We start from the raw sequence: 113426 nt of genomic DNA on the forward strand, positions 1-113426 counted from the left end.
CGTCCATCGGATGCGCGGCGGCCGGAATCCATTCGAGCGCGGCCTTCACGTTGGCGGGCAGGCCGCGCATCGACTTCAGCTTCGTCTTGTACGCGCTCAGCTCGGCCGGCGTCGGCAGCTTGCCGTGGACCAGCAGATAGGCGACTTCTTCGAATTCGCATGCGCCGGCGATATCGAGAATGTCGTAGCCGCGATAGTGCAGATCGTTGCCGGTCTTGCCGACCGTGCACAGCGCGGTGTTGCCCGCGGTCACGCCGGACAGCGCGACGGATTTTTTCGGCTTGAATGCACCTGCGTTCGGCGTGCTGTTGTCTGCTTCGCTCATCGATTGTCTCCAGAAAGGGTGGGAAATTGGGTCACAGCTTCGATTGGGCCACCTTGTATGCAAGGAACGGGCCAGCCTGCGGACCGCCGGCTAAGTGCCTGATTTGACGCTAGTCTCGTCAAACAATCACGTGAACGCGCCGCTCGCTCGATTTCATTAATGAAATTGCGAATTTCAAATCGGCAATGAATGCTCGCATAATGGAGATCCCAACCTACCCCGCCGCGAGCCGCCCACCTTGAGCACGCCTCTTTACGAACCGCCGCAGCGTCCGCGCGTTTGGGCGCTGAGCATCAGCCGCCTGCGCGATCTGTACCTCGACATCGCCGGCGAATATGTGGAACACGCGGATGTTCGCATCGTGTCGCACGCCTTCGAAGACGCGGTGCGCGAAATCGAAGGCGCGGGCGCCGCGCGGCCTGACGTGGTGCTCGCGGGCGGCTCGAACGGCGCATATCTGAAAACGCGCGTGTCGGTGCCGGTCGTGCGGATCAGCCCGACCGGCTACGACGTGATGCATGCGCTCGCCCGCGCGCGTCGCGAAGGCGCGCGCGTCGCGCTCGTCACGCACGGCGACACGCCCGACGAAGTGCGCCGCTTCACCGCCGCGTACGCGCTCGACGTCACGCTCGCGTCGTATCAGTCGGCGCAGGACGCCGAGAGCGTCGTGCTCGATCTCAGCGATCGCGGCATCGACGTGGTGGTGGGCCCGGGCCTCGTCACCGACCTCGCCGCGAACGCGGGCATGGGCGCGGTATTTCTGTACTCGCACGCGTCGGTGCGGGCTGGCTTCGACACCGCGCTGGAAGTCGCGCAGGCGACGCGCCGCGAAACCGTGCGACGTCAGCGGCTCGACACGCTGCTGCAGCATCTGCGCGACGGCGTGGTCGCGCTCGATGCGCAAGGCCGCGTCGAACTGATGAACCAGCGGCTCGCGGGCGTGCTCGGTATCGATGCCGCAAAGGCCGTCGGCCGCGCGCTGCTCGAACTCGCACCCGATCTCGCGGGCAGTCTGCCCGACGCGAACGGCGACAGCTTCTGCACGGTGCGCGGCGCGAGCTACGTCGTGCATCGCGGGCCGCTCGCGAGCAGCGGCGCGGCGCCGGGCACCGTGCTGACGTTCCAGGAATCGCGCGCGGTCGAGCGGCTCGATCGCACGCTGCGCGCGCGTCAACGCGTGCAGCAATTCACCGCGCGCTATCGGCTCGACGATATCGTCGGTGCGTCGGAATCGATAGAACGGGTGCGCGCGCTGGTCACGCGTTATGCGAGGTCGGACGCGACCGTGCTGATTCTCGGCGAGAGCGGCACTGGCAAGGAGATGGTCGCGCAGAGCATGCATCAACTGAGCGCGCGGCGCGACTTTGCGTTCGTCGCGATCAATTGCGGCGCGTTTCCGGAGGCGTTGCTCGAAAGCGAACTGTTCGGCTACGAGGAAGGTGCGTTCACCGGCGCGCGCAAGGGCGGCAAGGCGGGGCTGATCGAAGTCGCGCATCGCGGCACGCTGTTTCTCGACGAGATCGGCGAGATGCCATTGCCGTTGCAAAGCCGCCTGTTGCGCGTGTTGCAGGAGCGCGAGGTCGTGCGGCTCGGCTCGACGGAGCCGATGCGCGTCGATATTCGCGTCGTCGCGGCGACGCATCGCGCGCTGACTGACCGCATCGCGGCCGGCAGTTTCCGCGCCGATCTGTACTACCGGCTCAACATTCTCAGCATCGCGTTGCCGCCGCTGCGTGAACGACCGAACGACCTGCTGCCGCTCGCCGCCGAACTGTTGCGCCAGGCGGCCGTGCGCGAGCCGAGGCTGGCGGCGCGCGTGCCCGACGCGGATACCGCCGCGCGCATGCTCGAAGGTTTGGGCGCGGCGTTGCGGCGCTATGCGTGGCCGGGCAACGTGCGCGAGTTGCAGAACGTGATCGAGCGGATCGTGGTTGAACTCGCGGATAGCGATGCGGATAGGGAGGCGAGCGCGGCGCTCGTTACGCGCGACATGCTGCGCGCGCTCGCGCCGGAAATCGTCGAACCCATTGCGCGCGCGAAGCCGGCGGCGCTGACGCTGCGCGAGCGGAGCCGTCATATCGAGGCCGGTGAAATCCGCGCGGTGCTCGCGGCTCACGAAGGTGATCGCGATGCGGCTTGCGCCGCGTTGGGGATCAGCAAGACGACGTTGTGGCGCAAGTTGAATGCGGGGCGGTAGGTTGGGCGTGGTTTGAAATGCTACGCGGGAACGCTGTGCCGCGACGCTTTCGAATTCCCGGTCGAAAGCAGGAACCAGAGACCTAATGGCTTTATGTTCACCGGGATCGAGTTCATTGGCGATGCGGGCTATGGTCAGTCGTGGTGGTGCCGGTTGCCTGCGTGATCGCCTTGGCATAGCCCCTTCGAAGCGGGGCCCTGTTCATGTGCTTACGCCCTTGAGCCCGAATCGCTGGAATCAAGGCCTAACGGCGAAAGGCCCGCTCGCCGGGCCTTTTCGCAGGAAAAAGCCCCGCTGAAGCGGGGGTAAAAAGCCGAACTCAGAGATCAACGAAACGCGGCAACAGGTCCTGATCGGCGAGGCGGATTTCGATATCGTTTGCCGCCTTGACGTGCTCCCGGTTATTCACATCAAAGACTTCATCCGTCACACTGACGATGATCGTGCCTTGCTGCTTGCCATCGCGCATGACAGGGATTAAGTCGCGCGCTTCGGGCACCTGGGCCACTGAGAGAGCATGCGGCAAGTAGAGCATCCAGCTTACGCCCGGGCGGTCTTCGAAGACCTGCATTTCGAAATACTTGCGGGGGCCGAACGTCACGTAGAACGGATCGTAGATCTCAACGACCTTCGCAATGACTTCGGCAACGGATCGACATCCGCCGAGCCGAGATGATGCCGGGTTTTTTTCATCCACAGCTAGTTCAAAAGATTGGGGCAAAAGCCTACCGCCATCGATTGAAATCGAGAATGCCGCCCCACCTTCATCTGTCTGGATGCCATTCCAAATTCCGATGGTCTTTGGCGCACCTTCACCTTTGCTCTTATAGCGGTCAGCAACTTCATTAATTGCTTCTTTTGTCGGCCGATCGTCTTGATAAACACGATACTTTAGCGCCTCCCTAAGATCGCCTCCTTTGAGATACCAGCTTTCAAGCAACCGGTCCTTCCGCGCCAGCAATTCAATAACCGGCGTGAGACGTTCGATATGAAAGAAAAAATCTCGGCCGGGAATGTTGTCAGGGTCTTGATGTTGCGAAAACAGGTTCATAGCCGACTCACGGTTGATAGATAGAGGAAACTCCGTTAGCTGCGAGCGTTCGCAGCATATAAGCGCGGGTCTTCGGCGTCTGAAAGTACCACATTAGTTTCGCAGGAAGATTGGCGCGCACAATCGCCCCCTGCGTCTTTATCTGATCCTGCATCGAATCGAAACCCGTGAAGAAGCGCAATACTTCCCCGTCCTCCCGTATGAACTGATCATAGTTTCCCTTCGCTTCCTGCAAAAGGCATTGCGAGTGCTGAAATCCATCAAAGTCTGTGGCAAACCATTCCCACTCCATATTCCAGCCCTTGCTGGTTTCGCGGCCTTTTCCGTCAGTCGTTATCCCGTATTCGTATCCGGTGATACGGGCCTGATAGCGACGCGGCTCAGGGTTCATGCTGTGGTTCCTTTCTACCTTTTTACCGCCTTTCTCGGGCGGGCACTTGCACGGCCTTTCGCGTTCGCGCGTCCGGTCACGCGGGAGCTCGCCCCATCCGCCGTCTGAATCCGCGCCAGTGCCGCTGCTACCCGCAGGACCAGCAGACGGTGCGGCGCTGGAAACCGGAACAGGCATAGGCATTGCCTGCGCCATTGCGTTTGCTGCGTTTCCGAGCGTCGCCGGGAATGGAATACCCATCAGCGTTTCTCCTTCATTTCCTGTTGTCTTTTACCCGTTGCCTGCATCAACATTTCGAATCGCTGGTCACCCGGAACGCCTGATTTGTGCAGCCATGCTGCGACCGCCGGAATCCTGTAAAACCCGGGCGTAGTTGCTTCCACATACAGGAAATCGACTATCGGCACGTCATGCGTAAAGCGGAGTACCTTGGTTCGCGCGAAGGCCGCATTAAGCCGGTCGCGCAAGGTCGGATCATTGCCCAGCGCGGGATAATCGCGCACGATATGACCACGGATAAAATCCACATAGTTGCGGTCTTCGTAGGCTTTCAGGAGCGCCCATTGCCCTTCAGTAAATTCCATTGTCGTTGATGGTGAATCGTTGTCCTTCGTTGAGGTATTGCCACGCTTCGGCAGCCCTGAAAAGCTCGTGCTCGCGCTTGCCGTGGCATACCGCATTGAGCGCATGCAACACCCTGGGGTCCCTGAAGCGCAGCAGGGCGGATCGTCCTTTCGGGATTCCGGTATCCAGGTGCGGGCGCAGCTTTGCGGCCTGCCTCTCCAGGCTTTCTGAGGTAATCAGCCAGATCACGCCAGGGCGGGCCTGTTCGAGTTCGCCCAGGTCCGCAAGATGGTCGCGCGCCGTCTTCGGATCAACCAGCCACGGCCCCGCGTGTGCGAGTGCCATGTCGTTCGTTGAATACGACTTCAGCGTATCGAACGGAAACCATTCGCCGGTTTCGGCGTTCAGCGCCATTGAGGACGGCATTGGCGGGAAGTTTGAGTAGATGGAATAGGTGATACGGCAAAGCAGGCATTCTTCCTTGCCTGCGGTTTCATCCTGTTTCTGTTGTCCCATTTGACCTCTTCTGATTTTCCAGAAAACGTCCGACGAATTAACCATCTAAAACGCGACACGGTCAACGACTTTAATTCGAGATAAAACCGTTTTGACAGATATTCACAATTGCTCTGCCTATCTCATTTTCAGTGCATCGGATCATGAGCCCCAGCAGGTTGTTCAGCTTCGCCACAGCCGACACCTGCGGCGCATCCGCCGGCTCCCGCCCGCCATCGCGTGGCTCGGGTATTCCCCCGTTGACCCGAACGATTTCATTCCTTACAGTGTCGCGCGTTCGCATAAAGAATCGTCGTTCCCTATACGAACAAAACTTCGTCGTCCGGCGCGGTTTCGTCAAGCCGATCCGTGCGGGTATGATTCATTGCCGAAGCACGGCCAGTTGACCCCGCGCAGGCATCGTGCGCCGCTGCCAGAGGCGTACAGTCTTAAAGAAGAATAGCTCGTCGTGTCGGGCCTTTCGCTGTCAGGAGACCATCATGAACCGCAGCCCCGCTGTGAACGTTCAAACCTTCATCAACGAGCATCCGTTTTCGCCGTTCCAGTGGCTGATTTTTTTCATGTGCTTCGTCATCGTCCTGCTGGACGGTTTTGACACTGCTGCAATCGGCTTCATCGCGCCTTCGCTGATCACCGAATGGGGCATCGGCAAGCCCGCGCTCGCGCCGGTGCTGAGCGCCGCGCTGTTCGGCCTCGCGTGCGGCGCGCTCGGCTCGGGTCCACTGTCCGACCGCCTCGGACGTCGCTCGATGCTGGTCGGCTCGGTGCTGCTGTTCGGCACCGCCTGCCTCGCGTCGGCGTTCTCGACCGGCATCGAGCAACTGACCGTGCTGCGCTTCGTCACCGGCGTCGGCCTCGGCGCCGCGATGCCGAACGCGGTCACGATGATGGGCGAGTACAGCCCGGACAACCGTCGCGCCACCGTGATCAACCTGATGTTCTGCGGCTTTCCGCTCGGCGCCGCGTTCGGCGGTTTCCTCGCCGCGTGGATCATTCCGCATCTGGGCTGGCGCAGCGTGCTGATCCTCGGCGGCGTCACGCCGTTGCTGCTGTTGCTGCTGGTGCTCGCCAGGATGCCGGAGTCGGTCCGCTACATGGTCGCGAATAACAAGCCGGCCGAACGGATTCGCGCGGCCCTCGCGCGCATTTCCGGCGACGCTGTGCAGGCCAGCGCGTTCACGATGACCGAAACCGCGCCGCAAACCGGCGGCAAGGGACTCGGCGTCGTGCTGTCGCGCTCGTACATCGTCGGTTCGGTGATGCTCTGGCTCGCGTACTTCATGGGCCTCGTGATCTTCTATGCGTCGATCAACTGGATGCCGATTCTGCTGAAGGACGCCGGTCTCACGCCGCAACGCGCGACGCTGATCTCCGCGCTGTTCCCGCTCGGCGGCGTCGGCGCAGTACTGGCCGGCGTGCTGATGGACCGCTTCAACGCGAACCGCGTCATCGCGGTGTGCTATGCGCTGACCGCCATCAGCGTGTACTTCATCGGGCAGGCCGCCGGCAACGTGGGCGCGCTCGTGCTGATCGTGTTCATCGCCGGCGTGCTAATGAACACGGCGCAGTCGTCGATGCCGGCGCTCGCCGCCGCGTTCTACCCGACCGCGGGCCGCGGCACGGGCGTCGCGTGGATGCTTGGCGTCGGTCGCTTCGGCGGCATTGCGGGTTCGTTCCTCGTAGCCGAGCTGGCGCGCCGCCACTTCTCGTTCGGCGGCATCTTCGCGACGATCGCGGTGGCGGGTCTGGTGTCGTGCGTCGCACTGCTGATCAAGCAGGCGGCACGGCCGCAGGCGGCGGGAGTGGGCGCGTCGAAGACGGAGTCGTTCGGGCATTGAGCGTACGATGACGCATGCGCGCCAACGGACCGACAACGGTTCGATCGAGTGGTGATCGGAAGCCGCCCTGCGATTCGCAGGGCGGCTTTTTGTTTTGGTGGCTGCGGCATTGTGATCCACGGCAGCAAAATGCACCGCGCGCCGCTTCCCGATACACTACGCAGCTATTCACAGGCGCGCAGCCCGGCACCGCGGCCACCGCCGCTTCCGCGCCGCCGCCGTCTCATCTCAGGATTCCGGTAATGAAACGCGTAGTCGTACCCGCGCTCGTCGCGCTGTGCGTCGCGCTGCCGGCCGCTCAGGCCGTCGCGCAGAGCGTCAGCGATCAATGTTTCGCGCTCGGTGACATCGCCGGCCAGGTCGCGTCGTGGCGCGCCCACAAGAAGACCAAAGCTCAGGCGCTCGAGCAGGCCGCCCGCTATTACAAGGACCCGTCCGATCGCGCGGCCGTCGACGCGATCATCGAAAAGATCTACAGCCCCGACGCGCCGCACATGACGCCCGATCAGGCGAGCATGGCGATCACGTCGGAGTGCGTGAACCGGCACAAGGGGCAGGCTGCGCCGGCACAGTAACGCCGACGTGCGCTAGCGCCGGCGGAACGCATCCAGCGACGACAACGCATTGCCGTGGAAATCGAACAGCGTGTTGTTGTCCCACTGATCGCCGGCGCCGACTTTCCAGCCGACGTTCGGCGTCGGAATCCACTCGGGCTCCCACCAGAACACGCCCTTGCCGTGGCCGTCGGGGATCGCATTCACGATGTCGGTCACCGCGCCGAGAAACTGCGCCTGGCCGGCGGGCGTCTGCGGGTACGGCGAAGTGCCGACGTTGGTCATCGAGTCCGGTTCCGAATCGCCGTCGCTGGTCGTCCACGGATACGCGGTCTCGACGACGATCACATCCTTGTCGTAGCGTGTCGCAAGGTCGTTCACGTTGCCCTGCAGGTCGCTGAACGAGCCTTGCCATTGCGGGTAGTACGACAGGCCGATCACGTCGAACGTGACGCCACGCTGCGTCATGCTGTCGAACCACCAGCGGCTCGTCGCGTTGTTGCCGCCGCTGTCGATATGCAGCATCACCTTGATGCGCCCGTCGACGGATTTGACCGCGTCGTGCCCTGCCTTCAACAGCGCCGCGAGGTTATCGAGCTGATCGTACTTGCCGAGCGGCCACAGCATGCCGCCGGTGATCTCGTTGCCGATCTGCACCCACTCGGGATGCACGCCGTCGCGCTCAAGCATCTGCAACACATTCGATGTATACGCCGACAGCAGCGCGCAGGTCTCGGTGATGTCCTTGCCGGCCCAGTCGTGCGGCGGGTACTGCTTGCCCGGATCGGCCCACCAGTCGCTGTAGTGGAAGTCGATCAGAATGCGCAGGCCGAGCGCGGCGGCGCGGCGCGCGAGCATGCGCACGTGCCCGGCATCGTTCCAGCCGGCCGCGGGACTCTGATTGGCCGGAAAGAAGTCAGGATTGCCGGGGTCATTCCACACCTTGATACGGATCGAATCGACGCAGTGACGCTTCAGAATCTGCAGGCAGTCGTGCGCCTCGCCATGCTCGTAGTACTTCGCGCCGTTCGCTTCGAGTTCGAGCAACGTCGAGACATCCGCGCCCATCGCGAAGCGGCTCGCGCGCGCGGCGGCGTCCTGCGCCGTGGCGTTGCCGGGCGCCCCACCTTGCTCGGCCGCAACTGCGGGCGCGCCGAGCGTCGCACCGACCCCCGCCGCTGCAGCGGCGCCCGCCAGCCATCCCAGCATTTCTCTTCGGTTCATCCGTCATCCTCCATCGATTAAATGGCGGCTCTTTGCGGGCCGCCTGGTCCTGGTTTGATGCGTCCGTGTTGCAACCTACGAGCTTTGAACTGCGAGTTTTCAGGCTGCTGCTACCGCTTCCTCCCTGGTTGAGTTCCTGATGTGAAAACCATGCCGCGTCACGCGTCTTTCCACACGCAAACGTCGCCGGTATTCAGGCGCGGCTCGCCGAGCACGAACGTCGCATTGCGCGGCGCAGGCGCCTGCACCGGTTGCGCGCCGAAATTGAATGCGAAGGTCAGGCCGCCGCGGCGGCGAAGCCGCAGCCCGTCGGCCAGCACCAGCGTAGCTAGCCCGGCATCGTGCCCCGCCTGCCGCAACACCGCGCGATGCAGTTCATGCGACAGCCAGCCGGCCACATAGCGCACATTGCCGTGCGTCAGCAACGCGGGCCACGCATCGTTGAAGCGAGCGGCGACGCGTGCCTCGCCATTGGCGCGCACATGCTCGCGCCAGTGCAGCGCGTGGCCCTCTGTGCCATCGATCGACAGCGCGGGCGCAAGCGTCGGCCGCAGCGTTTCGACTTCGAGCACCTGGATCGGCAGCACGCGCTGCAACGCACCGGGCGGCAGATTGCCGGGAATCGCGAACGCGTCGGTTTTCGAGCCGCTGCGCGGGCCGAACACCCATTGCGCGTTCGAACGCGCGATCTGCTCGACGAGCGCGGCGTCGATCACCGCAAGACTCGGCACGACGACTAGCTGGTAGCCCGACAGATCGGCGCGGCTCGACACGATATCGACATCGAGTCCGAGTTCGCGCAGCGACTCGTAGTAGTCGAACGCGAGCGTCTGATAGTCGAAGCCCTTGCCGTGGCGCTGGATTTCGAACATCCACTGCGTGTCGTAGTCGAATACCAGCGCGGTAGCCGCGTGCGCGGGCGCGGCGAGCGTCGACAGGACCGTACTGCCCGCGATTTCACGCGCGACCCGTTGTACCTCCAGACCACCCGGCGACAGTTCGTTGTTGGGCAGATTGAGCCCGGAATGCATCTGCTCCTGCGCGTACGGGCACTGGCGCCACCGGAAGTACGACACCAGCTCCGCGCCATGCGCGAACGCCTCGTATGCCCACAGCCGCACCATGCCCGGCGCGGGCACCGGATTCCACGCCGCCCAGTTCACCGGACCGGCCTGCTGCTCCATCACCCAGAAACGACCGCCGCCAACGCCCCGATAGCGGTCGTGATCGAACGCCGATACGTCGGGATGCCCGGTGCGCGCGAAGCGCGCCTTCTGCTCCTGCGGCAACGCGATCGATTCGGTGCGCGCGATCGGATAGCTGTCCCATGCGGCGACGTCGATCGCGTTGTCGGCGGCGAAACGATAGTGATCGAAGGTCGTGAAAAAGCCCATGAAGTTGTGCAACAGATCCGCGTTCGGCGCATGCTCGCGCAGCACGTCGATCTGCTCGCGATGGAAGCTCGCCACCTCGTCGGACATGAAGCGGCGGAACTCGAGCAGATGGATCGGATTCGCGTCGGTGGGTGTCAGCGTCGGCAGGCCGATCGCGTCGAACGACGGGTACTCCATGCTCCAGAACACATTGCCCCACGCGTCGTTCAACGCGCCGATCGCTCCGTAGCGCCGCGCAAGCCACGCGTGAAAGCGCTGCAACGCCGCGGCCGAATAGCTCGGCACCGTGTCGTGGCAGCCGAGTTCGTTATCGGTCTGCCATGCGACGATCGACGGATGCCGTCCATAGCGCTTTGCCATCGCGGTGACGATGCGCACGCATTCGCGCCGGTACGTGTCGCTCGAAATGTCGTAGTGACGCCGGGAGCCGAAATTCCAGCGCGTGCCGTCCGGGCGCACCGGCAACGCGTCCGGATGCGCGTCGACGAGCCACTTCGGCGGCGACGCGGTCGGCGTGCCGAGCACGAGTTTGAGGCCCGCTTTCGCGAGCGTTTCGATCGCTTCGTCGAGCCATTGCCAGTCGTATTCGCCGGCGCGCGGCTCCATGCGGCTCCACGCGAATTCGGCGATCCGCACATGCGTGATGCCGAGTTCGACCATACGTTGCGCGTCGTCGGCCCACATCGCGCGCGGCCATTGTTCCGGGTAGTAGCAGACACCAAGTTGCATGTGAAAGTCTCGTGGTGAGTTGACGTCGAGCCGTCGTTTCAATCGTGTATCAAGCGCCGTTTATCCCTTGCTCGCCCCGAAGGTCAGTCCGGCGACGAAGTGTCTCTGCATCCCAAAGAACATCAGCACCGAAGGCAATGCGGCCAACACCGAGCCCGCCGCGACCAGGTTCCACGCGGTCGTCCATTGTCCTTTCAGCGCGGCGACGCCCACTGTGATCGGCGCGGCGTCGTCGCCTTGCGTGAGGCACAGCGCCCAGAAGTAGTCGTTCCACACGAACGTGAACACGAGGATCGCGAGCGCGGCGAGCGCCGGGCGGATCAGCGGCAGCACGATACGCAAGTAGATCGTCCACTCGCTCGCGCCTTCGACGCGCGCGGCCTCGATCATCTCGAACGGCAGCTGCTTGATGAAGTTGCGTAAAAACAAGGTGCAAAAGCCGGTCTGGAACGACACATGAAAGATCACCAGCGCCCACACGGTGTTGAACAGGCCGAACTTCAGCGCCATGTCGCGCACCGGAATCATCAGGATCTGGATCGGCACGAAATTGCCGGCGACGAACGCGAACAGCACGGCCGTGTTGCCCGGAAAGCGGTACGTCGCCAACGCGAAGCCCGCCATCGACGCCAGCACGATCGCGCCGACTACAGACGGCACCGTGATCAGCACGCTATTGGCGAAGTAATGCAGCATCGCCGTTTGCGTGAGCGCGGTGCCGTAGTTTTCCAGTAGCGCGAAATGTTTCGGCCACGTCCAGTAGTCGCCCTGCGACAACTCGTCGGTCGAGCGGATCGACGTCAGCAGCACGGCGAGCATCGGCAGCAGCCAGATAAACAGCGCAAGCGGCAGCGAGGCCTTGTAAAGCGTGCGATTCAGCGGTTTCCAGCGTTCGACGGGAAGCGGATACATGACCTTGTACTCCTGAGGTTCAGGGAATCAGCGTTCCTCGCGCAGCATGCGGCGCAGATGGAACACGATATAGACGAGCATGATCGCGAACAGCACGACCGCAATCGCGGCGGAATAGCCTTCGCGGTAGTATTTGATCGCCTGGTCGTACATGAAGTAGGCGAGCACGGTAGAGCTGTCGAACGGACCGCCGCCGCTCATCACGGCGATCAGATCGAAGCTGCGCAATGCGCCGATCACGGTCAGCACTACCGCCATGAAGGTGGCGGGCCGCAATTGCGGCAGTATCACGTGCCACAGCAGACGCAGCCCTTGCGCGCCTTCCATGCGCGCGGCCTCGACCACTTCGGGATTGATACCGGTAAGCCCGGTCAGATACAGCACCATGCAGAACGGCGTCTGCGGCCACAGCGCGGCGAAGATGATGCCGAACGTGACCGTGTGAGGATCGCCGAGCACCGGAATGCCACGACCGACGATCAACCGCAGCAGCCCGAACGTCGGGTCGTAGAACCAGCTGAACACGAGACCCACCACGACGCCCGACAGCACGAACGGTGCGAAAAACAGCGACTTCACGACACGCATGCCGCGCACGTGCTGGTTCAGATACAGCGCGAACAGCAGACCCAGAGGCGGCGCGAGCAGAAACAGCGCAAGCCAGATCAGGTTGTTCTTTAGCGCCGTATAAAACGTGTCGGACTGAAACAGCTCGACGTAATTGGCGAGACCCGCGAAGGTCTTCGGCGTCATGCCGTCCCAGTTGTAGAAGCTCAGCGAAATGCTGCTGATGATCGGATAGATCACGCACAGCGTGAACAATGCGCAGCCCGGCAGCAGAAAGAAAAATGCGGCGCGATGCTGATGACGGCGCGTCGTCGAGACGCGACGGTGCCGCGCCGCGGGCAGGCGGCGCGCTGCGGTATGAGACATGGAACGGCCTCGTCGGAAATCGAAGGCGGAATCTGGGCGCTGAAGCCGGCCGCGAACACGCGGCCGGCGCGGCGGGACTTACTTCTGGTAGATGCGCTTGCGCGTCGCTTCGAGATGAGCGAGCACGCCGTCGAGTTGCGACGGATCGCTGTAGAACTGCTGCATGCCCTTCATGCCTTCGTCGGCCATTTCCTTTTGCATATCGCGATCGTAGAACTGCGCGATGCCGCCCTTCGTGTTCGCGAGCGTCTGGAAGCCGACCTTCGAAATCGCATCTTCAGGCGGCGCCGCCTGGCTGTTCGACGGCAAGGTTCCCCAGCCCTTCGCAAGTTCGGCGTTGATCTTCGGCGTCTCCATGAACGCGAGCAGCTTGCGCGCGTCCGCCTTGTTCTTTGCCTTTGCCGGAACCAGCAGTACGTTGACGGGACCATCCTCGGCCATCGGTACATTTGCGTCGATCACCGGGAAGCGGAAAAAGCCGATCTGATCTTTAATCGACGGCGGGAAGCTCGCCGAAAAGAAGGTGCCCATCAGCATCATCGCGGCTTTGCCGTTGTTGAGGATCGGGCCGATCGAATCGACGTCGTACGACAGCGCGTTCTCGATGAAGTCGTGATTGTCGAGCAGGGTCTTCCACGTCGTGTAGACCTTCTTCACGCGCGGATCGGTGTATGGAATTTCGCCGGCCATCAGCTTCTGGTGGAATTCGTTGCCGTTGATGCGCAGATCGAGATAGTCGAACCAGGCGGCAAGCGTCCAGCTATCGCGCGCGGCCACCGCGATCGGCGCGACGCCGATTGCCTTCAGCTGCCTGTTGGCTTCGAGCAGTTCGTCCCATGTTTTCGGCTCGCTCTTGATGCCGGCCTTCTCGAACAGATCCTTGCGATAGAAGAAGCCGTACGCGTCATAGCCGAGCGGCGCCGCATACTGCTTGCCCTTGTACGTCGACGCGTCCTTGACCGACGCATATTGCTGCGACCAGCCGTTCTTCGCCCAGTCGGAGCTCAGATCTTCGAGCAGACCACGTTGCGCGTAATAGGCCATCCGTTCGCCATCGTGCCACGACACGACGTCGGGCGGATCGGTGGCGAGCCAGCCGCCCATCTGCACCTTGTACGCTTCCTCGGTCACGTAGGTGATTTTCAGGTCGATGTCGGGATTGGCTTTCTTGAACTGGTCGAATGCGTCCTGCCAGGTCGAGCGCTGATTACCACGCGCCGATACGTTGACGTTCAGCGTGGCCGCGTCGACTGCGGCGCCGCCGAGCGCGCCGGCCACCACGGCGGCGGCGATCGACACCTGTGCAAAACGGCGAAGGCGAAGAGCGATCATCTATGTCTCCTTGTCTACCTTGTTGACCGGCTACGCAACGTGGCCGGCGATGTAACCCGCTCTATGGCGGAATTCAGTCTGGCGAACCATCGATGCAGGTCCGCCGTCGTCGATCGATCAGGCGGCCGCGCGTTCCGGTTCGAACGTGCTACGCCGCAGCGCGAGTCCCTGTTCGTCGAACAGATGACAAGCAGCGGGCGGAACCCGCACGCGGATGCGCTCGCCCGCGCCGAGCGGCGTATCGCCGGGCGCCTTCGCGATCAGCGTGCCGCTCGCATGGTCCGCGTGAATATAGCTGTGCTCGCCGAGCCGTTCCGACAGAACGATCGAGCACGGAATAAACTGCTCGTCGCCGTCGAGCCGCAGATGCTCGGGACGCACGCCAAGCGTGACGCGCTGGCCGCGTTGCAGCCGTTCGCCATCGACGTGCGCGACCAGCTTTCCCACGCCCGCCGCAAACGACACCGTCACGCGCCCCGGCTCGATCGATTCGACAGCCGCATCGATGAAGTTCATGCGCGGCGAGCCGATAAAGCCCGCGACGAAGCGCGACTTCGGGTGGTGATACAGTTCGAGCGGCGCACCGCTCTGCGCGATGCTGCCGAAGCACTCGGCATCCGCGCCCGCATGCAGCAGCACGATGCGATCGGCGAGCGTCATCGCTTCGACCTGGTCGTGCGTCACGTAGACGACGCTCGCGCTCGCGAAGCGCTGATGCAGACGCGCGATCTCGACGCGTGTCTGGCCGCGCAGCGCCGCATCGAGATTCGATAGCGGCTCGTCGAACAGAAACACGCCCGGCTCGCGAACGATCGCACGGCCGATCGCGACGCGCTGCCGCTGCCCGCCCGACAGCGCTTTCGGATGCCGCTCGAGCAGGCCCTCCAGTTGCAGAATCCGCGCGGCTTCGCGCACCTTGCGCTCGATCACGTCCTTCGGCTGTTTGGCGAGCTTCAATCCGAACGCCATGTTGTCGAATACGGTCATGTGCGGAAACAGCGCGTAGCTCTGGAACACCATCGCGACGCCGCGTTCCGCAGCCGGCACGTCGTTGACGAGTCGCCCGCCGATATGCAGTTCGCCTTCGCTGAGGTCTTCGAGACCGGCGATCATCCGTAGCAAGGTCGACTTGCCGCAGCCCGAGGGGCCCAGAAACACGCAGAACTCGTGCTGCGCAATTTCCAGATTCACGCGCCGGATCACCGGCGGATGGTCGCCGTAGGCTTTTTGCACATCGCTCAAATGAATCGTCGCCATGCTGTCTCCGCGTTGATTTAACCGCTTAAATTTTCGTCGAAATAAAACGCCGGGGCCTTGTGCCGACGGCATTTAATCGCTTAAATTCGAGTGCGACGGAAAAAGTCATGGCGGGTGTCTCCGTTGGGTTTTCGAGAAAGTTAGCAATGTCGCAGACCGTTTGCAACATTTGAAGTGTCCTCCCTAAATCTGGGATAAGCCAACATGGTCACGCTGTCCGAAGTCGCGAAACGCGCGCAGGTTACCGCCGCCACCGTCTCCAACGTGCTTCGCAATCGCGAGAAAGTCCGCCCTGAAACGGCTGAGCGCGTATTGCAGGCCATCGCCGAGCTCGGCTATCGGCCGAACCTGAATGCGCGCGCGCTTGCCGAAGGGCGTTCGTCGACGCTCGCGCTCATGCTGTCGAACATCTCGAACCCGTTTTACCCGGAGTTCGTGCTCGCCGCCGAGCGCGCGGCGCGCAAGACCGGCCATTTCCTGATGGTCTGCAATACCGACGACGATGCCGAGATCGGCCGCGCGTATCTGAACCAGATTGCCGGCACGCTCGCCGACGGCGTGCTCGTGATGAACACGGACATCACGATCAACGACCTGTGCGCTTCGGCGACGCATAGCGCGCCGATTCTGCTCGCCATGTGGGAGCACCCCGAGTCGCCGCCCGCGCTACCGTGCATCGCGGTCGACTTCGCGCGCGCGGGCGAGCTTGCCGCGCGGCATCTACTCGGACTCGGCCATCGCGAGGTTGGCTTGCTGATCGGAGACGGCTGCGGCGGTTTGCAGGACGCGCGCTCGAACGGGTTTCGCGCCGCGATGCGCGCGTCCGGCATCGAAGCCGACGCGGCCGCGGTGCTGCAGATTCGCGATTCGATCGACGCCGGCTTCGCCGCCTGCATGGAGCTGATGGCGAACCGTCCGCAACTGAGCGCGATCTTCGCGACCAACGACCTGCTCGCGATCGGCGCGATACAGGCGTTGATCACGCTCGGCCGCTCGGTGCCCGACGACGTGTCGGTGATCGGCATCACCGACATTCAACTCGCGCATCAGGTGCATCCCGCGCTGACGACGGTAGCGATTCAAACCGCGGCTGTCGCGCAGTTGTCGATCGAGAGTCTGATCCGTTTGATCCAGACGCCGGAGCGGCAGCCGACGATGGTGCTCGGGCCGCCGCCCGAGCTCGTGGTGCGCGCATCGACGGGGCCGCGCAAGAAACGATAAAGCGTTAGCTCACGCGCTGCGCCGCCATGCGCGTGACGATGTCGAACGCTTTCTGCGTCGCGCTGTTCGGCATCGAGCCAGCGCGCCTGCACGGTGGGCTGATTCCGCGCAGGAACCCGCGGGTCACCCCAGCGATGCAGCGGGTCATCGATTCGATTCGCGCGGCGTGAGGTTGTCGGCGAAGCGCAATTCGCCGCTCGCATTCGTGTCCGTATGAGCGCCGGCCGCGTCGAGCGGAATGTCCGGCCGCATGAAGAACGTCGCGACGATGCCGAGCGCGAGCAGGCCGAGCGAGCCCGCGAACGGCAGCGTCCAGCTGCCCGTGCGGTCCACGATCAGACCGAACACGATCGGCGTGAAAATCCCCGCGATGGCTGAACCCGCATTCACGAGCCCGCTCGCGACCCCGACGTGCCGCGGCGTAATGTCCATCGGCACGGCCCAGATCGGCCCGATCGTCATTTCGAGGAAGAAGAACGACAGGCTCATGCACGCGGTCATGACCGGCAGCGACTTCACGACCATCACCGGCGCGAGGAACACCAACGCGCCCAGAAACGCGCAGATGATCACGTTGCGGCGCGCCGCGACGACGTTGCGCGTGCGCTTGAGCACGCGGTCGCTCAGCACACCGCCCGCGGTATTGCCGACCACGCCGGACAGAAACACGCCCGCGGAGAACATCGCCGAGCTTTTCAGATCGAGGCCGCGGCCGTGCATGAAGAACGTGGGCAGCCATGTGAAGAACAGCCAGCCGGTCCAGCCGTAGCAGAAGTAGACGAGCATCGTCGGTGCGATGCGCTTCAGCAGACGCCGCCACGGCGTCGGCTCACGCGTCGCTTCGACCGCGGATTGACGGACCGGCGGCAATGTCGATTCCTGCTCCGCGGTCATATGGCGATGCTTGCGCGGGTCGTCGGTGAAATACCATGCGTAGACCACGACCCACACGAAGGTCAGCGCGCCGACCGCGAGAAACGACACACGCCACGACGAATACGCGACCAGCAGCGCGATCAGCGGAGGCGTGATCGCATTGCCGAGCCGCGAGAACGAATGCGTGAGGCCTTGCACGAAGCCGCGCCGGTTCGAAGGGAACCAGTTGGTCAGTGCCCGCGCCTGCGCGGGCAGCGCCGCGCCTTCGCCGATGCCGAGCAGCAGCCGCGCGCCGAACAGCGACGCGAGCCCGCCCGCGAGACCGGTCGCGACCGTCGCGACGATCCAGATGCTCGCGCAGGTCACGAGCGTGAGTTTCGCGCCGAAGCGGTCGCTGACCCAGCCGCCAATCACCTGGCACAGCGCGTATGTGTACGCGAACGCGGCGAACACGAGGCCGACGTTGGTATTGCTCAGATGCAGATCGTCGCGGATCAGCCCGGCCGCCGCCGACAGGTTGACGCGATCGAGATACAAGATGAACGACATCGCGCACATGAGCGCGAGAACCGCCCGGCTGACCTTGGGTCGCAGCATCGTCTCCTCCGGATTGTCGCGTGAACCCGCGCCGATGCTCCGACGCTGGCGTCCGCTATGGCCTGTTTTGTGCGGACATTATCAGGAGCCGGGTGATAGTTGACTAATGAATTGTTTGGATACACCGATCACCGGGGGTTATCGGTTTCATCCTTCGCCCATAGCCAACCGTTGACTGTCAGGTGTAGCTTGGTGGCCCCGTTGTGGGTTTTCGGGAGTCGTACAAAGGCCATCAGCACCGACGCAGTACGGCGCAAATTAATCAACATCATTCGCTCACGCCATCTCGACCAATATGACATTCGGTGAAACCGGTAAAACCATGAGGGTACGATTCCTGACCTTCGGCCTGCTGCTCGCCAGCGCGCATGCGATGGCATCGGGGCGGGCGATCCTAACAGCGGATCAGGCAGCGGACCGGGCAGCCGAAGTCACTCAGACCTATCACCAATCCTCCAACCGCACCCAATGCCTGCTGTTCGACGTATCGGACCAGAAAAGCCATTTCATGGTCGGCGTTCACGAGAGACATACGCCCGAATGTGGCGGCGATCCGAATACGGCGCCTGTACTCTTCTTTATGAAGTTACGCAAGCGAGATGGCTATATCGTTACCAATCGACGTGACGGAGAACATTTCGCGCCACTCCCCCGCAAACCGTGATCCAGCACCCGCCACCATTTTCCGTGGCGAGCTCGTGGCGCTTCATGCATCGTCCTTGCCCGTGCGCGCGACGCTCAGCAGTTCTCTGACGCGTCGCGCGAGATTGGCCAGCCCACCGCCGCCAGACCGCGCGACGGCCTGTTGTTTGTGCGGCATACGTTGCAGATCGTGCCAGTCGTCATCGAGCGCTCTTGCGTGGGCGTCGGCGCTATACGGCCATTCGACCACCACCGCGCGCAGGCGGGCGGCACGCGAGCTTCTGTCGGCACGATCGATATACGCATTGATCTCCGATGCCTCGCTCCGCGCCGTTTCCTCCGAATCGACGGCAATGAAGTCGTTCAGTCCTTCAATGTGGACGCACCATAACTGTTCGCTCACGTCGTGTCTCCCGCTGCGTTTTTTTGGCCTGCCCGATCAGCCTGGTGGCAGCCGTGCAGACTCGGGTTCGGCTCTGAGCCGTTCCCAGTTCAGATCCGCGAAGCACGGACCTTGCGTAGCCTCACTGAATTTGACGTCGTTGTGCTTGCCGTTCCACTCCATCACCTTGACCTGGTCGTTCGCATCGACCGTGAGGTCCCAGCCGATGCAGCGCGCAAATGGAATCTGCCTGTGCAGGCGTAGTACGGTGGTCATGCATTTGTCGAAACACGGAATCTTCACGCCCGCAAAGCGCGCGCCCGAGTCTGGATGCGCATCCACCGCGCCCCAGTCGCTCATATACCCGTCGTCGCACAACTCGCCCGTTTCGAGTTTGACCGGCACGCATACCTCGCGATCGCTCAGCACATGCGTATCGTCCGCTCTGCCGAGCCGCAAGTAGCAGGCCCGAATCGAAATGCGGCCGGCGTCGTCCACCACGGTCGTGAAGCGCAATGTCGCCACGGGCTTCGAAGCAAACGTAGTGAACAGACGGTGCTGGTCGATGAACGTCTGAATCACGCCATTGCCGAGCGACCGGATGACCGCCGGGTCGAAGTTGGCGCGGTCGAAGAAATAGACGCCGTTGCCCTGACCGGAGCCGTCGAGCTTGAATACGACGCGCTCGGCATGCTCGAACACGACGTCTTTCAGATCGCGCTCGGGCACCACGACGCTTTTATCCGTAAAGAACAGCCCATTGGCAAAGTACGCGACGTCCGGCAATTCGTCGCCACCGAAGATCAGCCGTGAAATCGGCTTCAGGCTCGAAATCTTGCCGTACCAGCCTTGCAGATGCGGCACGACGACGATGCCGTAGTAGTTGTCGGGAATCCAGCCTTCCTTGAACGTGCCGCGAAACGCGGTATAAACGCGCAGCCAGGGTGCGTAGACCGCGTCGCCGAACACGTCTCGCGCGTAGGTGTCTGCAAGCCGCAGGTTGTTCGGATCGGGTTTGCCGTACCTGCTTTCGAGTCGCTGCAATATTTTTCTCGCCTGCAAACCGTGATCATGATGGAAGCGGTACAGCGAAACCCGCTTCGCGGTTCGTCTCACTACCTTCTCAACGCCAGATAGCATCATGCTCAGTATGCGTTTGGATGATGAAGTCCCTTGAAAATCGTGGCCAGAATGATCTTCACGTCGAGCCAGAACGACCAGTTGCGCAGGTAGTACAGATCGTGTGCGACGCGGCCCTCCATCTTTTCGAGGCGATCGGTCTCGCCGCGATAGCCGTTGATCTGCGCCCAGCCGGTGATGCCGGGTTTGATCCGATAACGGTGGATATAGCCCGACACGATGTTCTGGTACAGAACGTCGTGTTCGAGCGCATGCGGACGCGGCCCCACTACCGACATATCGCCGCGCAGCACGTTGAAGAACTGCGGCAGTTCGTCGAGACTCGTGCGGCGCAGGAACGCGCCGACGGTCGTGATGCGTGGATCGCCGCGCGTGGCCTGTTCGAGAATGCCCGGCTTCTGCTCGTGCAAGCGCATCGTACGGAACTTGTAGATCGTAAATACGCGGCCGTCCGCCCCTTTGCGGCGCTGCCTGAAAAACACCGGCCCGCGCGAACTCAGTTTGACGGCAATCGCGCAGCCCAGCAGAATCGGCGCAATCGCGATCAATGCGACGAGCGCGAACAGACGGTCGAACAGTTCTTTCTGCACCAGCGCATTCGGCGGCAGCGGCGACGCGGCGAGATTGATCGTCGGCAAGCCAAGCAACTCGGTCATGCTCCCTTCGAATAGCGCGAGCGTGCGCACGTCGGGCATGAAGCGCACATTGATCAGGTCGTTGCGAAACTCCGCGGCCAGTTTGAGAATCGCGCGCTCCTCGGTGAGCGGCAGTGCCAGCCACACTTCGCCGATCTGCTGTTCCCGCACGTAGCGCGCGAACTCGGCCTGCTGTTCGAAGACCGGTACCGACGAACGCGGCGGGATGCAGCAGCCGGGATGCAGGTTATACAACGCATTCGCGCGAAAGCCGGCGGCGGGCGACATCTCGATCTTGCGGATGATCTCATCGCAATGTTCGCCGCACGCCGCCACCGCGACGTGTTGCAGATTGATCCCGGCGTGGCGCATGCGGCCGAGCAGCGCATGCGTGGCCATCCGGCCGGCCATCATCGCCGCGCCCGAGATGCCGGTCCAGTACACGAACCAGAGCCGCGACACGAAGTCGATCTGGTGCAACGAGAACATCAACGCCATCGCGCAAGCCTGGACGACGAGCCAACCGAGCGCCACATGGCTCGCGAGCGCTCTTTTCGAGCGGCCGCGCCACGACTCGTAGACGCCGAGCGCCGGAAAGACCGCCAGAGCAAACGCCGCAGCGAAGGCGACGAACGCGAAGTAGAAGTTCCGTTGCGAGCCGCCGTCGAAGCGGATCTGCGAGGCCGCGCAGGCTCCCCCCACAATCATCGCGACGTCGAAAATTCTCGCCAGTAGACCGCTTAGCAAGCGCATCACAGCCCCCTCATAGCCGGTATCGGGTCGACTCCGCGGCATCATCAGTCACAGCGCCCGTACTTGTCGTCGAAACGGACGATGTCGTCTTCGCCGAGATAAGTACCCGACTGCACCTCGATGATCTGCAGCGGCACCCGGCCCGGATTTTCGAGCCGATGGCGAACACCCAACGGGATGTAGGTCGATTCGTTTTCGCCGAGAAGAAACTGCTCTTCTCCGCGCGTGACGAGTGCCGTTCCGCATACCACGACCCAATGCTCGGCGCGATGATGATGCATCTGCAACGACAGGCGGCCGCCTGGCATCACGACGATGCGCTTCACCTGAAAGCGATCGCCATGATCGATCGAGTCGTAAAAGCCCCATGGGCGGCGGACTTTTCTGTGCGCATTGGCTTCCGGAGATTTTTCGCGTCTGATCCGCGACACGAGTCCCTTGATGTCCTGTACATGCGAGCGATCCGCGACGAGCACCGCGTCGTCGGTTTCGATCACGATCATGTTGTTGGTGCCGACGCAGGCAAGAAGCCTGCCTCCTTGCGAGCGTGCATATGTCGCGGTGGCCCCTTCAAACAGCACACGGCCGCTCGCGGCGTTGCCGCAGTCGTCCTTGTCCATCGCTTGCCAGACGGCATCCCACGAGCCGAGATCGGACCAACCTGCTTCGAGCGGCACCACCACGCCGGAAAACGCCGACTCCGGTTTGCCAAGCTGCTCCATCACCGCATAGTCGATCGAGTCGGACGGAGAACGCAGAAACCCGTCAGCGTCCGGCATGATGCATTCTTCAGTCTTCTTCGCATCGCGGCACGCCTGAACGCAGGCCGCGTGCATGTCCGGCTGAAACTGTTCGATGATCGATAGCCACACCGACGCGCGTACGACGAAGATGCCGCTATTCCACCAGTAACTGCCCGATGCGACATATTGGGCCGCGAGTTCCGCCGCAGGCTTCTCGACGAAGCGCTCGATGCGGCGCGCACCATCGGGCAACGCATCGCCGAGGCGGATGTAACCAAAGCCCGCGTCGGGCCGTTCAGGCGGCACGCCTAGCGTGACGATCGCGCCGTCGCGCGCATGCGTCGCGGCGATGTCGAGCGCGTGATGAAGCGCTTCCAGATTCGCGATCGCATGATCGGCGGGCATCGCGACGAGGATCGCGTCTTCGTCTTCCGCGCATGCCGTCAGCGCGGCAAGCGTCAGGGCCGGCGCCGTGTCGCGACGGCCGGGCTCGACCACGATCCGCGCGTTCACGCCGATCTCGCGTGCCTGTTCGTAAGTGGCGAAATAATGCTCGGTGCCGCAGACGATCACGGGATCGGCCGCGATGTTCCATGCGCCATCGAAACCCGCCATGCGCCCCATCGTCGCTTGCAGCAAAGTCTGATTGCCGATCACGTCGATCAGCTGCTTTGGAAACTGTTCGCGCGACACCGGCCACAACCGGGTGCCGGAACCACCAGCGAGAATCACCTGCACGAGCGTCGGAAACTCCACCTCGGCAGAGTCCGGCCGTATCGTTTCGACATCCAGCGCGGCCGCTGCCGCCGTAACCTTGCCCATTGCCAACTCCTTCGCATTGAAACCGCCCAGGAACGCCTCTGCCTGGACGACACCGTATAACGCGGTGTGCCGCGATCCACGCAAATGCTGTCTCATGCGATTTATCGACAGGGCGTCCGCATCGAACGGACCAAGACCAGCAGTTCAGTTCGCAGTGACAACATGCATGCGCCGACAGCGAATCCGGTTCGACCGGGAGGTACGGAAACTGACTGGCGGGATCGCAGTAGTCTGCTCGACAACGACGATCGGAAAACGATTGAAATCGAAAGAACGAGTGCGGCAAGACGTGCATCGAATCCTGTCGACGTCGTGCCCCGATGAATTCATCATAGTGAGACCGCGTTGCGACGCGGCCCATCTGGCGCGAAGCGCGGAAGTTTTGGCGGCGCTCGCGGACTGCGTTTAGCAAGCTTGCGAACGAGCTTGCACTTGTATTGCAGAAGAAGCGCGCGATTGGAAATAAGCGCTCACACGTGCTACCGTTTGATGAACGTGCCGCGGCATTCATGTCAAAGATAAACAACGGTGTGATGCTGCGCGGCCACACTGTGAGTTTTCCGCTTTTCCCAATCTCGCCATCATCCAGCGCATGGGCACAACCCAACCGGCGCGCCATCCGCTATTCTGGAGTTGCAATGGCCTATCTCTCGCTACTCGCACTTTTCCTGACGGTCACGAACTTCGTGCCCATCAGTGCGATCGGCTTTGTTCCGCTGCTATTGCTCGCATGGCGCTTTTACGGCCGCAGTTACCCGGCGTTCATCACGCCGCTCACCGCTTTTACGGCGCTCGCGATCGTCTCGACGCTGCTCTATGATCCGCAGTCGTTCGTCGACTTCGACTTCTATCGGCGCGATGGCAATTTTTTCATCTCCTATGCGCCCATTTTTGCCGGTTGTGTATACGCCCATCGCTGGGATCTGAACAGGATCCTGCGCGCGTTGTTCATTTTCGCGGTCCTCGTCAATCTGCCGATGTACGTCTACTACATCGCCACGAACGGGCTGTTCAGCATCTTCGTGAACCCGGCCGACAGTTTCGGCAGCTACTTCATTGCCCGCAACGCGGCCGGCGGCTTTCTGGCGATGCTGTTCTGTCTCGGCGTAGCCTGCTACCTGCAAAAGCGCAGCAAACTGCTGATCGCGCTGCTCGTCTGCAATGTGCTGATGCTGTTTTCGACCTATAGCCGCGGCTCGCTGCTTGGCGCCGCGGCGGTTCTGCCCTATCTGTACTTTGGCCGCAAGCGCTGGATTCTGGGCTCGCTGATCGCCGTGCTGCTGGCCGCCTCGCTCGCCATCGCGATCTACCATACCGAGCCGAACGTCGACTACATGGGCTATACGTTCGCGATCCACGCCAATGACGCCAAGGTCAACAACCTGAACATTCGCTACGAGTGGTTGTGGCCGCGAGCGCTCGCGTATTTCGAGCAAAGCCCGCTCGTCGGTCTCGGCTTCGGCTCCTTCGACGACCATATCGGCAGCCTCGCTTCGTACTTCCATCTGTTCGCGGTGCCGTCCGACATCGTGATCGAGCACAGCGACTCGCATGCTCACAACTCGTTCCTGAATATCCTGGCAGAGCTCGGCGCCGTCGGCTTGACGCTGATCCTCGCGTTCTTCTGGAGACTGATCGACTGGAGCAAGCAGGGGGCGGCGTATGCCGCGTTGGTCGCGGGGGGCCGGCAGTTCGCGGCGTTCCGCTTCGTCGAGATTTCGTCGGTTTGCCTGCTGGTGATGTCGGCAACCGAGCATCGGCTGGTCACGCCGTCGAATGTATTGATTCTTTCTCTGGTGATCTCGCTGCTGCTCGCCGCGCGTCCGCTAGCGGTCACCGCATTCCGGCCCGGTCCGCGCGGAGCGCGCAAGGCGGGCATCGCGGGTACGCGAGCTACACAACCCCCGCCCGTACCCCAGCGCCCGACTCACGGCGTAACGTCGGCAAGATGACGCTCTTCTGCCGGCAGCGACTGACTCGGCGCATAGGGAAGAAACTGTTCGACGCACGCATACGGAAGCCGGGCGTCGACGAAGCCCATCAGCGCGTTCTTGAAATTCTCCGACGAAAAGCGCTCGGCATTCTTGCGGCACACGCGTGCGTCGAATAAGGCTACGTGGCTCTCGAACCGGCTAACGGCTTCGAGCAAGGACCCAGTGGTTTGCTCACCGAAGAAAACGCCGGTGGGTCGTTCTAGCGGCAATCCCACCACCGATTCAAGCGCGCCGCCGCGGCCGAAGGCGATCACCGGCGTGCCGCATGCCTGCGCTTCGACCACCGAAATGCCGAAGTCTTCTTCCGCCGCGAACACGAATGCGCGCGCGCGCCGCAAATGATCGACCAGCACATCGGAGGGCTGATGCCCGAGAATCTGTACGTTACCGCCGGCCACCGATTTGATCTTCTTCATCTCGGGACCGTCGCCGATCACGACCAGCTTGCGCTCGGGCGTTTGCGAAAAGGCCTGAACGATCAGATCGATACGCTTATAAGGCACCATCCGCGACGCCGTCACGTAGAAATCCTCTTTCTCCGTACCAATGGACATATTCGCCAGATCGACTGGCGGATAGATCACGGTCGCTTCGCGCTGATAGGCCTTTTTTATGCGGCGCGCAATGAACTGAGAATTCGCGACGAGATGATCGACGCCGTTCGCGGAACGCGAATCCCAGCCTCGAATGTAATGAAGCAGCACCCGCGCCAAGACCGAGCGCAGACCTGTGTCCAGATGCGATTCGCGCAGGTACTGGTGTTGCAGATCCCACGCATAGCGGATCGGCGAATGAATGTAGCTGATATGCACCTGGTTCGGCCCGGTCAACACACCTTTGGCGACCGCGTGCGAACTCGAAATGACGAGATCGTAGCCGGACAGATCCACCTGCTCGATCGCAATCGGCATCAACGGCAGATAGGCGCGGTATCGTCTTCGCGCAAAGGGCATCTTCTGGATGAACGACGTGTTGACGGACTTCCCCTTCACGCAATCGCGGTCTTCGAGAAAATCGACAATCGAAAAGACGTCCGCGTCCGGAAAGCACTCGATGATGTTCTTCAATACTTTCTCGGCGCCGCCGGACACTACCAGCCAATCGTGAACAATAGCGACTTTCACTTCGACCTCCTGGTCACGAACCAACCAAACTTCCGCACACCCACGCGCTACTTCAGTCGTCCTTTGCGCCGCCCGCCTGCGTACGAAGCCCACACACCACCCGCACCCGCGCTAGTGCCCTCTCGGCGCCGGGCAACAGGCCGACCAGCTCGAGGTGAATCAATACGCTGAGCAGCGTCACCGACAACGCCGCTTCGCCGATCACCCGAGCAGACGCCATGCCAATCGCGCCGAAACGCGGCGCGAGAACCAGCGCCGACGCGAGATTGACCAGCGCCGCGGCGGCGCCGGCAATCGCGAGCACCCGGTCTTTCCTGCGCGGCACGAATACATAGAATGCGACCAGCTCATTGAAGGCCGCGAACGGGAACATCCATGCGAACACCTGCAATACATGCACACTCGGCTCGAACGCAGCGCCGAGGATCAGCGGCAACACGAAGGGCGAAAGCGTCAACGCGCCGCACAACACGAGTACGCCGTAGCCGATCAGCAACATGGCGCCGCGCCGCGTCGTGACATGCGCGCCTGCCTTGTCGCCCTGCGCGAGTTGCCGGGTTATCGTCGGAATAAAGACCTGCGCCGCGGGGGCCATCAGGCCCAGTCCGATCGTCGCGAAACGCTCAGCCGCGCCGAAATAGCCGACCTGCGCGGGCGTTGAGAACAAGGTCAGCAAATACGTCGACGATGCCGTCAACACGATCGAGCCAGACGAATAGCAGAACAGCATCGTCGAGTTGCGCACGAGCGGCACGACGCCGGAAAACCTGAGACGTGGCAAGCCGAGTTGCCATGTCGCCAATCCATACGAAACGATCGACGACGCGATAGCCGCGATCAGCGAACTCGCCAACACCCAAACGGCGTCATCCGGTCCTTTGACGAGCGTCAGCACCAGCGCGAGACTCAGAGCGAAGCCGAACACTTCGATGATGATCGGCGTGCGAAAGTAATGCCGCCCCTGATATAGCCAGCCGAGATTCAGCGCCTGCACGATGCCGAGCAAGGTCGCGAGCAGGCCGATCAGCGGCTGCTCCGACAAGACCGGCGAGCTCCACGTCGCGACGATGCCGATGACCGCGCCGATCGCGGCGAGCACCAGGCGCGCGCTGACATGCAGCGAGTAAATCGCATTGCATTCCCGCGGCGACCGCGCTTTCGCCATCTCGCGCATGCCGACGAACGTGAAGCCGAAGCTGACGAGCATCCATATCACGTTCGACAGCGACATCGACGCGAGCACCCGCCCATACTCCGCCACACCCAGCACTCTTCCATAGAACGGCACGACAATGAGGAGGTACACATACCTCAACAGGTAGCCGCCGTACATAAATGCGATTACGTTTGCGCTCGCTCGTCTATCCATGCCGTCCCCCTTCGCCTCAGCGTCCTGCGACACGATGGCGCGCAAGCGGGTTCGCGATATAACGCACCGCGAAATCCGACAGCGGCGAGTAAGGCACGAGACATAGACTCGACAGTACGAGCGTGCCGAGCTTCTTCTTCAGGCTCCAGAACGGATTCGCGATGATCGTATGCAGATAGTTGCGCGAATCGAGCAGCATCCAATGCCAACGCCTGAAAAGCGTGGCGCGATAAACGGAAGAGCAGAACCTCGCTTTCTCGTGCGAGAAGTCGAGAAATGTCGCCGGTAGTTCGATGTCGAGCCGGACGTTGGCAATGTTGCGCAGGATGGCCCAGCGCATGTTGAACGCGCGCGGCGCTTTGGTCAGTTGTTCCGAGTTCGCGAACGACACGGATTCACTGCCCGCGTTATGCACCCGGTAGCCGCCTAGCGACTTCGGCACGGTCGCGACAGGTCCAGTCAGCGCGACGCCATAAATTGCGTAAAAGTCCGCGCCATAGCGATTCACGCCCTCTTCGGGGACCGGGAAGATCTGCTTGAGCGCACTCACCCGGTAAGCATTGCCGGAGGCGGGCGGCGACGGATAAAGCCAACCGCGGCGCAACAGCCTGCCGCAGTCGTGTGGCGGCTCGCTATGCGGCACGTAGGCCCCCGTCAATGCACCTTCGTGGTCCATCACGTCGAGCCGGAATTGCACCTTGGCCCACTCGCCGTCCTCGAAAAAGCGCATCACTTCGGTGACTGCGGAGGGGTACAGCACGTCGTCGGAATCGAGAAAGATCACATACCCGGTGGTGAGCGACGCGATTGCGCAGTTGTAGGCGGATACCTGTCCGCCATTCTTCTTGCACAGCGGCAGCACGCGATCGCCATAGCTTGCGATGATTTCGCGTGAAGCGTCGGTCGAGCCATCGTCGACGACCATCACCGTGGTCGCCGGATAGTCCTGCGCGAGCGCCGAGTCGATGGCCGCAGCCAGATAGCGCTCGTAGTTGTAATTGCAAATCGCAATGGTGACCTGTTTCATGATGTGTCAACGCTATCCATCAGGTTCGATCCGCCGGCTCCCGGCGGCCGTCAAGCTCGCGAAATATCGCTATGCCACTCCCTGCGTCACACGACGTACCACCAGATAAGCCAGATGTTTGGGCGGATTGTTACCTGCGCCGTTCACCTGGTCGGGTACCTTGAATCGCACGTTCATCAAATCGTTGTCCCAATTCAATACAACATTGCCCGATGTGCTCGCCTCGCCGCTCAGCGCGTCGATGAAATCGGCCTGTACCGCGCGCGCGCGCAGCGCTTGCAGCCCGCCGATGGAAATGTTCTGCCAGCCCGCGCTGCTGCTCACCTGCATCACGAGGTCGCTGCCGGAAAGCAAGGCATTCGCAGTAACCCCCGGGGCGCACTGCAGCGGCTTCGAAAAACTCGCCAGATGCCCACCCGCGGTTTGATGCAACACGATCAAGCTTCGACCGGAAACGTTGTAGGTTCGTTCAGGCGGACCGGGATGCGTGAGGCGAAACGGTTCATAGCCGTCCCAGTGATAGATCATCGACACGTACTTGTCCGGATCGTCCCAATTCCTGCCGAGCGCCCACACCGCGAAATCGAAGAAATAGCGCGGCAAATAGTGCGGGTCTTTGATGTACTCGTTGCCAATCTCCGTTTGCCAGATGCCGCGCGCGGGACCGTTCTTCACGTATTGCTGATACAGCGATTCCATATCGGCGACCGGCAGATAATGCGTGTCGATGTAGTCGACCCAGTCGAGCATGCGCTCTTTCAATATGGGGCTGCGGTATTCGAGCCAGCGGCGGAAGTTGTCGAGTCCGCCCTGATCCGGCCAGCCGCCATAGACCACATACGAGCGATAACTGCGAATGATGCGTGCCGCCGGAATATGAACGCGCTCGACGTAATCCTGCATCGCGCGTTCGTACGGTTTCGAGCGCTTTTCGTCCTTGCTGAACTCCGGGCCGTGCCAGAACACGGACTGCGGCAAGCCGCCGGACAACTTGCCGGCCGCCTCGTTCCAGATCTGGAAATAGCGCAGGTTATAAGGCGGCGCAGAATACTTGCGGACCACCGCGTCGACATACCGCTTCCACGCGCCCACATCGACCGGTGCCGAATTGCTGTCGCCCGGCACACTCGCATTCCATCTCGGCGTAAAGCCGAGCAGCAGCAGCGAACCGATTCCATTGCGTTCGTTTCGCAACAGTGCCGGCGGCAGATCGCCATTGAACGCCGAGCCCGTTTTGTCGATGCGCATCGCCTCGCCGGGCCCATGAGGCTGACCGGGGCCGACCGTGTCGCGCCCCCAACTGATGCCCATCGCTCGCCACATCTCGATGTCAGCGGCCGATCCGGCCCAGCCGTTCGCGCCGATCAGATCGGTGATCATGCGGGCGCGCGCGTTGGCGGGCGCTGCGTCCCGTACCAATGCGACAGCGGGCCTGAGATTCGACAACGGCCCGGCCGCACCCGCCGCCAACGCGGCGAGTGTGCGCAATGCACGTCTTCTGCCAGCACGGGTCTTCATGCGATCCATGTTCGTACTCATGTTCGTGCTCACCCATCGCTAGCTCGTCGACGCGCGCGGCGTCAGTTCGGACAGCCGTTCGCCGGTCTTGACATCGAGGATGTCGAGCACCGTTTGCGCCGCGCGCTCCCAGCGAAACTCGCGCGCATGCAGCAGCCCCGCGTTGCGGTAACGTTGACGAAGATCGGCGTCGCTCATCATCTGCGCGATCTTTGCGGCGATGTCGTCCGCAGACGTCGCGTCGCAGTACATCGCGGCGTCTCCGCAGGCTTCCGGTATCGACGTGCGCGCGGACGCGATCACCGGACAGCCGCAATACATCGCTTCCAGAGGCGGCAAGCCGAAGCCTTCGTACAACGACGGAAACACGAGGCATCCAGCGTTCTCGTACAGCCCCTTCAGCTCCGCGTCCGACACGAATCCGGCCCACACCACCTGCCGCGAATGCACCGGATGCTCGACGCCTGCACTGCTGAAGATGCGCGGATACTGTTTTCCCACAATGACGAATTTGACGTCGCTCAGATGCCCGAGCCGCACGATCGCATCGAGCACGCCGCGCAGATTCTTTCGCGGGTCGAGACTGCCGACGACCACGCAATAAGCGTCCCTGTTCAATTCGAGCCGTTGCAACACCGAGGGGTCGGCAACGATACGGTCGAGATGATCTGCGCCGGGTGCCACCACTTTCACACGCGATTCGTCGATCTTCAGATGATGGCAGATACGCATTTTCGAAAACGTCGACACCGTAAGAACGATCGGACGCGTGCGGGGCAATAGAGCGAAACAGATGCGATACCAGAGCCGGAATTTCCTCGAGAAGCCTTGCGGCACGTCAAAGATGGCCATGTCGTGAACCATCACGACCTGATGGTGCTTGAACAGTGGATTCGTATTGCACAAACTCAGCAGTGTGACGCCGCGTGCGGCGATCGGCAGCGTGATCTGCTCCCACAACGTGCCGCGCAGCCACGGAAAGCGCCGTTGCCGCTTGAGCAATGCGCCCGGCTCGATCGTATTTTGCGGCACGAACACCTCGGGTTCGTCACCCGGTGCGGCGCGCATCTGCATGGCCCTCGTCAGCTCATACGCAACGCGTTGAACCCCCGTGACGGGCTGCGAAGTAAACTTTCCGTTGATTGCAAAGGCCATCTGATTCTCCGTTTTACGCCATCGCGAACCCGCGTTACCGCGTTGATGTTCCCCCACGCTCAGGCGCGTCGCGGCGCTTGCTGCTCGACGTCGTTGTTGCCAAAATCGCTGGCATAGTTCGTTTCGTAGCCATAGTTCTTGGTGCTTCGACGCAGCGGAATGCCGTTGAACACCGCGCCCGCAATGCGCCCTTCCGCGCGCTCCACCTTTCTGAGCGTGTCGGCGATCTCCTCCTCGCTTTGCATGCCCGAGCGCAACACGAGCAAGGACGCGCCCGCCTCGTTCGCGACGATCGATGCGTCGGTCACCGCGAGGAAAGGCGGCGTATCGATGATCACCAGATCGAACTGGGTCGACAGCCGCTCCAGTACATCCTTCAGGCGCGGCCTCATCAACAGCGCGGCGGGGTTCTCCGGGCGCACGCCGCACGACAGGAACGTCAATCCGTCGATAGGAGTCGCGCGCAACGCATTGCGTAGCGGCAAGCGTTCCGACAGCACTTCCGAAAGACCGCCACGATTGCTCTCGTTGAATAGCGAGGCGAGATGACCGCGCCGCATATCGGCATCGATCAGTACCACGCGCGAACCGATTTCCGCGTGCAGGATCGCCAGATTCGCGGCGACGAAGCTCTTGCCGGCGGACGGCGTGGGCCCGATGATCATCACGATGTTGTTGCGCGCGTGCGCGAGATCGCGCGTGAGGGCGGTCCGTACGCTGCGCAGCGCTTCGACCGACGTGTCGTGCGGAAAGCGCGCGGCGAGAATCCTGCTCTGCCCGCCGGCATCGAGCTGAATGTCGTGCAGACTTTTCGGCACCGGTGGATGGGCACGCCCGGCCATTGACGGCAGCGATTTGCGCCCCGCTGTCGTCGCATCCCGATCGAGCAGCAGTTGCTGATGGCTGAACAGAATCTCGCCAAACATCGGCACGCTCAACTCACGCTCGACGTAGCGCGGATCCGTCACGCCGATCATCACGTGGCGGCGCATGAAGACCAACATGACACCGGACACGATACCGAGTACCAGGCCACCGCCGAGCACGAGAATCGGCTGCGGCCTGACCGGCATATGCGGTCTCATCGCCTGGTCGAGAATGTGCGCGCCACCCGTCGTGCTGGCGCGGCGCACCTGCAATTGCTCGGCTTTCTGCACCATGCCGAGATAAACCGTTTCCGCAACCTTCTGCGCACGGATCAGATCGACGCTCGCGCGCTCCGACGCCGGCATGCCGTTGAAATGGTCGGAGAATTTCGCTTTCGCTTCTTTCAACTGCGTCAGTTGCTCGTCGACGTTCTGCACCCAGCGGCTCTGTTCGGTGTAGCGCTCGAGCAATTGCGTGCGCTGCAATTGCAGCGCCGCGATCTGCTTGTCGAGATCCAGACCGCCCTGCAAATAGGCTTGCGCCTCGTTGGTCGGCTGCATCGATTGCGCGTTCGAGCGGAAGTTCTTCAGCGCTTCCTCGGCTTTTCGCAGATCGCCGAGTAGGCGCGGAAGCTCACCGTTAATGAACGCGAGCGTCTGCGTGTCGTTCGATTGCCGGCTCGCCACCGCGTATGCGAGGTATTGCTCTCCCAATGCATTGGCGACGGCCGCGGCTTTGTCCGGACTCTTGTCGCGGTACTGTATCTGCAGCAGCCCCGAGTCCTTCACCTTGTCGCCTATCTTGACGAGACCCGTGAAGCGCTTGATGGCATCCAGTTCGTTCCAGCGGATCACTTCGAACTTCGTGCCCGGCCGCGCGTCGAGTTCCTTCACGAGCATCGACACGCCGTTCTGCTTGACCGGCATGCCGACCACGCCTGTCGCCAGCAACTCGCCGGACGGGGCGTGCAATTCGTAGGCGCCGTGCTCGAGCGCGGTCAAGGTCAGCTTCTCCTCCTCGAGTTCGCGCGGTACGTCGAGCGCGGCGATCTGCACACGCTCGCCGCCCCATGCATACGATTTCAGCCCGAGCCACGGCGCAGAAGGCTGTCCTGGCGTAGCGAATTTTTCGGCAATGTCGCCGAGCACCGGAAGCTTGTGCGGCTTCACCGAAATGTCGAAACGGAACTGGTCGATGACCGGCTGCAAAACCGACCGGCTTTCCATGACCGCCATTTCGGTGACAGACGACGGCGCCGGCGGCGGCATCAGTTCCTGGTTTTGCAACGCGAGTCCGAGCGCGTTCGGTTCAGGCGGGTCCACGCGGACGATTACGTCGGCGGAATAGATAGGTGTGGCAATCATAAGATACGCGACAGCGAGCGTAAGGACGACGACCGTCGTCACCACGATCTCCCAGATGTGGTCGCGCATTAACGTGAGCATCCCGCTGGCAGTCAGCTGTCTGCGCTCGGTATCAGCAGCGGGATAGAGCGAGTTTTGCGGATAGTAATCCACCGGTCTGATCCTTGCAGGTTGATGAAACAAAACGATCGGAGATCGCCTTGCGTCGCCACGTCGTCGCCGTTTATGCCGCCGGCCGGATAGGCCCTCGATTGGCTGGCAGCACGGCGAAGCGACGTGCTGTGTCGGGTTAGGTCGGGGAGCCGTGTTCGGGGACCTCTCGAACCACGGAAGGCTACACACCTATTGCTTATCCACCGCGGCATTGCCGATTGTTCTTCTCACGAATCAGGGAACGCGAAGCCCGCCATTCACGTAATCCGCGATTGACAATTTCTCTCTCGATGTTGCGGTGAAGCATAGTCCGCAAAGGATCAAGGCATTCGCCGGCGGCCCAAAGTAAGGTGCTATTGGCCGATAACGCGGAGCCTTTTACAAATGAAACAGAAGCCAGAAAGGCTTGTTGCGATCTGCAATTGCTGTAACAGAGTTATACGGCAAGCACCGTTCATCGCGACAGAACGCGAATTGCACGGTCTATGTGCGAGAAATGACGCCGTTATCCCGCTAATCGCGCCGAAACCATGCCACTCGGCGCATTCCGTTGATCCCGGTTGATTTCGCTTGCAAGAATCGCGCTAATCGATCGGGAAAAAAATGCCGCGCAACGTTAATTGGTAGCACGCATTTCAGCGAATAGCGAGGTAATAATTTCTGCGATCCTGTCGATTACGCCAAAACACCCACGCATGCCGGCCAAGCTCGTCTCGCCCAATTCGATGCGCTAATCTCAATGCGTAGATTTTCCTGACTGGAGAAGCTCGCGTGATGAAGCACATTGGTCTATTCGTCTTTCAGGATTGTTCGATGGCAAGTACCGGCGCGATCGGCGACGCGTTCCGGCTTGCCAATGAGTGCAAGAGAACGGCTGGCGAAGAGGCGCCATACCGGTTTACCGTGGTATCCGACGGCGGCGGTCTCGTGACCAGTTCCTCTGGCATATCGATCTGGACGCAAGGACTCGAACGGTACTGTCTCGCCGATTTCCACGCGTTCTTCGTCGCGTGCCGCGACGTCACCGAAGTCGCGGAATCCAACGACCGCTTTCTATCGTGGATCTCGCTGCAAGGATCGATCGCATCGTTCGGCATGCAACAGGGCGCCAATCTGGCGGTCGTCTGCAACGATCCGCTGCAATCGATCGTGCCGATCTTTCTGTTCGATGACAGCGGTGACGCCGCGCGCACGCAAAGCAATGTGACGCCGACCGATCTTGCGCTTGCGCAGATCGAACGCGACATCAATACCGATACCGCCCGCAAGATCGGCCGCGTCCTGCAAACCGGCTACGCCGAGAAAAGCCGCTCGGAGTTCGACGACGTCAACATCACGACGACGACGGAGAAGATTCGCGAATCGGCGCGCTGGATAAAGGAGAACTACAGCAAGGCAATTTCGGTTGCGCAGGCCGCCGAATCGGTTGCAATGAGCAAGCGCAACTTCCAGCGCCGCTTTAAATGCGAGTTCGGCATGACGCCGCTCGAATATCTGCTGCGCACACGCTTCGAGATCGTTCGCTCGATGCTGAAGAACACCGATTTGCCGGTCGACAAGATCGCGCGCCGCTGCGGAATGGGCGACGGCAATCGGCTCGGGCGGCTATTCAAGGAGCGCTATGGCATGTCGCCGACGCAATTCCGCGCGCAACAGCATGTCGATGCGGAGGACCGCTGGCTGACGCCGGAGGAAAGCTGGAGCGCCGCGACCGAGATGTTGCGGCAGGCACCGCTGACACTTTGATTTCGATTCCCTGTTACTCCGAGGACGATTCGTCGACTCGACCGCAAAGGGATTAGAACATGACAATCATCAAATCGGCCCGGCTAGCCGCGGACGACGGGGCCGTCGCGCCGGAAAACATGGCCTCCCTACCGACCGGCGACGACGCCTTGTCCGCGCCCGGCGAGCGGCCGGGGCTGCACGCCGGTGCGCATGCCTCGCACGGGGAATCGCCGTCGACCGTGAGAAAGGTCAAGGAAGCGGCGAAAACGCTGTTGCCGGACGCCCTTTTCCTAAGCCTGTTACATCACAAATGCATTGGCCGCTATCCGAACCTGATTCGTCCAGTGACGTTCAACGAGAAGATCCTGCAGCGCAATCTTCACCCGGATCCGCGGTATATCGCGCTGACCGACAAGCTGCTGGTGCGCGAATATGTTGCCCGGAAGATCGGCGACCAGCATTTGATACCGCTAATCGCGGCGCCCGATGCGTTCACGCCCGAAGTGTTCGACGCGCTCCCCGATGCTTTCGTGATGAAAGCCAATCACGGCAGCAGCTACGTCGAACTAGTGAGAAGCAAATCGGAGACCTCGTTCGAGAAGCTGAAGAAGCTCGCCGACCAATGGCTGCGCGCCGAATTCTATTACGTCGGGCGCGAGCGGCACTATCGGAAGATCAAGCCACGCATTTTCTTCGAGCAACTGCTGCTCGATCAGCGCGGCCAGATTCCGGCCGATTTCAAGCTGCACTGCTTCGGCGGGCGGCCCGGGCGGCCGATCATCTATATCCTCGTGATCTCGGATCGATTCGGTAACGCGACGCACGGCGACGTGTACGACATCGACTGGAATCATCTCGACATCGCAATCGGCGACTACAAGCGCAGCGCGGCGCCCGCTCCGCGCCCGCCGCATCTGCAGGTCGTGCTCGATGTCGCGGCCCGTCTGTGCGAAGACTTCGACTACGTACGCGTCGACCTGTATGCGCCGGACAATCTCGTTTATTTCGGCGAACTGACGTTTACGCCCGGCGCGGGCGTGCTGCCCTTCACGCCGGACAGTATCGATTACGAGTGGGGCAAGCTGTTGGCCTGAACGCGCTTTCATGCGTAGATCGGTCCACCGCGGCGAGCGCGGCCGGCGATCAAGCCGGCGACATGCCGTTTTTCAGCTTCGCGCCGTCGGCCTCGCGTGATGCCAGAAACGCCAGCAGCGCCTGCGCCGCTTCGCGCTGGCGCGCCGCCGTGCAGATCGCGGCGGTGAAGGTCGTCGTGGACTGGACGGCGGCCGGAAGCTCACCGAGCACGTCGACGCCCGGTACGTGAATCAATTCGCTCATCTGCTGAAAGCCAAGCGCGACTTCTCCACGCGCGACGAGCGTGCCGACCGGCACCCCGGACGGCGCCTTCACGAGGCGCGACGCAATTTGCCCGGCAATGCCCCAGCGTTCGAACAGCTTCTGCAGATACGTGCCACTCGGCCCCGTCGAGTAACCGATGCTGCGCGCACCGAGAATCGCGTCTCGCAGCGCCGCTTCGGTCGCGATGTCTGGGCGCGTTTCTCCGGCCGCGACCGCGACCGCGATGCCCGAGCGCGCCAGCCCGACGCGGCTCGTCGCATCGACGCGGCCTGCCGCCACGAGCCGCTCGATCGCGCCCGCGGCGAGCACGACGACATCGAATACTTCGTCATCCTCGACACGGCGCGCCGCGTCGACGCCGCCAACCGATTCGATCGCGACGCCCTGCCCCGTGCGCCGCGCGTATGACGCGGCGAGTTCGGCCAGCACGCGGCGCGTGGCCATCGACGAAATACCGGTGATCGGCGCGCGCGTGGCTTGATCGTTGATTACTGGTACCACGGCTGTCAGTCCTTGTAATGCAGTCCGGCCTGTTCGAGCGGCCCGCGCATGTCGTACATGTCGAGACCGAGCACGCCGGAGGCGAGTTTCGCGCGTTTAGCGGCTTCGTTGGCCTCGCGCGCCGCGGCCTTGTCGAGCACCGCCTGCGCGGCGGCCGCCGGCACCACGGCCACGCCATCGTCATCGGCGACGACGACGTCGCCCGGCGCAACGAGTGCGCCCGCGCACACGACCGGAATGTTCACCGAGCCGAGCGTCGCCTTGACCGTGCCTTTCGCGGAAATGGCCTTGCTCCAGACCGGGAAGTTCATTTCGGTTAGCACGCTGACGTCGCGCACGCCGGCGTCGATGATCAACGCATGCGCGCCGCGCGCCTTGAAGCTGGTTGCGAGCAGATCGCCGAAGTAGCCGTCAGTGCTCTCCGCGGTGACGCCCGCGACCACGACGTCGCCCGGCCGGATCTGTTCGGCCGCGACGTGCAGCATCCAGTTGTCGCCCGGTTGCAGCAGCACCGTGACGGCCGTGCCGCTCGCGCGCGCGCCGGTATAGATCGGACGCATATACGGTTTGAGCAGGCCCGTGCGGCCCATGGCTTCATGCACGGTGGCCGAACCGAGCGCGCCGAGTTTCGCGGCAACGTCCGCATCCGCGCGCTGGACGTTGCGATAGACGACTCCGATTTCATACATGATTACAGCCCCTTCGTTTTCAACAAGGCATCGAGACGCGGATAGACCCGCCGCGCGTTCCCTTCGTAGATCTTGTGACGCTCTTCTACGTCGACGTGCGCCGCTTCGATATAACGCTTGGTGTCGTCGAAATAGTGACCGGTTTCCGGATCGATGCCGCGCACCGCGCCGATCATCTCGCTCGCGAACAGGATGTTGTCCACGGGAATCACGCGGCTGAGCAGATCGATACCCGGCTGATGATAGACACAGGTGTCGAAAAACACATTGTTCAGCAGGTGATCCTTCAGCAACGGCTTTTTCAGTTCCTGCGCGAGGCCCCGGAAACGACCCCAGTGATACGGCACCGCGCCGCCGCCGTGCGGAATCACGAAACGCAGCGTCGGGAAATCGCGGAACAGGTCCGAGCTCAGGCATTGCATGAACGCGGTGGTATCCGCATTCAGGTAGTGCGAACCCGTGGTGTGAAAGCAGGCATTGCAACTCGTGCTCACGTGAATCATCGCGGGAATGTCGTACTCGACCATCTTCTCGTAGATCGGATACCAGTAGCGCTCAGACAGCGGCGGGCTGGTCCAGTGGCCCCCCGAAGGATCGGGATTCAGATTGATCGCGACGTTGCCGTACTGTTCGACGCATTTGACGAGTTCGGGAATACAGGTGGCCGCATCGACACCCGGGCTTTGCGGCAGCATCGCGGCCGGCACGAAGTTCTCGGGAAACAGCTGGCTCACGCGATAGCACAGTTCGTTGCAGATCGCGGCCCACGTGTTCGAGATTTCGAAGTCGCCGATGTGGTGCGCCATAAAGCTCGCGCGCGGACTGAAGATCGTCAGATCGAGACCGCGCTCGCGCATCAGTTTCAGCTGGTTGCTTTCGATCGACTCGCGCAGATCGTCGTCGCTGATCTGCAATTCCGACACCTTCGGCATCCCGGACGGATTCCTGATGCCTGCGATCTGGCGGTTACGCCACGTCTCCAACGCTTTGGGCGCGGTGGTGTAATGGCCGTGAATGTCGATGATCACCGTGATTCCTCAGTAGATGAATTTGACCAGCGGCGCGCGCCGAACGCTCGCGCGCCGCGTTCCTGCCTGCGTCAATGCGCAGTATTCGGCTGGGCCACCGCTTCGCCGCCGCCCACACGCTGGCTCGCCAGGATGGCGGTGGCGGCCAGCGTGGCGGGAATCGCGAGCATCGCCAGGATCGCGCCGAACTGCCAGCCGAGGCCGAGCAGCGCGCCGCCGATCGCCGAGCCGAAGATGCTGCCGAAGCGGCCCATGCCGAGCATCCAGCTCACACCGGTCGCGCGCGCAACGGTCGGGTAACGGCCGGGCGCAAATGCGTTCAGGCCGGTTTGCGCGCCGCTCATGCAGAAGCCCGCGGCAAACACGAGCAGGGCGAGCGACGAAGACAGCGCACCGATGTAGCCGAGCCCGAGCACGCACAGTGCCCCGCCGATATACGCGGCGCTGATGACCGGCGCCGGACGCGTCTTGTCCATGATCCAGCCGACGAGGATCGCGCCGATCGTACCGCCGATCTGGAACATCGCCGTGACGTTGGCCGCGGTCGTGACGGACAGACCCGCGTCCTTCATCAGCGTCGGCAGCCAGCCGGTCAGCAGATAGATCACGAGCAGGCCCATGAAATATGTGACCCATAGCGCGATCGTCATCGAGCCATAACCTTGCAAGAACAGCACGCCGATAGGCTTGCAAGTCGGCAGCGGCGGTTCGCTCGACACGAACACTTCATTGCCGGTGAAGTGCACGCCGCACACCCGGCCGAGCACCTTGCCGATGCGCTGCGCAGGCGCACCGCGCACCGCGAGCAGACGGGCCGACTCAGGCAGCAGCCAGATCTGGAACGGGATCAGCACGAGCGGCAGCGCGCCGCCGAATATCAGCACCGAGCGCCAGCCATGAACCGGAATCAGCCAGCCGGCTGCGAAGCCGATCAATGCCGAGCCGAGATTGAAGCCCGTAAACATCACGGTGATCAGCAACGCGCGCTTGCGTTGCGGCGCGTACTCGGACAGCAGCGTCGTCGAGTTCGGCATTGCGGCACCCAGGCCGATACCGCTCAACAGACGCAGCGCCGCCATCGAAAACGGCGATTGCGTGAACGCGGTTGCGATCGTGAACACGCCGAACACAAACACCGACGTAATCAACACCCACTTGCGGCCGATGCGGTCCGACGCCGGACCCGCGAACAATGCGCCGATCACGAGACCGATCGGCGCCGCGCTCATCACGAGCCCGAATTCAGGGCGCGAAATCGCCCATTCATGAATGATGGACGGCGCGACGAAACCCATGATCGCGACGTCCATTCCGTCGGCGGTTACGATCAGAAAGCACAGCGCTACCAATAGCCACTGGTAGCGCGAAATAGGCCGTTCGTCGATGAACGCCTTGATATCAATCCGGTTACCGCTGGTAGTACTCGTCATCGAAACTCTCCTGTCTCCTTCATTGGTCTCATCGCGCGCCCGAAGCGGGTTGCTTCGCAAACTACGTCGATCCCGTAACCATCGTGGCGATGGGTCCTTACACGCCATACTCAAGTAACTGACGTGAAGGTACGTTTCGTCTTTCGCGGGCCAAAGCGCGGGTTAACCATGTGATCGAAGCGAGTATCCGCATTTTCACCGTTCCGCATAGCGCCGGCGAAGCGGGGCCGATTCGCGCAAAGCCCCGTCGGACAAGCGCTCAGGTCAGACCGCAGGCCCTTGGCAGCGGGCTCGCCGAGTGCGACTTTGTGCACACTCTGATAAACACAACAGATGACTCGGGAACGAACTCGCATAACCGGTGTACCTGGCGACCGCCGGGTACGGATAGACCGGACGCGACGCCGTCACGTTGCTCGACGAATCGGTCTGATACGCCATCACGGAAGTCGGCACCTTGGCTTCTTCGGCGGCTCTCCGATACGCCGGCTCGTCCATCCAGATTACGCTCGGCACCATCGACATCTTGTGCGACTGCACGCCATAACTTTTTTAGATGCGAAAAGAAACAAATTGAAATGCATTGGGCCGCGATGAGTCGCGCTGAGATTTTCGAGTACTTCTTCGATCCCTATTGATCCGACGCGAACATAAAACTTTTATCTTTCAATGAACTACGACGCATACCAGGAAATGATGTGATCAGCGCGCCGCCGTTCGAGTTCGCATAAACCCCGCGATGTCAAACAGCCTGCTGTTCAATCAGTTGCGCTTTTCGGACCGGCCGCGCCACTTCCTCATGAACATCGCGCCGACTATATTGAGCCCCGTTCACCGGTGCTCGACTTGTTTTGCACCACGAAGACCAACCGAGATCTTCGTGATCCGCCAAGACGGCACAGCTATACGGCTTCGTTTGGCAAAGCTAAATATAAACGGAGATCATTTCGATGAAGAAGACGCAGATCGCGCTCGCCGTTCTCGCGAGTACCTCGATGTCGACGGCAGCGCATGCGCAAAGCAGCGTCACCCTCTTCGGCCTCATGGATACCGGGGTGACGTATGTGAGCAACCAGGGGGCAAAAGCAACATCAAGATGGATGACGGCGTCAACGGCCCGAACCTGTGGGGCATCAGAGGTTCGGAAGATCTCGGCGGTGGCACCAAGGCCATCTTCGAGCTCGTGAACCAGTAGCAGTTGAACAACGGGCAATTCATGCCTAATTCGAGCTTGTTCAGGCGTCTTTCGTACATGGGGCTCGTCAACGATCGCCTCGGCCAGTTCACGCTCGGTAACCAGTACGACTTCATGACGGACTCGCTGTTCGCCAGCGGTAACGATCCCGCCAACGTTTCCGGCCACTTCTACGCATTCCGCGCGGGTCCGTTCCAGAAACTCGCTCTGCCGCAGAATCCGACCGGCGCCTTCGACTGGGACCGCATGACCGGCGTCAGTCTCAATGACTCCGTCAAATATCAGTCGCCAGTGTTCGGCGGGTTCAGCGCGGGCGCGATGTATGGCTTCGGCAACGTATCGGGCTCCATCGGCGCGGGCAATGCGACCAGCTTCGCGCTCAACTATGCGGCGAATTCTTTCGGCGCCAACGCCGCCTATACGAATGTGAAGTACTACACCGCGGGCTCGCCGCAGGTCAGCGTGCGTAACAGGGGTCTCGGCGTGCACTACCGGTTCGGTGCGTGGTTCACCAACGCGCTGTTCACGACCGTGCACAACTCGGCGAATGGCTGCTCGGTCTATGAAGGCTCGGTCGGTGCGCAGTACCGGTTCACACCGGCACTCACCACGGGCGCGTCGTATATGTACATGAAGGGCAATTCGGTCGTCGACAATAATCGCGCTCACCAGGTCGCGGCGATCGTCGACTACTCGCTGTCGACGCGCACGAGCGTCTATGTGATGGGCCTGTATCAGCGCGCAAGCTCGGGTGGCCTGGCGCAGATCAACGGCATGAACAGCGCGAAGGGCGCGTCGAGCGGCCAGACGCAGGCAATCGCACGCGTCGGCTTGCATACGCACTTCTGATTCAACAAGTATTCGTGAATGGCCTGAAGGGCGAAGCCGCCACTCAGGTCATTTTTATTTTGCGGCGGCATAACGCGCCCCATCGCCCGGTGAAACCACCGAACCCTCCGCGCTGCAACCTTCGAGCCAGCGTCTGCCCCGTGGTCAGGAATGTCGCATGCTGCGTTTCCCACGGCGGGACGGCGTTCCTGTGCGATGTGAATCCGTACCGACGCCGACGGCATCCGCGTTGACGGCTCCCGCGGCACCGGAATGATCGTCAACAAGCATGGAGCGGTCTTGAGGCACAACATGATTCAACCCGGATGGGTGCGAATTACGCACTGGATCAATGCTGTCGCGGTCGTGCTGATGGTAATGAGCGGCTGGCAGATTTACGACGCGTCGCCGATCTTTCCCGCAATTGAGTTTCCACCTTCGATCACGCTTGGCGGCTGGCTCGCCGGAGCGCTGCAATGGCATTTCGCGGTGATGTGGCTGCTGGTCGCCAATTTCATCGTCTATCTGGCGCTGAATCTGGCGACCGGACGCTTTCGACGCAAGCTGCTGCCTGTCCGGCCGAAACAGCTGGCCGCCGATCTGCTCGCTGCGCTGCGCGGGCGCCTGAAACACGACGACCTCGCGCACTACAACTCGGTGCAAAAGTTCGCCTATCTCGTCGTGATCGCGGACATCCTGCTGATCGTGTTGTCGGGGCTCGCCATTTGGAAGTCGGTGCAGTTCCCGCTGCTGCGCACGCTGATGGGCGGATATGACAACGCGCGCGTGGTGCACTTCATGTGTATGAGCGTACTGGTGGCGTTTTTCGTCATTCACGTTGCGATGGTTGCGCTCGTGCCGCGCTCACTGCTGCTGATGCTACGCGGACGGTAAATCATGACGATCCGAAAACGAACCGCGCAACAAGGCACCTTCCTCGCGACGCATGGCGAATCGATCATTCGCGATGCTCAGCGCGAACTCAAATCGCCTGCGCGCCGGCTGTTCGGCCGGCGGCTGCTGACGTTAGGCGGCATCGCGCTGCTGTCCGGTTGCGATCTGACCGACGACAAGGCGGTGAACACCGCGCTGCGCCGCATCTCGTTCTTCAACGACGACGTGCAGGCACTGCTGTTCGATCCGAACAAGCTGGCGCCCACGTATCCGGCATCGATGATCACACGGCCGTTTCCGTTCAATGCGTTCTATGGCGTCGACGAGGTGCCCGAGATCGATGCCGCGACCTACCGTCTGCAGGTCAGCGGCCTCGCGCACGGCAAGCGTACGTGGGCGCTCGACGAACTGCGCGCGCTGCCGCAGGAAAGCCAGATCACGCGTCTTATCTGTGTCGAAGGATGGAGCGCGATCGGTCGCTGGGGCGGCGTGCGCTTTTCCGAATTCCTGCGCCGCGCGGGTGCGGACACGAGTGCAAAGTACGTGTCGCTTCATTGCGCGGATTACAACTACTGGACGAGCATCGACATGCCGACGGCGCTCCACCCGCAGACGCTGCTCACGCTGACTTACGACGGCGACGTGCTGCCGCCGAAATATGGCTTCCCGATAAGGCTGCGCGTGCCGACCAAGCTCGGCTTCAAGAATCCCAAGCATGTCGTCGCTATCGAGATCACGAACCAGTATCCGGGCGGCTATTGGGAGAACCAGGGCTACAACTGGTTCAGCGGCTCGTGACGCAATGAGGTTTTTCTCCTTCCATCAACCATCCCGTTAGGAGTTCCTATGTCATTCCTCATCAAATCAGGCGCAGCCTTGTTGACCGCAACGCTCGTGAGCGCTGCTTTCGCGCAGGCGCCAGCCACGAACCCCGCGCGCATCCGGGGCGAAATCGTGTCGCACGACGGTGACACGCTCAAAGTCCATCGACGCAGCGGCGATACTGTGTCGATCGATACGAAGCCGGCAGCGAGCGTTTCGGCTGTGAAGACGATGCAGCTATCGGATATCAAGCCGGGCACATTTATCGGCACGGCTGCAACCACGGGCACCGACGGCAAGCTGACAGCAACGGAAGTGGTCGTGTTCCCAGAGTCCGCGCGCGGCACGGGTGAAGGACATTACGCGTGGGACTTGGGCCCGAAAAGCTCGATGACGAACGCGAATGTCGACACCGTCGTGCAGAGCACGAGCGGCCGGGATCTGAAGCTGTCGTACAAGGGCGGCAGCAATGTGGTGACGGTGCCGCCCAACGTGCCCATCGTCACGTTCACGCCCGCGGAGCGCAGCGACCTTACGCCGGGCAAGAAGGTGTTCATAGTCGCTACGCCCGCGTCGCAGGGGACTTATGTTGCGCAACGCGTCGTGGTCGAAAAGGACGGCGTGGTGCCGCCGATGTGAAGGCTGAGCTGGGCCTCGGATAGCGCCGCGCACGGCGTCATGTGTTGAGGTGACGCGGGCTGAGTCGTGTCAGGATCATTGCGCGCGGACCAACACGAGCAGTCGACGGATTGACAAAATATTACGTTTTTCACCGTGGTAGATCGCGTAGCATAGTGGGGGCATGTCCTGCGAGCGCCCCCACTCGCATTCGTCATTCAACCGCGGAGATTTCGGAAATGAGTATTTTTGGTGACATCGTGCACAAGCTGTTCGGCAAAGCGAAGCCGGACCAACCTCCCCCCGCGACAGAAGCCACCCCCGACCCGGCCGCCGCGCAAGCCGCTACGCCCAGTGCTCCCGCGGCGCCCGCGCCGCTGACCGACGTCGACGTGGCCGCCGTGATGGACCAACTCGTCAGCGAAAGCGGACAGACGTTGAACTGGCGTACGTCGATTGTCGACACGATGAAGGCACTCGGCGTCGACAGCAGTCTCGAACACCGCAAGCAACTTGCGCAGGAATTGAAGTACAGCGGGGACATGAACGACTCCGCGAGCATGAACATCTGGCTGCATAAGCAGGTGATGCAGGCGCTCGCGGCAAACGGCGGCAAGCTGCCGCCCGATCTGGCAAGTTGAGCAGGACGAAGCAGGCGTTTGGCTGTAAGCGAAGCGCAGTGGAAGTCGCGCAGTAAAAGTCAAACACTCAGACCAGGTTGCCCGGTCGAAGCACGAAACCGGGCAACCGGGAAACTTCTCCACGCGGCTGAACACATTCCGATGGAATACACGCGGCTATTGCGCCGCGGTGAGCTTGAGTCCCGGCCGCAACGGCTGGGGAGGCTCTTGAGGAGCCTTGCGTTCGTCCGATACCTGTTCGATGCCCTTTCTCGTGACTTCTTCGAGAAAGGTCAGCCGAGCCCGGTAGTAATCGGCACGCAGCTGTGCGTCGAGCACCAGCTGTTCGGCCTGAAACAGTTCCATGCGCAAGTTGTTCAGCGCGCGTTCGGCCTGTTTCTCGGGAGTAGGAGCATGTTGTGAAGCCCAGTTAGCAAGCCACCTGATCATGGTGAAGCCCTCCTTGAGTTCAGTGCTCTGCTGCGACACAGGCTATCAAATTCCGGACGCGATGTGTGTTAATTCACTACTGATACCACAACACGCGCGAAGCGAAAAAAAGCCCGCACAGCAAAGGCGGGCAATCCCACTCTCCGTGAAAGCCTGTCACGAGGATGACACGCTGAGATCTTAGCGTTCTCGCAACGTGAACGTCCGTGTGCTGGCGATCACTTCCGCGCGAATATGTCATCGTTGGTCCTCGCTCGCGCGCGATGGAAGCTACTGAAGCGCCGCCACATTTTTCGCAATGGCCCGCGCAAACTGCGCGATCTGCCGACCCTGCTCGATCAGATCCATCGCGAGCCGGAACGTGACCACGTCCGCCTTGTCCGCCAGCTGAAGCTTCGCGAGCACGACCTGACGCGCGGTCGCGGCGAGCTTGTCGATGCCGGCTTTCGCGTCGATCACCTTCGCGACTTCCTCCGGATCGGGCGCCTCGATCGTGCGGATCGCCTGCTCCAGATTGCGGATCACGGCCTCGGAAAACTGCGTAGTCGTCGCATCGCGCAGGCGCAGCAGGTCGATCTGCTGCGTCATTCGCTGCTGCCCGACGTTCATCAACGTCGTGCCGACAATGCCGCTGATGCTCTCGAGATGGCTCGTGACCTGCGTATAACCGACTATCTGCTGACCTTCGTCCTCAGAGTGCTGCCCCTGCGACAGGCGGCCGATATATTGAAGAATCTCGAAGGCGAGCCGGTCGCTTTCCCTGTCCTGGTCGAGCATCTGATTGATCTCTTCCATCGTGCCCGTGGACACCATCTGTGAGCCGCGTTGCACGACCTCGAGCACCTGCGCGCCGAGCCGGGTCAGCTCGATACGCACGCGCTGCAGTCCAAGCGCCGGCACGGTCAACGACGACTCGTCGAGATACTGCGGATCGCCAGCAGGTTTGGCCGCCTTCGTGCGCTTCGGCACGACCCGTTGCGCGAACCGCGCGATCGGACCGGTAAACCAGATCAGCAGCAGCGTGTTCGCCACGCTGAAAAGCGTATGCACATTGGCGACCTGGCGCGGCGCCTCGGCCGACAGGCGCGCGAGGCCTTGCAGTTCCGGATGCGACGGCGAGACCCAGCGCACGAACTCGGCCATCTGCGGAATCAGGAAGAGCGCGATCACGACGCCGAGCACATTGAACACCAGATGCACGACGCCGACCTGCACCGCCTCCGGTGGCTTGCCGATCGAGGCGAGCAATGCCGTGCCGCAGGTGCCGACATTCGCGCCGAGAATCAGCGTGATGGCGGCTTCGAGCGGCATCAGGCCCTGGCCGCTCAACGCAATGACGATCGCGAGCGTCGCCGCCGAGCTTTGCACGATCGCGGTGAAGACCGCCCCCACGATGACGCCGACGAGCGGATTGCGCATGTCCTGCATTGCGTCGATGAACGGCTGGTAGGTGCGCAGCGGATGCGTAGCCTCTCCCATCAGCTGGATGCCCATGAACAGCAGCCCTAGCCCCATCACGACGCGGCCGATCTCCCGCAGCAGTTCGCGCGGACCAAACGCGTGCAGCACGAAGCCGATCGCCAGCATGAATGGCGTCAGGCGTGAAACGTCGAAGGCGATGATCTGCGCGGTGATGGTCGAGCCGATGTTCGCGCCCATGATCATCGGCACCGCCTGGGCGAGCGTCATCAGGCCGGCGGACACGAAGCCGACCATCAGCACCGTCGTGATGGTCGACGAGTTCAGCAGCGCGGTCACGACGGCGCCCGCCACCACGCCGCGAAACCGGTTCGCGGTCAGCACGCCGATCAGCGACTGCAGTCTCGATCCCGCGATCGCCTTCAGGCCGCCGGTCAGGAACTCCAGACCGAGAAGAAATAGCGCGAGGCCGCCGATCAACAGCCCGAAGATCCCAACGAAGTTCAATTTGCCGGGATCGATGTCAGCAAGGTAATCAGACATCCTGATGTGCCTCTGATGGTCACACGAATAGACACAGGAACGATGGACGGCTTTGCGCCCCGAATCGACGATCGTGCAGGCAGTCTGTTGCACTGTGTCCGGGGCACGTACTTAAGGCTAACGCTAAGGGTAAGAGGAAGATGGCGCGCAGGCAAGGACAGGAGGCCGGCCGGCGGGATCGGGCTACCCGGAGTTCGCAAAGCGCTGATCCGGCAATCGACGTAAATCATTGCGCCGTCAAGCAACCCTTCCGCACCTGATTTGGCAGTTAACCCGTAGGTGAAAATGCCCATCGTGCGGCCCGTTGGCGGCTGCCAATAATAGCTTCATCCTCCAATCGAACCTGCTCCAACTCACCCGAGACAACAAGGAGGACTCATGGCAAATCGTATTGCATACGTAACCGGCGGGATGGGTGGTATCGGAACCGCCATCTGCCAGCGCTTGCACAAAGAGAACTACACCGTCATCGCGGGCTGCGGCCCGAACTCGGCGCGCAAAGCCCGATGGCTGGAAGAACAGAAAGCGCTGGGCTATGACTTCGTCGCTTCGGAAGGGAACGTCGCGGATTGGGAATCCACCACGAAAGCGTTCGAGAAGGTCAAGAATGAAGTGGGTGAAGTCGACGTGCTCGTCAACAACGCGGGCATCACGCGCGACGGCATGTTCCGCAAGATGACGTACGAAGACTGGCAAACGGTGATCGACACCAATCTCACGAGCCTGTTCAACGTGACCAAGCAGGTCGTCGAGGGCATGGTCGAACGAGGCTTTGGCCGCATCATCAATATCTCGTCGGTCAACGGCCAGAAAGGCCAGTTCGGGCAAACCAACTACTCCACGGCCAAGGCCGGCATTCACGGCTTCACGATGGCACTCGCGCAGGAAGTCGCCACCAAGAACGTGACGGTCAACACCGTGTCGCCGGGCTACATCGGCACCGACATGATCAAGGCCATTCGTCCGGAGGTGCTGGAAAAAATCGTCGCGACCATTCCGGTGCGGCGCCTCGGCACGCCGGATGAAATCGCGTCGATCGTCGCGTGGATCGCATCGGATCAGGCGGGCTTTGCGACCGGAGCGGACTTTTCGCTGAACGGCGGTCTGCATATGGGCTAACGGGAACGGCGCCGCGCGGTACGCGGCGCAACCGTTTTCCGTTATCGCCGTTGTCGGGTTCCGTGATGATGTCGCGGTCCGGCGCAAGCCGGACGCGTCAGTAAGCTTATGGCCAGAAAAGCGAGCCCCACTCGCGATGCAAACGCGAAGTCGCCGCGCCCGCGCCCGAAGGCGATGCTGCGGCCGATCGTACCTGCCAAAGCGGGCGAGATCTCGCTCGACTATCACATGACGCTCGAGGCATTGCGCAGCGGCGTCGCTAATCAATATCACGTCGGCAGCATGGCGCAGGCCATTTACATGGCGATGCTGCTGAATCAGCGCGGCTATGGCCCGGCCGTACCCGAGCTGTTTCGCGACGCGGAGGGCGCGATTCTGCGCTGCCGGCAGGCGGGACTCGAAACCGGCGTCTGCGTCGTCGATCACGACGCATACGCGCTACTCGGTCAGGTTCTCACGCTCTTCGATCAGCAGCTCGCGGCGGCGCCGGTGCAGGAGCTGATCGCGGTCAACGCGAAGCTGAAGACGCTGTTCAGCGAGGCCAACGGGCAATGCGACGGCAACGACAACACCGCATAACGAGCGCGTGGGCCTTCACTTGTGCAATGCGCCGCGCACGCTCGACACGTCGTTTCGCGTCACCGGTCCGGCCGTATTTCCCCATGTATTTCGAACAAACGTGAGCACGCGCGCCATTTCTGTATCCGTCAGCTTGCCGGCGAAAGACGGCATCTTGCGCGGCTCCGGTCCCGACCCGGTATGCGGACTGCCCCCGCCTTCGACCAGCAGGCGCACCAGTGACACGCTCGACGCCGACAGCACCGCGGGGTTGCCCGCGAGGCGCGGATACTTTTGCGGCACCCCCGCCCCGTCCATCTGATGACAGCGCGCGCAATATGACGCGTAAATGCCCGCGCCGGGTCTTTCCACATCCCCGGTTTTCAGCGCCTGCACCGTTTGCAGCGCGGCGCTGGAGCGCGCATTGAAAAAGCCGCTTGGCGCATGCGGCGGCAGGCTCTTCAGATACGCGGCGATCGCCGTGAGATCGTCGTCGTTCAGGTACTGCGTGCTGTCTTCGACGACCTGCACCATGCTGCCGAACGGGATGAGTCCGCCGCCGTGGCCGTTTCGAAGGAACTCGACGATGTCGGTCGCGGAACTGCGGCCGAGCCCCGAGCCCGGATCGGCGCTCAGGTTCGGCGCGAACCAGTAATCGTTGGTGCCTCCCGTCAGATAGGCCGATGCCGACTCGTCGTAGCCGCGCTCTTCGTACGCCGGTCCGCGCGGCGTGTGGCAGGCGCCGCAATGGCCGAGCGATTGCACCAGATACGCGCCGCGATTCCATTGCGCATCGCGTTTCGCATCGGCCTTGAACTGGCTTTTCGGCGCGAATGCCCAGTCCCAGAACATCAATACCCAGCGCTGGTTGAATGGAAACGGCAAGCGCGTTTGTGGGGCGGGCGCCGCGACCGGTTGCACGCCGTGCATGAAGTACGCGTAGAGTGCGTGCATGTCGTCGTCGGTGATCTTCGCGAACGACGGGTACGGCATCGCCGGATAAAGCCGCTTGCCACCGGGCGCGATGCCTTCGCGCAACGCGCGCGCGAAATCGTCATAGCTGTAGCGGCCGATGCCGTATTGCGGGTCCGGCGTGATGTTCGACGTATAGATCGTGCCAAACGGTGAACCCATGCCGAGGCCGCCGGCAAACGGCGGCGTAGCGACCGGCGCCGCGCCCGGATGCGAGACGCGAGGCGCGGCTGTGTGGCAACCCGCGCAATCGGCGGCTTTGGCGAGGTACGCGCCGCGCGCCACCTGCGCGGCGTCCGTGGATGCGCTCGCGGCGTTCGCGGTGGCGTCGCCCGCGGCGGCGGCGTTTGCCGTCGCCGCTATCGTCAGCGCGCATGCGGCCGCGATGACGAAGCTGGCCGGGTTGAAAACGTTGTGCTTCATCACCACCACCTGCACGGCGACACGATCGCGACCGCGACATCCGTCGCGATCAATGCGAACAGAAACAGCGCGCTGCACATCACTGCGACGTGCGTCAGGAACCAGTCGAGTTCGGCACGCGTGCGGCGCTCGCCGTTCAGCGTACCCAGCTTCAGCGGCGCGACACGGCGAAGATTGCGCCACGCGACCCACGTGCCGAATACGCCCGCGACCAGACACAGCGTGCCGAGCGCGACCATCGCAGCACGCATCCACGGCACGAGCGGCGCGCCGAGCGGATGGTTGTACGGATAGCAGGCCTGCGCGGCGAGCGTCTCCGCGACCAACGTCTGCAACAGCCACGCGAACGGCGCCGCGAGCAAGCCGATCAGCACGTAAGGCATCGAGATGCGGGAGTCCCTGGGCACCGTCATCATGACCACTCCCGGAACAGATAGGGCGTCAGATAAAGCGTGCTGAAAATGAACAGCCACACGACGTCGACGAAGTGCCAATACAGCCCGCCGATCGACAGCGCCGCGCAGCGCTTGTCGTCGAAATAGCCGAGCGCGGTCCAGATCAGCAACAGCGTCAGCACGACGATCCCGACCAGCACGTGCGCCATATGAAAGCCGGTAATCGTGAAGTACAACGAGCCATACAGATGCGAGGTCAGGCCATACGGATGGTTGCGCCATTCGCGCAACTGGATGACCATGAAGATGCACCCCAGCACGATGCCAACCGCCATCGACGCGACACCCAGCCGCAACCGCCGCCGACGCACGCAGCGCTCGCAGAACCAGACGAACACGCTGCTCGATAGCAGAATGACCGTGTTCGCACCGCCGAGCCCGAGCTTCGGCAACCCCTCGGACGGCCAATGCTGCTGGCTCTGCGACGCCAGATACAGATACGAGAAGATCAGATAACCGAACAGCGCGCCTTCGGTCGTGATCAGCGTGAAGCAGCCCCACCAGCCGCTCGATCGCTCGCCCGCGCTGCCAACCGGCAACGCACGCGCGGTCTCGTCCGGTTCTCTCGACGAGCGATTCAGATCCAGCGCATCGCTCATGTCAGCCTCCCGCATCCTCGACCGCGACCGGCTCGCGCTGGAGCAGCGCGCGCTCGGGCCACAGCCACACGATGATCGACACTGCGCAGCCGGCCAGCATCGCACCCACGAAAGCCCAGGCGGTCAACGCGAGCCCCACGAACAGCAGCGCGGCGAAGACCGCGAGCCAGAACGGCGCGTACGAGTCTTCCGGCATCTTCAGGATCACGTCGGGACTCGCCTCGAGAGCGGTCGTACCCAGCGCTTCGCGACCTTGCGCGAGCAAATAGCCTTCGTCGAGTTGCGAGCGCGTCTGATCCGCGACGCCCGGCTTGTCGATTCGGCCCTCCCACAACGGATGCCGGCTCGCGAGCGTCGGCACCACCGCGAAGTTATACGGCGGCGGTGGCGAGCTGATCGACCATTCGAGCGTCGGCGCATCCCACGGATTGTTGCCGGCGAGCTTGCCGCGTTTCAGGCTCACCGCGATATCGATCAGAAACAGCAGCACGCCGGCGGCGAACAGGAACGAACCGAGCGACGTGACGAGATTCACCGTGTTCCAGCCCATGTCGGCGGGATACGTGTACATACGGCGCGGCATGCCGAGCAGCCCCGCGATGTGCATCGGGAAGAACGCGATGTTGAAGCCGATGAAGAGCACCCAGAACGCGAGCTTGCCGAGCCGTTCGTTGGTCATCCGACCGGTGAATTTTGGGAACCAGAAGTAGATACCGCCGATCACCGGAAACACGTTGATGCCAAGCAGCACGTAGTGCAGATGCGCGACGACGAAGTACGTGTCGGTGAGTTGCCAGTCGAACGGCACCGCGGCCGTCATCACGCCCGAGACGCCGCCGATCACGAACAGCAGCACGAAGCCCGCGAAAAACAGGAACGGCACGCGATACACGGGTCGGCCGGTCCAGATCGTCGCAATCCAGGCGAACGTCGCGACCGCGCTCGGCACCGCGATGACCATGCTGGCCGAGCCGAAGAACGACAGCGCGAGCGCGGGGATACCGGTCGCGAACATGTGGTGAATCCACACGGCAAAGCCGATCACCATCGTCGCGACCGTCGCCAACGCGACCGGCCCGTAACCGACCAGCGGCCGGCGGCAAAAGACCGGCAACGCATCCGACACGATGCCCATGGCCGGCAACACGACCACATAGACCCACGGGTGCGCGAAAATCCAGAACAGGTGCTGCCATAGCAGGGGGCGCCCGCTATTGAGCACGTCAAAGAAATGCGTACCGATGCGGCGGTCCATCCACAGCATCAGAAACGCGAGGCTCACCGACGGCACCGCCAGCAGATTGCCCCCGGACGCGGTCAGCGTGCCCCACACGAGCACCGGCACACGATCGAGCGACATGCCCGGCGCGCGCATCCTCAGCAGCGTGACGACGAAGTTCATCGCGCCGACCGTCGTCGAGATGCCGAGCAGCACCATGCCGAGCGCGTACACGTCGATATTCGGGCCACTGCTGTACTCGAGGCCGGACAGCGGCACGTAGTTGAACCAGCCGGCGTCCGGCGCCTGGCCCGTCGGAAAACCCGCATACAGGAAGATGCCGGCGAACAGGAACACCCAGTACGACAGCGCGTTCAGGCGCGGAAAAGCCATATCTCGGGCGCCTAGCACGAGCGGCCATAGATAGTTCGAGAAGCCGGACAGAACAGGCAGCGCGTACAGAAAGATCATCGTCAGTCCGTGCATCGTGAACAGCTGGTTGTACTGTTCGGGCGTCAGCACGGTTGCGTTGGGGCGCGCCAGTTGAACGCGCATGATCAGCGCTTCGACGCCGCCCATCAGCAGAAAGATGAACGCGGTCACCAGGTAGCGCAGGCCGATCGCCTTGTGATCGACCGTCGAGAACCAGCCGCGCCAGCCGGGCCGCGACTCCCAGATTTCGCGCAGCCGCTTCTCCTGCTCGCTGCCGGGCTCGACACGGCCGCGCCGCGGCGTGCGGGTCAGCGCGGGTAGCGAAGCGGAAGCGGGATGATCGGACATTGAACGGGTTCCTCGAGTGCTGTGCGCTTCAATGCAGCGTCGCGAGATACGCCGACAACGCGGCGGCCTCGCTGGTGGTCAGCGCGATACTGGGCATCAATGCATCGGGTTTGATCTGCTGCGCGTGCTCGATCCAGTCGAGCAGATGGTCGGGCGTATTGCTCAGCGCGCCCGCCGCGATCATGCGACGTGAGCCGAGATGCGTCAGATCTGGCGCCTGCAGACCGGTGGCCTTGGTGCCGCGAATCGTGTGGCAACCCGCGCAGCGCTCTTCGAACAGATGCTGGCCGGCCGCGACCGCTGCGTCTGTCGGGGGCGGGCTGGCCGCGCGTCCCTGCGCGTCGCGCCAGGCGTTGAACGCGGCGGCGTCCTGCGCGATCACTTCGAATGCCATATGCGCGTGCTGCGCGCCGCAGAACTGCGAGCATTGCCCGCGATAAATGCCTGGACGGTCCGCCTGAATCCACTGCTCGTTGGTTTGCCCGGGAATCGTCTGCGTCTTGCCCGCGAGTTGCGGTACCCAGAAAGCGTGCACGACGTCCGCGCTTTTGAGCTGGATCTTCACCGGCTCACCGACCGGAATATGAATCTCGTTCGCCGTGCTGAAGTTGCGGGCCGGATTCGGGTCGCCGCTGTAATCGGCTCGCCACCACCAGTCGTAAGCGGTCACGGTGATCGTCAATTGCGGATGCGACGCGGGCGACGCCACCGATTCGAGCGTGATCAGCGCATAGATCAGCATCGCCAGCAGCACGACCGACGACACGGCGGTGCCGATGAACACCCAGCGTATGCCGCCGGGCTCGGCGCTCAGCGCATCCGGTTGCGCCGCGGGACGCTTGCGGACCATGGCGCCGATCAACAGGCCGGCGACGATCAGCGTGACCAGCGTCACGATCGCGGTGAATACCCAGCCGAGGTACAGCGTCGGACGGGCCGCTGGGCCGGCCGCGTGCAGGAAGTAGTTCAGCGGCGCCACGGCGTCCGCGTGCGCGGCCTGCGCGGAAGCGATGGCCAGCGCTGGTAACCACGTGACGCTGCCGCACGTGACGCGCCGCCTTGACGTTCCGGATGCTGCCGCTGCTGCCACTGAGGACCCCGCTGATAGTGATGAGCTTTCAACACGCGTCGTCCCCTGCGAACGAAGCGACGCCCAAGCAGGTCAGCAAAAATCAGGCCGCGTATGGCGCGGGTGCGGGGGGAGGTTCGCGCTGACTGCGGCATGTCAGCAGAAGGGTGCATTCGCTCGGTTATGGGAATGCGTAAACCAGTCGTTGCATAGGCGTGGATTGCTGCCGCAAGATTTTATTTTGATATTGGTCTTCTCAAAATAAATGGCCTTTAAAATGCGCGCTCGGCACAACTTGATTATCTATTAGTTCACTGTTATCGGTCGATCTGGAGGACTGATGTTTCAATGCTCGTTCGAATTGAATGGCAAGCCAATGAGCGAATTTCGGATTGGCGCCCTATCGTTTCCCGCATACTCTGGACAAGGGAGTTATATCAATAAAACGGCAGGAATGTGCACGCCGACGTATGGTGCTATCCCCGTGGGCAGGTATTACATTTTTGATAGAAGGTCCGGAGGCGCTCTCGGCCGGTGGAAAGATCGGCTTAATCTGAATGGCAATAACAAGAGCGAATGGTTCGCGCTCTGCGCTATCGACGACGATATTGACGATGACAAACTCTTATGCGACGGCATCATTCGTGGCCGATTCCGATTGCATCCTAAGGGACGATTGGGAAAAGCGAGGGCTGCATAACTATCGACCAACTCGCAGACTGGCATCATATACGTTCTATATTTACCAACACGCCGAAAGTATCCGTGCCTGGATCGGAACTTAAAGCGTACGGTGAAGTGATTATGAGATGAAAAAATTCCTCATCTGCCTCTCGGTCGGCTTGAACTTACTGTTCGCAATCGTTGTCAATGCGCTGTGGTGGATGATGTATCCAGAAGCGCCGTTGAACTTTTCGAATCCGATATGGAAATGGGCGGTTCGCATGTACGGGGTCACGACGGCATATCAGGAATCCGACTTGGCGTTCTTCATGTCGTCAGCCGCTATCGTGCTAGGGTTCGCCGCAGTCGTGCTGGTTTTCCGATGGAGCATGAAGCGCGGTCAGCGAAAAGTTGGCGACTAGCCGTCTCCGGTGGAAATAGTCGCTGCGTCAGCACCAAACGATTCGCCCGAAGCCCGCCGCCCAGCGGGCTTCGCTCGGCTAGCCCCTCTCGCACGTCCGGTCGCGCAGTTCTGAAAAACGTGTCGTGCCATTGCCGGCGCCCAGCGCTTTCGACAAGGCTTCTTGCGCTCGTCGACTGTGAACATTCTTCAGGGTAGTTTTGCCTTGACACGGTCCCACCATGACGGCGGTAGCTCGATTTCTCCATCCTCGCTCGCCGCCGATGTGTCATATATCAGATAGTCGTCGGTCCATAAAAGCCTGATTCGCTCGGGATATCGATAGCCTCGCTCGGCAAGCAACTCCTTCGTAGCAGTCCGGTAGAGCCTCAAGGCAATGCGGTCGCGGGGCGGGTATGCATACCGGGCGATGTATTTCCCGTCATCCGATCTCTGATCATGAAAAGTGGCTTCTGTCATTTGCTTGACCGCGGTTCGATAGCCGAGCGCCGCCAGCGCGAGAATCACAGTCAGGGTGACGATAAACAGCCTGACGGGAACCGACCGCGATATCTTGATCTTGCAGACAAAAATTTCATTAGGCACGGTATAGCTTCTCGCTTTAGATTCAACGTTCGTCAATGACCTATGACCGGAATGCAGCACCACTGCTTCTAGCCACACGATATTAATAGCTAACTGACGGTTCGAAAGAAATCAGAGCACGCCTAAACGGCGATGATTCACAATCTTCTTCGCACGCTCGTCATCGCTCAACGTCCGCCCAACCAAAAAAGCCATGCGTTCGAACGTCTCCCCGCTCCGCCGCCTCGCCGCCCTGCTGATCGCGCTGCCCGTTGCCGCCGCTCTGCAAAGCTGCGCGAGCCCCGATGCGGACAATGTCGCGCACACCGGCCCGTATCGAGCCGACATCCGCCGCACCGCGCTCGGCATTCCGCACATCAACGCCGACAACTGGGGCAGCCTCGGCTACGGATACGGCTACGCGCAGGCGCAAGACAATCTGTGCACGATGGCCGAAAGCTTCGTCACCTATCGCGGCGAGCGCTCGCGCTTCTTCGGCGCCGACGCGCGGCCCACGCTCGGCGCGACGTTCGGCGCGACGTTCGGCCAGCCCGACAATCTCGATTCGGATTTCTTCTTCCGTTTCATCGTCGACGATGCCACCGTCGCGCGCTTCCGCAAGAGTCAGACCGACGACATGCGTGCGTTGATCGACGGCTTCGTCGCCGGCTATAACCGCTACGTCGCCGATCTCGCGCACGGCGATTTCCCGGGCGCGCATGCGGCCTGCCGCGCGGCGCCGTGGCTCGGCAAGATCAGCAACGCGGACTTGTACCGGCGTCAGATCGCGGCGAATCTGGCCGGTGGCGAGGCGCGCTTCATCAACGCGATCGCGACCGCGCAACCGCCCCAGGCGATGCCGGTGCCGCCGCAAAGCGCGTTGCACGACGACGCCCCCGTCGACCCACCGCTCGCCGAATTCGGCGGCCATGCGGGCATCGGCAGCAACGCACTCGCGTTCGGCGCGGACGCGACGCACACGGGCAGCGCGCTGCTGCTCGGCAATCCTCACTGGTTCTGGACCGGCCCAGATCGCTTCTATCAGGCTCAACTCACTATTCCCGGCAAGCTGAACGTCAGCGGCGTGTCGTTTCTCGGCGTGCCAGTGATCATGATCGGCTTCAACGACAACGTCGCATGGACGCATACCGTGTCCACCGCGAAGCGCTTCGGCCTGTTCAAGCTGACGCTCGTGCCTGACGCGCCGACCCGGTATCAGGTCGACGGCAACAGCGAAGCGATGACGCCGACGCGCGTGAACGTCGAAGTGCGCGCGCCCGACGGTTCGCTGCATACGGTGTCACGCACGCTGTACCGCTCGCGCTTCGGGCCGCTCGTCAACCTCGGCGCGATGTCGCCCGCGCTAGCGTGGAGTGCGCAGCAGGCGTTCGCGCTGCGCGATATCAACGACGATAACTTCCGCGTGTTGGAAAACTTCCTCGAATGGAATCAGGCGACTTCGCTCGACGATTTCATCCGCATCCAGAAGAAGAACGCGGGTATGCCGTGGGTCAACACGCTCGCAATCGGCCGCGACGATCCACGCGTCTGGTACGCGGATATCGGCGCGATTCCGGACGTGCCCGACGAACTCGCGCAGCGCTGCACACCGCCAGTCGGCAAGGCACTGGCGCAGGCCATGCCCGGCGTGCCGGTCCTCGACGGTTCGCGCAGCGACTGCGACTGGCGCGACGAGCCGGGAGCGGTACAGCATCGCGCGTTGCCGGTCGCGCAGATGCCGTCGCTGCTTCGGCGCGACTATGTCGGCAATTTCAACGACAGTTACTGGCTCAGCAACCCGGCCGAACCGATGACCGGCTACGCGAAGATCATCGGTCCGACCGGCACGCCGCAGTCGCTGCGCACACGGCTCGGCCATACGATTGCCGCGCAATTGCAGAACGATCCGCAGGGCGTGAGCGCCAATGCGCTCGGCCGCGCCGCGCTCGACAGCCGCTCGATGTCGGCGTTGCTATTCAAGCAGCCCGTGCTCGACCGTCTGTGCGGTAGCGACGCGCTGGCGGCCCTGCCGGCCGATCCGAACGCCGACCAACAGCGCGCCGGGTGCCAGGTACTCGCCGCATGGGACGATACGGCCGCGGCGGGCGCAGTGGGTGCAACGTTGTGGGACGAACTCTGGCGGCGGCTGCTGACGATTCCGCCCGCGCAACTCTACGCGGTGCCGTTCGACCGCGCGAAGCCGTTGACCACGCCCGCGGGCATCGCCGCCGATCCGGCGAAGCTCGCCGCCGCGCTGCATGACGCGCTCGCGGCACTGCAACGCGCCGGCATCGCGATCGATGCGCCGCGCAGTGCGGCACTCTATGTGCAACGCGACCACGAACGCATTCCGCTATTCGGGGGTTGCGACGCGGGCGGCTATTTCACCGCGGCGTGTGCCGCCCATCCATTCGATGCGAGCGCCTATTCGATGAACGTCAAGCCAATGGGCGACACATATCTTCAGATCGTGTCGTTCGCCGGCGATCGGGTGATCGCACGCACGCTGCTCGCGCCATCCGAATCGGACGATCCGGCGTCGCCGCACTATGCCGACGGCACACGCGATTACGCCGCCCAACGCTGGACGATTATTCCGTTCTCCGAAGAAGCGATTGCGCACGATCCGGCGTTGAGTGTGCGCACGGTAGGTTCGTCGGATTCTGAGGGGAAAGCGCAATAAATAAGCGGTACGACGGGCAACAGGCCCGTCGTCCGCAAAAAGATCACAGATCCAGCACCAGCAGCGGCGATTTCGCGCGCGAGCAGCACGGCAGGAACTGATCGTTCGCCGCGCGTTCCTCGTCGGTCAGATAGGAATCCTGGTGATCCGGCTCGCCGCTCAGCACCCGCGTCAGACAGGTGCCGCACACGCCCTGCTCGCACGACGTGATGACTTCGATGCCATGCGCGGCCAGCGCCTGCACGACCGTGCATTGCGGCGGCATGTCGATCGTCGCGCCGCTACTCGCGATGCGCACCTGGAAGCTGCCGCCCGTCGCCGCCTGATTCGCGGCCGCGCCGAAGAACTCGTAGTGCAGCCTGTGTTCCGGCCAGCCCTTGGCGCGCGCGGTCGCGAGCACGAAGTCCATGAAGCCGCGCGGGCCGCACACATACAGATGCGTGCCGGCCGGCGCATGGCTCAACGTCTGCTCGATATCGAACGTCGAGCCGCCCGGATGGTCGTCGTGATGAAGCTGGACGGACTTCGCAAAAGCAGCCTGCGCGAGACGCTCGACGAACGCCGTGCGTTCCTTCGAGCGCGTGCAATAGTGCAGGTCGAACGAAGTGCCGGTGGCGGCAAGCCGCTCCGCCATGCAAAGAATCGGCGTGACGCCGATCCCGCCCGCGAGCAGCAGATGATGTGCTGCATCGTCGGCGAGCGCGAAATGATTGCGCGGCGCGCTGATCCGCAGGCGATCGCCTTCGCGGACCAGATCATGCACCGCTTTCGATCCGCCGCGCCCCGCTTCGTCACGCACCACCGCGATCAGGTAGCGATGCGTATCGCGCGGGTCGTTGCACAACGAGTACTGACGCACGAGCCCATTGGGCAAATGCACGTCGACGTGCGAGCCGGCGTCGAAAGCGGGCAACGCCTGACCGTTTTCGCTCGCCAGTTCGAAGCTCGCGATACCGGGCGCTTCGTCGCGGCGGCGCGCGACCACCACATTCAGCACGGGATCATTCATGTTGCCGTCCGCACCGGAATGACGCGTGTCGCTTCAGCCTGCGGCACGCCCGTCTGCCCGCGTTCCTGCGCGACAAGACGATCGATCACGCGACGCGACATCACACCGCCCGCATCGATATTGAGTTTCAACAGATTGCGTTCGGGCCAGCGCAGCAGGTTCTGCTGCTGACGTTCGAGCATCTGCAGATCTTCGCTGAAGATCTTCCCCTGCCCTTCACGGATGCTTGCGGTCAGCGCGGCATCGTCGGGCCGGAAATTGCGCGCCATGCCCCAGAAATACCAGATCGACGTTTCAGTTTCCGGCGTGATGAAATCCACCACGATCGACGACGCCTTTTTGTCGGCCGGCGCGTGATAGCCGCCATGTCCGGCATGCGCGACGCCGACCTCGATCAGCACATGACTCGGCGGCGTGAAGTGGCAGACCTGCCAACGGTCGACGGGCACGTCGTCGGCGAGACCATTGCCGCGCAATGCCATCTGCCAGAACGGCGGCGCCGCGACGTTTTCCATGAAACGGCTGGTGCGCACGGCATCCCCTTCGGCAACCGTTTTCGGCGCGGCTTCGTCGATTTCCTTTTGTCCGATGCTGTTCGCGTGCACATAGGTCTCGTGCGTCAGATCCATCAGGTTGTCGATCATCAGCCGGTAGTCGCAGCCAATGTGATAAAGGCCGCCGCCGTACGCCCATTCGGCGCTCTCCGCCCACTCCAGATGATGCAGTTTGGCCGCATCGGCCTGCGCCGCATCGCCGGGCCACACCCAGACAAAGCCGTAACGCTCGATGACCGGATAGCTGCGGATCGACGGAAAGCCGTTCACGCGTTGCCCCGGCATGCCGGTCGCCTTACCCTGACAGCCCATTTCGAGGCCGTGATAGCCACACACCAGCGTGCCCTCGCGCACGAAACCGAGCGACAGCGGCGCGCCGCGATGCGGACAGAAGTCTTCGAGCGCCACCACGGCGCCTTCGGCATTGCGATAGAAAACCATCGGCTCGCCGCAGATCTGCCGGCCCAGCGGCTTGTCCGCCACTTCATCGGGCATACATGCGACGTACCACGCATTCTTGGGGAACATGTCCGTCTTTCTCCGGGTTTATTTCCGCGTATTCATTCCGTACACTTATTGAGATTCAGTGTACTCAATGCGGCTTTGATGATTAAATAAGGTTTTCCCTGGACGAACTTTCAATCGGATAACACGACAGCCGCCTGTCATTTCCATTCGTTGCGAAAGGGGCGCGCGGTTCTCAGAACATATGGTCACTTCAACCGATACCAGCACTTGCGCGATCAGCCTCGATCTATACGACCAGCCCGGCCATCTGATCCGACGCGCGCATCAGATTTCCGTATCCATGTTTCATGATCTGGTCGGGCGTGAGGTGACGCCCGTGCAGTATGCGGTGCTCAGAATGCTGCAGGAATTGCCCGGCCTCGATCAGGTCACGCTCGCGCAACGGGTCGGCCTCGACACGTCGACCACCGCCGATATCGCGGTCCGGCTAGAAGCGAAAGGCTGGATCGTGCGCGAAGTTCTGCCGCGCCGTCAGCGTCGTCTATTGCTGACGCCGGCTGGAGAGCAGTTGCTTGATGAACTGATCCCCGGCGTCAACGCGCTCAATCACGGTTTGCTCGACGGCATGGGAGACGAGGACGCGCAACAGCTATTAAGGCTGCTAAGAAAGTTCGTGCATCTGAACAACGATCAGAGCCGCGCGCCGCTGCGCAGTGCGAGCGACGACGCGAATCCGGGCTAGCGCACAACGCGCTCTCTTACTACGACGCGACTTGCACCGCGATCTTGCCGCGCAGGTGGCCTTTCGCGAGCCGTTCCAGCGCCTTGGCCGTCGCATCGAACGCGAACCGTTCGGCGACGACGACGCGCACGCTGCCCGTGTCGATCAACGACGCGATCTCCGTCAATTGCCGGCCATCGGGTCGCGCGGTATACCGCGCTGCCCGTGCGCCGCGGTTCGACGCCTCGGTCTGCGACGGCTCGATGAGCGTCGAGATCAGCGCGCCGCCCGGCGCGACGGCCGACCACGAGCGGCGCTGCGTATCGCCGCCGATCAGATCGAACACCAGGTCCATGTCGCGCGCGACATCTTCGAAACGCTGCGCGTGATAGTCGATCACCCGATCCGCGCCGAGCGAGCGCACGAACTCGATGCCGTCACCGGACGCCGTCGCGAATACTTCCGCGTCCTTCTGCTTCGCGAACTGCACGGCGAAATGTCCCACCCCGCCCGCGCCTGCATGAATCAGCACGCGGCCGCCCGCTTCGAGGCAGCCGTGATCGAAGAGGCCTTGCCATGCGGTCAACGCGGCGAGCGGCACGGCGCCCGCGCTCACCGCATCGAGCTTTTGCGGCGCACGCGCTAGCGCGCTCGCGGGCACGACGACGAATTCCGCGTAAGCGCCCTGCCCATGGCCAACAAAGCCATACACCTGCTCGCCCGCGCGCCATTGCGCGACGCCCGGGCCGACCCGTTCGACCACACCGGAAAAATCGCGCCCCAGCGTATAGGGCAGTTGGTCTTCGCGAATCAACGGGTACTGGCCCGAACGCGTCTTCAGGTCAACCGGATTGGCGCCGGCCGCGCGCACGCGCACCAGCACTTCGCCGGCGCCAGGCTCGGGGATATCGATCTTCTCGGCCTTAAACACCTCGGGGCCGCCGAAGCTGTGAATGCGATAGGCGAGCATCGTGCTCATGACGGCCTCCTTGCAAGGTCAGGTGTCAGCGGCGCTACGGTGTGAGGCTGCGCGCAAGCCGCGTTCCTCATCGCGCCTTGTGTTTCGTTGTCCTTGATTCGCAGATCGTTTCGCACGCGTTACCGCTGAAAAAAGCGCCCGCAGGCGATCGGCACTTCGCCGAACGCGGCGAGGCACGACATATGCGGCATGAACCCGTAGGCGCGCAGTCGTGATGTACTCATCCAAGGAGGAATCATGTCACAGCACCCCGCTCATTCCCAGGATCATCGTCACCCCGGTCAACCGCATCCCGCTGACGTCGAAAAAGCACTCGATGGTGTCAAATACCCGACCACGCGAGAAAAGCTCGTCGAGCAGGCGCGCAAGAATAACGCGAATACCGACATCATCGATCTGGTCGACCGTCTGCCCGATCACAATTTCGACAGCCCGGCCTCGGTCGCGAAGGAAATCGCGCGTATTCAATGACGCCGCGATCCGTCGCGTCGCAGAACACGCTGAGGTCGGCGCACGACAAGAATCCCATTCCACCGGAGTGGACGCGCGAATGAAGAAAAGCGGCGATGTGCGTATCGGTATTTCCGGCTGGCGCTATCAAGGATGGCGCGGTAGCTTTTACCCCGAGGATCTCAAGCAGGCAGCCGAATTACAGTATGCGTCAGCGCTATTTGGCACGATCGAAATCAACGGCACGCATTACAGCCTTCAATCGCTCGATAGCTGGCAGCGCTGGTATGCGCAAACGCCCGATGGCTTCGTGTTTGGCATCAAAGGCGCGCGTTATCTGACGCATATGCTGCGGTTTCGCGATGCAAGGGCCCGGGTTGGCATCGCGAACTTCTTCGCGCAGGGGCTACTCGCGTTGAACGAAAAGCTCGGTCCGATCCTGTGGCAATTTCCGCCGTCCCTGCGCTTCGAGCCCGCGGCGATGGAGCGCTTTCTGCGCGTGTTGCCGCCCGACACCGCGAGCGCATCGGCGCTCGCGAAGCAACACGATCAGCGCGTGAAGACGCCTTACGTCGAGATCGATCGCAAGCGTGTGTTGCGCCACGCGGTCGAAGTGCGTCACGCGAGCTTTGTCGATCCGGCGTTCGTGAGCCTGCTTCGGCAATACGGCGTCGCGCTCGTCGTTTCCGATTCCACCGAACCGTGGCCGGTCGCCGAAGATCTGACGGCCGACTTCATCTATATCCGCCTGCACGGCAGCGAAGCCAAATACTCAGGTTCATACCGGGACGAAGCTTTGCAACGATGGGCCGAGCGACTCGATGCATGGCGCAGCGGCTCGCAGCCGGCCGACGCGCGATTGATCGCGCCGCAACTGGCGCCGGCTCGCCGAGCGGCGCGAGACGTCTACTGCTACTTCGACAACGATGTGAAAGCGCGCGCACCCTTCGACGCCCAGCGACTGATCAAAGACCTCGGATTACAAGCGACACGCGCGCCGGCGTTACCCTGAGCCTGAGCGCTTGCCGCCGTGGGCCAGCTTCTGTGCGGTGCGCAGCGCGGCGACGATTCGCTCGTACACCTCGCGGCGCGTTTCAGGGTCCGGCGCGCGCAGCGCATACGACGGATGGTACGTCGCGACCACGTGTTGCTCGCCGCGCTCGAGCGTCTTGTCGAACGCGTCCAGCAAGCGCGCGCGCGAATCGTGGAGAACCGCTTTCAACGCGGTCGCGCCCAGTGCGACGACCACGCGCACATCCGGCATGCCGAGCTCCTGCTCGAGCCAATAGCTGCACGCATCGAGTTCGCGCTGCGCGGGCGTTTTGTGCAAGCGACGCTTGCCGCGCGCAATCCACTTGAAATGCTTGACCGCATTCGTCACATACACGTCGTTACGCTTGACGCCCGCTTCTTCGAGCGCTTTGTCGAGCAACGCGCCGGCCGGCCCGACAAAGGGCTTGCCCTGCAGATCTTCCATGTCGCCGGGCTGCTCGCCGACCAGCACGATCGACGCATGCCGCCGCCCTTCACCGGGTACGGCCTGCGTCGCGTTGCGCCAGAGCGCGCAACGGCGGCAATCGTCGAGCTTCGCCGGATGCTGGTCGGGGTCGACATCCGGTTGCTCCGATTGCGCGTCGCCCTGCGCGCGCTTTTTCGGCGGCCTGTCGGTCATGGGTGCGACCGCGCGTGCTGAAGCAGCTTATTTTTCGCTCTTCTTCGGAATCTTCGCGCCCGACTTGCGCGCCTGATTCAATGCGATCGCGACAGCCTGCTTGTGCGGCTTGCCATGCTTCGACTCGGTCTTGATGTTGTGCGACACGGTCTCTTTCGATGTACCTTTCTTCAGCGGCATGATCTTCTCCGGTTTAGGTGACGACAGGAAAAATCAGGACCCGCACGCAATTGCGTTCCTGCACCTGGACTGGCCAGCATACGCTGTGCCCACGACCGCATCGGCCGCGTCCGGATCACCCCGAAAAACCCGCCGCCGCCGCATTCAACGCCAGCGACACGCCCCCCACCAGAATCAGACTCGACGCCCACACTGCATCGAGATTGAACCAGCTGCGCGACACGAACTTGAGCCCGAGGTAGCGATACACGAGCCATGCGAGCACGCCACCGGCCATCGTCATCGCAGCCGCATGCACCGCGGAAACCGACAGCGCCATGCGCAGACTCGTTTCGATCAGCGCTTGGGCGGCTCTGTGCGCGCTGTCCATGTCGTCGGCGCGGCACAGACCGAGGTAGATCGGCACCAGCATCAAGCCAGCGCCGTGCGCGATCGCCACCGCAAAAGACCATAGCGCGAGCCGCGACGGCGGAATTCTCGCCAGCACGCGCGGATGACGCCGGCGCATCAGCAACACCAGACCGAAGCCGATCACGAGCACGCTCGCGCCGATCTGCATCTGGCGCTGCCATGCGAGCACGCTCGCGAGCATCGCGAACGGCAGCATCATCAGCAGTATGGCGAGCGCGTGTCCCGCCGCCAGATAAAGAAGCGCCACCAGCAGCGCTTGCGAGCGCCGCTGCATCAGCGCGTTCGACACCGCGAGGGGCCACCCCATCGCCGGATTAAGTCCGTGATACACACCGCTCGCGACGACGGCCAGCCACAGTGCCGCTTGCGGCGACACCGCGCCGCTCAAACGCCCACCGACGGATAGCAGAACGAATCGGTCGAGCAGTCGCCGCCTTCGAGGCGGATCTGGTGCGCGCGATAGCCGGCGGGAAACTCGACGAAGTAGTCTTCGGCGAGCTTCAGACCGCCATCAGAATCGGCATGCGCCATCACTTGCACGCCGGGCACACCATCCGGGTAAAACTGATCGTCCCACGTCGAGTAGAGCGAGTTGGTCCAGTAGATGCGCTTGCCGTCGCGGCTGATCTCGACCATCTGCGGACCGCCGGTGAAAGCTTTGCCGTTCGGATGCGGCGTGCAACGTTCAATGCCACCGATGCGCACCGAACCCGTCAATGTCGGCTTGCGCGGTTCGGTCACATCGTACTGGCGCATCTCGCCGGTGCCCCAGCACGACACGTAGAGGAATTTATCGTCGATCGAAAGATCGATGTCGGTGACGAGCGGCGGCACCGCGCCGAAACCTTGCAGCAGCGGCGGCAATTCGTCGGCATGCGCGGGCTCCGGTGGAATGGTCGCGGTCTTTTCGATGTGGAAGTGGCCGCCTTCGCGCCACCAGGTCCAGATCGACCCTTCCAGATTCGTCGTATCAACCACGACGCCGATAAAGCCGTACTCGCGGCTCGGATCGTGCGCGGGCCGCACTTCGAGCGCCATCTGATGATTCGCGCCGAGGTCGAGCGTCTGCACGTTGCGCCTGCCGCGCAGATCCCAGAAGTGCACGCGGTGGCCGTATTTGTTCGCGAGCAGATCTTCGGGCACGATACCGTTTTCGAATTGCGGCGGCAGCGCCCATTCGGTCGATACCATGTAATCGCGCGGCAGATTCCACCAGAAGTCGTAATGCTTTTCCTGCGCACCGCGCTCGATCTCCCAGCGGCCCAGCACCTCGAATGTTTGGCAGTCGATGATGAAGATGCCGGGCGGCCCGTCGGTGCCGTCTTTGCCGCCACCGCCGAGCGTGCTCACGTAGATGCCCTCCGGTCCGCAATGCACGGTGTGCGGACGCGAATAGCCGGTCTTGCGGAAGATTTCCTCCGGCTCGATGATCTTGTGAATCTTCGCCTGAGTCGGATGCGGTTTCGTATCGACGATGTAGATGCGCGACGAGCGCATGCCCGGAATGATCAGATAGCGTCGTTCCAGAAACGCGTGACCCGTCAACGGCGATAGCGCGGACGAACATGCGTTCCAGCCGAAGTGATGGAATTCGTCGCCTTTGTTCGGCACCGGCACCGTGTGGACCACCTGGCTATAGGTCGGCGAACCGGGTTTCACGTCGATCACGGCAAGCGCGTCGGGCTGCGAGAAATCCGGACTGAGCAGCACCGTGTACGCGTATTCTTCCGCCGGCGCATCCATCGCGAGCTTCGGCGATGCATGAAAGGTAGGATCGGGGCGCATTCCCATGACGGCACTCTCCCTGTCGTTCTGAACGGAAACCCGGCCCGCCAGGAATCGAGCCAGCGCGTAACCTTAGATTTGTAGTCCACACCAGCGACGGACGCAACCGGAAATTTTCGCCGACGCAACGCGTTACTGCTGCACGCCCCAGCGCCGCACAGTCACGCGTTCGAGCGTATCGAACACAAGATGCTCGACTAGCAGACCGATCACGATCACCGCGGCAAGCCCGACCTTGTCGAGGCAATGCAGCGCGCGTTCGTGGGCTTCGGCCTTCGACAGCGGGCGAAATCGGCTCAGCATTGAAACTCCAGTCGGCGTGCGGTGTGACGGGTGTCGTTGCGATCGAAAACGTCGCGCTTCAGAACGGCACGTCGCCCTCGATCGTCGTGCGATACAGCTTGCGGCGCAGATGATCGGGTGTGCCGGCGGCGAGATGCATCACCGAGCGGTTGTCCCAGAACACCATGTCGTGCTGGGCCCATCGATGCTGGTATAGATGCTCGGGCCGCACGCTGTGCGCGAAGAGTTCGTCGAGCAAAGCGTTGCTGTCGTGTTCCGGCAAACCGATCACGCGCGTCGTGAAGTGCTCGCTGACGAATAGCGCGCGGCGCCCCGTCTCCGGATGCGTGCGCACGATCGGATGCACGACCGGCTTTACCTGCGCGATCTGCTCGGCCGACAGATTCGGCCGCCACGGGCTGCGTTTTTGCAATTCCGCGTACCTGGCCAGATAGGTGTGCTCCGCGCTGCGTCCTTCGACTGCGCTGCGCAGATGCGCGGGCAACGTGTCCCACGCCAGATGCATGTTCGCGAACAGCGTATCGCCGCCCTCGGCCGGCAGTTCCTGCGCGTGCAGCAACGAGCCGAGGCTCGGCTTGTCCTTGTACGACAGGTCGGAGTGCCAGTAGTGACCGGCGTCGCCGAGACCGATCGGCTTGCCGTTCTCGATCACGTTCGAGACGACCAGCACCTCGGGATAGCCGGGCAGACCGAACTGATTCAGCACGTGAATCTGCAGCGGGCCGAAGCGGCGGCTGAACGCGATCTGCTGCTCCGGCGTGATGCGCTGGTCGCGAAACACCAGGACGTGATAGTCCAGATGCGCGCGGTGAATTCGCGCGAAATCGTCGTCGCCGAGCGGCTGGCCGAGATCCAGTCCGACCACTTCGGCGCCGAGCGGCGCATCGAATGCGCGGATCTCGAAGGATTGAGCGGCAGCGGCAAAAGCATCACCGGTAGTCATCACAGGACTCTCTTCGTCGAAACTATTCAGCGGGCGCCTAATGGCGCGGTCATTGCGACGAATGTACCGGCCCGCGCGCGCGATGCCAACGAAGGAAATGCTATACGGTTATCTGCCGGAGTGATAAACCCGATGTTGGGGCAGTTGGTCGGCTGGCCGCATCGCGCTATCGCGTGCGCCGAGCCTCGATAAAAGCCTCGACATAACGCAACGCCTGTTCGCACTGCTCAGGCGTGAACGCGTGAATACTCGCCGGAACCGGATCGAAACCAAGCTCGGTCGCGACCCACCGGATCGCTTTCGCGCGGGCTTCGAACGCGTTGACGCCATCGCGGCGCACCTTCCCGGCAACGAGCGGTTCAAGCGCATCGTGCAGCTTGCTCTTCGCCTCGCGCAACGTCGCGTCGGCGAGGCGGCCGAGCGGCAGGTTATGTTTGCTGCGCGAATAAACGCCGATCCACGCCTGACACGAAATGCAGATCCACAGCGGCCCTTGATCGCTGCGATACGGGTACGACTCGTCGCCGTAACGCGCGAGCAATGCGCGGTTGCCGCAGTAGTCGCATGACGGCTGCGGCAGGGCCTTGACGGGCTTGCCTACGCGCATCGGGAGGGCTCCCGGGCAAATTCGCAGTGCTTCATCGCATCAATCCGGCTGGCGCAAACGGGTAGAGCCACACAGTTTAATGGAATGCCCGCACCCGCATGCAAGGCTCGCGATCACCGAGCCTGCGTCTGCACGATCTCCATCACGACCCGGCGCCGCGCGGCCAAGCCTTCAGCCGACCGTCGCCGGACCAGTTCCACCACCGCTTGCGGCGCCAACGCCGGATCGCCCGCGTCGAACGGCGGCGCCGGCGCATATTCGAGTTCGAGCTGAATCGCCTGCGCCTCTTCGACGCCCGCCAGTTCGGCAGCCACGGTCAAGCCGAAATCGATGCCCGCCGTCACGCCGCCGCCCGTAATCAGATTGCCGTCGCGGACCACACGCGCATGCGTCGGTATCGCGCCGAGCGGTTCCAGCAACGAGTGGAACGCCCAGTGAGTCGTCGCGCGTCGCCCGCGCAGCAAACCGGCCGCGCCAAGCAGCAATGCGCCGGTGCAGACCGACGTCACGTAGCGCGCGCTGGCGGCCTGGCGGCGAACGAAGTCGATCGTTTGCGCGTCTTGCATCAGGTCCGTCACGCCGCTTCCGCCCGGCACACAGATCACGTCGAGCGGCGGGCAGCTTTCGTAGGTCGTGCTCGGTGTCAGCACGAGCCCGTTGCTCGACACCACGGGCTCCCGCGTCTTCCAGACCAGATGCATCGTGGCGCCCGGCAACGATGCGAGCACGTCATGCGGGCCAGTCAGATCGAGTTGCTGTACTTTCGGAAACACCAGAAAACCGATTTGCAGGTTCATAGGGATGCCTTATCGAAGGAGAAATCGAAACCTGTCGTCTGCCACTTCTTGCAGGTGGACGGATCGATTCTATGCGGGTAGGCTGTGGCAAGACTGCCATTTACCCCTTGGTTTCTGCCACACGCTATCACGGCCCTCATCTACACCCGACATGTCCAGCGCTCCCCGCTCCATCGTGCTGCTCGCGTTCCCCAACATGCAACTGCTGGACGTCAGCGGTCCGCTTCAGGTATTTGCTTCCGCCAATGAACTCGTCGCGCAGCGCGGGCTCGACAAACTTTACGCGCCACGCGTCGTGGCAGCCGAAGCCGGCCCCGTCACGTCGTCGTCAGGACTCGCGGTAATTGCCGGTTCGCTACGCTCGGTGAAGGCGCCGGTCGATACGCTGATCGTTCCGGGCGGCTGGGGGATTCGCGACGCATCGGCCGATCAGCGTCTGATCCGCTGGACTCAGCGCCACGCGCCGCATTGCAGACGCGTCGCCTCGGTCTGCTCGGGCGCGTTCGTGCTCGCGGAGGCGGGGCTGCTGGACGGCCGGCGCGTCGCCACGCATTGGGGGCGTTGCGACGAACTCGCGCAGGCGTATCCGCAACTGCATGTCGAAGCCGATCCGATCTTCATTCGCGACGGCGCGATCTGGACGTCAGCTGGCGTCACTGCCGGTATCGACCTCGCGCTGGCCATGCTCGAAGAAGATCACGGACGCGCGTTGGCGCTCGACGTCGCGCGCGAACTCGTCGTGTTTCTGAAGCGGCCGGGCGGTCAGTCGCAATTCAGCGCGACGCTGTCGCTGCAACATGCCGACGACCGTTTCGGCGAATTGCATGCATGGATGACGTCGCATCTCGCATCCGATCTGTCGGTCCCCGCGCTCGCGCGACGGCTTCATATGAGTGAGCGCAGCTTCATGCGCCACTACAAGGCGCAAACGGGCCGCACGCCCGCCCGCGCGGTCGAGCAACTGCGCGTCGAAACGGCGCAGCGCTTGCTGAGCGAAACATCCTGGTCGATCAAACGGATCGCGGCGCGATGCGGATTCGGCAGCGAGGAAACGATGCGCTGCAGCTTCGTGCGTCAGCTGCGCGTGGCGCCGCAGGTGTATCGCGAGCGTTTTTCGTCGACGTGACGTCCTCGGCCGGCGCGCGAGGCACGCCTGCTCCATATCAGTCAGAAGCGATGTTTGACGATGAGCGTCGCGCCCGTATCGTGCGAATGCAGAATCGCCACGCGCGCGGTGCCGGAAAACACCCAGTCGTTGATCGTCAACGACAAACGTCGTTGCGGTGACGCACCGATCGACAACACGGAACCGTTCATCTGAACGATGGACACTTGCGGCCCGGTCGATGGCCCCAGATGCAAAGGATTCGTGGCATCCTGCGTGGCAGCCCGCGCGCCTGGTTCGGACACCGGCGCGAACTCCGGTCCGGACGACGCCAGCGCCTTCGCGGTAGCGAGCTGGACATCGCGCGTCACGTCCACGCTATAGAAGTTCTGCATTTGCGGATAGAACGGCTTGCCCTGATCCCCCTGATACTCCATCGCATAGCGCCGCTGCTCGAAGTAGTGCCGAGGCTCGGGAATCGGCGGCACGACTTCGACGGGGGACGCGACGATGTTGGCAACCATCATCCGTTCGGGCGCATCGCCAGTGGGGCCGCCCGCAAACGCGTAGCCGCTCATCACGATGCATATCGCTCCGACCACCCTCTCGTTTTGGCACGCCATCCATGCCTCCGTGAAGGAATTGAAACGTCACATGACTCAGCGCTCGGGTCGAACCGCGCGTGTTACAGCGCCGCTTGCATTCAGACATTGTAGTCAGTCATTTGCGGACCGATAGGTCAATGTGTGAGGTGATGCACGGAAGCGCTTTCAGGCATCGAAGACCGGCAAAAGCGACTTGAGCAAGCCTCGCGAGTCGAACGATCCCGGCAACTCTTGCGAGGTTCCGGAAGCAACTATGCGATTCGGCTGGATGCCTGCACGTTCAACCGTTGCAACATCAACGGTCGCGCGCTCGCGGTATTCAATCGACCCGTGTCGGCCGGCCATTGAATGCCGGCGCAACGAGCGAAACGATCGTTCGAATGCGCTGTCGCCAGACGCGCTGCCAGGCGAGAACGGCATCGGGCATGAAGCGCGCGACGAGCAGCAACAACGCGAGCAGCGCGGGACACCAGCGCAGATCGGTCGGCACCGGTTCGCGGCGGGCGAAGTGTGCATCGAGCAACGCATCGCCGAATGTAGTCACGTTCAGCAGGCGCCGATAATCGAGGCCGGTCTGCCCGGCCACCGCCGCCAGGTACTCGCCTTGCAATTCCGACAATTCCTCGTGCGTATGCGCCTGCCCACTGGAGCCTGGCGCGGGCGGGGCCTGGATCACGTCGTCGGCCTGCCAGTAGCCGATCCGGTTGCCGTCGGCGTCGGTCTTCGGGATCGCCGCGGGCTGGTCGCCGCCAACGCCGATCAGCCAGCCCCTGATCCGTGCGGCGTTGATGCCCTCCATCAGCGGACGCGACGCCGACACCGGCGGCGCCTCCTGCCCATCGGTGACGAACGCGATGGCCGCGCCGCCGCCCACCTGCTGCGCGACGCGCACGGCCGAATAGACGCCGCCCTCGGCGATGCGGCTCCAGTTGGTCCAGCGCATGCGCCCGTCGATGCCGTCGAGCGACACCAGCAACGCATCGTAGTTGCCGCAGACTTCGACCGGCGACATCAGCAGCAACACCCGCTGCCCGGTGAAGACGCTCCAGCCCACCTTCGAGCCGCACGGCAAGCGCCCGAGCGCGTCGCGCATCGCGGCCTGTGCGAACTTGAGCCGGCTGACCGGGGCGCCGTCGAGCACCACGTCCTCGACGTCCATGCTTTGCGTAATATCGAACGTCACGATGTAGTTGAACGTGTTGCGCGGCAACGTGACGTCCGGCATCGCGACCGCCGCGATCAACGCGGCGAGCGCGAGCGGCGTCAACGCGTGACGCAAGCTCGCGAAGCCGCGCTCGCGCGAGACGCCGCTCATGGCAAGTCCTGGCTCTGCGGATCGCGCAGGGTGACGTTGTGCTGCTCTTTGACATCGGGACCGGCGAGCGCGGACGGCGTTTCCGGCGCAAGCCACAGCGCACGCTCGAGGTTATAGCGCGCGTCCCAATCGTCAGGCGCCGCGCGCAGCGCGAGCCGATAGCGCGCCTTCGCCTCGCCGATCATCGCGAGCGATCTGACGGCCTGCGCGGTGTCGCCGCTGCCTTCGCGCAGGTACAGGTTGCCGAGATCGAACAGCGCCGCGCGGCCGACTTCGTCAGGCGGGCTGCCCTCGGGGATCAGACCGTTATAAAGCCGCGCCGCCGCGTCATAGGCGCCCGCCTTCGACAGCGCTATCGCGCGGGCCAATTGAACCTCGCGCGCGTCGTCGCCGGCACGCCGGTCGCGCGCAGCGGCGTTCGTCGCACGAATGGCCTGATCGACCTGCTCCGCGTGCTGCAAACGAACGAAGCCATACGCGGCCCACGCGGCGCAGCAGATCGCCACGGTGCCGAACAGCGTGTGGATCAACGTGCGCCTCATGTCCAGCTCCTGACCTGCAACTGGTGCAGCAGCACCAGCAGCGCCGTACAGAACAGCGCGAGCGCGAAACAGTACGGACTCAGCGCGTGGCGAGGCAGATGTTCGACGAACGTCGTCGTCGCGTTCTGCTGCCTGTTGATCTCCGCGATCGCCGCCATCATCGCCTTCGGGTCTTCGGCCTGAAACAGCCGGTAGGGCGTCCTCAGGGTAAGAAAGAAGCGATGCAGTTGCGCTTCGGCCGAGGTTCCGCTGACCGGCAGCGCCGCGTTCAGATTGGGACTGAAGACGCTGCTGCGCAGGTAGATGAAGTACAGCGCGATCTGGTCGCGCCGCAGTCCCGACTCGATGCGCCGTCGCATCGGTTCGTCGAGCAGCGCGCCGCCATCGGACACGAGCACGATCGCGCGGCGCCCCGACGACAGGCGCCCGTCGAATTGCGCGATCGCCGCGAGCATGCCGCGATCGAGCTCGGTATCCGGCATGCCGCGGCCAATCGCCGTGGCCGCGACCGCGGCCTCGATCACGCGATGGTTGTACGTGAACGGCATCGCCAGCACGGGGTTGGTGCCGAACATCATGAACGCGAGCCGGTCATTCGGCCGCTGCTCGACGAAGCGCGTCAACGCGGCGCGCGCCACACGGTTCTTGGAGTCGCCGCGCGGCGACTCGACGCCCTTGCTGCCCATCGGCTCGTCCATGCTCGCGCTGCGGTCCATCAGGATCAGGATCTGCGCGCCGCTGCCCGTGCGCAGTACCTGCAACTGCGAGCGCCCCGGCCCCGCCAGCCCGACGACGATCGCCGCGATCGCCAGCGCCGCGCCGCCGCGCGCGAGCCAACCGGCCACGCACCCGAGCTCGTCGGCGGGCAGCCATGCGACGCTCGAAAACACCAGCGTGTCGCTGCGTCGCCGCAGCAGCGGCAGCGCGGCGAGCGGCAGCAGCACCAGCATCCACGGATAGGCGAAGTCGAGACTCATGGTCATCGCTGATGGCGCCTCTCCGCCCGATACAACGCACGGCACAGCGCGTGCAACGACAACCCGGCGGGATTGTCGACGGCATTCGGCGCGGGCGTGAAAAAACGCTCGGACGACGCCTGATAGAAACCTTCGAGCTGCGCGCGCAGCGGTTGCAGATACGGCGCGCGAGCGAGCAACGCGGATAGCGAGGCCAGATGCACGACTTGGCCGGCGGTTTCGTTCAGCGCACGATGCAGGCAGACCCACGCTTCGCTCGATGCAGCGGCTGACGCCTCAGGCAGCCGTTGCATCTGCCGCCATGCCCGCGCGAACGGCAGCCGCGCCGACTCGCGCAGGTTGCGCGCCCACCACCAGCCCGCCCACGCGAGCAGCGTCGCGATCAGCAGGCCGAGCGCCCACGTGATCTGCCGACGCCAGCCGGCCGTACCCAGCATCGGCGCCTGACGATCGGGCCGCAGCGGCTGCAAGTCCCCCGCGGCGAACGCCGTTTGCGGCGTCAACGGTCCGATGCTCGCCGGCCATTCGGCGACCCGCAATTGCGTGCCCGCCGCCGACGTCAACATCAACGCTGGCAACGTGATCTGCATGAGCGTCTGCGGCGCGTTGACGACCTGATAGGCGATCACCATCCACTTGCGGCCGTTGGCATCGGTTTCGAGCGTCACGGGCCGGCGTTCGAGCCACACGCCGGTGCGCCCGACCGAAGGCGGCGTGACCGCGCCCACGTCCTGACCGTTGGCCTCCAGCAGCACGCGCTGCGTCAGCACGTCGCCGAGCACATAGCCGAACGCGCGCGGCTCCTGAACCCGCGCAGTCACCACGGCGGCGCTGGCCGTCGCGCACGCGGCGCCGCATAGCGACGCGATCAGCACGCGCATTGCCGCCCGGCGCGCAACACCACCGCGCACGCCCGGCGCGCTCATGCCGTCAACTCCAGAAAGTAGCGCGACATCGCTTCCGGATCGAACCCGCCTTCGACATAGAACGGCCGGATGCCGCGCGCGCCGAACCCGGCGGCGAGTTCGTCGCGACGGCGCGCGACGCCTTCGCGCCAGCGTTCGCGCACGCCTCGGGAGAGCCACACGCGCCGCTCCTCGCCGGACTCCGCATCGTTGACGGCCAGCAGCGACGCGTGGTGCGGCGGCGTGATCTCGGCCGCGTCCCACACGACCATCGGCACCACGCACGCATGCACCAGCATGTCGAGTACCGGAGATAGCCGCGCGAGCGGCCAGTGGAAATCGGACACGATGAACACGAGCGCCTGGCGTCCAGCGATACGGATCGCACACCGCCGCAATGCTTCGACGGCCACACGCGCGGCCTGACCATCCGTCTGACGATCCGCCGCGCGCGCCGCCGCCTCAGTCGCGCATTCGCGCAGCATGCTCGCGAGCAGCGCGCCGGTGCCTCGACCCGTGCGCGCCGGCATGAACAGATCGTCGCGCTCGCCGCTATCGAAGGCCAGCATGCCGAGCCGGTCGCCGACCCGAAACGCGCTATGGCCGAGCGCCTCGACGAAATCGGCGGCGACCTGCAGCTTGGTTTGACGACTGCCGAACCGCATCGAGGCCGACACGTCGACGATCGCGAATACCGGCACCGCGACGCGCTGCAAATGCACGCGCACGAGCCACTCGTCGCGGGCCGCACGCAAGCTCGCGCGCAGATCGAGACGGCGCGGGTCCGGATAGTCGAACAGCCGGCCGTGCATCGCGAACTGCTGACCCGAGCCGAAGCTCGAGCCCGGATGCGACCCGGGCCGCGCGCCGGCCGCGCGCATCGGCAGACGGTAGTGGAATTCCGCGGTGCCGTTCATCGTGGTGTGCGCGCCGGCGCCGCTCAGCGAGGCACCGCGACGTTCGCGACGATCCGCGCGATCAGCGCTTCGGCCAGCGCCTGGCGGCGCAACTCGTAGATCGGCGTGAAGAACACGCGATGACCGAGCGCCGGCAGCAGTACTTCGTGGATGTCCTCCGGAATCAGATGCGTGCGGCCCGCGAGCCACGCGACCACGCGCGCGGCCCGCAGCAGCGCGCTCATGCCGCGCGGGCTCGCGCCCGCGAGAATCAACTGCTGCATGTCGACGCCGTCGAGCGCGATGCCGAAACGCAGCGGCGTCTCCGTCGCCTGCCAGATATCGAGCACGTAGCGCTCGATCGTCTCGCTCGCCTGCACGCCTTGCTGGATCGCCGCGCCGATCCGGTTCAGTTGCTCCCACGGCACGATCGACGGCGTCAGTCGCGCGAGCAGGTCGTCGACGTCATGGAACATCGTGTCGAAGACGAGGCTGCGCCGCGCGTCCACATCGGCCGGCGTCGGCATGTTCAGCTCGAACAGGAAGCGGTCGCGCGCCGCCGACGCGAGCTCGAAGGTCTCTTCCTTCTCGACCTTGTTGCGGTCGGCGTACACGGTCATGTGCGGAAAGCGGTGTTCGCGGCCGAACGCCCACACGGAACGCTCGGCCATCGCGCGCAGCAGCAGCGATTGAACCTGCGGTCGCGCGCGATTGATCTCGTTGAAGAAGAACGTGGTCAGCTGCTCGCCGTGGCGCAGCAGCGGGCCCGGCTCGATGCGTGGCTTGCCGTCGGCATCGACATAGGTGTGGTAAACGAGGTCGCCCGGCATCAGATCGATCGTGCCTTCGACGCGCTCGAAGTCGCCGCCGACCACGCGCGCGAACGCCCGCAACACGGTCGTCTTGCCGACGCCGACGCCGCCTTCGAGCAACACGTGGCCGCGGGCGAACAGCGCGATGTTGATGAGCCTCAGCGTTTGCCGCTGGCCGACGACGACTCTCGCGACTTCGTCTTCGATCAGCTGGGCGTGAGAACGCCAGTCCTGAAGCTGTTCGCCAGAAACCATCGCTGCGATCCCCTTCCGTGGTGGCGGGCGTTTGATTGCGCGACGCGCCAACGTCGGCGCGCTTCGAGACTCGCCAGCCTTCCGTTCAAGCACGGTTTATGCCGGTCACGCCAGCGGGACGCAGGAGTTAAATCGAATCCGAAAAGTTGGCAGCCTGTCACGACAGCCGGGTACAGACTGTGCCATCGACGGTTGCGCGGGTATAACGCTACTGCTTCGCACCGACCGGCGGTTTCGCAAACACCCCCGCAAACGCCGCGTATTCCTGCTCCAGATGCACCGCCGCATGGTCGAGCAGAAACTGCCGGAACATCATGCTGGTCGGCGAAAGCTGCTTCGAGCGCAGATGCACGATCTGCCACGTGCGTTCGATCGGCGTGCCGTTCACGTCGAGCAGCGCGATCTCGCCGGTGCGCAATTCCAACTGCAACGTATGCAGGGAGATCAGGCTCACGCCCATGCCCGCCATCACCGCCTGCTTGATCGTTTCGTTGCTGCCGAGCGTGACGGTTTTCGCGGGCGTGAACAGATGCTGCCGGAACATCACCTCGGCCGCGATGCGCGTACCCGAGCCCGGCTCGCGCAGCAGGAAGGTGTCGTGGCGCAATTCCTGCAGATCGAAGCGGCGCGCGCCGCACAACGGATGATTCAACGGCGCGATCACCACCTGAGGATGATTCGCGAGCGGCTCGGCCGTCGTATCGAGTTCGGGGGGCGGGCGGCCCATGATCGCGAGATCGATCGCGTTGTCCTGCAACCAACGCAGCAACGCGTCGCGATTGCCGACCGAGAAGTGCACGTCGACTTTCGGGTAGAGATGCGAGTACATCGCCAGCAGTTTCGGCGCGAAGTAGGTCGCCGAACTGACGATGCCCACGTTGATCGAGCCGCTGTCGGCTTGCTTCAGCGACATCATCGCGTCTTCGGTATCCTTGATTTCGCCGAGAATGCGGCTCGCGTGATGGGTCAGCACCTCGCCCGCTTCGGTCAGCGTCAGCTTGCGCGCGACGCGCTCGAACAGACGCAGGCCGACCGCATCTTCGAGCTGATGAATCTGCATCGACACTGCCGGCTGCGTCAGATGCAGCTCCTCGGCCGCGCGCGCGAAACTCGTATAGCGGCTCGCGACGACGAAGATCTGCAACTGCCGCAGGGTCAGCGTGCGAATGAAATTCAGCTTGACCCGGTTCGTCGCGAAACTCGCGTTCTGCATTTGATTCAGCGACTCGCTCGCGGCGCATTCGATGACGGTTTCGCCGGCGCCTTGCCCGGCGACGGCAACTTGTTCAGTGCGGATTGAAAGCTCAACGACTCCGTATGCGCCGGGTGCGCGAAGTCATTATTGGGTCCCGGCACGTCGGTGCGAATCTGCACGACCTGACCCGGCACGCCGTCGGCGAGCAGGAACGTGTAGCGCTTGCCCGTGTATTGCGCGAAACGCTCCGCGTTCGGATCGTTCAGATACGGCTGCACGACGATGCGCCGCGCGCTGACCGGCTTGCCGCCAATCTCGCTCGGCACGCTGTCGATCTGCGGCCCCGCGGCGAGCGCGAGACGCAGACGCTGCTGGAAATAGCGGCGCTGGCCGCCGGTGAGACCCTGCATCTCCGCGATGTCGTGTTCGAGAAAATAGATGATCGCCGGATTGCACTGCAGGCCGCCGATCGGCAGGTTCACGCTGCCGCTATGGTCGGAGACCTGCGCATCGCCTTTCGCGTTGTCCTCGCTCAGCACCAGCACCTTGACGACGTCGGCGCTGCGCGACGGCTGCCCGGAATCGATCAGCGCGTAGTCGAGCTCGGTCTGCGCGGCGACGCCGTGCAGATGATCGGTTAGAAAAATCAGCCGCTCGGCCGGCGTGATCTCGTCGCTGCCCGGCGCCGACGCCGGGCTCGCCGCGCGCGCGGCGGCCGGCGCGAGGCACAGTACGCACAGCGTCCCCATCAGCGCGGCGCGTGCCGCGCGCAGCCATGCGCCGCGCGCGCGCGTCATTGCGATGCGTCGCCGGGCTTCGCCGCCGGCGCGTCGACCGGTTTGAGCATCGGCACCTGGTAGGTCGCGAGGATGCTGTCGATCTTGTCGTGATTCGCGCCGATCCATTGATCCACCTTGTCCTTCCATGCCTTCTCGCCGTAGCGCACACCCATCGAAATCGTGTAGTCGAAGCGGATGCCGGGCCCCGCCGGGAACGGCACGAGCCTGACCGAGTCGCCGGCGCGCTTCGCGAAGTAGCCGGCGATCGGCCCCCACAGGAACACCACGTCGACGTTGCCGGCTTTCAGGTCGTGTTCGATCATCTGCCCCGGGTACATGGCCGGATCGCCGCTTTGCACCTGGTACGACACCGCCTGGTCGATCAGGTTGTGGCCGAGCAGCCAGTCCACCGCGGGGGTTTGCGAAAAGATGCCGAAGCGCAGCTTGTGGAGTTGATCGGGCGGCAGCTTGAGCAGGTCGTCGGGGGTCTTGATGCTCGCGAACTCGGGACGGTTCGGCAACACCATCGCGTAGGTCGAGCGCAGATAGGGCTGCGTCGTCGACGTCATGTCATAGCCCTTCGGCACGCCGATGATCAGGTCGCAGCGATAGCGGCCGCTGCCGTCATCCTTCTCGCGCAACGTGTGGCGCACGAAGCCCATGCGCTGCGGAAAGTACGTGTATTCGAGCTTGTAGCCGAAGTCGCTGGCCATCTGGGCCGCGATGCGGTTCTCGTAGCCCTCGCCCTTGTCGTTGGACAACGGCATGTTGTTCGGGTCCGCGCACACCCTCAGCACGCCGTCAGCGCCGTCGTTGTTCGGCAGTTCGGGGCCGTCCGCCCGGACCGCGGCACTCGCGAGCGCCGCCCCGCATAGCGCGGCGGCGATGATGCCGACATGCACGGACATGCTTCTCTTATCACGCATCGTAAGCCTCCGGAAGAATGACGGCGCGGCGTTTATTTAGCGTCGATGGCCTGCAGATCGCCCGGCTTGATCTGTCCATCGGAGCGTCCTTTCAGATACGCGTAGAGGTTTTCCCAGTTCTTCTGCATCATCTGGCTGGTGCTGAAATCGGGCATGCCCTTCTCCACCCGGCCGCCGAACACCGTGCGATGAAACTCGGTCTTGTCCAGCGTCTTGAACGCGTCGATCAGCGACGGTCCGACCATGCCCTGCTGCTGCGCGCCGTGGCAGCGTTCGCAAGCGAGCGCGCGCCACGTCTTCCAGCCCTGCAGCGTATTAGTGTCGACCTTGCTGCCGTCGACCACCTTGTACGCGACCTGCGCAATCGACGGATTGTTCTGCGCGTATGCGACGGGCAGCACGACGAGCGCCGCGGGCAACACGGTGAGCAACAGGATAGATCGGCCTTTCATGCACATGTCTCCATCTGAAATAAGCCGCGCCCCGATGCGCTTCATCGACGCATCCACCAGACGGGCACGATTGGGGTGATTCACTGGCCTCGCGAGGCTGATGGGGCGGCCGTGCCTGCTCGGGCCGCCCCGCTCGTTCAGCCGTTCGATTGAGCCGTTGGTTCAGCTCTTTTCACCAGGAATCGCGAACACGAACAGCGTGCCGCCGAGCGCGGTGTACTTCGCGAGCTCTTTATAGCCGCCGACCGCGCCCAGACCTTCGGTCGGCTTTTCGAGGCCGGCCGCCATGCCGATGCCGGCCCAGCCGCCGATGCCCGAGTAGACGCCGACGTACTGCTTGCCCTGATACTCATACGTGAAGACGTTGCCGATGATTCCGGATGGCGTCTTGAAGCGCCACAGTTCCTTGCCGTCCTTGATGCGCACCGCCTTCAGGTAGCCTTCCAGCGTGCCGTAGAACGCGATGCCGCCCGCGGTCGCCAGCACCCCCGACCACACCGAGAACTTCTCCGGCTTCGAGTAGACGATCTTGCCCTTGCTCGCATCCCACGCGATGAAGTTGCCCATCGCGTTGCCCTCGTTGGGGCCCGGATACATCGACAGCGTGGCGCCGACATACGGCTGTCCGGACACGTAATCGACATCGAACGGCTCATAGTCCATGCAGACGTGGTTGGTCGGCACGAGGAACAGATGCGAGTTCGGATCGTACGCCGCCGGTTGCTGGTCCTTCGAACCGAGTGCCGCCGGGCAGATGCCCTTCACGTTGTGATCGGAGCCGGCCGCCTGCGTCGAGTACGCCGCGTTGCGAATCGGCAGGCCGCTTTGCAGATCGACACGGTCGGCCCAGTTCACCGCCGGGTCGTACTTCTGCGCGACCAGCAGCTGTCCGGTTTGGCGATTGAGCGTATAGCCGAAACCGTTCCGGTCGAAGTGCACGATCGCGGGCACCTGCTTGCCGTTGATCGTCAGATCGGACAGGATCATTTCGTTGACGCCGTCATAGTCCCATTCGTCGTGCGGCGTCATCTGGTAGACCCATTTGGCCGTGCCGGTATTCAGGTCGCGCGCGAAGATCGACATCGACCATTTGTTGTCGCCCGGACGTTGCGTCGGGTTCCATGTGCCCGGATTGCCAGTACCGTAGTACACAAGATTGAGTTTCGGATCCCACGCATACCAGCCCCACGTGGTGCCGCCGCCGAGCTTCCACTGATCGCCCTTCCACGACTTCAGCGACGAATCCGCGCCCACCGGCACCATCTGGCCATTGGCGTACGTCATCGTCTTTTGCGGGTCGAGCAGCATGTCGTTGTCGGGGCCCGTGCTGTACGCGGTCCAGACCGGTTTGCCGGTCTTGATGTCGTACGCGATCAGACGACCGCGCACGCCGAACTCGCCGCCCGAGATGCCGGTCAGCACCTTGTCGCCGAATACGTGCGGCGCGTTGGTGTTGGTTTCACCGGCTTTCGGATTGCCGTTCTGCGCGGTCCACACCACCTCGCCCGTCTTCGCGTTCAGCGCGACGAGCTTGGTGTCGGCCTGCTGCAGGAAGATCTTGCCATCGCCGTATGCGAGACCGCGATTGACGGTGTCGCAGCACATCACGGAGACGACCTGCTCGTCCTGTTTCGGCTGATACTGCCAGAGGAACGTCTGATCCTTCAGGTTGACCGCAATCACCTTGTTAGGAAACGGGGAGTGGATATACATCGTGTCGCCGATCACCAGCGGCGCGCCTTCATGGCCGCGTAGCACGCCGGTCGACATAGTCCATGCGACCTGCATTTTGCCGACGTTGTTCTCGTTGATCTGCTTGAGCGGGCTGTAGCGGTGATTCGCATAATCGCCCGCCTGGGTCGCCCAGTTGGATGGGTTTTTCATCAGTCCGTCGAGCTGCGAATCGGCCTGCGCAGCCAGAGAGCTAAAGGCTGCGGATGCGAGGATCGCGAGCCCAAGAACCACAGTGCGTAAGTTCATGTCTCCTCCAGAATTGTCCTGCGTTCAACTCACGAATGACCCACGCTACCTCATCGCATCGGCGCGCCTTCTCGAGTGCAGGTAACGATTAACGCCCTATCCCGATTCGATGTCAGGCTTCGCGACGCATGAACGGCCAATGCATATTCCATGCCGGAATAGCGGCAACCTTTGCCGCTCGTGCCGCTCGTGCCGCGCGGACCCGGCGACCCGGCACGCTCGGGCACGGGCGGCGCCCGGGCGTCGCACGGATGCTCGCGCGGCGGTAAGCTGGAGGCGATGCGTCACGCGATGCGGCACATACTGTGTCACTTGCGTGATACGAATCGTGTCCTTTGCGAATCACACGCCGCGGCGCTGGCCTGTCCCTTGCACCGATGCTTCGTTCGGCGAACGATTCGCGCATTCGAGGAGCAACAGCCATGGCAAACACCGAGCACGTCTATACCGACGAAGAGATCCAGCAGCGCCTCGCCGGTCCGCTGCAACACTGGTATCTGGAAGAGGGCTGGCTGCGGCGCAAATACCGCACCGAGGGCTGGAAGGGAACGCTGATGGTGGTCAACACCGTGGGCCACCTCGCGGAAGCAGCGTGGCACCATCCGGATCTGACGGTCTCGTACGCCTTCGTGATCGTCAAGCTGAAGACGCACAGCGCGAAGGGCATCACCGACAAGGACTTCGCGCTCGCGACGAAGATCGAATCGGTGGTCCACTGGCAGCCCGGCCTCGAGGACAGCCCGCTCGAAGGCACACCGTCCGACGATCAGCGCTTCCGCTATATCAAGTACGACGCGCCGAAACCCGCGCAAGGCAGTTGACGCGGGCGCGTATCGCCGGATGAAACAGCGCGTGACACAGCGCGCCTTCGGCGTCACACAGCGTCCATGCCGCAGCGAAACCGCGCCGCGCGCGGCGGGTCATGCTGAAGATTGCAGCGGGCCCAACCCGCTGCGGCAACCGTTGCGCGCGGCTGGTACGGCTTTCGCTTGATGTCGCCGGGCACACTGCCGCCGGACCCCGCAAGGCCCCCGCGGTCCAACCCAGTCTCGCGCACAAGGACACCTGAGGACACTCGAGATGCCGCTTCAGCTCCGCCGCCTGCCGCCACGCGCCCCTATCACGATCGATGCGCCCGCGCGGCTGCATCTGGGCTTCCTCGATCCGAACGCGTCGCTCGGACGTGCGTTCGGCAGCCTGGGGCTCGTCATCGATACGCACGGCACACGGATCGAAGCGCGGCTCGCCGAACGCGAGCAGATCGGCGGTGCGGTGAGCGCGGCCGAGCGCGAGCGCATCGCGGTGAGCCTCGCGCGACTGCAGGCTGCCTATGGCCCGGCGACGCTCGCGATCGAGGTGCTGGAGGCGCCGCGCGCGCACACCGGCCTCGGCTCCGGCACGCAACTGGCGCTGGCCGTCGGCACCGCGTTCACGCGCCTCGTCGGCCAGCCGGCGAGCAGCGCCGAACTCGCCAGCCTTCTCGGGCGCGGCGCGCGCTCCGGTATCGGCATTCTCGGTTTCGAGTGCGGCGGCCTGCTGCTCGATGGCGGCCCGCCCGGCGATCTTCGTCAGAGCGTACCGCCGCTGCTGTCGCGTCAGCCGTTTCCGCAACCGTGGCGGCTGCTGCTCGTCAGCGACAACAGCCGCGAGGGCTTGCACGGTGCCGAGGAACGCAGCGCGCTCGCGTCGCTCGCGCCGTTCCCGCAGCGGCTCGCCGCCCATCTGTGCCATCTGGTGCTTATGCAGATCCTGCCCGGCGCCGCCGAGCACAACTTCGCGCCGTTCGCGCATGGCCTCACCGAGCTGCAGCAGACTATCGGCGAATACTTCGCGAGCGCGCAAGGCGGCGTGTTCGCCAGTCCCGACGTCGAGCGCGTGCTGCGCGCGGTCGCCGCCGAACGCACCGCCGGCATCGGCCAGACCTCGTGGGGCCCGACGGGCTTCGCGGTGCTCGCGAGCGCGCGTGAAGCCGAGCGCGCGCTCGCGACCGCGCGCGCGGTGGCGAGCGCGATGCCGCATATCGAATGCAGCGTCGTCGCGGGCCGCAATAGCGGCGCGTCGATCAGCGGCGCCCAGCCACGCGCGCCGCGCATCGACGCCGCATGATGCGCGGCCACGCGCGACATGGCGTTGCCTTGCGCCGTCCCCGAGATTGCCACTGAAACGAGCCCCTGCCATGTCAGAAACCATTGAAAGGCCCTATGTCCTGCACATGTTCACGGCCACGCCGCAGATGAGTCCGTTCGACGTCAACATGGCCGCCGACGCCGGCTATCAGGTCATCGTGCCGTATTGCAACGTCGAAGCGGGCATGGTTGCGAATCTGACGCAGGACGCGATCTTCTCGCGCGGCCCGAAAGGGGTGTCGCGCACCGGCATCTTCATCGGCGGACGCGATGTGATGCAGGCCGCCGATATGCTCGACACGGCACGCAAGGCAATGGTCCCGCCGTTCGAGGTCTCGGTGTTCGCCGATCCGAGTGGCTCATATACGACGGCTGCCGCGCTCGTCGCGCTGGTCGAGCGGCACCTGGGCAAGCAGCACGGCGTCGAGCTGGGCGGCAAGCGCGTGCTGATTCTCGGCGGAACCGGCGCGGTTGGGCGCATCGCGGCGGCGATCGCCGCGTCGCGCGGCGCCGACGTGACGATCGCGAGTCACCACGACCGCAATCGCGCGCTAGGTGCGTCGGCCGAACTCAACCAGCGTTTCGGCATCTTTACCAACGGCATCGGCACCACGACGCCGGACGAACTGTGCGGCGCGCTCGCCGACGCGGAAATCGTGCTCGCCACCGCGGTCGCGGGCGTGCAGGTGGTCGGCAGCGACGACCTCGCGCATGCGAAACGCCTGCTCGTCGCCGCCGACGTCAACGCGGTGCCGCCCGAGGGCATCGCCGGTGTGAACGTGATGAACGACGGCAAGCCGATCGACGGCGTGCCGAACGCGGGTGCGATCGGCATCGGCGCGCTGGCGATCGGCAACGTCAAGTATCAGGTCGAGCATCGGCTGTTCATGCGCATGCGCACGGGCGGCAAGCCGGTCTACCTCGGCTTCCCGCAAGCGTACGACGAGGCCCGCGCGGTCGCGGCCGGTGTCGGCTGAGAGCGGCCATGATGAAGTCGCACCGACCGCTCACGCATGCGCCGTTCGTCGCGCTCGCCGGCTTGTCCGCGCGTTGGCTCGCGCAGTCCGCGGCGCGCGCCGGCCTGCACGTCGCCGCGCTCGATATCTTCGGCGACCGCGACACGCGCGAGGCCGCCGAGCTTTGGTTCGACATTGGCGCCGGCGGTGGCGCGCTCGCGCTCGATCGGGCGCGGCTAGTCGATGCGCTTGCGCGCGTCGCGCGTCTGCCCGGTTTGCTTGGCTGGATTAGCGGCAGCGGGCTCGAACCCTGGATGCCGCAGTTGTGCCGCGAATCCGGCTTGCCGCGCTTTCTCGGCAACGATGCCGAGGCGATCGCGGCCGTGCGCGAGCCGCGGCGTTTCTTCGCGCTGCTCGACGCGTTGCGCATTGCGCATCCGGCTGTATCGTTCGAGCCACCGGTGACGGCCGAGGGCTGGCTGTCCAAGCGCGCGGACGGCTGCGGCGGCACGCATATCAAACCGGCATTGGGACCAGACGCCGCGAGAAATTCGACGCACAGCTACTTTCAGCGCATCGGCCAAGGCCGCTCGTTGTCGGCGCTTTTCATCGGCGCGCACGGCCGCGCGCATCTGATCGGTTTCGCCGAGCAACTCACCTGCGCGATCGGCGATCTGCGCTTCGTGCACGCGGGCGCGATCGGGCCGATCGAGCTGCCGCCAGCGCTGATCGCGCACGCGCAGCAAGCACTCGACGCGCTATGCGCACGCACCGGTCTGGTCGGCATCAACAGTTGCGACTTCCTGTCCGACGGCGCCTCGTTCGACGTGCTCGAAATCAACGCGCGCCCTTCATCGACGATGGCGCTCTACGAAACCGCGTCGCCCGATGCATGGCCGGCCGGCCTGCTCGCCTGCCACCTCGACGCATGCCGCCACGCTCGCGCGCCGTCGGCCGCGAGCCTCGCGCTCGCTCGCGAGCCGCGCTGGCGCGCCGGCCAGCGGGTGCTGTTCGCGCATCGGCCGTTCAGCGTGTCGGCGGCGTTCTCCGACACCTGCCTGCGCGATCCGCAATGCCGCGACGTGCCGATGCCGGGCACCCGCGTCGACGTAGGGCAGCCGGTCTGCACGCTGCATGCGCGAGCGGCATCGGTGGACGCGGTACGCACCGCGCTCGACGCGCAGCACGAACACGTCGTCCAACGAATCGAAACCTGCGATGAACCCGACCATGCCTGCCTCCACGCCCATTACTGACGGCTCACCGCCCGCCGCATTGCCGAGCGTGAACGCGTTGAGCGAGCGCCTCGTCGCGCGGCTCGTCGATCAAGCGGCGCACCTCGGCGTCGCGCTGACCCGGACGGCCGACGGCACCGTGATCGCGGATGCCGGCGTCGACGCACGCGGCAGCCTCGACGCCGGCGTGCTGATCGCGCGTATCTGCATGGGTGGTCTCGGCCGCGTCGCGGTGCGCGCGAACGTCGACGCCGCGCCGCTGTGGCCGACGATGCTGGAAGTCAGCACGTCAGCGCCGGTTCTGGCCTGTCTCGGCAGCCAGTACGCGGGCTGGAGCCTGTCGGCAACCAGGGAGCAGACTGGCGGCAAGAAGTTCTTTTCGCTCGGCTCGGGGCCCGCGCGCGCGCTCGCGGTCAAGGAGCCGCTATTCGACGAGCTCGGCTATCGCGACCGCCACGAACGCGGCGCGCTGGTGCTCGAAGTGGACCGCCTGCCGCCGTCCGTCGTGATCGACAAGGTGCTGCACGACTGCGGCCTCGCGCCCGACCACCTGACGCTGATCGTCACGCCGACACACTCTGTCGCGGGAACGGTACAGGTGATCGCTCGGGTCGTCGAAGTTGCGCTGCACAAAGTGCACGTGCTCGGCGTGCCGCTCGACGAGATCGTCGCGGGCACGGGCTCGGCACCGCTGCCGCCGCCCGCGCCCGACGGCATTCAGGCGATGGGCCGCACCAACGACGCGATTCTGTACGGCGGCCGCGTGCATCTGACCGTCATGCACGACGAGATCGCGCAGCGTCTCGCCGACAGCCTGCCCGCCGCCAATTCGCGCGACTACGGCCGGCCGTTCGCGGACGTCTTCACGGCCGTCAACTTCGACTTCTACCAGATCGATCCCGCGCTGTTCGCGCCGGCCGAGGTGTGGGTTAGCAGCCTCGAAAGCGGCGCGACCTATCATGGCGGCCGCCTCGATGCCGGCCTGCTGCACAAACAGTGGGGCGGCGAGTCCGTCGCGCGCCGATGATCTCGCCAGGCCTGCGCATCGCGGTCATGACCGACGAAACCGGCTGGCACACCGGCCGGCTGAAAAAAGCGTTCCGCGCGCGTGGCGCAGAAGCGCGTTGTGTCGATCTCGCGGATTGCCGCATCGACACCACATGGCTGCCGCACGGCCTCGTGGTGCCGGGCTTCGGCCGGGCGTTGCCGGACGCCGTGTTCGTGCGCGGCATCGCCGGGGGCACCTTCGAACAGGTGACGCTGCGGCTCGGCATCCTGCACGCGCTGCGCGAATCGGGCGTACCGGTCTACAACGACGCGCGCGCGATCGAACGCAGCGTCGACAAGTCGATGACGAGTTTCCTGCTGCATCGCGCCGGCGTACCGACACCGGCCACCTGGGCCGTCGAATCCGCCGCGTTCGCGCAACGCGTACTGATGCGCGAAGCGGCCGCCGGCCGCCAGGTCGTGCTCAAACCGCTGTTCGGCTCGCAAGGCCACGGGCTCAAACGGCTGGGCGCACGCGGCGGGCTGCTCGCGCCGTTGCCGTCGCTCGCGCGCTATCGGCAGGTTGCCTATCTGCAGCGCTTCGTCGCGAGCGGCCGGCCCGGTTTCGACTGGCGCGTGCTGGTGATCGGCGGCAAGGCGGTTGCGGCGATGCGGCGCAGCGGCGGCAAGGGCTGGATTCACAACGTCGCGCAAGGCGCGCGCTGCGAGCCCGCCGAACTGACGGTCCCGCTCGCGCAGACCGCCGTGCGCGCAACCGCCGCGCTCGGGCTGGACTACGCGGGCGTGGACCTGATCCCCAACCCCGACGACGCCGCGCTGCCGCTCGTGCTCGAAGTCAACGGCGTGGCCGCGTGGCGCGGGTTGCAGTCGGTCGTGCCGCTCGATGTCGCGGCGGCGCTCGTCGACGATCTGCTCGATCGCAAGCTCGCGGCGCAGCGGCGCGCGAACGAGCAGGCCCGGCAAGCCGCTAGCGCCGGATCGCCCGAGCAGTCTGCGCAGCGCCGCGCTCGCGCGTGATGCCCGACACTCGCGCGATCCCCTTCGAGCACGCGCGCGCGGCCTTCCTCGCAGCCTGTGCGCTCGACGTCACCACGCCGAAACCCGGCAACGTCAGCACGCAAAGTCCGGGGCACGGCATGGACGCGGCGCAGTTCCTGGCTAGCGCGGACGCGTCGCTCGACGCGCTGTTCGCGCGCGGCGCCAGGGTCGGACAGCGCATTCTCGACGCGGTCACGCGCACCCGCGCGGCCGTCGGCTGCAATACGAATCTCGGCATCGTGCTGCTCGTCGCGCCGCTCGCCGCGGCCCTCGACGCAACCGGCGACCGGCCGGTGTCGGCGCAAACGTGGCGCGCGGCCGCGGGCGACGTGCTGAGCCGCCTCGACATCGAAGACGCACGGCTTGCCTACCGCGCGATCGCGCTCGCCAATCCCGGCGGTCTCGGCGACGCGCCCGAGCAATCGGTCCACGCGCCGCCGACGGTGGGGCTGCGCGAAGCGATGCGGCTCGCCAGCGAGCGCGACAGCATCGCGCGGCAATACGCGAACGGTTTCGCGGACCTGTTCGACACCGGCCTCGCCGCGTACGACGACGCGGCGCCGCAGGCGCACCCAACCGCGCCCGGAAATCCAGCCGAACGCGCGATGCTCAACGTGTTTCTTGCGTTCCTCAGCGGCTGGCCCGACTCTCACATTGTGCGCAAGCACGGGCTCGCGCTGGCGCAGAGTGTCACGCTGATGGCACGCGAGCAGCACGCGCGCTGGCGCCAAACACCGCCGGCCATACGCCCCTCGGCAAGCGATCCGCAGCTCGATGCCTGGGACGCCAAACTGAAGGCGCAGGCGATCAATCCCGGCACCAGCGCTGACCTCGCGGTGGCCACGCTGTTCGTCGCGCGCTGTGTCGAAGGGCGCGGCGAACCCTGAGTCGCACGGCCGGGCACGACCTGAACGTGTGCGCCGACATCCCCGCAGCCCAACTGGCACGGAACCTGTTAGTTAGTACCGCCGTGCATTCCCGCACCGTTCTCGCGATGCCTTTCCGGATGATCGAGGGCGGCGCCTCGTCAGCAGGTCCATACCTACGCATTGGAGGAACAGAATGGCCAAGATCAACCGCGTCATGATCGGTGAGTCGCTCGTCGGCGACGGCAACGAGGTCGCGCACATCGACTTGCTGATCGGACCGCGAGGTTCGGCTGCGGAAACCGCGTTCTGCCACGCGCTCACCAACAACAAGGACGGCTTCACGTCGCTGCTCGCCGTCGTCGCGCCCAATCTCATCACGAAGCCCAATACGATCCTGTTCAACAAGGTGACGATCAAAGGCGCCAAGCAGGCCGTCCAGATGTTCGGCCCGGCGCAGCACGCGGTCGCGCTCGCGGTGGCCGACAGCGTCGAGGACGGCACGATCCCCCAGGAAGAGGCCGACGATCTGTTCCTCTGCGTCGGCGTGTTCATTCACTGGCAGGCGGAGGACGACAAGAAGATCCAGGAGTTCAATTATCAGGCGACGCGCGAGGCGATCAAGCGCGCGGTCAGCGGCGACCCGAGCGCCGCTGACGTGGTGGCGAAGAAGGGCAGCGTCGCGCATCCGTTCGCGCCGAACTGACGGCGCATGCCTGGCGCAGGAGACGCGGCGCCGTTGGCAGTGTCGTGCGCGAGGCTATTCGCGGCGTCATTGCCGGCCCCGCCTCCTCGCGCATCCCGGGGCCTCGCGGCCGCCAGGCACGCACGTCGCGCAGCGGTTCGCGAAGCTGCTTCAATGCTCTCGCAGAGGCATTCAATGACCAACAGATGTCGCGCGCTTCTCGCCTTTACCACGCTGGTGCTCAGCGCGCCGCTCGCGTGGGCGGACGCCTACAACTATCCGACCGAGGGCCGCGTCGAATACGTGCTCAGCTGCATGGACGACAACGGCCACGATTTCGCGAACGTCTACAAGTGCTCGTGTGTGATCGACAAGATGGCCGCGTCGTTGCCGTACGACGAATTCGTCGATCAGTCGACCTTTTCGAAGTACGCGACGCTCGGCGGCGAAGGCGGCGCGGAATTCCGCGTCGATCACGCGAAGTCGCAAACGAAGCGCTTCCGCGCGCTGCAAACCAGCGCGTATCAGGCGTGCGGACTCAGTCCGCAGAGAACGTCGACCGTGGCGAAATGAACGCTGGCTGAAACGCACCGGGCGCCTGGCGCGCCCAGCTAGGCGCCCCCCTCAATTCGGCACCAGCCCTTGGCCCAGCGACGCGTAACGCGCGAGCCCCACGCCCGCCGCCGATCCATCGCCGCGCCGCCGCTCGATCTGCACGCCGACAGCCGCCAGGTCGGCAAACTTGGCCGGTTTCGCGAGCGACACACGCACCCAGTGCGCGCCGAAGTCGGCGATCAGCAGTTGCGCGATCGTCTCGGCGAGCGCCTCCAGCAGCCGAACGCGGTGCGACGCGAATAACGCGAGCAGCGCCTCGCGCACGGCCGCGTAGTTGACCGTATCTTCGATCCGGTCCGTCGTGCATGCGCGGATCGCGGGCACGCCGATGGCCAGGTTCACGCGCACCGGCTGCGCAACATGCAGCTCGCCGCTATCGATACCGATGACCGTCTGGCCGATGAAATTCTCGATGAATACGATGTCGAGCCGATCGGGCAACCCGCCGGCATGCGGGCCGGGATTCGCGCCGAAGCTGGAAAATGCGGCAAGGCGAACAGTATCGATACGATCCATGATGGTCTCCGCCGCGGCGCGGCCCTAGATTGAACAGCTTGTGATGAAGAGCGGAACAGTAGAACAGTAGAACTGAACGGCGCGCGACACACTCTGTCCCGAAGCTGCGACAGGCATGCAACGTGCAGACCACAGTTAACGCGGTCGCTAAGGCGGCCACGCATCGAGAAAAGCAAATTTCGGGCACAGTGAGGTAAACCCAGTGTGACTTTCTGTTGAACCGATCTTGCATCGGGCGTACAGTTTTAAACACTCGCCTGGTAGCAGGGCCGGCCGCGAGCGCGCAAGCGAACCGAGATTTCGCCGCACCGAGGACAGACAGGCTTGATAAAGCGGCATTCGCGGCGTGCGAAGCAGTCACGCTTGCCGAAATGACGCAACGGAGACAGATCCCATGTCGTTGCTTGCTGACAGCAATACGCACGTCCGGGAAGTTCTAAACGTCGTCAACCACCAGTTGACCACGCGGCCGACAAGCGAATCCGTCGCCCAATCGTGGACGCGCTGCATCAACGAATTCCAGCTGGACCCCGCGCGTTTCGTACCGCCGCCGATGCTCACCGAGTACGAACTCAGCGCCCGCCGTGAGGCGCTCGGCGATCTGATCGCCTGTTCGAAGCTCGAAATGACGACGCTCTATCAGCAACTGGCCGACCCCGAACTGGCGGTCGTGCTGGTCGATTCGGGCGGCGTGATCGTGCATCAGGTGTCATCCGTGCCGTTCGCCGAGGCCGTCGCCGGCGACGGCTTTCGCGTCGGCGCGCTGTGGAGTGAACGCGAAGCCGGCACCAACGGCATGGGCACCTGTCTCGCGGAGCGCGACTGCATCGCCGTCTGTCAGAACGAGCATTTCTATCCGCGCTATACGTCGCTCACGTGCTCGGCCGCGCCGATCTTCGACGACGGCGGCGAAATCGCCGGCGTGCTCGACGTCACGAGCCGCTCGAAGCTACTGCAGCAGCACTCGCTGGTGCTGGTCGGCATGTCGCGGCAGATGATCGAAAACCGTCTGCTCGATGCGCGCTACCGGCACGCCAACATGATCCATTTCCACAGCCGCCCGGAATTCGTCGGCACGCTGCACGGCGGCAAGCTCGCGGTCGGCGACGACAGCACCGTGCTCGCCGCGAATCGCAGCGCGCTGTTCCAACTCGGCTTCCGCTCGCTCAGCGAACTGCGCGGCCGGCGCATCGAGGAAGCGTTCAACGCGTCGCTCGAAGACATGATCGCGCGCAGCATTCGCGGCTCGTTCCATCCGGTCACCGTCTACAGCGCGAACGCGACGAACCGCTTTTTCCTCGTCGCGCAGACGCCGCAAAACGCCACCGGGCGCGTGACGCGCGTGCTCGTCACCGACTCCGCCGTGCGCGGCAGCGCATCGGACAAGCACGACAAGCACGCGCTAGCGCCGAAGCTCGACGAAATCGCCCACCTCGAATTCGGCGACCCGCGCATGGCCTCGCAGATCCAGTTGGCTGCGCGCGTGATCCAGCGCAAGATTCCGATCGTGCTGCGCGGCCAGACCGGCACCGGCAAGGAAGTTTTCGCGCAGGCGCTGCATAGCATCAGCCCGCATGCCGACGGTCATTTCGTGCCGGTCAACTGCGCGTCGCTGCCGGAGAATCTGATCGAGAGCGAGCTGTTCGGCTATCGCGCGGGCGCGTTTACCGGCGCGCAGCGCGAAGGCCGGCGCGGCAAGATCGTGCAAGCCAACGGCGGCACGCTGTTTCTCGACGAGATCGGCGACATGCCGCTGGTGTTGCAGGCGCGCCTGCTGCGCGTGATCGAGGAACACGAGGTCACGCCGCTCGGCGCCGAGACCACCGTCAAGGTCAATTTCCAGCTGATCAGCGCGAGCCACCGCAATCTGCTCGAACTCGTGCAGACCGGCCAGTTCCGCGAGGATCTGTACTACCGGCTCAAGGGCGTCGAGCTGAATCTGCCGGCGCTGCGCGAGCGCGTCGACAAACTGCCGCTGATCCATCATCTGCTCGCCAACGAAACCGACGATCCGCCCGATCTGACGCCGGAAGCCGAACACGCGCTGCTGACCTACGCGTGGCCCGGCAACATCCGTCAGCTGCGTCACGTGCTGCAGATGGCGATCGCGCTGTCCGACGGTGAGCCGATCCGTTGCGAACATCTGCCGCCCGAGCTCACGCAACGCGTGTCGGCGCTCGACCTGCCCACCGCGTTGCGCCTTGCGAACGCGGACATGGACGGGCACCTCGCCGACGAAGCCGACATCTCGTCGCTGAACGCAATCCAGTTGAACGAGCGCGAGACTGTGCTGTCGCTACTCGACGAGCATCGCTGGAACGTCAGCAACGTCGCGAAGGCGCTCGGCATCAGCCGCAATACGCTGTACCGCAAGATGCGCCGGCTGCATATCCGGCTGTCGCACGAAGGCTCGCCGCTCGATCTCGACGCATGACCGAGTCGTCCCCCACGTCACGCAGCGAATCAGCTCGCAAGGGTGCCCGCGATCTCGCCGACTTCAAGCCGGACGCGCGCTTCGCGTGGTGCGTGACCGGCTCCGGACACATGCTCGATGAATCGATCGCACTCGCGCGGCGCTTGCCGCGCGTCGATCTGTTTCTCTCCGCGGCGGCCGAGGAAGTGCTGCCGCTCTACGGCTGGCCGCTCGACAAGCTGCGCGAACACTTCCGCGTGCTGCGCGACAACAGCGCGAGCGGCGTGCCGGTCGGCATGCTGTATCACGGCGTCTATCACACGGTCGTGATCGCGCCCGCCACCAGCAACACGGTCGCCAAATGCGCTTACGGCATCTCCGATACGCTGCCGACCAATATGTACGCGCAGGCCGGCAAGCAATGCATCGCCGGCATCGTCTTTGCATGCGACACCGAACCGAGCGTGATCACGCATAGCCCGGACGAATGGGTCGAACTGCGGCCACGCGCGATCGAGCTCGACAATGTCGAGCGTCTGGCGCGCTTCGAATACACGACGCTCGTGCGCTCGCTCGACGAACTCGAAGCGGCGCTCGCCCAACGCCTCGCGACTCTCGACCTCGCATGGACCACCTCCTCTTCCTGACCGGCCGGCTTGCCGAACCGAGCCTGCGGCGCGTGCTCGACGGCATGGCGCCGACGCCGTTCAGTTGGGAGGTGCGCGAGATCGGCCTGCAGGTCGCGGCGTTGATGACCGTCGAGATGATCCAGCGCCGCGTCAGCGCGCCGCTCGCCGCGCAGCGCGTGATCGTGCCGGGCCGCTGCCGTGGCGATCTCGACGCGCTGAGCGCGCACTACGGCGTCCCGTTCGAGCGCGGTCCCGAGGAGGTCAAGGACTTGCCGCAGTTTTTCGGGCGCAAGGCGAAGCCGTTCGATCTGAGCCGCTACGACACGGAGATTTTCGCGGAGATCGTCGACGCGCCGCGTCTCGACCTCGACGGCATCGCCACCCGCGCGCGCGAGTATGCGGCCCAGGGCGCGGACGTGATCGACATCGGCTGTCTGCCTGACACGGCGTTTCCCCATCTCGAAGACGCGGTGCGGCGGTTGAAGGCCGAAGGCTATCGGGTGAGCGTCGATTCGATGCGCAACGACGAATTGCTGCGCGGCGGCCGTGCGGGCGCCGACTATCTGATGAGCCTGAACCTCGACACGCTATGGATCGCCGACGAAGTGCCGTCGACGCCGATCCTCGTCGCGCGCGAACCCGCTGACCCAGCCTCGCTCGACGCCGCGATCGACGCGCTCCGCGCGCGCGGCCGCGCGTTTCTCGCCGATCCGATTCTCGATCCGATTCCGTTCGGGCTGGCCGCGTCGATTGCGCGCTATGTCCGCTTGCGCGAGCGCTATCCCGACATCGCGATGATGATGGGCATCGGCAATGTGACCGAGCTAACGGAGGCCGACACGAGCGGCATCAACGCGGTGCTGCTCGGCATGGCGGCCGAATTGCACGTTGACGCGGTGCTCGCGACGTCGGTGAGTCTGCATGCGCGGCGCGCGCTGCGCGAAGCCGATGTCGCGCGCCGCGTGATGCATGCCGCGCGCGACGCGCGGGTGCTGCCGAAGGGCATCAGCACCGAACTCGCGACCGTCCACGCGAAGCGCCCGTTTCCGTACAGCGCCGAAGAAATCGACGAATTCGCGCGCGGCGTGCGCGATCCGAATTTTCGTGTACAGATCAGCGCCGACGGCATTCACGTGTACAACCGCGACGGCCACCGGCGCGGTGACGATCCGTTCGCGCTCTACCCGCAACTGAATCTCGAGACCGACGGCGGCCACGCGTTCTATATGGGCGTGCAGCTTGCGCGCGCCGAGATCGCATGGCGGCTCGGCAAACGCTTCGATCAGGACCAGCCGCTCGACTGGGGCTGCGCGGTCGACCGGCCCGAAGAAGATTTGAGCGCATGGTGCGCGCCGGGCGAGACGATGAAGAAGCGCTGAAAACGCAGCGCCGTCAGTGCATGGCGGCCACCCGCGCGGGTTCGCCGACGGTAGCCAGTTCGCCGCGCATGCCGCGAATCGCCTGCGCGCGATCGTCCGCGCCGAACACGGCCGATCCGGCGACGAACACATCCGCGCCCGCCTCGGCGACGCGCGCGATGTTCGACACCTTCACGCCGCCGTCCACTTCGATCAGCAGGGGCCGCCCGGTGCGCTGCATCGTCATGTCGACGCGCTCGCGCAGGCGCCGCAGCTTTTCCAGCGTTTCAGCAATGAACGCCTGGCCGCCGAAGCCCGGATTCACCGACATCACCAGCACGACGTCGAGCATCTCCAGCACATGATCGAGCACCGAGAGCGGCGTCGCCGGATTCAGCGCGAGTCCCGCGCGCGCACCGTGCGAGCGGATCAGCTCGATGCTCCGATGCACGTGCAGCGTCGCCTCGGGATGAAAGGTGATCAGGTTCGCGCCGGCCTCGGCAAACGCCGACACCAGCGGATCGACCGGCGTGGTCATCAGATGCACGTCGAACGGCAGCGTCGTGTACGGCCGGATCGCCGAACACACCAGCGGCCCGACCGTCAGGTTCGGCACGTAGTGGTTGTCCATCACGTCCAGATGAATCCAGTCCGCGCCGGCCACCGTCACGTCGCGAATCTCGTCGGCGAGCCGGGCAAAATCCGCCGACAGCAGCGACGGAGCAATCAGAAATTCGCGCATCGCGTTCTCCGTGCCAGTGCGTTAGTGGTAGCGGCTCGCCATCGTGTCGAGCGGCAGCGGCTTGATGCGCGCCGCCTGCCCCGCGCAACCGAACGCCTCGAAGCGCTCGACGCAGATCGCGCTCGCCGCCGCGGTGGCGGCTTTCAATGCCGCGCGTGGATCGAACTCCGAGCGGGCATGGGCAAGCGACTTGCGCATCGCGCCGCTCATCGCGAGACGGATGTCGGTGTCGATGTTGACCTTGCGCACGCCGTGCGCGATGCCGCGGCGGATTTCGTCGACGGGCACGCCGTAGGTGGTCGGAATCTCGCCGCCGTACTCCCGGATCACCGCGAGCCATTCCTGCGGCACCGACGACGAACCGTGCATCACCAGATGCGTGTTTGGAATCCGCGCATGGATCGAGGCGATCCGGTCGATCGCGAGGATGTCGCCGGTCGGCTCGCGGCTGAACTTGTACGCGCCGTGCGACGTGCCGATCGCGATCGCGAGCGCATCGACGCCGGTCGCGTCGACGAAGCGCCGCGCTTCGTCGGGATCGGTCAGCAGATGCTCGCGCGTCAGCCTGCCTTGCGCGCCGACGCCGTCCTCTTCCCCCGCGGTGCCGGTTTCGAGCGAGCCCAGACAGCCCAGTTCGCCCTCCACCGACACCCCGCCCGCGTGCGCGGCATCGACCACGCGCCGGCTCACGTCGACGTTGTAGTCGTACGCGGCGGGCGTTTTCTGGTCGGGCAGCAGCGAGCCGTCCATCATCACCGACGTGAAGCCCGAGCGGATCGCCTGCTGACACACCGCGGGGCTTGCGCCGTGATCCTGATGCAGCACGAGCGGAATGTCCGGGTGAGCTTCGAGCGCGGCGAGCACCAGATGACGCAGATAAGGCTCGCCGGCGTATTTGCGCGCACCGGCCGACGCCTGCAGGATCACCGGGCTGTCGGTGGCCTCGGCCGCGCGCATGATCGCCTGGATCTGCTCCATGTTGTTGACGTTGAACGCGGGCACGCCGTAGTCGTGTTCGGCCGCGTGATCCAGCAGTTGCCTCAGGGTGATGAAGGGCATTGCGTGCTCCTCGATATCAAATGAAATCTGCTCGGGCGGCGAGCTCAGTGCGCACGGTCCGCAACGCGCCGCGCTTCGTCGACCACCGCCTGCGCGTTCAGCCGGAAATGCTCGAACAACGCGGCGGCCGGGGCCGACTCGCCGAACCTATCGATGCCGACCACGCCGCCGTCGATCCCGACGTATTGCCGCCAGAACGCGCGCACGCCGGCCTCGATCGCCACCCGTGGCACGCCCGGTGGCAGCACGGCGTCGCGCCAGTCGCGCGGTTGCCGGTCGAACGCCGTGGTCGATGGCATCGACACGACGCGCGCGGCGATGCCGGCGGCTGCGAGCGGCGCGATCGCATCGAGTGCTAGGGAAACTTCCGAGCCGGTGGCGATCAGAACGATGCGCGCCGGTGGCGCGTGCCCTTGCTCATCGGGCCAATCGCGCAACACGTACCCGCCACGCGCGATCGCGGCGACCTGCCCGGCGGAGCGCGTCACGAAGCGCAGGTTCTGCCGGCTCAGCAACAGACATGTCGGTCCGTCCCGTTCCACCGCGCTGACCCAGGCCTGCGCGGTCTCGACGGTGTCGCACGGACGCCAGACGTCGAGCCCCGGAATCAGCCTGAGACTCGCCGCATGCTCGACCGCCTGATGCGTGGGTCCGTCTTCGCCGAGCCCAATCGAGTCGTGCGTGTAGACGAAGATCGAGCGGGTTCTCATTAGCGCGGCCATTCGCAACGCGTTGCGCGCATAGTCGGAGAATGTCAGGAAGGTGCCGCCGAACGGCAGGTAGCCGCGGTGCAGCGCGATGCCGTTCATCACCGCGCTCATGCCGAACTCGCGCACGCCGTAGTGCACGTAGTTGCCGCCGCGTAGACCGTTTTCATCGCTGCGGACGTCGACTGCCTGTGGCCAATCCGTCAAGTTCGAACCGGTCAGGTCGGCCGAGCCGCCGAGCAGTTCCGGCAGGCTGCACGCGAGCGCGCCGATCGCCTGCTGCGAGGCCTTGCGCGTCGCGATCGATTCGGCCGCGCAATCGGCATCGCGCAGCAGCGCGCGAACCGTGTCATGCCAATGCGCGGGCAAGCTGCCGTGCACCCGTCGTTCGAATTCGGCGGCCTCGGCCGGATAGTGCCGGCGATACGCGTCGAACCGCTCGCGCCACTCGGCTTCAGCGGCGGCACCGCGCTCGCTCGCGTCGAAATTGGCGCGAATCTCGTCGGGAATCTCGAACGGCGGATGCGGCCAGCCGAGCGCGCGGCGCGTGCGTTCGACCTCGTCGGCGCCGAGCGGCGCGCCGTGCACGTCGTGGGTGCCCGCCTTCGACGGCGCGCCCTGGCCGATCACCGTGCGGCAGCAGATCAGCGTCGGCCGGCCGGTGGCGCGCGCGGCGTGCAACGCTCGATCGACCGCGTCGACGTCGTGGCCGTCCACCTCGCGCACCACGTGCCAGCCGTACGCGGCGAAGCGCGCGGGCGTGTCGTCGGCGAACCATTGCGCGACGGGGCCGTCGATCGAGATGCCGTTGTCGTCGTAGAGCACCGTCAGCTTGTCGAGCTTCAGCGTGCCCGCGAGCGACGCCGCTTCGTGCGAGATGCCCTCCATCAGGCAGCCGTCGCCGACGAACACGTAGGTGCGGTGATCGACGATCCGATGCCCGGGCCGGTTGAACTCGCGCGCGAGCAACGCCTCGGCGAGCGCCATGCCGACGCCGTTCGCGAGCCCCTGGCCGAGCGGCCCGGTGGTCGTTTCGACGCCAGGCGTCACGCCCACTTCGGGATGCCCCGGCGTTTTGCTGTGCAACTGGCGAAAGCGCTTCAATTCGTCGATCGGCAGGTCATAGCCGCTCAGATGCAGCAATCCATACAGCAGCATCGAACCATGGCCGTTCGACAGGATGAAACGGTCGCGGTCGGGCCACGCGGGATTGCGCGGGTTGTGTTTCAGATGCCGGTCCCACAATGCGACCGCGATCTCGGCCATGCCGAGCGGCATGCCCGGATGTCCCGATTGCGCGGCTTGCACCGCGTCGATCGCGAGCATGCGCAGCGCGTCGGCCATCGGGCGCGTGGCGGGTGCGTCAAGCGGTTGCGCGACTGCACTCATCGAATCTCTCCTTGCGAAATGAAGCTCGGCATGCATCGGGGCACCGGTCAGGCGCGCGAGCGCCGGTCGATCAGTTGCAGGATCATCGGCGTGAAGATCAGCTGCATCGCGAGTCCCATCTTGCCGCCCGGCACGACGATCACGTTCGGGCGCGACATGAACGAGTCGTGCAGCATCGTCAGCAGATACTGGAAGTCGATGCCCTTGGGCCGCGCGAAGCGGATCACGACGAAGCTCTCGTCGGGCTGCGGGATCTCGCGCGCGGTAAACGGATTGGACGTGTCCACGGTCGGCACGCGCTGGAAGTTCACGTGCGTGCGCGAGAACTGCGGGCAGATGTAGTTCACGTAGTCGGGCATGCGCCGCAGAATCGTGTCGACCACCGCTTCGTGCGTGTAGCCGCGCATCGTCTGATCGCGATGCAGCTTCTGGATCCATTCGAGGTTGATGATCGGCACGACGCCGATCAGCAGATCCGCATGCCGCGCGATGTCGATGTTCTCGGTCACCGCCGCGCCATGCAGTCCCTCGTAGAACATCAGATCGGTATTGGGCGCGACGTCCTCCCACGGCGTGAAGGTGCCGCCGTCCTGCTTGTAGAGCTGCGCTTCGCCCGCGTCGTGCACGTAGTGGCGAAACTGTCCGCCGCCGTTTTCGCCGTAGCGCGTGAACAGCGTTTCGAGCTCTTCGAGCAGATTCGCTTCCGGTCCGAAGTGGCTGAAATTCGGCACGCCGTCGCGTTCGCGCTCCTGCATCGCGGCGCGCATGCCGTTGCGGTCGTAGCGATGGAACGCATCGCCCTCGACGATCTGCGCATTGATGTGCTCGCGTCGGAAGATATGCGTGAAGCTCTTCATGACGGTGGTGGTGCCCGCTCCGCTCGAGCCGGTCACCGCGATGATCGGATGTTTGACTGACATGCGTTTGTCTCCGGATGACTGTGTTCTGTGCGCTGTGCTTGCGGTCGGTCGCTGATCACGCCATGAAATCCGGCAGGAACAGCGAGCGCGTGCCGAACAGCGGCGACGTGAAGGGCTTGTCCTCGCCGCGGTCATATTCGCCGTGATAGCGCGCAATCCGCTCGACCTCGTTCTTCGAGCCGAGGATCACCGGCACGCGGCCATGCAGCGCGCGCGGCGCGACATCGAGAATGCGCTCGCGGCCGGTGATCGCGAGGCCGCCCGCCTGCTCGACCAGAAAGCTCATCGGGTTCGCTTCATAGAGCAGGCGCAGGCGCCCTTCCATCGCCGGCGTTTTCGAATCGCGCGGGTACATGAACACGCCGCCGCGCATCAGGATGCGATGCACTTCCGCGACCATCGACGCGATCCAGCGCATATTGAAGTCGCGCGCGCGGCAGCCGCTGCGGCCGTCCTTGCATTCCTGCACATAGCGGCGCACCGGCGGCTCCCAGAAGCGCTCGTTCGACGCGTTGATCGCGAACTCTGCCGTTTCTTCCGGGATCCGGATGTTCGAATGCGTGAGCACGAAGTTGCCGATGTCGCGCTCCAGCGTGAAGCCATGCGTGCCATTGCCGACCGACAGCACCAGCATCGTCGCCGGCCCATACACGGCGTAGCCGGCAGCGACCTGTTCGCAGCCGGGCCGCAGGAACGCGGCTTCGCTGGTTGCATCCTCTGCCGGGTCGCGCGTGCGCAGCACTGAGAAGATCGAGCCGACCACGCCGTTGATGTCGATATTCGACGAGCCGTCGAGCGGATCGAACGCGAGCAGATATTCGCCGCGCGGATAGTCCGGCGGAATCGCGTAGACGTGCTCCATTTCCTCGGACACCATCGCCGCCAGCAAGCCGTCCCACTCGCATTGCTGCACGAAGACGTCGTTGGTCGACACGTCGAGCTTCTTCTGCTCCTCGCCGTGCGTGTTGAGCGTTTGCGCGGAACCGTAGTTGCCGCCGAGCGCGCCCTTGGTCAGCATCGCCGAGACCGATTTGATGGCCGCCGCCACGTCGATCAGCAGCGCGGAGAGTCCTGCGGTGTCCCGCGTGCTTTCCGAACACGGCGGGCGATCGAGCGTGTCGATCAGGAACTTCGAAAGTGTCGTGCGTCCGTCCAGCATGGCGTTCTCCGTCGATAGTGTCGTGATTCAGCCCGGCGGCGCCGGAACGACGCGCGCGGTGCAAGGCGATGGCGAGGACGGCTGCGGCGGCGCGTCGAACACGCGGCTCGCGCGCACGTCGGCGGCGTCGATCAGCGTCAGCGTGGCGGCGTCGACCGGCTCGCCGCCCTGCAATGCGCTCGCGAACAGGCGGTTCGCCTGGCGCAGCCGCGCGCGGTCGAGCGCATTGCGCACCGAGCGCGCGTTGGCGAAATTCGGCTGGCGGATGCGGCGCGCCAGATAGTCGGCGAACGCGCGGCGCGACGCCGCATCGAAGCGGTAATGCATGGCGCCGAGCATCCGCTCGGCGATTTCGAGCAGCTCCGTGTCGGCGTAATCGGGAAACGTGATGTGATGCGCGATGCGAGACCGGAAACCCGGATTGCTGTCGAAGAACACTTCCATCCGCGATGCGTAGCCGGCCAGAATCACGACCAGATCGCTGCGCTGGTTCTCCATCGTCTGCAGCAGGATTTCGATCGCTTCCTGCCCGTAGTCGCGCTCGTTCTCCGGGCGATACAGGTAGTACGCTTCGTCGATGAACAGCACGCCGCCCATCGCGCGCTTGAGCACGTCGCGCGTTTTCGGCGCGGTGTGGCCGATGTACTGGCCGACCAGATCGTCGCGCGTGACCGACACCAGATGATTGCGGCGAATATAGCCGAGCCGGTGCAGCACTTGCGCCATGCGCAGCGCAACCGTCGTCTTGCCGGTGCCGGGGTTGCCGGAGAAGCACATATGCAAGGTCGGCGCGCCGCCCGCGAGACCCAGCGAAGCCCGCGCGCGCTCGACCAGCAGATGCGCGGCAACTTCGCGAATGCGCGTTTTCACGGGCGCGAGCCCGACCAGATCGCGATCGAGTTCGCCGAGCACGTCGCCGATGCCCGAGTCGCGGTACAGCGCCGCGAGGTCGATATGGGGCGCGGCGGCGTCGCTGTGCGCGGCAGACGCGGGCAGTGCGTCCACGGTGGCGGCGTCTGTCATGGTTCCTCCTCGCTGCGGGTTGGGTCGTGCGAGCTGGCGGCGGCGTCAGCCCGCCGCGCCATAACGCTCGCCCGCGGGCCGGTCGCCCGCATAGCCCGTCATGCTGTAGCGCTGCGTGCGTCCCTGCGCGTCCTGCCGCAACAGACGGAAGCCCGGCTCCACGTCCGGCCGGTTGACGATGAACGACAGGCGCATCGTCTCGAAAGTACGCACCGAGTCGAACGCGTTGACCTTGATGTAGTGCTGCGGCCGCGCCTCGCGGCACGCCCTGACCTCCTGCAACACGCCGGCCGCGTCGTGCAGGTCGAACATCGGCAGACCCCACATTTCCCAGTAGGTGTTGCGCGGATGCGGGTCGTCGGTGAATTCGACCGAACAGGCCCAGCCCTGGCGCAGCGCGTAGTCGATCTGCAGGCCGATTTCCTCATCGGTCAGCTCGGGCAGGAAAGAAAACGTTCCTTGAGTAATACGCATGACGAACCTCGTGGATGGATGTCGCGTTCAGAACGGCGTCAACGGTGCCCCGCGCGGTGCCGTTGCACCGCGTGGCGGATGCGCTCGTGAGGCGCTCGCGGGAAAAGCTCGGCTTTGCTAGGCCGCCGTCGGCGTGGCGGCGAAATCGGGCGTATCGGTCGATGCGTAGTTGAAGCTCACGTCGCGCCACGTATCGAGCGCCTGCTTGAGCGGCGTGCACCAGCGCGCGGCGGCTTCGAGCACGTCGGGCCCTTCGCGCAGAATGTCGCGGCCCTCGTTGCGCGCCTTCACCATCGCTTCGAGTGCGACGCGGTTCGCGGTCGCGCCGGCCTGGATGCCGGCCGGATGGCCGATCGTGCCACCGCCGAACTGCAGGATCGCGTCGTCGCCGAACAGCTCGAGCAGCTGATGCATCTGCCCCGCGTGAATCCCGCCCGAGGCGACCGGCATCACCTTGCGCAAGCCGGCCCACGGCTGATCGAAGAAAATGCCGCGCGACAGATCGACCGCGTTGTGCGCGTCGCGGCACACGTTGTAGTAGCCCTGCACCGACAGCGGATCGCCTTCGAGCTTGCCGACCGCGGTGCCCGCATGCGCGTGATCGACGCCCGCCATGCGCAGCCATTTGGCGATCACGCGAAACGAGATGCCGTGGTTGCGTTGTCTCGTGTACGTGCTATGCCCCGCGCGATGCAGGTGCAGGATCATGTCGTTTCTGCGCGCCCAGCGCGACATCGACTGGATCGCGGTCCAGCCGATCACGAGGTCGATCATCACGATGCACGAGCCGAGTTCCTTCGCGAATTCGGCGCGCTCGTACATGTCCTCCATCGTGCCGGCCGTCACGTTCAGGTAGTGCCCTTTGAGCTCGCCGGTCTCCGCCTGCGCTCGGTTCACCGCCTCCATCGCGAACAGGAAGCGGTCGCGCCAATGCATGAACGCCTGCGAGTTGATGTTCTCGTCGTCCTTCAGAAAATCGAGGCCGCCGCGCAGGCCTTCGTAGACCACCCGTCCATAGTTCTTGCCCGACAGACCGAGCTTCGGCTTGACCGTGGCGCCGAGCAGCGGCCGTCCGTACTTGTCGAGCCGTTCGCGCTCGACGACGATACCGGTCGGCGGCCCCTGAAACGTCTTCAGATACGCGACCGGGATGCGCATGTCTTCGAGCCGCAGAGCTTTCAGCGGCTTGAAGCCGAACACGTTGCCGATGATCGACGCGGTCAGGTTCGCGACCGAGCCCTCTTCGAACAGATCGAGTTCATAGGCGATGTACGCGAAGTACTGCGGCTCGTCGGCGCGATAGACCGGCACCGGCTCGACGCGATATGCCTTCGCGCGATACATGTCGCAGGCGGTGAGCCGGTCGGTCCACACCACCGTCCACGTCGCCGTCGACGATTCGCCGGCCACCGCGGCCGCCGCTTCCTCGGGTTCGACACCGGGTTGCGGCGTGATGCGAAACAGCGCGATCACGTCGGTGTCTTTCGGTTCGTAGTCCGGCTGCCAGTAACCCATCTCGCGGTATTTCATCACGCCCGCCGCGTACCGCTCGCGCGGCGTGTGCGGATCGCGCGCATCAGATTCGGGCTGGATCGGCGGTTGACTGAAATCGTTCATGACGTGTCCTCGAAGGTGGCAAGCGCACTGCCGGAAGAACGAAGCGCTTGGTTTGCACTGTAGACACGGACACGCCCAACGGGAATTCACGATTTTATTTGGCAGACTTAACGGATCGGTTATTACTCCAACTTCGGCTACCACATCGTGAGGTTCTTTTTCGAGCCGTGCGACGCGAATGGGAGCAGAATGTGTCGGTGAGCGATGCGGGCACGACGTGACAGCGCAAGCGAATCAGCGAATCGCGATGGCACACTTTGCTTCGATTTCGCCACACCGCGCGGTGGCTTGCGTCTGGCATGCCGCGCGGACGCCACGGCGTGGCGCAATTCGCCGGGTGCTGTATTGGCTGTCGAACGCACGCCCGCCTGGTTGGCCGGTACGCGCATGGGCACGGAGCTTGCGTGATGCCGGCTGCCGTCGACACCGGGCGTTACGCCGGGCCGGCGGCGCAACGCTGTTCCACCCGCTGTTTCAACCGAAGGAGAAAGCACGTATGCAATGGACGACTCCGAGTTACACCGACGTACGCCTCGGTTTTGAAATCGTGATGTATGTCGCTACGCGTTAAGCCCGCAACCGGGCCGCACGCTGCGGCCCCCTTGCGGTTCCCGTTTGTGTTCGACCTCTGCTGACGGCCGGCCTTCCGGCGCTGTCGGGACACACGTTCCCAGCCATGATCCACGAAACGATCGTCACCACGGCAGCGTGCGATGGCCGTCCTCATATCGCGCCGATGGGCGCGCGCTACGAGGGTGAGCGCATCATCCTTGCGCCTTTCCGCCCGTCGGTCACGCTCGACAACGTGATCGCGACGCGCGCGGCGGTGCTGAACTTCACCACCGACGTGCGCATCTTCGCGGGCTGCGTCACGCACTGCGCGACCGATTGGCCGACCGTGCCCGCCAGCCGCGTCGCGAGCGTGCGTCTGGCCGAATCGCTCGCCCACGCCGAGCTCGAACTCGACGAACTGCGCGACGACGCCGAGCGCCCGGTGCTGGTGATGAAATGCGTGCACCGCGAAAACCACGCGCCGTTCGCGGGCTTCAATCGCGCGCAGTCGGCTGTCGTGGAAGGCGCGATTCTGGTGAGCCGGCTCTTCATGCTGCCGGCCGACAAGGTCGATCACGAAATGGCCTATCTGCAGATTGCGATCGACAAAACCGCCGGCGACCACGAGCGCACCGCATGGGGCTGGCTCGTCGCCGCGATCGCGCGATATCGCGCGAGCCTCGAAGGCGCGGCGCATCAGGCCGCCACTTCGGTCCATCACTGAACCCCTTCCCCTCGCGGAGAACCCCGATGACCGCATTGCTCGCGAGCGTCCGCTCGGCTGACGAAGCATTCGACGCGGCACGCGCCGGCGCCGAGCTGATCGACCTGAAGGAGCCGAACGACGGCGCGCTCGGCGGCCTGTCGATCAGCGCCATCACGAACATCGCGCGAGAGCTGCGCGCGCGCTACCCGGTCAAGCCGATCAGCGCGGCGATCGGCGACGTGCCGGCCGATGCGTTCGACGAGATCGCCGCGCGCGTCATCGACGTCAGCGACGCCGGCGTCGATTACGTGAAGGTCGGCGTCGCGCGCGGACCGGCCGCGCGCCGCTGTATCGAGCAGTTGGCGAGTCTGCCGGCCTCTGTGGTGCCGGTGCTGCTGTGCGACGGCGGCATGGACGACGAGTTGGTCAGCCACACCGCGGCGCTCGGCTTTGCCGGCCTGATGTTCGATACCGCGAGCAAGGACGGCGGCACGCTGTTCGATCACGTCGACGTCGACACGCTCGCGCGCTGGTTGCGGGTCGCGCGCCAGCGCGGCGCGATGGCGGGCATCGCGGGGGCGCTCGGCTGGGCGCAACTGCCGCAGATCCGCGCGCTGGCGCCCGACGTGGCCGGCTTTCGCACCGCGCTGTGCGCCGACGGGCGCCGCTCGCGGCTCGATCCCGAGCGCGTCGCGCAATGGGCGAGCGCGTTGCATCGGCCGGCCGCAGAGGTACGCGTCGATAATGCCGCGCCGTTGCCGGGCTCGACGAACGCGACGCGGTTGTAGCCACCGATCACACCACCGGAATATTCAGCAAACGGTCGCGCATCAGCGCGACGTTGCTCTTGTCGAGCAGTTCGACCACGTAGTTCGCATCGGTCACATAGTCGACGAACCTGCGGTCGACCACCCCCGCCGCGACCAGCGTTTCGAGCGGATCGTCGGCGGCGATCGGACAGGATTTGACGACGATGAGCCGCTCCGCGTTGAGCATCGTCGATAGCCAGGCGGCGAGACTGTCCGAGGTCGTGTCCCAGTTGCTCATCGCGTCGGGCGTGTCGCGCATCAGCGCGGTCGGCACCCATACGGCGACTTGGCCGTCGCGCAACGTGCGGCGAATCTTCGCCTCGCTCGACGCGATCACCAGTTCGGGCGAGACGCCCTGCATCAGCAGCGCGTATTGCGTCATCGCAAGCAGACACATGTTATGCGCGGCCAGGTCATCGAAGTTCCACTCGCCCTGGTATTGGCGCACCTTGTCCGCGAAATCGCCACCGCCGGGCACGATGACCACGCGTCCGCCGCCGACTTCGCATAGCTCGCTGAGCCAGTGGCGCAGCGCCGGGTCGTGACTCAGGCTGCCTCCGATCTTGACCACCCACATGACTGTTGCCCTCGCGTCCAGTTGAGTGCCCGGCCCGGGCCGCTTCGTTTCGCAACTTCGTTCTACTCATGCCGCGCGCGCGGCGATACCACGCGTGCGTTGCCGCCGCGCTTCCGGTCGTTCGCGCGCCGCGAGCAGCGCGACCGCCACGCTCGGCGCGCAGGTCGCCGCCCATGCCGCGCAGGCGTCCGGCACGCCCGCCAGCGCGCCGAAGTCGATATAGCCGCGCGCCTCGTCGCACGCCAGGGCGGCGACCAGGAAGCGGCCGCAGCCAGCGCCCACCAGCGGCGCGGCCGCGAGCGCCGGATGCGCGGCAACCACGCGCATCAGATTCGCGCCGATTTCGCGCAATTGCAGCGCGCGCCAGCGCCGCGCAAAGTGCAGCCATTCGACGTCCGACGCGTCGTGCGCGTCGCGCCCGATCATCCGCGCGAGGCGCGCGCGGCTCGCCGCCTGCGTTTTCGGGCCTTGGTCGGCGCTTGGCTGCGCGTCGTGCAGCGGGTCCAGTTCGCCGGTCAGCCGGTAGACGTCGGCGGTCGTCGCGAACCATTCGTTCATCACGTTGAGCGTGGCGCCGCCGAATTCGATCCGATGCGCGACGCCGCACAACGGCGTGCGCACGACGCCGTGATACACGAGTTCGCCGGTCGCAAGCCGGCCCGCGTCGGTCGCGGCACGCGCGACGACGCGGCCGTCGACGATCGGAATGATGTCGGTGGTGGTGCTGCCGATGTCGATCAGCAGCGCGTCAGCCCTGCATGCGGCGACCCAGCTCGCGGTCGCGAGCCAGTTCGCCGACGCGACCTGGCGCCAGCCGGCCGCGCAGTCGGCGGCGGCGAGCCAGCCGGCGGCGCCCGCGTAGAAATGCAGCGATGAACCGAGCCGCTGCGCGAGCGCGGCGACGATCGCGCGCACCCCTTCGGCGCGATCCGCGAACAGGTCGACCATCTCGCCGGTCATCGTCACCGCATGCTGCGCGGCGTCCGTGCGAGCCTGCGGCCAGCGCTCGAGAACGAGGTCGATCGTACGGTGCAGATGGTCGAGTCCCTGCCATAGCGGACACGGCCATTGCACGACGTCGAGCACGGCGCCGCCGCCGTCGACGAGCGACACCTTCACGTGCGCGCCGCCGACGTCCCAGCCGAACCGCGCCGCCGGGTCCGAACGGGCGGCGCTCAAGGGCGCACCTCGCGCATCGGCGAATTGGCGCGCGCCGCGCCGCGGCGCTCGATGCGCACGCCCTGCGCGGCCAGCAGCGCGCGCGTCAGCGCGCTCCCGCGCGCCGCCGACAGCCCCGCAAACGCGACCGTCAGACGCGGATTCACTTCGATCACGACTGGCCCGCGTTGCGGATGCCACACGACGTCGATGCCGACGAAGCCGCACAACCCCGGAATGGCTCGGGCGACGCGTTGCGCGAGCGTGTCGAGCGTGCGACCCATGTCGCTGCGACGATCGATCTGATCGACCAGCACGCCGTCGAACTGGACGATCCGCGCGATGTCGCCCGACGCGTCGCCGCCACTCAAGCCGATCTGCTGACGGTTGATGCTGACGAGCTCGGTAGCGTCGCCGTGGCAGATCAGCGACAGGCTCAACGGCTCGCCGTCCACCCATGCCTGCAGCACCGGATTGCGCGCCGCGGCCGCGCGCGCGTCGTATTCGGCGCAGGCATCGGCGAAGCGCTCGTACACGATCGTGTCCAGCCCGCCCGCGCCGTCGTCCGGTTTGACGACCCAGCGGCCTGCGTGCCGCGCCGTCGGGTCGCCCGGTTCGAGCGCCGGCGTCGTCGCAATGCCATGCGCGGCAAGACACGCCGCGCTCGCGCTCTTGCTCGACGCGACGCGGATCGCTTCCTTCGCGCAGCCGAGCCAGCGCGCGGCGCCGACCGCATCGTGAAAGCGCAGCAGCAGCCCGTCGCATTCCGGCGCGACGATCCACGCGTAATCGTGCTCGCGCGCCGCGCGCGCGACGAATGCCGTCATCGATTCGCCGGGCGCGGCCATACAATGCGCGTCGCCCGCCGCTAACGTTTCGAAGCGCGAAGTCGCGAAACTCACGTGCACGCCGTCGAGTTCCCGCAGAGCCGCAACCAGCGCGTCGCGCATCACGCGTCCTTCGACGATTAGCGCGCTCAAATCGGCAAGACTGCCAGGGTCGGCGAGTTCGGGGTCGATGCCGCCGCCGGTGAGATACTCATAGACAAAGATCTTGGTCAAAGGAAAGCGCCCCTATGCAGGTGATACCTGTTCTCGATCTGCTCGACGGCCATGTCGTGCGCGCGGTGCGCGGCGAGCGGAGCGCCTATCGGCCCATCCAGTCCCGCCTCGCCGCGACGAGCGAGCCGCTTGCCATCGCCCGCGCGCTGCTCGATGCCAGCGGCGCGCGCACGCTCTATATCGCCGATCTCGGCGCCATTCTGCAGCGCGGCGCGCATGCGTCGACGCTCGCCGGCTTGCTCGCCGCGCTGCCCGGCGTCGAGCTGTGGCTCGACGCGGGTTTCGCCGACTACGCGTCGATGCGCGCGCTGTTCGAGCGCATCGACGACGCTGTCACCGAGCGCCACGACCATTACGACAGCCATGCCGCCGGCCCCCACCGCGCGAGCCTCGTGCCGGTGTTCGGCTCGGAGACGCTGCGCGACATCCACGCGCTGCATGCGGCACAGCGCGCCGGTCTCGCGCCGATCCTGTCGCTCGATCATCGCGCGGGCGAACTGCTCACCGCGACCGCGCTCGACCGCTCGTCGGCGTGGTGGCCGTCGCGCGTGATCGTGATGACGCTCGATCAGGTCGGCAGCTACGCCGGCCCCGATCTCGCGACGTTCGAACGCCTGCGCGCGCAAGCCGCCGCGCACACCACGCTGATCGGCGCGGGCGGCATCCGCAATCGCGACGATCTGGCCGCCGCGGCCGGCACCGGCGCAAGCGCATGGCTGGTGGCATCCGCGCTGCACGATCGACAGATCGACTGCGCGCATTCCGATTCCGCGTAGGCCTTCCATACAATTTCCATGCCACGCGATTCAGCGGCGCTTTATGTAAACGGAACACAAGCTGGACAGTTTGCGTGTGACACTCTGCTCCAGAACGTCACACATGTTGTATGGCGCAACAGGCCGTTGAACGCGCGGCCCGCTTCGGCGCGGCCCCCGCTCGCCGCCGCCGCGTCCAGACATCGGCATGGAGCTTGCTAAAAGCTGCCCCATGCATAGCCCCTCCATCGATCCATCGCCCCCCAGCCCGAGCGCAACGCGCGCCGCGGCGCTCACACGCGACTGGATCTGTCCGTTCTGCCCTTTGCTGTGCGACGACCTGGTCGCTGCTTGCCGCGACGACGGCACGCTCGAGGTGCCGGACACCGAATGTCCGCGGCTCGCTCACGCGCTCGCCCACTACGCGGCAACGGACGCGCAATGCGGTTGCAGCGTCGATGGCAACGAAGTGGATGGCGATGCCGCGCTGGCGCGCGCCGCGCAGTGGTTAGCGAACGCGCGCCGCCCACTGTTCGGCGGCCTCGCCACCGACGTCGCCGGCGCCCGCGCGCTGTACCCGCTCGCCGCCGCCTGCAGCGCAATCCTCGATCATCTGCACGGCGATGCGCTGACGCCCGCGACGCTCGCGTTGCAGGACCGCGGCTCGTTCTTCACGACGCTGTCCGAAGTGCGCACGCGCGCCGACTTGCTGGTGTTCTTCGGTTGTCAGCCGTCGCGGCGCTACCCGCGCTTTTTCATCCGCGCGCTGGCGGGCGCCGAACTCGCGCGCGAGCTGATCTTCGTCGGCTGCGAAGCGGACCCGGCCGCGGCCGGCTTCGCGCAAACGCGCATCGACACGCTGCTGCCGGACGCTGATGCATACGACACGCTCGCGCTATGGTCGGCGCTCGCCGAAGGACGCGACGCGGGCGCGCTGCGTCAAGGCGCCGGCAGCGACGCGCTCGCGTCGTTGCACGCGCGCATCGCCAGCGCGCGCTATACGGTGGTCGTCTACGAACCGGCCGCGCTGCCCGCGCCGCACGCGGCGCTGCTGATCGAAGCGCTGCACCGGATCGTGAAGGCCGCGAATCGTACGACGCGCGCCGCGTGTGTCGCGCTCGGCGGCGACGATGGTGCGTTGACGGTCAATCAGACCGTCACGTGGCTGTCCGGCTTGCCGCTGCGCACGCGCGTGTCGAAGCCGGCGCGCGTCGCCGGCACCGCGCCGCTCGATCACGATCCGTACCGCTATCGCACGGCGCGGCTGCTCGCCGAACGCGAAGTCGATGCGCTGTTGTGGATCGCGGGCTTCGTTCCGCAGACATGGCCCGCGTCGCTCGATCCCGCGCTTCCATTGATCGTGCTCGGCCATCCGGCGCTCGCGGATGCCGCGAGAGCGCGTGGCGCGAACACCGTGTTCGTGCCGGTCGCGACACCGGGCATCGACAGCGGCGGGCATCTGTTTCGCGTCGACGGTACGGTCGTCATGCCGCTCACCGCCGCGCGAGGTGTTGCGCTGGAGTCGGTCGCGTCGATTGCCGCGAAGTTGAGCGAACGGATGAGCGAACGATCGAGTCCGCGCGAGGACCCGCCATGACCCTCGTTCGGCTCAAGGGCGGCACGCTGTTCGACCCGATTCACAACGTCGACGGCGAGCGCCGCGACCTGACCTTCCGCGACGGCCGCATCGTCGACGTTCCGCCCACCACGCCCGCCGATGGCGAATACGACGCGACCGGCATGATCGTGATGGCGGGCGGCATCGACCTGCATTCGCATATCGGCGGCGGCAAGACCAATCTGTCTCGCCTGCTGCTACCCGAGGACCATCGCGCCGATCCGCCGCGCGAGGCCGCCTACGAAGCGGCGCGCGACGACAACGGCCGCTATCTGCGTCTACCGTCGTGCGGCGTGTGCACGCCGGGCACGCTCGCGACCGGCTACCGCTACGCCGAAATGGGCTACACGGCCGCGTTCGAGCCGGCGATGATGCCGTCCAACGCACGCCACACGCACCTCGAAATGGGCGACACGCCGATCATCGATCACGGCGCGTACGTGATGCTCGGCAACGACGAACTATTCCTGCGAATGCTGGCCGCGCGCGACGACTTCGAACGTCTGCGCGATTACGTCGGCTGGACGATCGACGCGAGCAAGGCGCTCGGCGTCAAGGTGGTGAACCCCGGCGGCATCTCGGCGTTCAAGTTCAACCAACGCTCGCTCGACGTCGACGAGCCGCACGCGCACTACGGCATCACGCCGCGCGACGTGCTGCGCACACTGACGCGCGCGCTGACCGAGCTGCGCGTGCCGCATCCGCTGCACGTGCACACGAGCAATCTCGGCGTGCCCGGCAACCTCGCCTCGACGATCGCGACGATGGACGCCGCCGACGGCCT

108 protein-coding genes and 2 pseudogenes (1 of these 110 running past the window's edge) are annotated in these 113426 nt (G+C 64.2%); 41 read left to right on the forward strand and 69 right to left on the reverse strand.

Features of this window, described 5'->3' with window-relative positions; all coding sequences use genetic code 11:
- On the reverse strand, nt 1–325 hold a 325-nt coding region (locus tag F6X42_RS05450; protein ID WP_281393946.1), incomplete at its 3' end, for a citrate/2-methylcitrate synthase.
- Nucleotides 326–563: 238 nt separating this feature from the next.
- Here F6X42_RS05450 and prpR point away from each other — a divergent pair.
- Nucleotides 564–2522 (forward strand): propionate catabolism operon regulatory protein PrpR, encoded by a 1959-nt coding sequence (prpR, locus tag F6X42_RS05455; RefSeq protein ID WP_187633225.1) that lies wholly within the window; start codon nt 564–566, stop codon nt 2520–2522.
- Between the two features lie 319 nt (nt 2523–2841).
- Here the strand turns inward: prpR and F6X42_RS05460 are convergent, their stop codons facing one another.
- The 4 genes from F6X42_RS05460 to F6X42_RS05475 are packed head-to-tail and all read right to left on the reverse strand — an operon-like array spanning nt 2842 to nt 5044.
- Nucleotides 2842–3573: an immunity 52 family protein gene (locus tag F6X42_RS05460; RefSeq protein WP_187633226.1), complete on the reverse strand. Its 732-nt coding sequence runs from the start codon at nt 3571–3573 to the stop codon at nt 2842–2844.
- Nucleotides 3574–3580: 7 nt separating this feature from the next.
- Entirely contained in the window at nt 3581–4204 is a 624-nt protein-coding gene (locus F6X42_RS05465) for a restriction endonuclease fold toxin 5 domain-containing protein (protein ID WP_187633227.1), read from the reverse strand.
- Complete coding sequence (locus F6X42_RS05470) at nt 4204–4548, reverse strand: hypothetical protein (protein ID WP_187633228.1); 345 nt, start codon at nt 4546–4548, stop codon at nt 4204–4206. The genes F6X42_RS05465 and F6X42_RS05470 overlap by 1 nt, the downstream gene beginning before the upstream one ends.
- Complete coding sequence (locus F6X42_RS05475) at nt 4535–5044, reverse strand: DUF4123 domain-containing protein (RefSeq protein ID WP_187633229.1); 510 nt, start codon at nt 5042–5044, stop codon at nt 4535–4537. The genes F6X42_RS05470 and F6X42_RS05475 overlap by 14 nt, the downstream gene beginning before the upstream one ends.
- Nucleotides 5045–5523: 479 nt before the next feature.
- On the opposite strand from F6X42_RS05475, the gene F6X42_RS05480 reads away from it, so the two are divergent.
- Both F6X42_RS05480 and F6X42_RS05485 read left to right on the forward strand, forming a co-directional pair.
- The gene (locus F6X42_RS05480) at nt 5524–6882 is read left to right on the forward strand and encodes an MFS transporter (RefSeq protein ID WP_187633230.1); all 1359 of its coding nucleotides are present in this window, start codon (nt 5524–5526) and stop codon (nt 6880–6882) included.
- A gap of 242 nt (nt 6883–7124) precedes the next feature.
- Nucleotides 7125–7457 (forward strand): hypothetical protein, encoded by a 333-nt coding sequence (locus F6X42_RS05485; protein WP_187633231.1) that lies wholly within the window; start codon nt 7125–7127, stop codon nt 7455–7457.
- Nucleotides 7458–7469: 12 nt separating this feature from the next.
- On the opposite strand, the gene F6X42_RS05490 is transcribed toward F6X42_RS05485, so the two are convergent.
- From F6X42_RS05490 to F6X42_RS05515, 6 genes are all read right to left on the reverse strand, one after another.
- Complete coding sequence (locus F6X42_RS05490) at nt 7470–8660, reverse strand: glycoside hydrolase family 53 protein (RefSeq protein ID WP_187633232.1); 1191 nt, start codon at nt 8658–8660, stop codon at nt 7470–7472.
- Nucleotides 8661–8818: 158 nt separating this feature from the next.
- Nucleotides 8819–10783, reverse strand: a complete 1965-nt coding sequence (locus tag F6X42_RS05495) for a beta-galactosidase (RefSeq protein WP_187633233.1) — start codon at nt 10781–10783, stop codon at nt 8819–8821.
- A 60-nt stretch (nt 10784–10843) separates the two neighbouring features.
- Nucleotides 10844–11695, reverse strand: a complete 852-nt coding sequence (locus F6X42_RS05500; RefSeq protein WP_187633234.1) for a carbohydrate ABC transporter permease — start codon at nt 11693–11695, stop codon at nt 10844–10846.
- Nucleotides 11696–11722: 27 nt separating this feature from the next.
- Nucleotides 11723–12628, reverse strand: a complete 906-nt coding sequence (locus F6X42_RS05505) for a carbohydrate ABC transporter permease (RefSeq protein WP_187633235.1) — start codon at nt 12626–12628, stop codon at nt 11723–11725.
- Between the two features lie 78 nt (nt 12629–12706).
- Nucleotides 12707–13960 carry an ABC transporter substrate-binding protein gene (locus tag F6X42_RS05510; protein ID WP_187633236.1) on the reverse strand — a complete coding sequence of 418 codons (1254 nt, stop codon included), beginning with the start codon at nt 13958–13960 and terminating at the stop codon, nt 12707–12709.
- 117 nt (nt 13961–14077) lie between these two features.
- Nucleotides 14078–15217 carry an ABC transporter ATP-binding protein gene (locus F6X42_RS05515; protein WP_187633237.1) on the reverse strand — a complete coding sequence of 380 codons (1140 nt, stop codon included), beginning with the start codon at nt 15215–15217 and terminating at the stop codon, nt 14078–14080.
- A gap of 204 nt (nt 15218–15421) precedes the next feature.
- Here F6X42_RS05515 and F6X42_RS05520 point away from each other — a divergent pair, with 204 nt between their 5' ends.
- Together F6X42_RS05520 and F6X42_RS05525 are read left to right on the forward strand one after the other, a co-directional pair.
- Nucleotides 15422–16438 (forward strand): LacI family DNA-binding transcriptional regulator, encoded by a 1017-nt coding sequence (locus tag F6X42_RS05520; RefSeq protein WP_187633238.1) that lies wholly within the window; start codon nt 15422–15424, stop codon nt 16436–16438.
- A gap of 26 nt (nt 16439–16464) precedes the next feature.
- On the forward strand, nt 16465–16608 hold the full coding sequence (locus F6X42_RS05525; protein ID WP_187633239.1) for a hypothetical protein: 144 nt from the start codon (nt 16465–16467) through the stop codon (nt 16606–16608).
- On the opposite strand, the gene F6X42_RS05530 is transcribed toward F6X42_RS05525, so the two are convergent.
- Entirely contained in the window at nt 16583–17911 is a 1329-nt protein-coding gene (locus F6X42_RS05530) for an MFS transporter (protein WP_187633240.1), read from the reverse strand. The two genes, F6X42_RS05525 and F6X42_RS05530, sit on opposite strands and share 26 nt — an antisense overlap.
- Nucleotides 17912–18206: 295 nt before the next feature.
- Between F6X42_RS05530 and F6X42_RS05535 the strand changes: the two genes are divergently transcribed.
- Nucleotides 18207–18575, forward strand: coding sequence for a hypothetical protein (locus tag F6X42_RS05535; protein WP_187633241.1), 369 nt, complete (start codon nt 18207–18209; stop codon nt 18573–18575).
- 42 nt (nt 18576–18617) lie between these two features.
- On the opposite strand, the gene F6X42_RS05540 is transcribed toward F6X42_RS05535, so the two are convergent.
- The 4 genes from F6X42_RS05540 to F6X42_RS05555 are packed head-to-tail and all read right to left on the reverse strand — an operon-like array spanning nt 18618 to nt 23028.
- The gene (locus F6X42_RS05540) at nt 18618–18956 is read right to left on the reverse strand and encodes a hypothetical protein (RefSeq protein WP_187633242.1); all 339 of its coding nucleotides are present in this window, start codon (nt 18954–18956) and stop codon (nt 18618–18620) included.
- A 36-nt stretch (nt 18957–18992) separates the two neighbouring features.
- Entirely contained in the window at nt 18993–20078 is a 1086-nt protein-coding gene (locus tag F6X42_RS05545) for a sugar-transfer associated ATP-grasp domain-containing protein (RefSeq protein WP_187633243.1), read from the reverse strand.
- Between the two features lie 2 nt (nt 20079–20080).
- Nucleotides 20081–21463, reverse strand: coding sequence for an undecaprenyl-phosphate glucose phosphotransferase (locus F6X42_RS05550; RefSeq protein ID WP_187633491.1), 1383 nt, complete (start codon nt 21461–21463; stop codon nt 20081–20083).
- A 44-nt stretch (nt 21464–21507) separates the two neighbouring features.
- The gene (locus F6X42_RS05555) at nt 21508–23028 is read right to left on the reverse strand and encodes a mannose-1-phosphate guanylyltransferase/mannose-6-phosphate isomerase (protein ID WP_187633244.1); all 1521 of its coding nucleotides are present in this window, start codon (nt 23026–23028) and stop codon (nt 21508–21510) included.
- A gap of 638 nt (nt 23029–23666) precedes the next feature.
- Here F6X42_RS05555 and F6X42_RS05560 point away from each other — a divergent pair.
- On the forward strand, nt 23667–24980 hold the full coding sequence (locus tag F6X42_RS05560; protein WP_187633245.1) for an O-antigen ligase family protein: 1314 nt from the start codon (nt 23667–23669) through the stop codon (nt 24978–24980).
- On the opposite strand, the gene F6X42_RS05565 is transcribed toward F6X42_RS05560, so the two are convergent.
- From F6X42_RS05565 to F6X42_RS05590, 6 genes are all read right to left on the reverse strand, one after another.
- Nucleotides 24956–26146 carry a glycosyltransferase family 4 protein gene (locus F6X42_RS05565; RefSeq protein ID WP_187633246.1) on the reverse strand — a complete coding sequence of 397 codons (1191 nt, stop codon included), beginning with the start codon at nt 26144–26146 and terminating at the stop codon, nt 24956–24958. The two genes, F6X42_RS05560 and F6X42_RS05565, sit on opposite strands and share 25 nt — an antisense overlap.
- Before the next feature lie 52 nt (nt 26147–26198).
- On the reverse strand, nt 26199–27515 hold the full coding sequence (locus F6X42_RS05570) for a lipopolysaccharide biosynthesis protein (protein WP_187633247.1): 1317 nt from the start codon (nt 27513–27515) through the stop codon (nt 26199–26201).
- A 16-nt stretch (nt 27516–27531) separates the two neighbouring features.
- Nucleotides 27532–28542: a glycosyltransferase family 2 protein gene (locus tag F6X42_RS05575; protein WP_187633248.1), complete on the reverse strand. Its 1011-nt coding sequence runs from the start codon at nt 28540–28542 to the stop codon at nt 27532–27534.
- Between the two features lie 69 nt (nt 28543–28611).
- Nucleotides 28612–30069, reverse strand: coding sequence for a hypothetical protein (locus F6X42_RS05580; protein WP_246529977.1), 1458 nt, complete (start codon nt 30067–30069; stop codon nt 28612–28614).
- Nucleotides 30070–30099: 30 nt separating this feature from the next.
- Nucleotides 30100–31215: a glycosyltransferase family 4 protein gene (locus F6X42_RS05585; protein ID WP_187633250.1), complete on the reverse strand. Its 1116-nt coding sequence runs from the start codon at nt 31213–31215 to the stop codon at nt 30100–30102.
- Between the two features lie 59 nt (nt 31216–31274).
- A complete protein-coding gene (locus F6X42_RS05590) occupies nt 31275–33599 on the reverse strand; it encodes a polysaccharide biosynthesis tyrosine autokinase (protein ID WP_187633251.1) in 2325 nt (774 codons plus the stop codon).
- 813 nt (nt 33600–34412) lie between these two features.
- Between F6X42_RS05590 and F6X42_RS05595 the strand changes: the two genes are divergently transcribed.
- Nucleotides 34413–35345, forward strand: a complete 933-nt coding sequence (locus F6X42_RS05595) for a helix-turn-helix domain-containing protein (protein WP_187633252.1) — start codon at nt 34413–34415, stop codon at nt 35343–35345.
- Nucleotides 35346–35404: 59 nt separating this feature from the next.
- Nucleotides 35405–36421 carry an ATP-grasp fold amidoligase family protein gene (locus tag F6X42_RS05600; RefSeq protein ID WP_187633253.1) on the forward strand — a complete coding sequence of 339 codons (1017 nt, stop codon included), beginning with the start codon at nt 35405–35407 and terminating at the stop codon, nt 36419–36421.
- A gap of 49 nt (nt 36422–36470) precedes the next feature.
- On the opposite strand, the gene F6X42_RS05605 is transcribed toward F6X42_RS05600, so the two are convergent.
- The 4 genes from F6X42_RS05605 to F6X42_RS05620 all read right to left on the reverse strand — a co-directional run bounded on the left by F6X42_RS05605 (nt 36471) and on the right by F6X42_RS05620 (nt 40334).
- On the reverse strand, nt 36471–37187 hold the full coding sequence (locus tag F6X42_RS05605; RefSeq protein WP_312892492.1) for a substrate-binding domain-containing protein: 717 nt from the start codon (nt 37185–37187) through the stop codon (nt 36471–36473).
- A gap of 5 nt (nt 37188–37192) precedes the next feature.
- Entirely contained in the window at nt 37193–37876 is a 684-nt protein-coding gene (gene ligK, locus F6X42_RS05610; protein WP_187633254.1) for a 4-carboxy-4-hydroxy-2-oxoadipate aldolase/oxaloacetate decarboxylase, read from the reverse strand.
- 2 nt (nt 37877–37878) lie between these two features.
- Nucleotides 37879–38904, reverse strand: a complete 1026-nt coding sequence (locus F6X42_RS05615) for an amidohydrolase family protein (protein WP_187633255.1) — start codon at nt 38902–38904, stop codon at nt 37879–37881.
- Nucleotides 38905–38975: 71 nt separating this feature from the next.
- The gene (locus tag F6X42_RS05620) at nt 38976–40334 is read right to left on the reverse strand and encodes an MFS transporter (protein WP_187633256.1); all 1359 of its coding nucleotides are present in this window, start codon (nt 40332–40334) and stop codon (nt 38976–38978) included.
- Nucleotides 40335–41284: 950 nt separating this feature from the next.
- Here F6X42_RS05620 and F6X42_RS05625 point away from each other — a divergent pair.
- The 5 genes and pseudogenes from F6X42_RS05625 to F6X42_RS05645 all read left to right on the forward strand — a co-directional run bounded on the left by F6X42_RS05625 (nt 41285) and on the right by F6X42_RS05645 (nt 45332).
- Nucleotides 41285–42378, forward strand: a pseudogene (locus F6X42_RS05625) (porin).
- A gap of 291 nt (nt 42379–42669) precedes the next feature.
- Nucleotides 42670–43251 carry a cytochrome b/b6 domain-containing protein gene (locus tag F6X42_RS05630; RefSeq protein WP_187633257.1) on the forward strand — a complete coding sequence of 194 codons (582 nt, stop codon included), beginning with the start codon at nt 42670–42672 and terminating at the stop codon, nt 43249–43251.
- Nucleotides 43252–43254: 3 nt separating this feature from the next.
- Entirely contained in the window at nt 43255–44049 is a 795-nt protein-coding gene (locus tag F6X42_RS05635; RefSeq protein ID WP_187633258.1) for a molybdopterin-dependent oxidoreductase, read from the forward strand.
- A 48-nt stretch (nt 44050–44097) separates the two neighbouring features.
- Entirely contained in the window at nt 44098–44712 is a 615-nt protein-coding gene (locus tag F6X42_RS05640; protein ID WP_187633259.1) for a hypothetical protein, read from the forward strand.
- Nucleotides 44713–44930: 218 nt separating this feature from the next.
- Nucleotides 44931–45332 (forward strand): DUF3597 domain-containing protein, encoded by a 402-nt coding sequence (locus F6X42_RS05645; protein WP_187633260.1) that lies wholly within the window; start codon nt 44931–44933, stop codon nt 45330–45332.
- Nucleotides 45333–45488: 156 nt separating this feature from the next.
- Here F6X42_RS05645 and F6X42_RS05650 read toward each other — a convergent pair whose 3' ends face one another.
- Both F6X42_RS05650 and F6X42_RS05655 read right to left on the reverse strand, forming a co-directional pair.
- Nucleotides 45489–45761 (reverse strand): hypothetical protein, encoded by a 273-nt coding sequence (locus F6X42_RS05650; protein ID WP_187633261.1) that lies wholly within the window; start codon nt 45759–45761, stop codon nt 45489–45491.
- A gap of 270 nt (nt 45762–46031) precedes the next feature.
- The gene (locus tag F6X42_RS05655) at nt 46032–47723 is read right to left on the reverse strand and encodes a Na/Pi cotransporter family protein (protein WP_187633262.1); all 1692 of its coding nucleotides are present in this window, start codon (nt 47721–47723) and stop codon (nt 46032–46034) included.
- A gap of 378 nt (nt 47724–48101) precedes the next feature.
- Here F6X42_RS05655 and F6X42_RS05660 point away from each other — a divergent pair, with 378 nt between their 5' ends.
- Together F6X42_RS05660 and F6X42_RS05665 are read left to right on the forward strand one after the other, a co-directional pair.
- Nucleotides 48102–48842: a 3-ketoacyl-ACP reductase gene (locus F6X42_RS05660; RefSeq protein WP_187633263.1), complete on the forward strand. Its 741-nt coding sequence runs from the start codon at nt 48102–48104 to the stop codon at nt 48840–48842.
- A gap of 108 nt (nt 48843–48950) precedes the next feature.
- Nucleotides 48951–49421, forward strand: a complete 471-nt coding sequence (locus F6X42_RS05665; RefSeq protein WP_246529978.1) for a Fis family transcriptional regulator — start codon at nt 48951–48953, stop codon at nt 49419–49421.
- A 15-nt stretch (nt 49422–49436) separates the two neighbouring features.
- Here the strand turns inward: F6X42_RS05665 and F6X42_RS05670 are convergent, their stop codons facing one another.
- From F6X42_RS05670 to coxB, 5 genes are read right to left on the reverse strand one after another with little or no spacing between them, the layout of a single operon-like run.
- The gene (locus F6X42_RS05670; RefSeq protein WP_187633264.1) at nt 49437–50795 is read right to left on the reverse strand and encodes a c-type cytochrome; all 1359 of its coding nucleotides are present in this window, start codon (nt 50793–50795) and stop codon (nt 49437–49439) included.
- Complete coding sequence (locus F6X42_RS05675) at nt 50795–51211, reverse strand: hypothetical protein (RefSeq protein WP_187633265.1); 417 nt, start codon at nt 51209–51211, stop codon at nt 50795–50797. Before F6X42_RS05675 ends, F6X42_RS05670 begins: the two co-directional genes overlap by 1 nt.
- Entirely contained in the window at nt 51208–51849 is a 642-nt protein-coding gene (locus tag F6X42_RS05680) for a cytochrome c oxidase subunit 3 (RefSeq protein WP_187633266.1), read from the reverse strand. Before F6X42_RS05680 ends, F6X42_RS05675 begins: the two co-directional genes overlap by 4 nt.
- A 1-nt stretch (nt 51850) precedes the next feature.
- A complete protein-coding gene (ctaD, locus tag F6X42_RS05685) occupies nt 51851–53848 on the reverse strand; it encodes a cytochrome c oxidase subunit I (RefSeq protein ID WP_187633267.1) in 1998 nt (665 codons plus the stop codon).
- A 28-nt stretch (nt 53849–53876) separates the two neighbouring features.
- Complete coding sequence (gene coxB / locus F6X42_RS05690) at nt 53877–54866, reverse strand: cytochrome c oxidase subunit II (RefSeq protein WP_187633494.1); 990 nt, start codon at nt 54864–54866, stop codon at nt 53877–53879.
- Between the two features lie 505 nt (nt 54867–55371).
- Between coxB and F6X42_RS43840 the strand changes: the two genes are divergently transcribed.
- Both F6X42_RS43840 and F6X42_RS05700 read left to right on the forward strand, forming a co-directional pair.
- Nucleotides 55372–55617 carry a tlde1 domain-containing protein gene (locus F6X42_RS43840; RefSeq protein ID WP_246529991.1) on the forward strand — a complete coding sequence of 82 codons (246 nt, stop codon included), beginning with the start codon at nt 55372–55374 and terminating at the stop codon, nt 55615–55617.
- 109 nt (nt 55618–55726) lie between these two features.
- Nucleotides 55727–56002 (forward strand): hypothetical protein, encoded by a 276-nt coding sequence (locus tag F6X42_RS05700; RefSeq protein ID WP_187633268.1) that lies wholly within the window; start codon nt 55727–55729, stop codon nt 56000–56002.
- 188 nt (nt 56003–56190) lie between these two features.
- Here the strand turns inward: F6X42_RS05700 and F6X42_RS05705 are convergent, their stop codons facing one another.
- Nucleotides 56191–56586, reverse strand: coding sequence for a hypothetical protein (locus F6X42_RS05705; RefSeq protein ID WP_187633269.1), 396 nt, complete (start codon nt 56584–56586; stop codon nt 56191–56193).
- Between the two features lie 193 nt (nt 56587–56779).
- On the opposite strand from F6X42_RS05705, the gene F6X42_RS05710 reads away from it, so the two are divergent.
- Complete coding sequence (locus F6X42_RS05710; RefSeq protein ID WP_187633270.1) at nt 56780–59248, forward strand: penicillin acylase family protein; 2469 nt, start codon at nt 56780–56782, stop codon at nt 59246–59248.
- A gap of 43 nt (nt 59249–59291) precedes the next feature.
- Here the strand turns inward: F6X42_RS05710 and F6X42_RS05715 are convergent, their stop codons facing one another.
- Complete coding sequence (locus F6X42_RS05715) at nt 59292–60257, reverse strand: PDR/VanB family oxidoreductase (RefSeq protein WP_187633271.1); 966 nt, start codon at nt 60255–60257, stop codon at nt 59292–59294.
- Nucleotides 60254–61339, reverse strand: a complete 1086-nt coding sequence (locus tag F6X42_RS05720; protein WP_187633272.1) for a Rieske 2Fe-2S domain-containing protein — start codon at nt 61337–61339, stop codon at nt 60254–60256. The genes F6X42_RS05715 and F6X42_RS05720 overlap by 4 nt, the downstream gene beginning before the upstream one ends.
- A 181-nt stretch (nt 61340–61520) precedes the next feature.
- On the opposite strand from F6X42_RS05720, the gene F6X42_RS05725 reads away from it, so the two are divergent.
- Nucleotides 61521–62021: a MarR family winged helix-turn-helix transcriptional regulator gene (locus F6X42_RS05725; RefSeq protein WP_187633273.1), complete on the forward strand. Its 501-nt coding sequence runs from the start codon at nt 61521–61523 to the stop codon at nt 62019–62021.
- 19 nt (nt 62022–62040) lie between these two features.
- Here the strand turns inward: F6X42_RS05725 and F6X42_RS05730 are convergent, their stop codons facing one another.
- Nucleotides 62041–62979 carry an NADP-dependent oxidoreductase gene (locus F6X42_RS05730; RefSeq protein WP_187633274.1) on the reverse strand — a complete coding sequence of 313 codons (939 nt, stop codon included), beginning with the start codon at nt 62977–62979 and terminating at the stop codon, nt 62041–62043.
- A gap of 237 nt (nt 62980–63216) precedes the next feature.
- Here F6X42_RS05730 and F6X42_RS05735 point away from each other — a divergent pair, with 237 nt between their 5' ends.
- Both F6X42_RS05735 and F6X42_RS05740 read left to right on the forward strand, forming a co-directional pair.
- Nucleotides 63217–63450, forward strand: a complete 234-nt coding sequence (locus tag F6X42_RS05735) for a DUF2795 domain-containing protein (RefSeq protein WP_187633275.1) — start codon at nt 63217–63219, stop codon at nt 63448–63450.
- A gap of 79 nt (nt 63451–63529) precedes the next feature.
- A complete protein-coding gene (locus F6X42_RS05740) occupies nt 63530–64441 on the forward strand; it encodes a DUF72 domain-containing protein (protein WP_187633276.1) in 912 nt (303 codons plus the stop codon).
- Here the strand turns inward: F6X42_RS05740 and F6X42_RS05745 are convergent.
- From F6X42_RS05745 to F6X42_RS05780, 8 genes and pseudogenes are all read right to left on the reverse strand, one after another.
- The gene (locus F6X42_RS05745; RefSeq protein ID WP_187633277.1) at nt 64433–65101 is read right to left on the reverse strand and encodes a UdgX family uracil-DNA binding protein; all 669 of its coding nucleotides are present in this window, start codon (nt 65099–65101) and stop codon (nt 64433–64435) included. The genes F6X42_RS05740 and F6X42_RS05745 overlap by 9 nt on opposite strands.
- Before the next feature lie 27 nt (nt 65102–65128).
- On the reverse strand, nt 65129–65281 hold the full coding sequence (locus tag F6X42_RS05750; protein WP_018437257.1) for a DUF6496 domain-containing protein: 153 nt from the start codon (nt 65279–65281) through the stop codon (nt 65129–65131).
- A gap of 115 nt (nt 65282–65396) precedes the next feature.
- Nucleotides 65397–66068: a hypothetical protein gene (locus F6X42_RS05755; RefSeq protein ID WP_312892494.1), complete on the reverse strand. Its 672-nt coding sequence runs from the start codon at nt 66066–66068 to the stop codon at nt 65397–65399.
- 8 nt (nt 66069–66076) lie between these two features.
- On the reverse strand, nt 66077–67483 hold the full coding sequence (locus tag F6X42_RS05760; RefSeq protein WP_187633279.1) for a selenium-binding protein SBP56-related protein: 1407 nt from the start codon (nt 67481–67483) through the stop codon (nt 66077–66079).
- Between the two features lie 126 nt (nt 67484–67609).
- Nucleotides 67610–67708: pseudogene (locus F6X42_RS05765) on the reverse strand (ABC transporter permease); the annotation flags it as partial.
- Between the two features lie 130 nt (nt 67709–67838).
- Complete coding sequence (locus F6X42_RS05770; RefSeq protein WP_187633280.1) at nt 67839–68723, reverse strand: TauD/TfdA dioxygenase family protein; 885 nt, start codon at nt 68721–68723, stop codon at nt 67839–67841.
- Between the two features lie 166 nt (nt 68724–68889).
- Nucleotides 68890–69330: a zinc-finger-containing protein gene (locus F6X42_RS05775; protein WP_187633281.1), complete on the reverse strand. Its 441-nt coding sequence runs from the start codon at nt 69328–69330 to the stop codon at nt 68890–68892.
- 113 nt (nt 69331–69443) lie between these two features.
- A complete protein-coding gene (locus F6X42_RS05780) occupies nt 69444–70127 on the reverse strand; it encodes a DJ-1/PfpI family protein (protein WP_187633282.1) in 684 nt (227 codons plus the stop codon).
- A gap of 151 nt (nt 70128–70278) precedes the next feature.
- On the opposite strand from F6X42_RS05780, the gene F6X42_RS05785 reads away from it, so the two are divergent.
- Complete coding sequence (locus tag F6X42_RS05785) at nt 70279–71253, forward strand: GlxA family transcriptional regulator (RefSeq protein ID WP_187633283.1); 975 nt, start codon at nt 70279–70281, stop codon at nt 71251–71253.
- Between the two features lie 41 nt (nt 71254–71294).
- On the opposite strand, the gene F6X42_RS05790 is transcribed toward F6X42_RS05785, so the two are convergent.
- The 12 genes from F6X42_RS05790 to F6X42_RS05845 form a co-directional block, all read right to left on the reverse strand.
- Nucleotides 71295–71855, reverse strand: coding sequence for a hypothetical protein (locus F6X42_RS05790; RefSeq protein ID WP_187633284.1), 561 nt, complete (start codon nt 71853–71855; stop codon nt 71295–71297).
- 301 nt (nt 71856–72156) lie between these two features.
- Nucleotides 72157–73152 (reverse strand): vWA domain-containing protein, encoded by a 996-nt coding sequence (locus F6X42_RS05795; RefSeq protein WP_187633285.1) that lies wholly within the window; start codon nt 73150–73152, stop codon nt 72157–72159.
- Entirely contained in the window at nt 73149–73694 is a 546-nt protein-coding gene (locus F6X42_RS05800; protein WP_187633286.1) for a tetratricopeptide repeat protein, read from the reverse strand. Before F6X42_RS05800 ends, F6X42_RS05795 begins: the two co-directional genes overlap by 4 nt.
- On the reverse strand, nt 73691–74677 hold the full coding sequence (locus F6X42_RS05805) for a vWA domain-containing protein (protein WP_187633287.1): 987 nt from the start codon (nt 74675–74677) through the stop codon (nt 73691–73693). The genes F6X42_RS05800 and F6X42_RS05805 overlap by 4 nt, the downstream gene beginning before the upstream one ends.
- Nucleotides 74674–75597: a calcium incorporation protein MxaA gene (locus tag F6X42_RS05810; protein WP_187633288.1), complete on the reverse strand. Its 924-nt coding sequence runs from the start codon at nt 75595–75597 to the stop codon at nt 74674–74676. Before F6X42_RS05810 ends, F6X42_RS05805 begins: the two co-directional genes overlap by 4 nt.
- Nucleotides 75594–76493: a DUF58 domain-containing protein gene (locus tag F6X42_RS05815; protein ID WP_187633289.1), complete on the reverse strand. Its 900-nt coding sequence runs from the start codon at nt 76491–76493 to the stop codon at nt 75594–75596. Before F6X42_RS05815 ends, F6X42_RS05810 begins: the two co-directional genes overlap by 4 nt.
- 23 nt (nt 76494–76516) lie before the next feature.
- Entirely contained in the window at nt 76517–77539 is a 1023-nt protein-coding gene (locus F6X42_RS05820) for an AAA family ATPase (protein ID WP_187633290.1), read from the reverse strand.
- A gap of 208 nt (nt 77540–77747) precedes the next feature.
- Entirely contained in the window at nt 77748–78752 is a 1005-nt protein-coding gene (locus F6X42_RS05825; RefSeq protein ID WP_187633291.1) for a LysR family transcriptional regulator, read from the reverse strand.
- A 5-nt stretch (nt 78753–78757) separates the two neighbouring features.
- Nucleotides 78758–79531: a hypothetical protein gene (locus tag F6X42_RS05830; protein WP_187633292.1), complete on the reverse strand. Its 774-nt coding sequence runs from the start codon at nt 79529–79531 to the stop codon at nt 78758–78760.
- Nucleotides 79528–80439 (reverse strand): substrate-binding domain-containing protein, encoded by a 912-nt coding sequence (locus F6X42_RS05835; protein ID WP_187633293.1) that lies wholly within the window; start codon nt 80437–80439, stop codon nt 79528–79530. The genes F6X42_RS05830 and F6X42_RS05835 overlap by 4 nt, the downstream gene beginning before the upstream one ends.
- A gap of 32 nt (nt 80440–80471) precedes the next feature.
- On the reverse strand, nt 80472–80891 hold the full coding sequence (locus tag F6X42_RS05840; RefSeq protein ID WP_187633294.1) for a c-type cytochrome: 420 nt from the start codon (nt 80889–80891) through the stop codon (nt 80472–80474).
- A gap of 162 nt (nt 80892–81053) precedes the next feature.
- Nucleotides 81054–82871: a methanol/ethanol family PQQ-dependent dehydrogenase gene (locus tag F6X42_RS05845; protein WP_187633295.1), complete on the reverse strand. Its 1818-nt coding sequence runs from the start codon at nt 82869–82871 to the stop codon at nt 81054–81056.
- Nucleotides 82872–83293: 422 nt separating this feature from the next.
- Here F6X42_RS05845 and F6X42_RS05850 point away from each other — a divergent pair, with 422 nt between their 5' ends.
- The 9 genes from F6X42_RS05850 (at nt 83294) to F6X42_RS05890 (ending at nt 91358) form a co-directional block, all read left to right on the forward strand.
- Entirely contained in the window at nt 83294–83692 is a 399-nt protein-coding gene (locus F6X42_RS05850) for a 4a-hydroxytetrahydrobiopterin dehydratase (RefSeq protein WP_187633296.1), read from the forward strand.
- Between the two features lie 259 nt (nt 83693–83951).
- A complete protein-coding gene (locus F6X42_RS05855; RefSeq protein ID WP_187633297.1) occupies nt 83952–84977 on the forward strand; it encodes a beta-ribofuranosylaminobenzene 5'-phosphate synthase family protein in 1026 nt (341 codons plus the stop codon).
- A 70-nt stretch (nt 84978–85047) separates the two neighbouring features.
- Nucleotides 85048–85974: an NAD(P)-dependent methylenetetrahydromethanopterin dehydrogenase gene (locus F6X42_RS05860; RefSeq protein ID WP_187633298.1), complete on the forward strand. Its 927-nt coding sequence runs from the start codon at nt 85048–85050 to the stop codon at nt 85972–85974.
- Between the two features lie 11 nt (nt 85975–85985).
- Nucleotides 85986–87209 carry an ATP-grasp domain-containing protein gene (locus F6X42_RS05865; protein ID WP_187633495.1) on the forward strand — a complete coding sequence of 408 codons (1224 nt, stop codon included), beginning with the start codon at nt 85986–85988 and terminating at the stop codon, nt 87207–87209.
- Nucleotides 87172–88215 carry a methenyltetrahydromethanopterin cyclohydrolase gene (mch, locus tag F6X42_RS05870; protein ID WP_187633299.1) on the forward strand — a complete coding sequence of 348 codons (1044 nt, stop codon included), beginning with the start codon at nt 87172–87174 and terminating at the stop codon, nt 88213–88215. The genes F6X42_RS05865 and mch overlap by 38 nt, the downstream gene beginning before the upstream one ends.
- Nucleotides 88212–89213 (forward strand): ATP-grasp domain-containing protein, encoded by a 1002-nt coding sequence (locus F6X42_RS05875; RefSeq protein ID WP_187633300.1) that lies wholly within the window; start codon nt 88212–88214, stop codon nt 89211–89213. The genes mch and F6X42_RS05875 overlap by 4 nt, the downstream gene beginning before the upstream one ends.
- Nucleotides 89213–90121 carry a triphosphoribosyl-dephospho-CoA synthase gene (locus F6X42_RS05880; RefSeq protein ID WP_187633496.1) on the forward strand — a complete coding sequence of 303 codons (909 nt, stop codon included), beginning with the start codon at nt 89213–89215 and terminating at the stop codon, nt 90119–90121. Before F6X42_RS05875 ends, F6X42_RS05880 begins: the two co-directional genes overlap by 1 nt.
- Before the next feature lie 175 nt (nt 90122–90296).
- A complete protein-coding gene (gene fae, locus F6X42_RS05885; RefSeq protein ID WP_187633301.1) occupies nt 90297–90806 on the forward strand; it encodes a formaldehyde-activating enzyme in 510 nt (169 codons plus the stop codon).
- A gap of 174 nt (nt 90807–90980) precedes the next feature.
- The gene (locus F6X42_RS05890) at nt 90981–91358 is read left to right on the forward strand and encodes a hypothetical protein (RefSeq protein ID WP_187633302.1); all 378 of its coding nucleotides are present in this window, start codon (nt 90981–90983) and stop codon (nt 91356–91358) included.
- Nucleotides 91359–91409: 51 nt separating this feature from the next.
- Here the strand turns inward: F6X42_RS05890 and F6X42_RS05895 are convergent, their stop codons facing one another.
- The gene (locus tag F6X42_RS05895; RefSeq protein WP_187633303.1) at nt 91410–91916 is read right to left on the reverse strand and encodes a dihydroneopterin aldolase; all 507 of its coding nucleotides are present in this window, start codon (nt 91914–91916) and stop codon (nt 91410–91412) included.
- A gap of 394 nt (nt 91917–92310) precedes the next feature.
- Between F6X42_RS05895 and F6X42_RS05900 the strand changes: the two genes are divergently transcribed.
- From F6X42_RS05900 to F6X42_RS05910, 3 genes are read left to right on the forward strand one after another with little or no spacing between them, the layout of a single operon-like run.
- Nucleotides 92311–94350 carry a sigma-54-dependent Fis family transcriptional regulator gene (locus tag F6X42_RS05900; protein WP_187633304.1) on the forward strand — a complete coding sequence of 680 codons (2040 nt, stop codon included), beginning with the start codon at nt 92311–92313 and terminating at the stop codon, nt 94348–94350.
- Entirely contained in the window at nt 94347–94976 is a 630-nt protein-coding gene (locus F6X42_RS05905; protein WP_187633305.1) for a flavoprotein, read from the forward strand. Before F6X42_RS05900 ends, F6X42_RS05905 begins: the two co-directional genes overlap by 4 nt.
- Nucleotides 94955–96337, forward strand: coding sequence for a DUF6513 domain-containing protein (locus F6X42_RS05910; RefSeq protein WP_187633306.1), 1383 nt, complete (start codon nt 94955–94957; stop codon nt 96335–96337). The genes F6X42_RS05905 and F6X42_RS05910 overlap by 22 nt, the downstream gene beginning before the upstream one ends.
- 13 nt (nt 96338–96350) lie before the next feature.
- Here F6X42_RS05910 and rpe read toward each other — a convergent pair whose 3' ends face one another.
- From rpe to F6X42_RS05950, 8 genes are all read right to left on the reverse strand, one after another.
- Entirely contained in the window at nt 96351–97058 is a 708-nt protein-coding gene (gene rpe / locus F6X42_RS05915) for a ribulose-phosphate 3-epimerase (RefSeq protein ID WP_187633307.1), read from the reverse strand.
- Nucleotides 97059–97079: 21 nt separating this feature from the next.
- Nucleotides 97080–98117 (reverse strand): class II fructose-bisphosphate aldolase, encoded by a 1038-nt coding sequence (gene fba, locus F6X42_RS05920; RefSeq protein WP_187633308.1) that lies wholly within the window; start codon nt 98115–98117, stop codon nt 97080–97082.
- 44 nt (nt 98118–98161) lie between these two features.
- On the reverse strand, nt 98162–100213 hold the full coding sequence (tkt, locus tag F6X42_RS05925; protein WP_187633309.1) for a transketolase: 2052 nt from the start codon (nt 100211–100213) through the stop codon (nt 98162–98164).
- A 47-nt stretch (nt 100214–100260) separates the two neighbouring features.
- On the reverse strand, nt 100261–101133 hold the full coding sequence (locus F6X42_RS05930; RefSeq protein WP_187633310.1) for a phosphoribulokinase: 873 nt from the start codon (nt 101131–101133) through the stop codon (nt 100261–100263).
- A gap of 55 nt (nt 101134–101188) precedes the next feature.
- Complete coding sequence (locus F6X42_RS05935) at nt 101189–102292, reverse strand: class 1 fructose-bisphosphatase (RefSeq protein ID WP_187633311.1); 1104 nt, start codon at nt 102290–102292, stop codon at nt 101189–101191.
- Nucleotides 102293–102319: 27 nt separating this feature from the next.
- Nucleotides 102320–103315 carry a CbbX protein gene (gene cbbX / locus F6X42_RS05940; RefSeq protein WP_187633312.1) on the reverse strand — a complete coding sequence of 332 codons (996 nt, stop codon included), beginning with the start codon at nt 103313–103315 and terminating at the stop codon, nt 102320–102322.
- A gap of 45 nt (nt 103316–103360) precedes the next feature.
- Nucleotides 103361–103789 carry a ribulose bisphosphate carboxylase small subunit gene (locus F6X42_RS05945; RefSeq protein ID WP_027195078.1) on the reverse strand — a complete coding sequence of 143 codons (429 nt, stop codon included), beginning with the start codon at nt 103787–103789 and terminating at the stop codon, nt 103361–103363.
- A 117-nt stretch (nt 103790–103906) separates the two neighbouring features.
- On the reverse strand, nt 103907–105406 hold the full coding sequence (locus F6X42_RS05950; protein WP_187633313.1) for a form I ribulose bisphosphate carboxylase large subunit: 1500 nt from the start codon (nt 105404–105406) through the stop codon (nt 103907–103909).
- 496 nt (nt 105407–105902) lie between these two features.
- On the opposite strand from F6X42_RS05950, the gene pqqA reads away from it, so the two are divergent.
- The 3 genes from pqqA (at nt 105903) to F6X42_RS05965 (ending at nt 107452) form a co-directional block, all read left to right on the forward strand.
- The gene (gene pqqA, locus F6X42_RS05955) at nt 105903–105977 is read left to right on the forward strand and encodes a pyrroloquinoline quinone precursor peptide PqqA (RefSeq protein WP_113062024.1); all 75 of its coding nucleotides are present in this window, start codon (nt 105903–105905) and stop codon (nt 105975–105977) included.
- A gap of 105 nt (nt 105978–106082) precedes the next feature.
- A complete protein-coding gene (locus F6X42_RS05960; protein ID WP_187633314.1) occupies nt 106083–106682 on the forward strand; it encodes a DUF447 domain-containing protein in 600 nt (199 codons plus the stop codon).
- Nucleotides 106683–106708: 26 nt separating this feature from the next.
- Nucleotides 106709–107452 carry a (5-formylfuran-3-yl)methyl phosphate synthase gene (locus tag F6X42_RS05965; protein ID WP_187633315.1) on the forward strand — a complete coding sequence of 248 codons (744 nt, stop codon included), beginning with the start codon at nt 106709–106711 and terminating at the stop codon, nt 107450–107452.
- 7 nt (nt 107453–107459) lie between these two features.
- Here the strand turns inward: F6X42_RS05965 and F6X42_RS05970 are convergent, their stop codons facing one another.
- The 3 genes from F6X42_RS05970 to F6X42_RS05980 all read right to left on the reverse strand — a co-directional run bounded on the left by F6X42_RS05970 (nt 107460) and on the right by F6X42_RS05980 (nt 110269).
- On the reverse strand, nt 107460–108050 hold the full coding sequence (locus tag F6X42_RS05970; RefSeq protein ID WP_187633316.1) for an amino acid kinase family protein: 591 nt from the start codon (nt 108048–108050) through the stop codon (nt 107460–107462).
- A 66-nt stretch (nt 108051–108116) separates the two neighbouring features.
- Nucleotides 108117–109229: a hydantoinase/oxoprolinase family protein gene (locus F6X42_RS05975; RefSeq protein ID WP_187633317.1), complete on the reverse strand. Its 1113-nt coding sequence runs from the start codon at nt 109227–109229 to the stop codon at nt 108117–108119.
- The gene (locus tag F6X42_RS05980; RefSeq protein ID WP_187633318.1) at nt 109226–110269 is read right to left on the reverse strand and encodes an ATP-grasp domain-containing protein; all 1044 of its coding nucleotides are present in this window, start codon (nt 110267–110269) and stop codon (nt 109226–109228) included. The genes F6X42_RS05975 and F6X42_RS05980 overlap by 4 nt, the downstream gene beginning before the upstream one ends.
- 14 nt (nt 110270–110283) lie before the next feature.
- Here F6X42_RS05980 and F6X42_RS05985 point away from each other — a divergent pair, with 14 nt between their 5' ends.
- The 3 genes from F6X42_RS05985 to F6X42_RS05995 all read left to right on the forward strand — a co-directional run.
- Nucleotides 110284–111045 carry a HisA/HisF-related TIM barrel protein gene (locus F6X42_RS05985; RefSeq protein WP_187633319.1) on the forward strand — a complete coding sequence of 254 codons (762 nt, stop codon included), beginning with the start codon at nt 110284–110286 and terminating at the stop codon, nt 111043–111045.
- Between the two features lie 211 nt (nt 111046–111256).
- Complete coding sequence (locus tag F6X42_RS05990) at nt 111257–112621, forward strand: molybdopterin-binding domain-containing protein (RefSeq protein WP_187633320.1); 1365 nt, start codon at nt 111257–111259, stop codon at nt 112619–112621.
- Nucleotides 112618–113426, forward strand: the beginning of a protein-coding gene (locus F6X42_RS05995) for a formylmethanofuran dehydrogenase subunit A (RefSeq protein WP_187633321.1). 886 nt of this gene lie beyond the right edge of the window; only the first 809 of its 1695 coding nucleotides appear in the window; its start codon is at nt 112618–112620; its stop codon lies off the right edge, out of view. The genes F6X42_RS05990 and F6X42_RS05995 overlap by 4 nt, the downstream gene beginning before the upstream one ends.

It is taken from the genome of Paraburkholderia podalyriae (assembly GCF_014397785.1).
GTDB lineage: Bacteria > Pseudomonadota > Gammaproteobacteria > Burkholderiales > Burkholderiaceae > Paraburkholderia > Paraburkholderia podalyriae.

Bases quoted from the DNA above. Each gene is read 5' to 3' on its own strand.
- F6X42_RS05460 (WP_187633226.1), bottom strand. From the start codon at position 3,573: ATGAACCTGTTTTCGCAACATCAAGACCCTGACAACATTCCCGGCCGA.
- F6X42_RS05465 (WP_187633227.1), bottom strand. From the start codon at position 4,204: ATGGGTATTCCATTCCCGGCGACGCTCGGAAACGCAGCAAACGCAATG.
- F6X42_RS05470 (WP_187633228.1), bottom strand. From the start codon at position 4,548: ATGGAATTTACTGAAGGGCAATGGGCGCTCCTGAAAGCCTACGAAGAC.
- F6X42_RS05475 (WP_187633229.1), bottom strand. From the start codon at position 5,044: ATGGGACAACAGAAACAGGATGAAACCGCAGGCAAGGAAGAATGCCTG.
- F6X42_RS05480 (WP_187633230.1), top strand. From the start codon at position 5,524: ATGAACCGCAGCCCCGCTGTGAACGTTCAAACCTTCATCAACGAGCAT.
- F6X42_RS05485 (WP_187633231.1), top strand. From the start codon at position 7,125: ATGAAACGCGTAGTCGTACCCGCGCTCGTCGCGCTGTGCGTCGCGCTG.
- F6X42_RS05490 (WP_187633232.1), bottom strand. From the start codon at position 8,660: ATGAACCGAAGAGAAATGCTGGGATGGCTGGCGGGCGCCGCTGCAGCG.
- F6X42_RS05495 (WP_187633233.1), bottom strand. From the start codon at position 10,783: ATGCAACTTGGTGTCTGCTACTACCCGGAACAATGGCCGCGCGCGATG.
- F6X42_RS05500 (WP_187633234.1), bottom strand. From the start codon at position 11,695: ATGTATCCGCTTCCCGTCGAACGCTGGAAACCGCTGAATCGCACGCTT.
- F6X42_RS05505 (WP_187633235.1), bottom strand. From the start codon at position 12,628: ATGTCTCATACCGCAGCGCGCCGCCTGCCCGCGGCGCGGCACCGTCGC.
- F6X42_RS05510 (WP_187633236.1), bottom strand. From the start codon at position 13,960: ATGATCGCTCTTCGCCTTCGCCGTTTTGCACAGGTGTCGATCGCCGCC.
- F6X42_RS05515 (WP_187633237.1), bottom strand. From the start codon at position 15,217: ATGGCGACGATTCATTTGAGCGATGTGCAAAAAGCCTACGGCGACCAT.
- F6X42_RS05520 (WP_187633238.1), top strand. From the start codon at position 15,422: ATGGTCACGCTGTCCGAAGTCGCGAAACGCGCGCAGGTTACCGCCGCC.
- F6X42_RS05525 (WP_187633239.1), top strand. From the start codon at position 16,465: ATGCGCGTGACGATGTCGAACGCTTTCTGCGTCGCGCTGTTCGGCATC.
- F6X42_RS05530 (WP_187633240.1), bottom strand. From the start codon at position 17,911: ATGCTGCGACCCAAGGTCAGCCGGGCGGTTCTCGCGCTCATGTGCGCG.
- F6X42_RS05535 (WP_187633241.1), top strand. From the start codon at position 18,207: ATGACATTCGGTGAAACCGGTAAAACCATGAGGGTACGATTCCTGACC.
- F6X42_RS05545 (WP_187633243.1), bottom strand. From the start codon at position 20,078: ATGATGCTATCTGGCGTTGAGAAGGTAGTGAGACGAACCGCGAAGCGG.
- F6X42_RS05550 (WP_187633491.1), bottom strand. From the start codon at position 21,463: ATGCGCTTGCTAAGCGGTCTACTGGCGAGAATTTTCGACGTCGCGATG.
- F6X42_RS05555 (WP_187633244.1), bottom strand. From the start codon at position 23,028: ATGGGCAAGGTTACGGCGGCAGCGGCCGCGCTGGATGTCGAAACGATA.
- F6X42_RS05560 (WP_187633245.1), top strand. From the start codon at position 23,667: ATGGCCTATCTCTCGCTACTCGCACTTTTCCTGACGGTCACGAACTTC.
- F6X42_RS05570 (WP_187633247.1), bottom strand. From the start codon at position 27,515: ATGGATAGACGAGCGAGCGCAAACGTAATCGCATTTATGTACGGCGGC.
- F6X42_RS05575 (WP_187633248.1), bottom strand. From the start codon at position 28,542: ATGAAACAGGTCACCATTGCGATTTGCAATTACAACTACGAGCGCTAT.
- F6X42_RS05580 (WP_246529977.1), bottom strand. From the start codon at position 30,069: ATGGATCGCATGAAGACCCGTGCTGGCAGAAGACGTGCATTGCGCACA.
- F6X42_RS05585 (WP_187633250.1), bottom strand. From the start codon at position 31,215: ATGGCCTTTGCAATCAACGGAAAGTTTACTTCGCAGCCCGTCACGGGG.
- F6X42_RS05595 (WP_187633252.1), top strand. From the start codon at position 34,413: ATGGCAAGTACCGGCGCGATCGGCGACGCGTTCCGGCTTGCCAATGAG.
- F6X42_RS05600 (WP_187633253.1), top strand. From the start codon at position 35,405: ATGACAATCATCAAATCGGCCCGGCTAGCCGCGGACGACGGGGCCGTC.
- ligK (WP_187633254.1), bottom strand. From the start codon at position 37,876: ATGTATGAAATCGGAGTCGTCTATCGCAACGTCCAGCGCGCGGATGCG.
- F6X42_RS05620 (WP_187633256.1), bottom strand. From the start codon at position 40,334: ATGACGAGTACTACCAGCGGTAACCGGATTGATATCAAGGCGTTCATC.
- F6X42_RS05630 (WP_187633257.1), top strand. From the start codon at position 42,670: ATGATTCAACCCGGATGGGTGCGAATTACGCACTGGATCAATGCTGTC.
- F6X42_RS05635 (WP_187633258.1), top strand. From the start codon at position 43,255: ATGACGATCCGAAAACGAACCGCGCAACAAGGCACCTTCCTCGCGACG.
- F6X42_RS05640 (WP_187633259.1), top strand. From the start codon at position 44,098: ATGTCATTCCTCATCAAATCAGGCGCAGCCTTGTTGACCGCAACGCTC.
- F6X42_RS05645 (WP_187633260.1), top strand. From the start codon at position 44,931: ATGAGTATTTTTGGTGACATCGTGCACAAGCTGTTCGGCAAAGCGAAG.
- F6X42_RS05650 (WP_187633261.1), bottom strand. From the start codon at position 45,761: ATGATCAGGTGGCTTGCTAACTGGGCTTCACAACATGCTCCTACTCCC.
- F6X42_RS05655 (WP_187633262.1), bottom strand. From the start codon at position 47,723: ATGTCTGATTACCTTGCTGACATCGATCCCGGCAAATTGAACTTCGTT.
- F6X42_RS05660 (WP_187633263.1), top strand. From the start codon at position 48,102: ATGGCAAATCGTATTGCATACGTAACCGGCGGGATGGGTGGTATCGGA.
- F6X42_RS05665 (WP_246529978.1), top strand. From the start codon at position 48,951: ATGGCCAGAAAAGCGAGCCCCACTCGCGATGCAAACGCGAAGTCGCCG.
- F6X42_RS05670 (WP_187633264.1), bottom strand. From the start codon at position 50,795: ATGAAGCACAACGTTTTCAACCCGGCCAGCTTCGTCATCGCGGCCGCA.
- F6X42_RS05675 (WP_187633265.1), bottom strand. From the start codon at position 51,211: ATGATGACGGTGCCCAGGGACTCCCGCATCTCGATGCCTTACGTGCTG.
- F6X42_RS05680 (WP_187633266.1), bottom strand. From the start codon at position 51,849: ATGAGCGATGCGCTGGATCTGAATCGCTCGTCGAGAGAACCGGACGAG.
- ctaD (WP_187633267.1), bottom strand. From the start codon at position 53,848: ATGTCCGATCATCCCGCTTCCGCTTCGCTACCCGCGCTGACCCGCACG.
- F6X42_RS43840 (WP_246529991.1), top strand. From the start codon at position 55,372: ATGTGCACGCCGACGTATGGTGCTATCCCCGTGGGCAGGTATTACATT.
- F6X42_RS05700 (WP_187633268.1), top strand. From the start codon at position 55,727: ATGAAAAAATTCCTCATCTGCCTCTCGGTCGGCTTGAACTTACTGTTC.
- F6X42_RS05710 (WP_187633270.1), top strand. From the start codon at position 56,780: ATGCGTTCGAACGTCTCCCCGCTCCGCCGCCTCGCCGCCCTGCTGATC.
- F6X42_RS05715 (WP_187633271.1), bottom strand. From the start codon at position 60,257: ATGAATGATCCCGTGCTGAATGTGGTGGTCGCGCGCCGCCGCGACGAA.
- F6X42_RS05720 (WP_187633272.1), bottom strand. From the start codon at position 61,339: ATGTTCCCCAAGAATGCGTGGTACGTCGCATGTATGCCCGATGAAGTG.
- F6X42_RS05725 (WP_187633273.1), top strand. From the start codon at position 61,521: ATGGTCACTTCAACCGATACCAGCACTTGCGCGATCAGCCTCGATCTA.
- F6X42_RS05730 (WP_187633274.1), bottom strand. From the start codon at position 62,979: ATGAGCACGATGCTCGCCTATCGCATTCACAGCTTCGGCGGCCCCGAG.
- F6X42_RS05735 (WP_187633275.1), top strand. From the start codon at position 63,217: ATGTCACAGCACCCCGCTCATTCCCAGGATCATCGTCACCCCGGTCAA.
- F6X42_RS05740 (WP_187633276.1), top strand. From the start codon at position 63,530: ATGAAGAAAAGCGGCGATGTGCGTATCGGTATTTCCGGCTGGCGCTAT.
- F6X42_RS05745 (WP_187633277.1), bottom strand. From the start codon at position 65,101: ATGACCGACAGGCCGCCGAAAAAGCGCGCGCAGGGCGACGCGCAATCG.
- F6X42_RS05750 (WP_018437257.1), bottom strand. From the start codon at position 65,281: ATGCCGCTGAAGAAAGGTACATCGAAAGAGACCGTGTCGCACAACATC.
- F6X42_RS05760 (WP_187633279.1), bottom strand. From the start codon at position 67,483: ATGGGAATGCGCCCCGATCCTACCTTTCATGCATCGCCGAAGCTCGCG.
- F6X42_RS05770 (WP_187633280.1), bottom strand. From the start codon at position 68,723: ATGACTACCGGTGATGCTTTTGCCGCTGCCGCTCAATCCTTCGAGATC.
- F6X42_RS05775 (WP_187633281.1), bottom strand. From the start codon at position 69,330: ATGCGCGTAGGCAAGCCCGTCAAGGCCCTGCCGCAGCCGTCATGCGAC.
- F6X42_RS05780 (WP_187633282.1), bottom strand. From the start codon at position 70,127: ATGAACCTGCAAATCGGTTTTCTGGTGTTTCCGAAAGTACAGCAACTC.
- F6X42_RS05785 (WP_187633283.1), top strand. From the start codon at position 70,279: ATGTCCAGCGCTCCCCGCTCCATCGTGCTGCTCGCGTTCCCCAACATG.
- F6X42_RS05790 (WP_187633284.1), bottom strand. From the start codon at position 71,855: ATGGCGTGCCAAAACGAGAGGGTGGTCGGAGCGATATGCATCGTGATG.
- F6X42_RS05795 (WP_187633285.1), bottom strand. From the start codon at position 73,152: ATGAGCGGCGTCTCGCGCGAGCGCGGCTTCGCGAGCTTGCGTCACGCG.
- F6X42_RS05800 (WP_187633286.1), bottom strand. From the start codon at position 73,694: ATGAGGCGCACGTTGATCCACACGCTGTTCGGCACCGTGGCGATCTGC.
- F6X42_RS05805 (WP_187633287.1), bottom strand. From the start codon at position 74,677: ATGACCATGAGTCTCGACTTCGCCTATCCGTGGATGCTGGTGCTGCTG.
- F6X42_RS05810 (WP_187633288.1), bottom strand. From the start codon at position 75,597: ATGAGCGCGCCGGGCGTGCGCGGTGGTGTTGCGCGCCGGGCGGCAATG.
- F6X42_RS05815 (WP_187633289.1), bottom strand. From the start codon at position 76,493: ATGAACGGCACCGCGGAATTCCACTACCGTCTGCCGATGCGCGCGGCC.
- F6X42_RS05820 (WP_187633290.1), bottom strand. From the start codon at position 77,539: ATGGTTTCTGGCGAACAGCTTCAGGACTGGCGTTCTCACGCCCAGCTG.
- F6X42_RS05825 (WP_187633291.1), bottom strand. From the start codon at position 78,752: ATGCAGAACGCGAGTTTCGCGACGAACCGGGTCAAGCTGAATTTCATT.
- F6X42_RS05830 (WP_187633292.1), bottom strand. From the start codon at position 79,531: ATGACGCGCGCGCGCGGCGCATGGCTGCGCGCGGCACGCGCCGCGCTG.
- F6X42_RS05835 (WP_187633293.1), bottom strand. From the start codon at position 80,439: ATGCGTGATAAGAGAAGCATGTCCGTGCATGTCGGCATCATCGCCGCC.
- F6X42_RS05840 (WP_187633294.1), bottom strand. From the start codon at position 80,891: ATGAAAGGCCGATCTATCCTGTTGCTCACCGTGTTGCCCGCGGCGCTC.
- F6X42_RS05845 (WP_187633295.1), bottom strand. From the start codon at position 82,871: ATGAACTTACGCACTGTGGTTCTTGGGCTCGCGATCCTCGCATCCGCA.
- F6X42_RS05850 (WP_187633296.1), top strand. From the start codon at position 83,294: ATGGCAAACACCGAGCACGTCTATACCGACGAAGAGATCCAGCAGCGC.
- F6X42_RS05855 (WP_187633297.1), top strand. From the start codon at position 83,952: ATGCCGCTTCAGCTCCGCCGCCTGCCGCCACGCGCCCCTATCACGATC.
- F6X42_RS05860 (WP_187633298.1), top strand. From the start codon at position 85,048: ATGTCAGAAACCATTGAAAGGCCCTATGTCCTGCACATGTTCACGGCC.
- F6X42_RS05865 (WP_187633495.1), top strand. From the start codon at position 85,986: ATGAAGTCGCACCGACCGCTCACGCATGCGCCGTTCGTCGCGCTCGCC.
- mch (WP_187633299.1), top strand. From the start codon at position 87,172: ATGAACCCGACCATGCCTGCCTCCACGCCCATTACTGACGGCTCACCG.
- F6X42_RS05875 (WP_187633300.1), top strand. From the start codon at position 88,212: ATGATCTCGCCAGGCCTGCGCATCGCGGTCATGACCGACGAAACCGGC.
- F6X42_RS05880 (WP_187633496.1), top strand. From the start codon at position 89,213: ATGCCCGACACTCGCGCGATCCCCTTCGAGCACGCGCGCGCGGCCTTC.
- fae (WP_187633301.1), top strand. From the start codon at position 90,297: ATGGCCAAGATCAACCGCGTCATGATCGGTGAGTCGCTCGTCGGCGAC.
- F6X42_RS05890 (WP_187633302.1), top strand. From the start codon at position 90,981: ATGACCAACAGATGTCGCGCGCTTCTCGCCTTTACCACGCTGGTGCTC.
- F6X42_RS05895 (WP_187633303.1), bottom strand. From the start codon at position 91,916: ATGGATCGTATCGATACTGTTCGCCTTGCCGCATTTTCCAGCTTCGGC.
- F6X42_RS05900 (WP_187633304.1), top strand. From the start codon at position 92,311: ATGTCGTTGCTTGCTGACAGCAATACGCACGTCCGGGAAGTTCTAAAC.
- F6X42_RS05905 (WP_187633305.1), top strand. From the start codon at position 94,347: ATGACCGAGTCGTCCCCCACGTCACGCAGCGAATCAGCTCGCAAGGGT.
- F6X42_RS05910 (WP_187633306.1), top strand. From the start codon at position 94,955: ATGGACCACCTCCTCTTCCTGACCGGCCGGCTTGCCGAACCGAGCCTG.
- rpe (WP_187633307.1), bottom strand. From the start codon at position 97,058: ATGCGCGAATTTCTGATTGCTCCGTCGCTGCTGTCGGCGGATTTTGCC.
- fba (WP_187633308.1), bottom strand. From the start codon at position 98,117: ATGCCCTTCATCACCCTGAGGCAACTGCTGGATCACGCGGCCGAACAC.
- tkt (WP_187633309.1), bottom strand. From the start codon at position 100,213: ATGAGTGCAGTCGCGCAACCGCTTGACGCACCCGCCACGCGCCCGATG.
- F6X42_RS05930 (WP_187633310.1), bottom strand. From the start codon at position 101,133: ATGTCAGTCAAACATCCGATCATCGCGGTGACCGGCTCGAGCGGAGCG.
- F6X42_RS05935 (WP_187633311.1), bottom strand. From the start codon at position 102,292: ATGCTGGACGGACGCACGACACTTTCGAAGTTCCTGATCGACACGCTC.
- cbbX (WP_187633312.1), bottom strand. From the start codon at position 103,315: ATGACAGACGCCGCCACCGTGGACGCACTGCCCGCGTCTGCCGCGCAC.
- F6X42_RS05945 (WP_027195078.1), bottom strand. From the start codon at position 103,789: ATGCGTATTACTCAAGGAACGTTTTCTTTCCTGCCCGAGCTGACCGAT.
- F6X42_RS05950 (WP_187633313.1), bottom strand. From the start codon at position 105,406: ATGAACGATTTCAGTCAACCGCCGATCCAGCCCGAATCTGATGCGCGC.
- F6X42_RS05960 (WP_187633314.1), top strand. From the start codon at position 106,083: ATGATCCACGAAACGATCGTCACCACGGCAGCGTGCGATGGCCGTCCT.
- F6X42_RS05965 (WP_187633315.1), top strand. From the start codon at position 106,709: ATGACCGCATTGCTCGCGAGCGTCCGCTCGGCTGACGAAGCATTCGAC.
- F6X42_RS05970 (WP_187633316.1), bottom strand. From the start codon at position 108,050: ATGTGGGTGGTCAAGATCGGAGGCAGCCTGAGTCACGACCCGGCGCTG.
- F6X42_RS05985 (WP_187633319.1), top strand. From the start codon at position 110,284: ATGCAGGTGATACCTGTTCTCGATCTGCTCGACGGCCATGTCGTGCGC.
- F6X42_RS05990 (WP_187633320.1), top strand. From the start codon at position 111,257: ATGCATAGCCCCTCCATCGATCCATCGCCCCCCAGCCCGAGCGCAACG.